We start from the raw sequence: 90,687 nt of genomic DNA on the forward strand, positions 1-90,687 counted from the left end.
ACACACATACGCGGACGGCACACGGGCAGGCCCCGCGGAGCGAGTGGTGCTCAGCAGGGCCCCGACCGCCGGTACGAGCCGCTCGTCAGCCGTCCGTATGCCGTTCCGGTGTCGTCCGGACGACCGTGACACCGCGCGAGCGCAGCCCCTCGACGATCTCCGGGTCGGCCCCGTCGTCGGTCACCAGCGTCCAGTGCGGCCTGAGCGGGGTCCAGGTGTGGAAGGGGCGCCGTCCCAGCTTCGCCGCGTGGGCCAGGACGTACACCCGGTCGGCGCGGCGCGCCATGAGTTCCTTGAGGCGTGTCTGCCTCAGATCGGCCTCGCAGATGCCGTGTTCGGGCGAGACCCCGTCCGTGCCCAGGAAGAGCCGGTCGAACGTCAGCCGTTCCAGGGCCGCTTCGGTCAGCGGTCCCACAAAGCCCTGGCTGAGCGGGCGCAGCGTACCGCCGAGACACTCGACATGGACCGTCTCGACGTCCGCCAGTTCCTGAAGGGCCGTCAGGCCCGTGGTCGCCACGGTGACATCCTTCGCCGTGCGCAGTTCATGGGCGAGGGCCCCGACCGTCGAGCCCGCGTCCAGCAGCAGCGACTCCCCCGGGCGTACTTCCGCCGCCGCCCACCGCGCGATGGCCTGTTTGGCCTCGAAGGCCTCGCCCGTACGCTGCCGCAGCGACGCCTCCGGATGGGCCGCCAGCGCCATGGCCCCGCCGTAGGTACGGGCGAGCTGCCCGTCGCTGGTCAGCTTCGCCAGGTCACGGCGGATGGTGGAAGCCGTGACCCCGAACAGCTGGGAGAGTTCCTCGACGCTGGCGAGCCCGGTGGTCGTGGCGAGATGGACGATTCGGTCGCGCCGGGCCTTCGATCCCATCGCAGACATCAGTCTTGTGTCCTCAGTCTTCTGTCCTCAGGTGCGGACGGAACCGGTGGTCAACGGGCCGGAGTGGTGGACATCTCGGCGGCCTGGCGCAGTGCCTCCACCATGCTACCGGCCTCGGCGCGGCCCGTTCCCGCGATGTCGAACGCGGTCCCGTGGTCGACGGAGGTGCGGATCACCGGCAGGCCGACGGTGAGGTTGACGCCCGCCTCGATGCCCATGACCTTGACGGGGCCGTGGCCCTGGTCGTGGTACATGGCCACGATCAGGTCGTAGTCGCCGCGCGAGGCGAGGAAGAAGGCGGTGTCGGCGGGCAGCGGCCCGACCGCGTCGATGCCGTCGGCGCGGAGGATCTCCACGGCCGGGACGATCTTCTCCTCCTCCTCGCCGTAGCCGAACAGTCCGTTCTCGCCCGCGTGCGGGTTGATGCCGCACACGCCGATGACCGGCTCCTCGACACCGGCCCGCACCATGGCCTCGTGGCCACGGCGCACGGTCCGCTCGACGAGTCCGGGTTCGATGCGGTTGACCGCGTCGATCAGGCCGATGTGCGTGGTGACGTGAATGACCTTCACCTTGGGCGTGGACAGCATCATGGACACTTCCTCGACCCCCGTGAGGTGGGCGAGGAGTTCGGTGTGTCCGGGGAAGAGGTGGCCGCCCGCGTGCAGCGCCTCCTTGTTGAGGGGCGCGGTGCAGATGCCCTGCACCTCACCACTCACGGCGAGTTCGGCGGCGACCCGTACGTACTGGTACGCCGCGTCGCCCGCGACGGCGGACAGCTGCCCCCAGGGCAGGTCGGCGGGGAGCAGGCCGAGGTCGACGACATTGATGCGGCCGGGGCCGAACTCGGCCTCGGCCGGGCTCTCGACCGGCACGATCTCGCAGCCGATGCCGAGGATGGCGGCGGCCCTGCGCAGGCGCTCCGCGTCGCCGATGACGACGGGGCGGCAACGGCGCGCGGTGTCGGCGTGGAGCAGCGCAGGGACGATCACCTCGGGGCCGATGCCGGCGCCGTCGCCCATGGTGACCGCGATGAGCGGGAGCGGACGGCCAGCCGTGTCGGTGTGCTCCACGGGGGCGGTCGTCGGGGCTGCGTTCACAGGACTTCTCCTTGCGGTACATGTGACACGGACGATGGAGGGACGGGCGATGGAGGAACGGGCGATGAGGGGACGGGCGATGAGGGGACGGGCGCGTCGAACTCCACGCCCGGTACGGAGGATTCGGGCGGTACGGAGAGCTGGTCGGGCCGCAGGGCGCGGGCGATGCGCAGCAGGGATCCGGTGTCGCCGTAGCTGCCGGGGCGGGTGACGACGGAGCGGCCGTCGGGCGTGTGGCAGTGCACGGCTCCGTGGTGGATCTGTCCGACGGGCAGGAGCCGGGTGATGCCGAGCGCGTCCAGGACGCGCCGTGCGGTTTCGCCTCCGGTGAGGACGAGGTCGGTGGGGTACGGCAGCGCGGCGACGGCCCGGCCGAGGCCGGTCACCATCCGGCGGGCCGAACCGAGCTGTATGCCACGGGTGTTGTCGATGCTGACGACGGTGACACCGTCCCGGCCGACCGGGAGAGGCAGTGGCGCGTGCGACTCGGCCGGGTCCGGCGCGCCCGACCGGGCGAGGAGATCGGCCGGCAGGGCCGTGTACCGGGCTCCGGCGGCGGTCAGTTGCGCGATCTGCGCAGCGGCGGTGGGTTCCGCGGTGCCGACGACGACGAGGAGTGGCCTGTCCGCCGTACGGGCGAGGCCCGGTGACGGTGTGTCTGTCGCGCGAGCTGCCGGAGTCGACGTACCGGCTCCGCCGCCGAGCAGACGGCCGAGCGCGCAGGCGAGCCCGCCCGTGCCCAGGAGCCGTACGCCGGGGCCCAGTTGGAGCGCTGCGGCGGCGATCGCGTCGAGGTCGGCGTCCGTCCGGGCGTCGCACACGCTGTGCAGTCCCGCTTCGGCGAGGTCCCGCAGCCGGCCCGCCAGTTCGCGCCGGGGTGCGCGCACCACCGCGAGGGGCACGACCTCGGTCGGCAGGTCACCGAGTGCCTCGGCCACCGAACGTGGCGCGCCCCCGGCCTCCGCGCGCCAGGCGTCCGTCTCGTGCAGCGGGGTACCGTGCAGGTGGACGACGCCGTCACGCACGGTCCGTCCGGCCACCGGCAGGGCGGGGGCGATCACGAGTCCCCCCGCGCCCTCCGCGTAGGCGGCGGCCTCGGCCGCGAGATTGCCGCGCAGCAGCGAGTCCGTCTTCTTGATCAGTACGGTGTCGTTCCCGGTGCCGCGCACGGTCGCGCGGGCCATGTCCCGTACGCTCTCGCGGACGATACGGGCGGCCTCGCCGGGGTCCAGCTGCCGGGTGTCGAGGTCGAGGACCAGTGCCTCACCCGCGACGGGTGGCGCGGCGGCGGCCCCGCCCGTCGCGGGACCCAGGACGATCCGGCCCGGGAGGCACAGCGCCGCCGCCGCCTCGGCCGCTCCGGACAGATCGTCCGCGAGGGCGAGTACGGAGCACGGTTCGCGCCCGCTGCGGGGCTTGAGGACCACGGATACCTCCTCCGGGCGGCCCGGGGCGGGCTGCTTCGGTGCCCGATGATGACACAGGTTGCGCGAAGTGCGCGAGACCTCTTGCGCGAAACACGCAATCGTGCCACCTTTTGCGGCGCGACACCTGTTGGTGCCGGACACGCCGGACCAGCTCCGGCCGTACCACCCCTGCCGGTCCGAACACCCACAGCTTGAGCCGGTCGCCACCCAGAACCCGAGAAGGTCGACGATGACCCTTACTCCTCAGAGCGCCAGGTCCGGCCTCCCCGACCGCCGCGGATCGGCCCGCGGCATGTGGCCCCGCGCGGCGCACGGCGAAGAGTCGTCCCTGTACGGGACGTTGCCGGATCACTCCGGCAACGCGGCGCGGTACGGCGCCCAGAGCAGCCGCACGCCGCAGACCGGCCCGGCCATCCCCCCGCGTGAGGCGCTCAGCCGCCGCACCCTGCTGCGCTGGAGCGCCGCCGGAGGCGCGGGCGTGGCTCTGGCTCCCCTGGCCGCCTGCGCGGGCCCCACCGGGGCGCCCGGTCCGGGCACGCTCATCCTCGGCCTGAACCGCTCCCTGGTGAGCCTGGACAACAAGCTCAACCAGTTCGACGCGGCGGTCACCGTGCAGCGCGCGGTACGGCAGGCGCTCACCCGTATCGGTCCCGGCATGAAGCCGCGGCTGATCCTGGCCGACCGGTTCGAGATGGCCACGCCCACCGCGTGGACGGTGCGGCTGCGCGAGGGTGTGTGCTACTCGGACGGCAGCCCGGTCACCGTCGAGGACGTCGCCACGGCCCTGAGGATGTACGGCCAGGTCAACGGTTCCTTCCTGCTCGGCCTCTTCCCCGAACTGCCCACCGTCGAGAAGACCGGGTCCCGCACCTTCCTGCTGCACACCGACAAGCCCGTGCCGGTGCTCGACCGGCTGATGGCCAACATCCACATCACCCCGGCCGCCGCCAACAGGCCCGAGGAGCTGCGCGGCGGTCTCGGCTCCGGCCCGTACCGCGTCCTCAGGGCGAACGCCGGCGCGGGCGAGTACACCCTCGCCCGCAATCCGGAGTACTGGGGCACCCGTCCTCGGACGCAGACCGTGCGCGTCCGGTTCGTCCCCGAGGAGTCCAGCCGCGTCGTCGCGCTGCGCAGCGGCGAACTCGACGTGGTCGACACCCTGACCCCCGACTCGGCGGACCAGCTCACCGGTCTGCCCGGCGTCGCGGTCGAGGAGACCGCGGGCGTGCGGATGTGCCAGCTCTTCTACAACTTCCGCAAGCCGGAGGGGCATCCGCTCGCCGACCCCCGGGTCCGGCGGGCGCTGACGTACGCGATCGACGGCAAGGCCCTGGTCGACGATGTGCTGAACGGCTCGGCGGAGCCGGCCGAAGGTGTGGTGCCGCTCGCCCTCGAAGGCGCGGTGCGGACCGGCTCGTACACCTTCGACCCCGGCCGGGCGCGGGGGCTGCTGAAGTCCCTGGGCGCCGAGGACATCCGTATCAAGGTCATCTGGGAGAGCGGGGAGTTCGCCGCCGACACCTCCGTGATGGAGGCCGTGCTGGACATGTTCAAGGACATCGGCGTACGGGCCTCGCTCCAGCAGTTCGAGCCCGGCGGTGACATCCTCTCCTGGCGCCAGGGCAAGGCGGGCGAGTGGGACGTGATCGGCAACGGCTACGGCAGCCCCACCGGTCAGGCCCTCACCACGCTCCAGGGCATGTACGGAGGCACCGCGGCGAAGGAACGTACGCGTGATGCCTTCATGGGGTACGTCGTGCCGCGCATCGAGAAGCCGCTCTCGGCCGCCGCCACCGAGGTGGACCACACGGAGCGCGACAAGCAGCTGTCCGCGGTGCAGAAGGCCATCTGGGACACCTGGCCCAGCCTCTGGGCCTTCGCCCCCAAGACGCTGCTCGCCCGCCGTAACCGGGTCCGGGGCCTTGCCCTGCTGCCGCTGAACTCCTACGACCTGTCCGCCGTACGGCTGGAGGGCTGAGACGTGCCGAAGTATCTCGCCCGGCGGATCGGCCAGAGCCTGCTCACCGTCTTCCTGACGCTGACCACCGTCTTCCTGCTGGTGCGTCTCGCCCCCGGCGACCCCGCCTCCGCGTATGCGGGTCCCACCGCGACGAGCGCCGATCTCGCCCGTATCCGCGCCCAGTTCGGCCTCGATCAGCCGCTGTTCACGCAGTACGGCATCTTCCTGCGCGATCTGTTCACCGGCGATCTCGGCACCAGCTACTCCTTCCACTCCCCGGCCCTCGACGTGGTCCTGGACCGGATGCCGTACACGATCACACTCGCCGTCTCCGCGATCACCGTCACCGCCGTGGTCGCCGTGCCGCTCGGTGTGTGGATGGCGCGCCGCGCCGACTCGAAGCGTGAGCTGGGCGCCAACGTACTCACCATCACCGGGCAGTCCATGCCGGACTTCTGGACCGGTGTGATGCTCCTGACCGTCTTCGCGGTGCTGCTGCCGGTGCTGCCGGCCTCCGGATTCACCTCGTGGACCGGTCTCGTCCTGCCGACGGTCACCGTCGCCGTCCTGCAACTGGCGCTCATCTCAAGGCTCGTCCGCCGCGAGATGACCACCGCGCTCGGCTCCCCGTACCTCACCGTGGCCCGCTCCCGCGGCTTCTCCGAGCGCGCCCTCACCTGGCGTTACGCCCTCGCCAACTCGGGAGTGCCGCTGCTCACCGCCATCGGTACGCGCTTCGCCGCCCTGCTCAACGGGGTCGTCGTGGTCGAGGTCGTCTTCGGCTGGCCCGGCGTCGGCTCGCTCGTCGTCCGCGCCCTGGAGACCCGCGACTACCCGCTCATCCAGGCCACCGTGCTGGTCACCGCGACGCTCGCGATCCTCGTCCAACTCCTCGTCGACCTCGCCTACCCGCTGCTCGATCCGCGGGTGCGCCTCGGAAAGGCGGCCTGAGACATGACCACCGACACCGCTCCGCCCGCCGCCGCCCGCGGCGTCCCCTCCTCCGGCGCCCGGCCGAGCGCCGTCACCGCCCGGGACCTCGCCCGTGCCACCGCCACCAGGCAGCGGCGCGGTGCCCGCTTCAAGCTCTGGGCGGGATCGGTCTGTACGGCGCTCGTCGTGCTGCCCGTCGCGCTCGCCGGACTGCTGCCCCTGCCCGGCGCCGACGCCCAGGACCTGTCGCGGCGCCGGCTGCCGCCCCTGAGCGACGGGCACCTGTTCGGCACCGACCAGCTCGGCCGCGATCTGCTCTCCCGCATCCTGCACGGCGGCCAGGTGTCGTTGACCGTCGGTATCCTCGCGGTCCTCGTCTCCGGTCTGATCGGAATCGCGGCGGGCTCGGCGGCCGGGTTCTTCGGCGGCTGGGTCGACGCGGTCGTCTCCCGGCTGCTGGAGGCGCAGCTCGCGCTGCCCCTGCTGATGATGCTGCTGCTCGTGGTCGCCCTGTTCGGGCCGTCCGTCACCGTCATCACCTGTGTGATCGCCATCGCCCAGTGGCCGGAGGTCGCGCGGCTCACCCGCTCCCTCGTCCTGGTGGAACGCGAGAAACCGTACGTCGCCGCCGCGCGCGTCCTCGGGCTGCGCGGCTGGTCGGTCCTCGGACGGCACATCATCCCCAATGTCATCCGCCCGGCGAGCCTCGTCGTCCTGCTGCTCCTCGCGCAGGCCGTCCTGCTGGAGAGCGCGCTCAGCTTCCTCGGCGCGGGACCGCAGCGGCCGTTCGCGACCTGGGGCCGGATCATCTCCGACGGCCAGGACTACATCACCACCTCGTGGTGGCTGGTCACCCTGCCGGGCCTGGTCATCGCCCTGCTCGTGGTCGGCGTCAACCTGGTCGGCGACGGACTGCGCGACCGTACGCGCACGGTCGGGGCACCGCGTGGAGCCCGCGTACCGCGTGGCACGCGCGCGGCACGCTTCAAGAAGGGAGCCTGAGCCATGGCCACCACCGGCAACACTGCGACGGACTCCAGCGCCACGGGCGACGGGACGCCGGACCGTGCGCCCCTCCCGCTCCTGGACGTCGAGAACCTCCAGATCGAACTCATCACCGCACGCGGCGTGGTCCGCGCCGTCGACGGTGTGACCTTCACCGTGGGCGAGGGCGAGACCGTCACCCTCATCGGCGAGTCCGGGTCCGGCAAGTCCACCACCGCGATGGGCGTACTGCGGCTGCTGCCCGAAGGACTCGCGGTGCTGTCCGGCACGGTACGGATCGCGGGCCGCGACCTTGTAGCCGAACCGGCCGCCGCCCGCCAGGTGCGCGGACGGACCGTGTCGCTGATCCCCCAGGACCCGATGACGGCTCTCAGCCCGGTCCACACGATCGGCCGTCAACTGGGCGACGCGTTGCGGCTGCGCCACCCCGGGCTGTCCCGGAACGATGTCAGGGACAAGGGGACCGACCTCCTCGCCCAGGTCCGTATCCCCAGGCCGGAGACCCGATGGAAGGCGTATCCGCACCAGTTCTCCGGCGGCATGCTCCAGCGCATGCTGATCGCCATGGCGCTGGCCACGCGGCCGAGGCTGCTGATCGCGGACGAGCCGACCTCCGCCCTGGACGCCACCGTGCAGGCGAGCGTCCTCGATCTGCTGATGGAGCTACAGGAAAGGGAGGGCATCGGGATGCTGATGATCACCCATGATCTGGGAGTGGCCCGGGTCGTCTCCGACCGTATCCATGTGATGAAGGAGGGCCGGTTCGTGGAGTCGGGATCCGCCGGGCAGATCGTGGACCGGCCGTCCGAGCCGTACACCCGCGACCTGCTCGCGGCCGTGCCGCGGCTCGGCCCCTGGGACGAGGACGCCTTGTACGCGACCATGTCCGGGAACGCCGTGCGGGGAGCCGCCACATGAACGGCGCGGCGGACGGCACGGCAAGGAGCGCTCCCGTGATCAGCGCCCAGGGCCGAGGCGGTGTCACCACGGTTGAGCCGCTTCCCGGCGCCGGCGAGCCGTTCCTCCGCGTCGAGGACCTCGTGGTCGAATACCCCACCGCGCAGGGGCCGTTCCGCGCAGTCGACCGGGTGAGCCTGAACGTGCCGCGCGGCGGCTCGCTCGCGGTCGTCGGCGAGTCGGGCTGCGGCAAGTCGACCCTCGCCCGCGCGCTCGTGAGACTCCTGAAGCCCACCTCGGGCCGGATCGTCCTCGACGGTACGGATATCGCCGCGCTGCCCGAGCGCCGGCTGCGCCCGATGCGGCGGCGCGTGCAGATGGTCTTCCAGGATCCGTACGGTTCCCTCGACCCGCATCTGACCGCCGAACAGATCGTGGCCGAGCCACTGCGCCTGACGGGCGTGGGCGACAGGGCGGAGCGCGCCCGGCGGGCGGCCGAACTGATCGACCGGGTCGGGCTGCCGGCCACTGCGCTGCACCGCCGGCCGCCCGAGTTCTCCGGCGGTCAGCGCCAGCGGATCGGTATCGCCCGCGCGCTGGCCTCACGGCCGGACCTGCTGGTGTGCGACGAGGCGACCTCCGCGCTCGATGTCTCCGTCCAGGCGCAGGTCCTGGATCTGCTGCGGGAGCTCCAGGCGGAGACCGGTATCGCCTACCTCGTCATCGCCCACAACCTCGGAGTGGTCCGGGAGATCAGCACCGATGTGGTGGTGATGCACGCCGGCCGCGTCGTGGAGAGCGGGCCGACCGCCGCCGTACTGGCCTCGCCGGCCGAGTCCTACACCCGGGCGCTGCGCCGCGCCGCCCTCGATCCCACCACCGTCCGGGGCATCAAGCCCCGGCACCTGCTCACCGCCACCTCGCCCACCGCGACCGGATCCGGTACGACCGACACGACGTCACCCGTCACCGGAACCACGGCCGCACGCGAAGCCGCGACAACCCCACTCGGAACCGCAACCGCAACCGCATCGGAAGGCAACCGCTCGTGATCACCGGCATCGACCTGCCGCACATTCCCGTCCCGCTGTCGGGCCTCGTCCTCGGCACCATGACCTTCGGCGACACCGTCGACCGCGCGGGCGCCGCCGCCATGCTGGACACGGCGCTGGACGCGGGGGTCACCGGCGTCGACACGGCCAACGGCTACGCAGGCGGCGAGAGCGAGCGCATCCTCGCCGAACTGCTGCCGGGCCGCCGCGACCGGATCGTCCTGGCGACCAAGGCCGGTATCCCGCACCCCGACCAGGGCGAGCACGCGCCGCTGTCGGCCGCCGGGATGCGGGCCGCGCTGGAGGGCAGTCTGAAGCGGCTCGGCACCGATCATGTCGATCTCTTCTACCTGCACCAGCCGGACCGGGCCACACCGGTCGCACAAACTCTGTCCGCCGTCGCGGAGTTCGTCGCCGAGGGCAAGATCCTCGCCCTGGGCGTCTCGAACCACGCGGCCTGGCAGATCGCCGAACTCGTCCGTGCCGCGGGCGAGGTGGGGGCGCCCCGCCCCGTTGTCGCGCAGCAGCTGCACAACCTTCTCGCGCGCCGTCTCGAAGAGGAGTACGTCGAGTACGCGGCCGTCACCGGACTGCGCACGATGGTCTACAACCCGCTGGGCGGTGGCCTCCTCACCGGGCGCCACCGCTTCGAACAGACCCCGGATTCGGGCCGGTTCGGTGATTCCAGGCTCGCCGCGATGTACCGGGAGCGCTACTGGGACGAGCGGCTGTTCGACGCCGTCGGAGAGCTCACCCGTATCGCCGGGGAAGCGGGCGTCCCTCTCACGGAACTCGCCCTGCGCTGGCTGCTGGACCGGCCCTCGACCGACGCGCTGCTGCTCGGCGGCTCCCGCACCGAACACCTGCGGGCCAACATCGCCGCGGCACAGGCCGGTTCGCTGCCCGCCGATGTGACGGCGGCCTGCGACGAGGTCGGCGCCCGGCTGCGCGGCCCGATGCCCGCCTACAACCGCTGACCGCACACTCCTCGCCGATCAACCCGCCCCCCCGAAGGGAACCTCATGACCCGCGACTCGTCCGGTACGCCCGCCGCTTTCGCCACCGCTCTGCGCGCCCGTGAACAGCTCGTCGGCTACTGGTCCGTCCTCGATTCCCCGGTCTCCACCGAGCGCATCGCGCGCCTCGGCTACGACTATGTCGCGCTGGACGCCCAGCACGGCCTGATCGAGTACTCGGGTCTGCTCGCCTCCCTCACCGCGATCGACACCAAGGGCAGCACCGCCGTCGGTCTCGTCCGTACCGAGGCCAACGACCCGGCGCCCATCGGCCGCGCGCTCGACGCGGGCGCGGCCGGTGTCATCGTCCCGCTCATCGACACCGCCCAGGACGCCGCCGACGCGGTGGCCGCCGTCCGCTACCCGCCGCTGGGCCGCCGCTCCTACGGCCCCATGCGCTCGGGGCTGCGCATCGGGCCCAACCCAGCCGACGCGCATGAGCAGACCGTCGTCCTCGCCATGATCGAGACGGCCGACGGTCTCGCCAACGTGGCCGGGATCTGCGCCACCGAGGGCCTGGACGGTGTGTACATCGGCCCCTCCGACCTCCGTATCGCCATCGGCGGCGCCACCTCGACCGACCCGGCGGTCGACGACCGCTTCGAAGCGGCGCTCGTCACCGTCCGGGAGGCGGCGGCCGCCGCCGGCATCGCCGCGGGCATCCACAACGCGGACGGCGCGAGCGCCGCCAGGCGTCTCGCCGAGGGCTTCACCTTCGCCACCGTCGCCAGTGACCTCACCCACCTGGAGCAGATCGCCGGCCGTCACCTCTCCGACGCCCGGCCCGCCCGGTGACCGGGCGGCCTCCCGGCGCCGACGGCGTCCTGCGTCCCCACCCGGCGCAACCGGGCCGCGCGGAGGCCCATCTGGCCGCGCCCGCCGCGCAGAACCATGCCGCGAACCTGACGGTGCTGCCCGGCGGGGACCTCGGCTGTGTCTGGTTCGGCGGGACGCAGGAGGGCGTCGCCGACATCTCCGTATGGTTCTGCCGGCTCACCCCGGACACCGACACCTGGTCCGAGCCGGTCCGGCTGTCCGACGACCCCGCGTGCTCCGAGCAGAACCCCGTGCTGTTCCCGGCTCCCGGGGGCGATTGGTGGCTGCTGCACACCGCGCAGCGGGCCGGTCACCAGGACACGGCGGAGGTACGGCTGCGCGTCAGTCATGACAACGGCGCGACCTGGGGCCCGTCCCGGACCCTCTTCCCCGCCACGGCGCGGGGCGGCGTCTTCGTCCGCCAGCCGGTCGCCGTACTGCCGTCGGGCCGCCTGCTGCTGCCCGTGTTCCGCTGCGTCGGCGTGCCCGGCCGGTCGTGGTCCGGCGGTGACGACACCAGCTCGGTGATGATCAGCGACGACGCGGGGGCGACCTGGCACGAGCGACCGGTGCCTCTCTCCACCGGTCTGGTGCACATGAACGTCCACGCGCGGCCGGACGGTTCACTGCTCGCGCTGTTCCGCAGCCGCCGGGCGGACGCCGTGCACAGCTCCACGTCGGACGACGGCGGGGAGACCTGGACACCGCCGGAGCCGCTGCCCGTCCCCAACAACAACTCCTCGCTCCAGTACATCCCGCTGGAGGACGGACGTCTCGCCCTGGTCCACAACCCGAGCAGCGCGGCCGACGCCACCGAGCGCCGGGTGTCGCTGTACGACGAGATCGACGACGAGGACCTGAGCGGCGGGCGGGCGGACCACGCGCCGCCGTCCGACACCGCTTTCTGGGGCGCTCCGCGCGCCCCGCTCAGTCTCTCGGTGTCGTCGGACGGAGGCAGGACCTGGCCGGTACGCCACGACCTGGAGACGGGCGACGGCTACTGCCTCACCAACAACTCGCGCGACGGCCTGAACCGCGAACTGTCCTACCCGTCCATCGCCCGGTCCGGCGACGGAACCCTGCACATCGCCTACACCCGTCACCGGCGCACCATCAAGTATCTGCGTCTGAGCCCGAGTTGGAGGGACCGGGAGATACCGGCGTGAGAAACGCGCCGCGCCGGCCAAACCCTGCGGTCGGCCGGCGCGGCAGGTCGGCTCCGGCGCGCGTCAGCTCAGCTCCGGCACAGGTCAGCCGGCCGCGTGCGAGAGCGCCTCGTACTCCTCGTCGGTCAGTTCGAGGGTCGCGCCCACGGTGTTCTCCTCCAGGTGCGCCACGGACGAGGTGCCGGGGATCGGGAGGATGGCGGGCGAGCGTCGCAGCAGCCAGGCCAGCGCCAGCTGCGAAGGAGCCACACCCCGGTCGGCCGCGATCTTCGTCAACGGGCTGTCCTCACCGGCGAGGGCGCCGGTCGCCAGCGGGAACCAGGGGATGAACGCCAGGTTGTTCGCCTCCGCGTACGCCAGTACGTCCCCGGCCGAACGGTCCGCGAGGTTGAAAAGGTTCTGCACGGAGACGATCCGGGCGATCTTCGCGGCCTCCTCCAGTTCGGCGACGGAGACCTCGCTGAGTCCGATGTGCCGGATCTTGCCCTCGTTCTGCAGGGCCACCAGCTCGCCGAGCTGTTCGGCGAGCGGCACCTTCGGGTCGATACGGTGCAGCTGAAGCAGGTCGATGCGCTCCAGACCGAGGTGGCGCAGATTCAACTCGACCTGCTGACGCAGATATTCCGGACGCCCCACCGGTATCCACTCGCTCGGACCGGTGCGGGTCAAGCCGACCTTGGTGGCGATCACCAGGTCGTCGGGGTACGGGTGGAGCGCCTCCTTCAGCAGCAGATCGGCCGTGAAGGGGCCGTACGCGTCGGCGGTGTCGATGAAGGTGATGCCCAGTTCAACGGCGCGGCGCAGGACCCGTACGGCTTCCGCCGGATCCTTGGGGTCTCCCCAGACTCCGGGGCCTGTCAGCTGCATCGTGCCGTAGCCGAGCCGGGTGACGGGCAGATCCCCGCCGAGGAGAAAGCTTCCGGACGCGCTGGCGGGCTGCTGGGTGATGCTCATGATCAGCTCCTGATCGAACGGGACGTTCCGTTTCCGGCAACACGACCGCCGGGCTGATTGTTCCCCGCGGAACCGTTCCGGCCTCCGCCGACGTTTCCCGTACAGCGCCACGCTCGCGTGGCGCTGGGTTGCGGACCGGAAGGACGGTGGCGATGAGCGAGTTGGTTCCCGGAGGGAATGTGTCCCTGCCGGACACGGCGCTGACGATCAAGGTGCCCGGACCTTTCGATCTCTCCGTCCTCATCACGGACGCGAGCGGAAAGGTCGCCGGGGACGGCGATTTCGTCTTCTACAACCAGCCGTCCGCCCCCGGCGCCCGGTTGGACTCCGGCTGCGTCAGCGTGGACCCGCGGCGGCTGCGGCCGGGAGCGAGCCGTATCACCGTGGTCGTCAGCCCCTCCGAGTCCGGCACTCCCCTGGGCCGGCTGCCCGTCCCCACGCTGACCCTCACCGGGGACGGCGGCCCGGGTGTGCTCGCCCGGTTCACACCCGCGCGCCCGACGCACGAGACGGTGCTGCTCCTCGCGGAGATCTACCGGCGCGGCACCGCCTGGAAGCTGCGCGCGCTCGGTCAGGGGTACGCCGACGGGCTGGCCGGAATCGCCCGCGACTTCGGCGTGGAGGTCGCGGTGGAAGCCCCCGGGCCGGCTCTCCCGCCCCCGGCCGCCCCGGTGACCGGGGCGGCCGGGGGTACGGACTCCGAGGTCGCCGCTCTCGTCCGGGCCGTCCGGCTCCGCGCCGGCCTGCCTCCCCTGGCCGTGGACCGACGGCTCTCGGCCGCGGCCCAGGCCCACGCGTCGGGCATGGCGCGTCAGCGGCGGCTCGGCGCGCAGGGCCCCGACGGGATCTCCGTCTTCCAGCGGATCACCGCGGGTGGGTACCGCTATCTCCATATCGACCAGCACCTGGTCTCCGGCCCCCGCACACCGGGTGAGTTCGTGGACCACTGCCTGACCGGCGAGGCGTCGGCCGGCCCGCTGTACGAACCCGGGCTGACCGACGCGGGCATCGGCCGGGCCGTCGACGACCGCTCCGGCGGCACGTACTGGACGGCGCTGTGGGCCCGCCCCTTCACCGCCGACGGGCTGGTGCGGACCACCTCCGAGGTCGTCGCCCTCACCAACGCGGAACGGACCGCCGCCGGACTCCGGCCGCTGGCCGACGACCCGCGCCTGGCGGCGGCCGCCCAGGCCTACAGCGCCGACATGGCCGCACGCGCCTTCTACTCCCACACCTCGCCCGAGGGGACGGCGCCCTGGGACCGGGCGGCCGCCGCGGGGGCCACGCACCGGGGTATCGGTGAGAACATCGCCTGCGGTCAGCGCACCGCCCGCGAGGTGGTCCAGGGCTGGATGGACAGCCCCGGCCACCGGGCCAACATCCTCAAACCCGGCTTCACCCACCTGGGAACCGGCTTCGCGGACGGCGGCCCGGCCGGCACATACTGGACACAGCTCTTCGGCCAGTCCTGACGACCGCCCGTTCCGCCGGACAAGGCCCCCGTGATCCGCCGGCCTCAGTCGGCCCGGACCGCCGTCACCCTGAAGGTGTCCCCGCAGACCGTGGGCGACGACGTACTCAACGTCATCGCTTCCTTGGAACCCGGGGGGTACACCTTGAGGAGACTGGGCTTCTCCCAGCAGGATGTGCCCTTGATGCCCCTGTTCAGGGTGTGCAGCGTGACATCCGCGGTGCCACCGGGAGCGAGCCGCACGGCTCCGAGCGCCTCACCCTCGCGGTCGGCCGGTTTCCCTATGGTCGTGCCGTCGCCCGCGAGGAGCGAGACACCCGGGAAGCCCTGGAGCGTGCACGCACTCGTCCCCTTGTTGGTGAGCGTCAGGTTGTAGCGGATGTTGCCCGCACCGGCGTCCGGCGGGCTCAGGCTCAGGCCCAAATGGTCGGCCGTACACCGCGACGCCGCGACGGCCGATTTCTGCTCGCTGCCCTGTGCCGCCGAGGAGGCCGACCCCGCCGCGCGCGTGTCCGACGGCTGCCCCCCCGACGCGTCCGACGCCCCGTCCCCGCCGGTCGCGGAGGACGATCCGGTCCCTGAGGACGTGCCCGTCCCGGAGGGGGAGCCGGCCTCAGGGGAGGCGCCGACGGAAGAACTGCCGGAGCCGGAGCCCGACGTGACCGAGCCGCCGGAGTTGTTGTCGCTTCCGCACGCGGCCGTTCCGACGGCCAGGAGTGCCACGGCCGCCGCCATGGCACCCACGCGCCATGCCCGGCCGGCCCTCACCTGCCGTGTCCCGTCCGTGTCGGGGGATGACGTCCCGTTGGTCTGGTGATGATCGAACATGCCGTCCACCTGCCCATCTGTGTCACACGCGCACACCACGTACATGTACCCGGAAATCGCGGCGACCTCCCCCGACCGCGCCCGACCCCTTACGCCCCTTGTCCGGCCGGGCGGAACCGCGGCGGCGGTGTGAGACTGCCAGTGAGGAGGTGACGCCCGGTGGCGAGTGAATCTCCCGCACCAGACCCCGCACCAGACCCCGCAGCAGACCCCACACCGGTCCCCGCACCGGAATCCGCACTCGATCCTGACGTCCGCCTCGACGAACAGCTGCTCGAAGAGTTGCTCACCGAGGTCCACACGGCGGCCCCGATGGAACTGCCGATCCTCGTGAACCGGTGTGCGACCGCGGTCGGTCTTGAAGAAATCGTCATTTATCTCGTAGACCTCCAGCAGCGGCATCTGGTTCCCCTCACCCACGGTCTGCCCACCATCGATGTGGACTTCTCCACGGCCGGCTGGGCCTATCGCACCCTCGACCTGCGCATCGAGGATTCCGGGGAATCGGAACTCACCGCCTGGCTACCGCTGGTCGACGGGGCGGAGCGGCTCGGCATCCTCGGCGTACGGATGGATTCGCTCGACCTCGCACGGCTGCGGCGCTGCCGCATGATCGCCTCCGTGCTCGCGATGGCCATCACCTCGAAGCGGGCCTACAGCGACAGCTTCGCGCGCCATGCCCGTACCGAATCCATGGACCTGCCCGCGGAGATGCTCCGCTCCCTGCTGCCCCCACGGACGATCGGCAACGACTACGCCGTGTCGACGGCGGTGCTGGAACCCGCGTACCACATCGGCGGCGACGCGTTCGACCACTCCCTGACCGAATCCACCCTGCATGCCGCGATCTTCGACGCCATGGGCCACAACCTCGCCTCGGGCCTGACCACCGCCGTGGCGATGGCCGGCTGCCGCAATGCCCGCAGGGCGGGTGCCGAACTCCCCCAGCTCATCCGCACCATCGACAAGGCGCTGAGCCAATGGCTCCCCGACCAGTACTGCACCGGCGTCGTCAGCCGGCTGAATCTGGCGGACGGGGTCTTCCGGTGGTGCAACTGCGGCCATCCGCCGCCCCTGCTCATCCGCGACGAGCGGGTACTGGAGAAGGCCCTGGAGCGGTCGCCGCAGCCGCCGATGGGGCTGCCCGCCCAGTTCGCCGGGACCACCCGCGAGGCCCATGAGGTCAGGCTCGAACCGGGCGACCGCGTGCTCTTCTACACGGACGGGGTGACGGAAGCGCGGGTCGAGGGCGGCGAGGAGTTCGGTCTCGACGGCTTCACCAGCTCCATCATCCGGGGGTCGGCGGCCGGTGAGCTGACCCCGGAGGTGCTGCGCCGGCTCATCCACTCGATCCTCGACCGTCAGAACGACCAGCTGCGCGACGACGCCACGCTCCTGCTCATCGAGTGGCGCCCGCCGCGTCCGTGACAACGGCCGGCGCGGCCCCGGGCGGCCGTGGGCCGTGCGGTCCCGGCCGTACGAGCAGCAGCCCGAGGGTGATCCAGACGTAGGCGTTCGCACCGAGGAAGGCGTCCGGGCCCGTCGAGTCCCAGCGCCACAGCCAGACGACGCTGCTGCACAGGACGACGTACAGCCCGGCGCACACGAGGGGCAGCACACGGCGGTCCCGGTGTCCCTCGTCGAGGCGGCGCAGGGCCGTGTCCGCGAGGACGATCAGGGCGGGGATCAGCCAGACCAGGTGATGCACCCAGGTCACGGGACTGACCAGGCAGGCAGTGAGACCGGTCAGCGCGAACCCGGTCCGGTCGTCGCCCTGGCGTACGGCCACGCGCGAGCGGTACGCCCAGACCGCGAGGACGGCGAGGGCGCACGCCAGCCACACCGCGCGGCTCGGATGGTCCGGCTGGAGCCGTGCGAGGACTCCCTGGAGCGACTGGTTGGAGACATAGCTGAGCGAGCCGACGCGGTCCGTGTTCCACAGGGCGTCGGTCCAGAAGGCCCGGGAGGCCCCGGGGTCGATCAGGGCCGCGACCAGCGTGGCCGCACCGGCCGTGGCCGTCGCCAGTGCCGCCTGCCGTCGGCGGCCGGTGATCAGCAGATAGCCGATGAAGAGGGCCGGCGTGAGCTTGATCGCGGTCGCCAGGCCGATGCCGATGCCCGCGTACCGGCCGCGCCCGGTGGCCAGCAGTCGCGCGTCGGTGAAGACGAGCGCGACGAGCAGCAGGTTCACCTGCCCGAAGCTGAAGGTGTCGCGGACGGGTTCGAACAGGGCGAACAGGCAGCCCACCACGGTGAAGGCGAACCAGGGGCGCCACCGCGCGCGTTGGATGACAGGTCCGGCCAGCCAGCGCAGCAGCAGGGCCGACGCCACGACACTCAGCGCGATGCTGATCCCGACGGCCACGGGCCAGGGGACCAGCGCCATCGGCGCCATGGACACGGCGGCGAACGGCGGGTAGGTGAAGCCGTAGTGGGTGCCGGGCCTGACGTAGTCGTAGATCCGGCCGCCCCGGTGGATCCAGTCGTCGACCGTGCCGTAGTAGACGCCGACATCGAAGAAGTCCCGGTGGAGGGGGACGGTGGCGAGGAAGACGGCGGTGGTCACGACCAGGGACACGGCCACGGCCGCCCGGCCGCCCGCGGTCGCCACGGCCCGGCGGGGCCACTTCATGACACGGTCCGTGTACGGGAGGCGGCGCGGGAGTACGAGAGGTCACGCGAGGAGGAGGACAAGGCGCCCGTACCCGACAGCTGGATCATCCACCACAGCGCGAGCAGAGCGAGCAGGCCGCCTCCCACCGCGAGCGTCAACTGCGCCCCGTCCGGTGGCGATCCGCTGGGCAGCAGGCCCAGCGCGAGGACTCCGCTGCCCACCGCGGCCCAGCGCCGTACACGGCCGTCGGGCGCGGCGGCGGCGATCAGGAACAGCCCCCACAGCGCGTACCAGGGCCGGAAGGCCGGGCCCAGCGCGAAGACCGCCAGCAGGCTCAGCGCCAGCGCGTAGACCGGGCCGAGACGCACCCGCCGCAGCCAGAGCACGACCACGGCCACGACCGTGGCCAGCAGACCGAACCACCGCCACGCCGGTACGGCCGACTCACCGAGTCCGCCGCCCAGAGTGTCGAGCAGCGCGCCGGTGAGCCGGCCGAGCGCGCTGGTCAGCGACCAGTTGTCGGGCGAGACGGGGGTGGAGAGCGTGTTGAGCCAGCCGTAGCCGGTGCCGGTCACGGCGGTCACCAGGGCCGTGGTGGCCAGGGCGACCGCGCAGGTCAGCGCGGCGGCTCTGAGCGTAGGGGCGCGTCCCGTGAGCCGGGCCGCCCAGAGCGCGGCCACCGCCGTCAGGCCGAGCGCTGCGGGTGCCTTCACCAGCGCGGCGAGTGTGACGAGGACCGCCGCACCGGCGGACCACCCACCTGGGGCGTAGCGCGAAAGGCCCACGGGCCCCGCCCCGCGGGCGGACGGCGCCGCTTTCGCGACACCCCCGAGGGCCGCGACGAGTCCGGCGCCGAGCAGCCCGATCATCAGGGCGTCGTTGTGCGCTCCCGCGACAAGGTGCAGCAGTACGAGCGGGTTGAGCGCGCCGAGCCAGAGCGCGGCGGACCGGTCGACACCGCAGCGGTCGGCGAGCAGCGGCAGAAAGGCGATCATCAGCCCGACGCCGAGCAGCGCGACGAGCCGCATGCCGAGCAGGGCGGCGGACAGGTCGGTACGGGCGAGGCCCGCGGCCTTCTCCGCGACGGCGAGGAACACCGGGCCGTACGGGGCCGGAGTGTGCCGCCACACGGGGGCCACCTCGGTCGCGAGCGGCCCGCCCAGATGCGCGGGTCCGTGGGCGTACACGTCGATGTGCGCGTCGACCATGGCGCCCTGCGCGAGATAGCTGTACACGTCCCGGCTGAACAGCGGCGGCCCGAGCAGCAGCGGCGTCGCCCACAGTCCGAGGGTCACGAGCAGTTCGCGCGGTGCCGGCGGGCGCGGGCCCCGTACCGCGCGGCCCAGCCACCACCAGGCCGCGATCAGCAGGACCAGTCCGAAGTACGCGCCCAGCAGGCCGACCGCGGCCCGGCCCGACGAGGGCAGGAAGGCTTCCCGTACCGGCAGCGCGCCCGCGGTCAGCCCACCGGCGGTGAGCACGGCGGACCCCACGAGCCCCAGCGTCCGGCATCGGTTCGGGTCCACGTCGGTGGTCAGGGCGAACATCCGTGGAGGCTCGCAGCAGGGGGTGACCGGAAGACGACGTCGCCGCCACGCCCCTCTGAACGCCCGACGGCGGAAATAAGGGGCCCGTCGATGACGGACGATCACAAGTGACCGGAAGGTGACCACGATTGACACGAAGCCGAGCGGACCATCGGCACGCCTTTCCCTGGGGCGCCGACACCTGCGCTTGTATAGGGCCAATGGACCACATCACGATTCTTGTGGGAGTGGTGATCGCGACCGCTCTGGCGTTCGACTTCACCAACGGATTCCATGACACCGCGAATGCCATGGCCACGTCGATCGCCACGAGGGCGCTGCGCCCCAGGGTCGCCGTGCTCATCAGTGGTGCCCTCAATATCGCGGGTGCCTTTCTGTCCACGGAGGTCGCCAAGACCATCTCCGGCGGCATCGTGGACGATGGTCTGATCACCCCGGGCATGGTGTTCGCGGGTCTGATCGGCGCCATCCTGTGGAATCTGACCACCTGGCTGGTGGGGCTCCCGTCCAGTTCCTCGCACGCGTTGTTCGGCGGCCTGATCGGCGCCGTGTGGGTGGGCGCGGGCGAGCACGGCGTGCACTTCGCCAAGGTGCTCGAGAAGATCGTCATCCCGGCACTCGCCTCCCCTGTGGTGGCCGCCGTCGCCGCGCTGCTGGCCACGTATCTCGCCTACCTGCTGACCGCGGGGGGCCGGGACTCCTCGGTCAACCGGGGGTTCCGGCTCGGGCAGATCGCCTCCGCCTCGCTGGTGTCCCTGGCCCACGGGACCAACGACGCCCAGAAGACCATGGGCGTCATCACGCTCACCCTGATCTCCGTGAACGCGCTCCCGCCGGGCGCGGGGCCGCCCATGTGGGTCATCGGCGCTTCGGGGCTGGCCATCGGACTCGGTACGTACCTGGGCGGCTGGCGCATCATCAGGACCATGGGCAAGGGCCTCACCGACATCCGCGCCCCGCAGGGCTTCGCCGCGGAATCCTCCGCCGCGACCGTCATCCTGACCTCCGCCCACCTCGGCTTCGCCCTGTCCACGACGCAGGTCTGCTCCGGCAGCATCATCGGCGCGGGGCTCGGCCGCAAGCCGGCACACGTGCGCTGGGGCACCGCCGCGCGCATGGTCCTCGCCTGGGGCGTCACCCTCCCCGCCTCGGCGTCCGTCGGGGCTCTCGCCGCGACCGTGATCGTGTACGGCGGAACCATCGGCACCGTCGTGGCCGCCCTGGTGGCCGCCGCAGTGGCGACCTTCATCGTGATCGTGTCCCGCCGTAACCCGGTCAACGCTCGCAACGTCAACGACGGACACACCGTGACGATCCGCCCCAGCACGGCCAAGGCGAACGTCTGAGGGGAAGAGGACCGGATGGATCTGGAGTGGAGTTCCCTGGGCGAAGTGGTGCTCGTCAGTATCGGCGCGACCGTGGGCGTGATGATCGTCTTCGCACTGGGGGTGCGGGCTCTCTCACCGCAGGAGGGACGGCCGGTCGCGCTGTCGAGGGCCGTCGCCGGGCTGTGCTTCGCCGCGTGCGCGGCAGCGGTCGGGTACGGGCTGTATCTGATCGTGCCGCAGTTCCACTGACCGGGTTGCCGGCGCACGCGCCCGCGCCGATCCCGCCCGGCCTGATCCGGGGTGGGGCGGTGCGGACGCGCGGCCGGCGGCCGGCCGGACCGCCCCGCGCCTCCCCTCGCGCACCACGTTCATAGGACCATCCCGCACTTACCGGACGCGCCGGATTCGGCTATCCAGGTAGGGACAAAGCTCCTCATATCGTGCGCGTGTGTCTCTCCCGAGGCCTCGCCGGAGTTCCCAACGAGGAGGGGATGATGACCGCCACACCGGTATCCGAGGGCAGCACAGCGCCCGGCGGAGAGAACACGGAAGAAGCACCGACGGTCCATATTCTCTGGATCAACGCGGGGCTGAGCTGCGACGGAGACTCCGTCTCGCTCACCGCGGCCACCCAGCCGAGCATCGAGGAACTCGCACTCGGCGCTCTGCCAGGACTGCCCAAGGTGGCCGTGCACTGGCCCCTGATCGACTTCGAATGCGGCCCCGTCCAGGGCGCCGACAACTTCATCGAGTGGTTCTTCAAGGCGGAGCGCGGCGAGATAGACCCGTACGTGCTGGTCGTCGAGGGATCCATTCCCAACGAGTCGATCAAGAACGAGGGCTACTGGTGCGGCTTCGGGGACGATCCCGAGACCGGCCAGCCCATCACCACCAGCGAGTGGATCGACCGGCTCGCTCCGAAGGCGCTGGCCGTCGTGGCCATCGGCACCTGCGCGACCTACGGCGGGATCCACGCCATGGAGGGCAACCCGACCGGCGCGATGGGCGTCCCCGACTACCTGGGCTGGGACTGGAAGTCGCAGGCGGGCATCCCGATCGTCTGCATCCCCGGCTGCCCGGTCCACCCGGACAACGCCTCGGAGACCCTGCTCTACCTGCTCTACCAGGCCGCCGGATCCGCGCCGATGATCCCGCTCGACGAACAGCTGCGCCCGTCCTGGCTGTTCGGCGCCACCGTGCACGAGGGATGTGACCGGGCCGGCTACTACGAGCAGGGCCAGTTCGCGACCGAGTACGGCTCACCGCAGTGCCTGGTGAAACTGGGCTGCTGGGGTCCGGTCGTCAAGTGCAACGTCCCCAAGCGCGGCTGGATCAACGGTGTCGGCGGCTGTCCCAACGTGGGCGGCATCTGTATCGCCTGCACGATGCCCGGCTTCCCGGACAAGTTCATGCCCTTCATGGACGAGCCACCGGGCGGCCATGTGTCTGCGGCGGCCAGCGGCGCGTACGGCAAGGTCATCCGCAAACTGCGCGGTGTCACGGCCAGGACCGTCGACAAGGAACCGAAGTGGCGCCGCAAGGGAGAGAAGATCCTGACCGGCTACCACCCTCCGTGGTGATCCGTCCGCACCGGAACGCCACACACGAAACGCCACACGGGAACGTGATCGGTCCGCGGATCGAGTCGCGGCCGCAGCGATGAAGGTACGCCGCACAGCCGCCGGCGACAGGCGGCAGAGCACGGCAGAAGAAGCCCCCACCGCCCAGGAAAGGTGCGCACCCCATGGCGCCGAAGACGAAGCGAGCCGAGGACGGCAGTGGCCTGATGGAGATGTCCTGGGATCCGATCACCCGGATCGTGGGCAGCCTCGGCATCCACACGAAGATCGACTTCAAGCAGAAGCGGGTGGCCGAGTGCTACAGCACCTCGTCCGTCTTCCGCGGCTACAGCGTGTTCATGCGGGGCAAGGACCCGCGGGACGCGCACTTCATCACCAGCCGCATCTGCGGCATCTGCGGTGACAACCACGCGACCTGTTCGGTGTACGCGCAGAACATGGCGTACGGCGTGAAGCCTCCGCACCTCGGCGAGTGGATCATGAACCTCGGCGAGGCGGCGGAGTACATGTTCGACCACAACATCTTCCAGGAGAACCTGGTCGGGGTGGACTACTGCGAGAAGATGGTCCGCGAGACCAACCCCGGCGTGCTGGAGCTGGCCGAACGCACCGAGGCACCCCACGCGGCCGACCACGGCTACCGCACGATCGCCGACATCATGCGCTCGCTCAACCCGCTGGAGGGCGAGTTCTACCGGGAGGCGCTGCAAGTCAGCCGCTACACCCGGGAGATGTTCTGCCTCATGGAGGGGCGGCACGTCCACCCCTCCACGCTCTACCCGGGCGGCGTCGGGACCGTGGCCACCATCCAGCTGTTCACGGACTACCTGACCCGGCTGATGCGCTACGTGGAGTTCATGAAGCGCGTCGTCCCGCTCCACGACGACCTGTTCGACTTCTTCTACGAGGCCCTGCCCGGGTACGAGGAGGTCGGCCGGCGGCGCGTGCTGCTCGGCTGCTGGGGCGCGCTCAACGACCCCGAGCACTGCGACTTCACGTACCGGAACATGTCCGACTGGGGCCGTCGCATGTTCGTCACCCCCGGGATCGTCGTCGACGGCAAGCTGGTCACCAACGATCTCGTCGACATCAACCTCGGCATCCGGATCCTGCTCGGCAGCTCGTACTACGACGACTGGGCGGGCCAGGAGACGTTCGTCGACCGCGACCCGCTGGGCAACCCCGTCGACGCGCGCCATCCGTGGAACCAGCACACCATCCCGGCCCCGCAGAAGCGGGACTTCGCGGACAAGTACAGCTGGGTGATGTCCCCGCGCTGGTTCGACGGTACGGACCATCTGGCGCTGGACACCGGCGGCGGTCCCATCGCGCGGCTGTGGTCCACCGCCCTCTCCGGGCTGGTCGACTTCGGCTACGTACAGGCCACCGGCCACAGCGTCAAGATCAACCTGCCGCGCACGATGACCAAGCCGGAAGCCCATCTGGAGTGGCGCATCCCGCGGTGGAGCAACGCCCTGGAGCGCAACCGCGCCCGGACCTACTTCCAGGCGTACGCGGCGGCCTGCGCCCTGCACTTCGCCGAGCAGGCGATGGAGGAGGTGCGCTCCGGCCACACCCAGACCTGGGAGAGCTTCGAGGTGCCGGACGAGTCCATCGGCGTCGGCTTCACCGAGGCGGTACGGGGTGTGCTGTCCCACCACATGGTGATCAGGGACGGCAAGATCGCCAACTACCACCCGTACCCGCCGACCCCGTGGAACGCGAGCGTGCGCGACTCCTACGGCACGCCGGGCCCGTACGAGGACGCGGTGCAGAACACCCCGATCTTCGAGGAGAACCCCCCGGACACCTTCAAGGGCATCGACATCATGCGGGCCGTGCGCAGCTTCGACCCGTGTCTGCCCTGCGGCGTGCACATGTACGTCGGCGGCGGCCGGACGGTGCAGGAGATGCACATGCCCACCGGGCTCAGCGGACTGGCGGGCTGACCGTACGCCGGACGCCGCACAGCGGAACGCATGGGGACGGCCGCGACGAGGTGGCCGTCCCCGCCGGAGCGGCGGCACCACCGGAACACCGGAAACCACCGGAACCACCGGAGGAAAGGCACCGTGACATGGCAGCAACGGCCAAGGAGCAGCAGGCCGGTGAGCACATCGCCGCGCTGCTCGACGAACTCGGCAGGTCGATGGGCCCGGCGGGACGCGACCTCGCGGACGAACTCGTGCGCAGCATCGTCGAGTTCTACGGGACCGGCCTGGCCCGTGTCGTCGAGCTGCTGGGCGACGCACCGGACGGCACCGATCCACTGGACCTGCTCGGCGGCGACGAACTCGTCGGCGGGCTGCTGGTACTGCACGATCTCCACCCCGAGGACACCATGACCCGGGTGGGGCGGGCGCTGGACGAGGTCCGCCCGTATCTGGGGTCGCACGCGGGCGATGTGGAGATCGCCGGAATCGAGTCGGCCGCGGACGACAGGGCGGACGGAGCCGACGTCGGCGGAGCCGAAGGCATGACGCTGCGGCTACGGCTGCGCGGCAGCTGCGACGGCTGTCCGTCCTCCGCTCAGACCGTGCGGTGGACCATCGAGGAGGCCGTGGCCCGCCGCGCCCCCGAGATCGAGCGGGTGGAGGTCGAGGGCGTGACGGAGGAGGAGCCGCAGCCGAAGCTTCTCCAGATCCGGTCCCGGCCGCCGGACGACACCACTGCCGTGGAGGCGCCGTCCCCCGGTTCCGCGACGTCCGCCGGACCGGCCGGAGACGCTCCGGTCCAGTGGCACCCGCTGCCCGCGCCGCCGCCGTCGGCCGACGGACAGAGCGTGGTCCACGAGGTGGCGGGCACGCCCCTGCTGCTGGTCCGGCTGCCCGGCAACCTCTACGCGTACCGCGACCACTGCCCGCTCTGCGCGGGCCGGCTGGGCGACGCGGTGGTGGACGGGGACGTACTGCGCTGCCCGGACTGTGCGGCGCAGTACGACATCCGCCGGGCCGGCCGGGGCGAGCGCGGCCATCTGGAGCCGGTGCCCCTGCTGGAGGAGAACGGTTCCGTACGGGTGGCGCTGCCGGGCGTCCTGCTGCCGGCGGGGTCATGAGGGCCCGGCCCGCGCCGACCGGGGGCGCTTTCACCGCCCGTGGCCCGAGCGGCGGCACGAACCCGGCCGCGGACGCCGAAACGGACCCGGACACGGGAACGGGAACGGTCCCTGACACGGCTCCTCCCTCGTCCATCGCGTCCGTACCGGCCGCGCTGCGAGGCTTCACCCGGCGCCCGCCGCCCGCTCAGGAACGCTGCGAGCTGTGCGCCGAGCCACTGGCCCCGGAACACCGGCACCTGGTGGACACCAGGAAGCGGTCGCTGCTGTGCGCCTGCACCGGCTGCTATCTGCTCTTCACCCGGCCGGGAGCCGGTGCGGGCCACTTCCGGGCCGTCCCCGACCGGTATCTGGTCGATCCGGACTTCACCCTGGACGAGGCGAGCTGGAACCGCCTCCAGATCCCCGTCGGGCTCGCGTTCTTCTTCCGCAACTCGGAACTGGACCGGCTGGCCGCGTTCTACCCCAGCCCCGCCGGCGCCACGGAGAGCGAGCTGGATCCCGGCACCTGGCGGGAGGTCCTCGGTCACAGCCGGCTCGCCGCGCTGCTCCGGCCGGACACCGAGGCACTGCTGATTCGGCGTGAACGCGGCTCCGACGGTGCCTCCAGTGGTACCGGCGCGGGGAGCACCGAGTGCTATCTGGTGCCCGTGGACACCTGTTACGAGCTGGTGGGCCGGATGCGGCTGCACTGGCAGGGATTCGACGGCGGAGCCGAGGCCCGTGCCGACCTGACGGACTTCTTCACCCGCGTCCGCGCGGCGGCCCGCCCGGTGACCGAGGAGGACGGTTCATGACCGATCTGGCGTTCTCCTGCGTCGATGTACGGCCCGAACCGTACGGTGCGGGCCCGACCCTGCTGTTCCGCCTGCGGATCGAGGCGGAGCCGGGCGAGCGCGTCCACGCCGTCGCACTGCGCTGTCAGATGCGCATCGAGCCCGTTCAACGGCGCTACGCACCGGCCGAGGTGGAGATGCTGGGCGATCTCTTCGGTGAGCCCGACCGCTGGAGCACCACGCTCAAGCCGCTCCAGTTCGCCCACGCCTCGCTGACCGTGCCCGGCTTCACCGGGTCCACCGAGATCGACCTGCCGGTGATCTGCACGTACGACATGGAGGTGGCCTCGGCCAAGTACTTCCGCGCTCTCGCGGACGGCGAGGTCCCGCTCCTCCTGCTGTTCTCCGGCACCGTCTTCTGCGGCGAGCGCGGCTTCACGGCGGAGCCGATCGCCTGGCACAAGGAGACCGGATTCCGGATGCCGGTCAAGGTCTGGCAGCACATGATCGAGCAGTACTTCCCCGGCTCCGGCTGGCTGCGGATCCGCGACGACTGCCTCGAATCGCTGCGTCGTTACCGCTCGGAGCGGGCCCTGCCCTCCTGGGAGCTGGTCTTCGAGGAGCTGCTGCGCACCGCCCGCGACCCCATGTCGGCCCCGGCCGAACCCGGCCCCCGAGGAAGGCAGTCATGACGCGAGACACCACCGTGGACCGTGTGACGGCGGGCTTCACCGAGGCCCGCCGGGTCGCCGACGCCCTGCTGTTCGAGGGGTATGTGCTGTATCCGTACCGGGCCTCCGCGCGCAAGAACCAACTGCGGTGGCAGTTCGGCGTGTTGGTGCCGCCCTCCTGGGAGGACGCGCACAGCGAGCACGCCTGGCAGCGTACGGAATGCCTCGTGGAACCCCGCCGCGCCGGCCAACTCCTGGTCGAGCTGCGCTTCCTTCACGTACGCCGCCGTACGGTCGAGCGTCTCCTGTCCGACGGCGAGAGCTGGGCCGAGGTGGCCGAACTGGACCTGCCCGACCGGGTGCTGGTGCCGTGGGACGAGGCGGAGGAGGAGCGGATCGAGGTCCAGGTTCCGCTCGACCGGCTCACTGGGGGCGGGCACACCGTACGGTTCGACCGGCCCGGCGGGGTGGACCACGAGCCCATCGACGACGGCGGACGCCGTGTCATCGGCCGGCTGGTGCGGCGCGTCCGGCCGCTGGCGGGCGAGATCCATCTGGCCACCGAACCGCTGCCGGGTCCTTACGGAGCGCTGCGGCTGACCGCGACCGTACGCAATGTGTCGCCCTGGGCACCGGACCGGACGGTGGACGGCGGCGACCGTGCGGCGGCCCTGCCCCACAGCCTGATCGGGGCACATCTGCTGCTCGGTCTGCCCGGAGGCCGGTTCCTGTCGATGACGGACCCGCCTCAATGGGCACGGCCCGCAGCCCAGGTCTGCCGCAATGAGCACACCTGGCCGGTGCTGGCCTGCGAAGAAGGCCGCGACGACGTCCTGTTGTCCTCTCCGATCATCCTGGACGACCATCCCTCCCTCGCCGCGGAGAGCCCGGGACCGCTCTACGACGCCACCGAGATCGACGAGATCCTCTCGCTGCGGACGGCGGCGCTCACCGACCAGGAGAAGCGCGAGGCACGCGGGACGGACGCGCGCGCCGCCGAGGTGATCGACCTGGTCGACGGGATGCCGGCCGAGGTCATGGAGCGCCTGCACGGCGCGATCCGCGGTCTGCGCGAGGTGACGGGCGACGTGGCCGCCGGACAGGACCGGGGCCCCAGCGCCGCGCCGTCCGCCGGGCTGCCGCTGCCCACCGGGTCGCAACTTCCCTGGTGGGACCCCGCCCAGGACACGAGGTTCGCGCCCGGCGAGAGCACCGTGACCGTCGACGGGCAGCTCGTCGCGGCGGGCAGCAGGGTCGTCCTGCGGCCCGGACTGCGCCGCTCCGACGCCCAGGACATCTTCCTGACGGGCCGTACGGCGACGGTCGAAGCGGTGCTCCAGGACTTCGACGGCGAGACGCACATCGCGGTCACGGTCGACGGCGATCCGGGCGTGGACGTACGCCGTCAGCAGGGTCGATTCCTGTACTTCCGGCCGGACGAGGTCGATCCCGCGGAGGACACCGGGGGCGATCTCGCGGCCGGTCCCGAAGGTGCCCCGGCCCGGGACACGAGAGCGCGCACCCCGGAAGGAGGGCGCTGACATGGACTCCGTCTCCGTTTCCCTGCCCGACGGCCGGCACGGCCGGACCCTGGTCGCGGGCATCGGCAACATCTTCCTCGGCGACGACGGCTTCGGAGTGGAGACCGTCCGCCGGCTGACGGGCAGACCGCTGCCGCCCGGCGTGGACCTGATGGACGCGGGGATCCGAGGGGTCCATCTCGCCTACCGGCTCCTCGACGGATACCGCAGGCTCGTCCTCGTCGACACGGTCGGCCGCGGTGACTCCCCGGGCACCCTCTCGGTGATCGAGGTCGATCCCCTCGACATGGAGCGACCGGACACGGACACCGCCGCGCCCGCCCCGATGGACGGTCACGGCATGGACCCGGCGTCGGTACTTCGGCTGGTCCGCGACCTGCGCGCCGGGGCCGGCGGCTCCCTCCCCGGGCAGGTGCTGGTGATCGGCTGCCGGCCCCTCAGCACGGCGGAGGGGATCGGGCTGAGCCCGCCGGTGGCCGCGGCCGTGGGACCGGCGGCCGACCTGGTCCTCGATCTCGTGCGGCGGCCACCGGCCGCGTCGGCCGCCCCGGCCACAGAACCCGGCACCACCACGGCACACACAAGGAGTTGAGTTCCATGCACCTGACGCACCCGATGAAGGGGACCGCCCCCGTCAAGCACCCGGACACGACATGGCTGTGGGTCTGTGCCGGTGTGGTCGCGGCCGCCATGGCGTACGAAACGGCGAAGTCCGTCCCGGACCTGCGCCGCTATCTGCGGATGCGGCGGATGTGAAGGGGCGTGGGGCGACGCGCGGAGGGCCTAACCACCGGCCGGAGGATGACCGGACAGCGGACCGGACAGCGGCTGTACGTCGGCGTCGGCGAGGCCCGGTCCCTTCAGCTGGACATAGCGCTCCAGGAACCGATGCAGCGTGCTGTGAAGTTCACCCAGCCGGACGAACCACAGCGCCAGACTCATCGATCCCGCCGGGGTGATCTCGTACTCGCGACGCGCGGGTCCCGAGGCCGAAGCCCGCCACTGGGAGGAGATCTGACCGCCTTTCTCCATCCCTCGCAGCAGCCGGTACACATGCGCCGACTCCGCCTCGGCCCAGCCGAAGGCGCCCAGGCGCTGGGTGAGTTCGTACCCGTGTCCCGGCCGCTCCGCGAGGAGCAACAGCATGACGGGTGTCATCAGCGCCCGTCGTTCGGTGTCGTGCGTCGTCATGGCTGCGATCTCCTGAGGTGGCCGTGCGACGGTCCGGCGCGGACGCCCGTTCCACGCTAACCAGCCCGTACGGGCCGGGCCAGCCGTCGGGCGCCGTACGGGCCCGCTACGTCAGTCACGCGAGGTGAGACCCGTGCATGAACTGTCCATCGCCACGGCCGTGGTCGCCCAGGTGGAGGAAGCCGTCGTGACGAACGGCGGCGGCCGGGTCGCTTCGCTGCGGCTGCGGATCGGCGAACTGGCGGGCGTGGTCCCGCAGGCGCTCAGTTTCTCGTTCGAGCTGGCGAGCGAGGGCACCGTCCTCGCCGGTGCCCGGCTGGACATGGACACCGTCCCCGGCCGGGGACGGTGCGAGGGCTGCGGCCGGGAGAGTGAGGTCGGCGTGCCGCCCCTGCTGTGGTGCGAGGCGTGCGCGCGGCCGCTGGGCGAGCTGCTGTCGGGCCGGGAACTGGAGATCGCCGAGGTCGTCCTCGTGGACTCCTCGGATGCGGCCCGTCCGGTCAGCGGCGACGATCGGGATACGTCCGAGGAGGCAACCCATGTGCCGAGTCGTTGATCTGCGCCAGGCGGTACTGGCCAAGAACGACGCCAGTGCCCTGGAACTGCGCGAACATCTCGCCGCCCAGGGCACGGCCGAAGTGAACCTGCTGTCCAGTCCCGGCAGCGGCAAGACCGCCCTGTTGGAGCTGCTGCTCGGCAGAGCGGTGGCGGCGGGCGTCCCCGTCGCCGCCGTGACCGCCGATCTGGCCACCGAGAACGACGCGCGGCGCCTGGCGCGCGCCGGGGCGCCCGTCAAGCAGGTGCTCACCGACGGGCTGTGCCATCTGGAGGCCGGGATGCTCCGAGGGCATCTGGACGGCTGGCTCCCGGCCGAGACCCGGGTGCTGTTCATCGAGAACGTCGGCAATCTCGTCTGTCCCGCGTCGTACGACATCGGGGAGAGCCTGCGGATCGTGCTGGGTTCCGTGACCGAGGGCGAGGACAAGCCGCTCAAGTACCCCACGGCGTTCGGCCTCGCCCATCTCGTGGTCATCACCAAGACCGACATCGCCGAGGCCGTCGAGTTCGACGGGGCGGCGTTCCACCGCAATGTGCGGCAGGTCAATCCGGGCGTTCCGGTGCTGGAGACCTCGGCGCGGACCGGCGCCGGAGTCGACGAGCTGCTGGCCTTCGTCCTCGGGTGTGCCGACGGGCTCCCCGTGCACCGGCCCGTGCTGGCGCATCAGCACGAGCGGTATCTGCACCATCGTCATGGCGACGAGGACGGCGGGCACGAACACGGCCACGACGGCGAGCACAGCCATGACCATGGCCACGGTCACGGCCACGAGCAGGTGGCACCCGCCGTTCGTGGAGCGGCACAGACGCCATGAGCGGACCGGTCACCGACATCGCCACGGTCGCGGACGCGCGCTCCACCCCGCGCACACGCCGTCGCGTCGTCGTACGCGGAGTGGTGCAGGGTGTCGGTTTCCGTCCGTTCGTCTACACGCTCGCGAGTGAGCTGGGCCTGACGGGCTGGGTCACCAACAACGCCGACGGTGTCGAGACGGAGGTGGAGGGACCGGACAGGGACGTGACCGCGTTCTGTACGCGTCTGGCCAGCGACGCGCCGCCGCTCGCCGTCGTGGAATCCGTGACGCACCGGGCCGTGCGGGCAACCGGGGGCAGCGGGTTCACCATCCGCCCCTCGGCCGGCGGGGCCGGCCGCACCCTCGTCTCCCCCGACACCGCTACCTGCGACGACTGTCTGCGCGAGATGGCCGACCCGGCCGACCGCCGTCACCGGCATCCCTTCATCAGCTGCACCCACTGCGGGCCCCGGTTCACCGTCGTCACCGGGCTGCCGTACGACCGGGCGCTGACCACCATGGCCGGGTTCCCGATGTGCGCCGATTGCGCGCGTGAGTACGAGGACCCGGCCGACCGGCGCTTCCACGCGCAACCGGTCGCCTGCCATGCCTGCGGTCCCCGGCTCGGCCTCATCACCGGACCGGGCCGTGCCGCCTCGCTCACGGGCGAGGACGCGCTGGCCGGGGCCCGTCGGCTGCTGGCCGCCGGAGCGGTCGTCGCGGTGAAGGGGCTCGGTGGCTACCATCTCGCCTGCGACGCCTCCGACATCACCGCCGTACGCACCCTGCGCGAGCGCAAGAACCGGGGCGCGAAGCCGTTCGCCGTGATGACCGGTTCCCTGGAGACGGTGGAGCGGCTCGCCTTCACGGGCCCCGAGGAACGCGACCTGCTGCTCGGCCGGCGCCGGCCCGTCGTGCTGCTGCGGCGCCGCGACGGCGGCGAGTCCCTGGTCACGGACGGTGTCGCGCCCGGCAGTCCGGATCTCGGCGTGCTGATGCCGTACACCCCGCTGCACCACCTGCTGCTGGGGCTTCCGGGCGATCCCGCCGGCCCGCCCGTCCTCGTGATGACCAGCGGCAACCGGTCGGGCGAGCCCATCGTCACCGATGACGAGGAGGCGCTGAGCCGGCTCGACGGGCTCGCGGACGCGTGGCTGACGCACGACCGGCCGGTGCATGTGCCGTGCGACGACTCGGTGGTACGGATCTGCGACGGCCGGGAACTTCCCGTACGCCGCTCCCGCGGCTACGCCCCGATGCCGGTCGCCCTGCCCGTCCCGGTGGAACCGGCGCTCGCCGTCGGCGGGGATCTCAAGAACACCTTCTGTGTCGCGGAGGGCGGCTACGCCTGGCTGTCCGCCCACGTCGGCGACATGGACGACCTCGCCACCCTCACCGCCTTCGAGACGGCCGTCGGCCATCTGTCGGAGCTGACCTCGGTCACCCCCCGGGTGCTGGTCGCGGACCGGCACCCGGGCTACCGCTCGGGTCAGTGGGCCGAGCGCCGGGCGGCGGGTCGTCCGGTGCGCCGCGTGCAGCACCATCACGCGCATGTGGCGTCCACGATGGCCGAGCACGGACTGGACGGCTCGGCGCCGGTGATCGGCGTGGCCTTCGACGGCACCGGCTTCGGCGACGACGGCGCGGTGTGGGGCGGCGAGGTACTGCTCGCGGACTACGACGGCTTCCGGCGGTTCGCGCATCTGGCGTATGTCCCGCTGCCGGGCGGCGACGCGGCCGTACGGAACCCCTACCGGATGGCGCTGTCCCACCTGCGGTCGGCGGGCATCCCCTGGTCCGACGACCTGCCGTGTGCCGCCGTGTGCGCCCCCGGCGAGCGGCGGCTGCTGGAGCGTCAGCTGGAGCGGGGGATCAACTGCGTGCCCACCTCCAGCATGGGGCGGCTCTTCGACGCCGTGGCGTCGCTCGCGGGAGTGTGTCACCGCGTGGAGTACGAGGCCCAGGCGGCGATGGAGCTGGAGAGCGCGGCGGTGGCGGCCGGGGACATGGAATCCGGCGGCTACCGCTTCCGGCTGGTCTCAGGCCGGTCCGAAGCCGGGGCTCCTCCGCTGTCAGCCGCCGGAGCTTCCCCTCTGTCAGCCGCCGGGGCCTCGCTCCTGGCCGACCCGGGACCGGTGCTGAGCGCCGCCGCCGCAGACATACGGGCGGGGGCCGGCGCCGCGACAGTGGCCGCGCGCTTCCACGGGGCAGTAATCACCCTGGTGCACGACGTGTGCCGGGCGGCCCGTGACCGTACCGGCCTGGCCACCGTCGCGCTGAGCGGCGGGGTGTTCTGCAACGCCCTGCTGACCAGCGGCTGTACGCGGCGGCTGGAGGGCGACGGGTTCACGGTGCTGCGGCACCGCGGGGTTCCGCCGAACGACGGCGGGCTGGCGCTGGGCCAGTTGATGGTCGCCGCCCGGGTGACGGCGAGCGAGCGGTGACCCGGACGGGGATCCGAACGACCAAGGGATCTGAAGGACCAGCCGAGAGGAGGAGCAATGTGCCTTGCCGTGCCCGGCAGAGTGCTGGACATCGAGGAGCGTGACGGAACGCGCATGGCGCACGTCGACTTCGGCGGCGTCGTCAAGGACGTCTGCCTGGAGTACGTACCGGAGATGGAGGTCGGTGACTACGCGATCGTGCATGTCGGCTTCGCGCTGCAACGCCTGGACGAGGTGTCCGCGAGACGGACACTGGAGCTGTTCGAGAATCTGGGCGTCCTGGAGGAGGAGTTCGGCGACGCGTGGGGGCGGGCCGCGAAGGAAGCGGGCGCCGACCGTCCCGCCGGCACCACGCCGCTCCCCGGCGTTCCCTCGCCTCCCCCGACACTCCACCGTCCTGATCCCGACACTCCGGAGGAGGCCCGGCGATGAAGTACCTCGACGAATTCAGCGATCCCGCTCTGGCCGCGCGGCTGTTCGACGACATCCGGGCCACCGTCACCCGCCCCTGGGCCCTGATGGAGGTCTGCGGCGGCCAGACCCACTCGATCATCCGTCATGGCATCGACCAGCTTCTCCCCGACGAGGTCGAACTCATCCACGGTCCCGGCTGCCCGGTCTGTGTGACCCCGCTGGACACCATCGACAAGGCACTGGAGATCGCCTCCCGCCCCGACGTGATCTTCTGCTCCTTCGGCGACATGCTGCGCGTGCCGGGCAGCGGCCGGGACCTGTTCAAGGTCAAGAGCGAGGGCGCGGACGTACGGGTCGTCTACTCGCCGCTCGACGCGCTCAGGATCGCCCGGGAGAACCCGGACCGTCAGGTGGTGTTCTTCGGTATCGGGTTCGAGACGACGGCCCCGCCCAACGCGATGACCGTCCACCAGGCCAGGAAGCTGGGCATCGAGAACTTCAGCCTGCTGGTGTCCCATGTGCGCGTCCCACCGGCGATCGACGCCATCATGAACTCCCCCGACTGCCGGGTCCAGGCGTTCCTGGCCGCCGGTCATGTCTGCACGGTGATGGGGCTCGGCGAGTATCCCGAACTCGCCGAGCGGCACCGCGTTCCCATCGTCGTCACCGGCTTCGAACCGCTGGACATCCTGGAGGGCATCCGCCGTTCCGTGCGCCAGTTGGAGGCGGGCGAGCACACCGTCGAGAACGCCTACCCCAGAGCCGTCCAGGCCGGGGGCAGCCCGGCCGCGCAAGCCATGCTGGCGGACGTCTTCGAGGTCACCGACCGGTCCTGGCGCGGTATCGGCATGATCCCGGCGAGCGGCTGGCGGCTGTCCGAGAAGTACCGGCAGTACGACGCGGAGTACCGCTTCTCGGTGACCGGCATCCGTACGGAGGAGTCCACGGACTGCCGTAGCGGCGAGGTGCTCCAAGGGCTGATCAAGCCGCACGAGTGCGCGGCCTTCGGCACCACCTGCACCCCGCGCAATCCGCTCGGCGCCACGATGGTGTCGAGCGAGGGCGCCTGTGCCGCGTACTACCTGTACCGCAGGCTGTCGGCTCCGGGGGCCGGACCCGCGGGCACCTGCGGCGCGCGGGACGAGGTGACTCCCGTTGGCTGAGACGACCGGGATCCGGCACGTGGACGGTGTCGTCCCGGGGGCGCCCCCCGAGAAGCCCGCACCGCCCGCACACGCCTCGCGGCCATCACGGACCACCGCCCCGGACTTCTCGGGGTGGACCTGTCCCGTGCCGCTCCGCGACCATCAGCGGGTCGTCATGGGGCACGGCGGCGGCGGTCAGCTGTCCGCCGAACTCGTCCGGCATCTCTTCGCCCCGGCGTTCGGCGGCGAACTGCTCGCGGAACTCGGCGACTCCGCGACCTTCACCCTCGGCGGGGCGCGGCTGGCCTTCTCCACCGACTCGTACGTGGTGCGTCCGCTGTTCTTCCCCGGCGGAAGCATCGGCGATCTCGCGGTCAACGGAACGGTCAACGACCTTGCGATGATGGGGGCCAGGCCCGCCTATCTGTCCTGCGGTTTCATCCTGGAGGAGGGCATCGAACTCGCCACGGTGGGCCGGGTCGCCGAGGCGCTGGGCGCCGCCGCCAGAGCCGCGGACGTGGTCGTCGCCACCGGTGACACCAAGGTCGTGGAGTCCGGTCACGGCGACGGCATCTTCATCAACACGGCGGGCGTCGGGCTGATCCCCGACGGCATCGACATCCGGCCGCGGCGCGCGGCGCCGGGCGATGTGGTCATCGTGAACGGGCCGATCGGTGAGCACGGCGTGGCCGTCATGAGCGTCCGTGAGGGCCTGGAGTTCGGGGTGGAGATCGAGAGCGACACGGTGTCGCTGGCCTCGCTCGTCCAGGCCATGCTCGCCGTCTGTCCCGATCTGCATGTGCTGCGCGATCCGACCCGGGGTGGGCTGGCGACCTCGCTCAACGAGATCGCGTCGGCGGCCGGGGTCGGTGTCACTCTCCAGGAACAGGCCCTTCCGGTACCGGAAGCGGTCGCCAACGCCTGCGCCTTCCTGGGCCTGGACCCGCTGTATGTCGCCAACGAGGGCAAGCTCGTGGCGTTCGTCCCGCCGGGGCGCGCCGACGCGGTGCTGGCCGCGATGCGCGCGCATCCCCAGGGCGGCGGGGCGGTGGTGATCGGCAGCTGTACGGCGGAGCATCCGGGCATGGTCGTGGCGAGGACAGGCCTCGGCGGGACCCGGGTGGTGGATGTCCCGCTGGGTGAGCAACTGCCGCGTATCTGCTGACGGTCCCGCTCCCGCTGTCCCGGCCTCACGGCCGGGACAGCGGGCGGGCCGGAGCGGCGGGCGCTCACCGCGCTTCACCGACGCGCCCCCGGCCGGTGTTCCGCCGCGTTACCGCCGCGCCGGCAAGGTGCCGGTGCGCGCCAGTCGCGCGTACCAGTGGGCGCTGGACTTGAGGGTGCGGTGCTGGGTCGCGTAGTCCACGTACACCGCCCCGAAGCGCTTGCTGTAGCCGTACCCCCACTCGAAGTTGTCGAGCAGCGACCAGAGGAAGTAGCCCCGGACGTCGGCGCCCGCCTCGATGGCCGACCGGACGGCCGCGAGGTGCTCCCGCAGGTAGTCGATCCGCTCCGGGTCGTCGACCTCGCCGTCGGGCCCGAGGCGGTCGTCGAAGGCCGCGCCGTTCTCGGTGATCATCACGGGCAGGCCGGGGTGGTCCCGCCGTACGCGCATCAGCAGTTCGTACAGGCCGCTCGGGTCGATGGTCCAGCCCATGGCGGTGCGCTCGCCCGGGGTCTGGTGGAAGGCGACCCGGTCCGCCCCCGGCCAGGGGGTGTGGTCGCTCGCGCCGTGTCCGTCCGACCCGTGGGCGGCCGGGCCCGTGTGGTGGGAGACCAGGGTCGGCGAGTAGTAGTTGACTCCGAGGAAGTCGAGCGGCTGATGGATGAGTTCGGTGTCTCCCTGCCGGACGAACGACCAGTCGGTGATCGACGCGGTGTCCTCGATGACATCGGCCGGGTACGTCCCGGCCAGCATGGGGCCGGTGAACACCCGGTTGGCGATGCCGTCGATACGGCGGGCCGCGTCGATGTCCGCCGGGTGGTCGGTCAGGGGCCTCACGTGGTGCAGGTTGAGCGTGACGGACACCTGGGCGTCGGCGGGCAGCCGCTCGCGCAGTTCCCGCACGGCGAGCCCGTGGGCGAGGTTGAGGTGGTGCGCGGCCCGCAGCGCGTCGGCGGGGTCGGTACGGCCGGGGGCGTGCACGCCGGAGCCATAGCCGAGGAACGCGCTGCACCACGGTTCGTTGAGGGTGGTCCAGGTCTTGACCCGGTCGCCGAGGGCGTCGGCGACGATGCCCGCGTACTCGGCGAAGCGGTAGCCGGTGTCGCGCGTGGGCCAGCCTCCGGCGTCCTCCAGGTACTGGGGCAGATCCCAGTGGTACAGCGTGGCGACCGGCTGGATCCCCTTCTCCAGCAGCCCGTCGGCCAGCCGCCGGTAGAAGTCCAGCCCTTTCGCCGAGGCCGGTCCGCCGCCGGTGGGCAGGACACGGGGCCAGGACACCGAGAAACGGTAGGCGCCGACGCCCAGTTCGGACATGATCCCGATGTCCTCGCGCCAGCGGTGGTAATGGTCGGTCGCGATGTCACCGGTGTCGCCGTCGCGCACCTTGCCCGGAGTGCGGGAGTAGACATCCCAGATGGAGGGGGTACGGCCGTCCTCCTGGGCGGCGCCTTCGATCTGGTACGCGGCGGTCGCGGTGCCCCAGAGGAAGCCCGGAGGGAAGGTCAGGGATGCCGAGGGGTCCGGGGCCGGCCCGGTGGAGGGTGTGGAGGGTACGGAGGTGGAGGTCGCCACAAGGGGTCCTTCCGCAGAGGCAGAGGTCGAACGGTGCACGTACGGCGGCGAGTCGGACGGTGAGTCGGTGGGGCGCGCGTGAAGTCGCGCGCCGCTCCCACCCATGGGAGCGCTCCCAGTCAGTGGTTGAAGACTCTCCGCAGATGTCGATCGCTGTCAAGACTCGAAGCCCGTTCCGTTGTGTGAGGGTTCCCGGATACCGGCCCCCGGGGCGCACCCGCGCCGGCCGCCCCTGACAATCTCCTGGTGAGCTGTGCGCTCAGCAGGAGCGGCAAGAGTCAGGGAGACGTGATGAGCAGCCGTGAACGGCCGGGCCGGAGGCCAACTCTTGAAGCCGTCGCGCGACTGGCGGGGGTGGGCAGGGGGACGGTCTCGCGGGTCGTCAACGGTGCGCCGGGCGTGAGCGCCAAGGCCAGGGCGGCGGTGGAAGCGGCCGTCGCTGAGCTCAACTACGTACCGAATCCCGCTGCCCGCAGTCTGGTCACGAGCCGGACCGACAGTATCGCGCTGGTGATCCCCGAGTCGGAGAGCCGGCTGACGGCCGAGCCGTACTTCACCGCCGTGATCCGGGGTGTGAGCACCGAACTGGCCGACACCGAGATGCAGTTGCTGCTGATACTGGTACGCGACGAGCGTGAGCTCGACCGGCTGACGCGGTTCGTGGAGGCGCGACGGGTCGATGGTGTGCTGCTGATCTCGGTCCATCACGACGACCCGCTGGCCGCGCTCCTGGAGAAGGTGGGGATACCAACGGTCCTGGCGGGGCGGCGTTCGCCCGCCGAGTCGCTGAGCCATGTCCACGCCGACAATGCCGGCGGGGCCGCCGAGGCCGTACGGCATCTGCTCGGCCTGGGGCGTACGACCGTGGCCACGATCACCGGCCCCCTCGACATGGACGTCGGCCACACCCGGCTCCAGGGATGGCGCGACGCCCATGCCGAACGGGGCGTGCGGCCGGACGAATCGCTGGTCGCGCCCGCCGACTTCACCGAGGAGGGCGGGCGTACCGCCCTGCGTGAACTTCTCGAACGGCGGCCGGACATCGACGCCGTCTTCGCCGCGTCCGACGTCATGGCGGCGGGGGCACTGACGGAACTGCGGGAGCGGGGGCGGCGGGTGCCCGACGACGTGGCGGTGGTCGGTTTCGACGACTCGATCGTCGCCCGGCACACCGTGCCGCCCCTGACCAGTGTCGGTCAGCCCAGCGAGGAGATCGGACGGGCCATCACCCGGCTTCTCCTCGAGGAGATCAACGATCCGGCCACGTCCCGCCGGCACCTCACGCTGCCGACGACGCTGACGCGCCGCCACAGCGCGTGAGCACCGACGTACTCGGCCGGCCGGGGTGAGCCGATGTCCTCGGCTCACCCTCACGGCTGGGCCCGGCGGACTGTGCCGAGCCCGCCGGGCCGTGATCGTGAAGCAGTACGCGGCCGGTGACCTCGTACCAAGAAGCGCTCAGGCGCTCTTCGCGAACGCGTCCACCCCGGTCAGCTCGGCGGAGAGCTGCCACAGGCGTGCGGCCTGCCCGGGGTCGGTCGCATAGGCGCGCACACCGCCGGGGACCGACGTGTCGGCCGCCGCCGGACCGGCGATGTCGACGTCCTCGCAGTAGACCCCGCCCGCGCCGGCCAGCTGCGGCGAGGTCGCCGCCCACACCTGCGTGGCCGCGCCCTGCTCGGGTGTCTTGAACGCCGGGTTGATCGTGTTGCCCTCCTCGTCGATCCAGCCGGCGGCCACCATCTCCTCCTTGGCGAGGTGGCGTTGCAACGGTGTGAGGATGCCACCGGGGTGCACCGAGAAGGCTCGTACGCCGGCGTCCCGGCCGAGCGCGTCGAGCTGGACGGCGAACAGGGCGTTGGCCGTCTTCGCCTGGCCGTAGGCCTGCCACTTGTCGTATCCCTGCTCGAACATCACGTCGTCCCAGCGGATGTCCGAGTTACGGTGGCCGGACGAGGACACCGCGACGACCCGAGCCCCGCCGGACTCGATCGCCGGCCAGAGCCGGTTGACGAGGGCGAAGTGGCCGAGGTGGTTGGTCGCGAACTGCGCCTCCCAGCCGGGGCCGACCCGGGTCTCCGGACAGGCCATGATCGCGGCGTTGTTGATGACGATGTCGATGGTGCGTCCGGTGGCGGTGAAGCGGTCCGCGAATCGGCGGACGCTGTCGAGGTCGGCGAGGTCGAGCTCGTCCACCTCGACGCGGTCGATACCGGCGAGGGCCTGCTCGGCAGCTTCGCGCCGCCGGGCGGGCACGACGACATGGGCGCCGGCGCCGGCCAGCGCGCGCGTCGTCTCCAGGCCGAGGCCCGAGTATCCGCCGGTGACGAGGGCGAGCTGTCCGGTGAGGTCGATGCCGCGCAGGACGTCCGCCGCGGTGTTCCGGGCTCCGAACCCTGATCCGATCGTGTGCTGAGGAGTGGTCATGTCTCCGACCGTACGAATTGGAGCGCTCTCGAAGTCAAGCGCACCGGGCCGCCCCACTCCGGATTCACTCCGCCCGCCACCTGCCGGCGCGGCGGCCCGCCTCGGCCTGCTGAGCGGCCCTCGAATCCATCTGCGGACCGCGAGGCGCGACCCGCCCACGATCGGGTCATCGATGCGTGCCCGGAACGGCCCAACTGCTAGGCAGGGAGGCTATCGCCCGTTCCGGAACCCTGGAGTACGCCATGCCCGTCGACACCGTTCTCACCCACGGCCAGGAATCGCCTCGTAGCCCGGTGATCCCCGGGCAGGCCACCGATGAGAGCGGGGCGGGCGACCGGGTCGAGGAGCGTGACTTCACCTTCGACGGCTTCCGTTACACCTGTCGCATCGTCCACCCCGAGGGACGTCCGCTGACCGAGCCGATTCTGGTGCTGGGCGGCTCCTCCCAGGACCGCTACTCATGGGCACGGCACGAGAAATGGCTGAGCCCCGTGGGACAAGTGATCACCGTGGATCTCCCGGGCTACGGCACCGCGGACTTCCTGCCCGCGTTCTACGGCGTCGACTTCCTCGCCGCCACCATCCGGCATCTCCTGGGCGAACTCGGAGTGCCGCGGGTCAATCTGATCGCCGCCTGCTACGGCGGTGCGGTCGGCATGCGCTTCGCCCAGCACTACCCCGACATGCTGGCCCGGCTGATGCTCGTCGGCATGACCACCCGGATCCCGGCGGACTACGCGGCGGCGATGGCACGCTGGGCAGTCATGATCGACCGAGGTGAGACGGAGACCATCGCGCGCGAGTTGGCCGACCACTTCATGTCGCCGCCCGGTACGGGCCGTGTCCGTAAGCATGCCGCCGTGTCCCGGCTCGTCTACCAGCAGATCGTCGGGCAGGACCCCGAGCAGCTGGGCAAGTCCGCGGAGCACAACACGCGGTTGATGCGGCACGAGTGGTACCGGCCGGAGCCGTTGCCGGCCGTGCCGAGCCTGGTGGTCACCGGTGAGCACGACACGCTGTGCACACCCACGATGGGGCGTGAGGTGGCGGCCCAGCTGCCCGAGGCACGGTTCATGACCATCGACGAGACCGACCATCTGGCCCCGGTGGAGCGGATCGCGGACTTCGCCGACCTCATGGCGCGCTTCTGTGCCGACCGCCCGCTGGACGAACTGCCGTACACCAGCAGGCCGGAGACGTTCGGAACCGCCGTCACCGCCGACCGTGGTGCCGACACGGCGTCCTGAACGCACCGTCACCGGCCCCGGCCGGGACTGCGTGAGCAGCGGCTTCGGTGCGCCCCGGGGCGGGCCGGGCCGTACCCCGGGGCCGGGCGGCGTCACTCCGCGGTGTGCGGTGGCAGGTGTACGGCCGTGGCGAACGCGCCGTCGTGGTGGACCAGTGCGGGCCCCTCGCCGTGGCCACCGCCGGAGTCGACCTCGCCGACGACGAGGAGATGGTCGCCGACCCGCTGCCGCAGAGTCACCCGGGCGGTGAGCCACGCCGGTACACCGCCCAGCAGGGGCAGCCCGTCGTGTCCCTCCGTCCAGGGGACACCGGCGAAGCGGTCGATGCCACTGCGGGCGAACTGCCGTGCGAGCGTGGCCTGTTCGGTCCCCAGCACATGGACGGCGAAGCGGTCGGCGGCCTGTACGGCAGCGGTTGTCGACGCCGTGACACCGAGACAGAAGGAGACCAGAGCGGGTTCCAGCGAGACCGAGGTGAACGAGGTCGCGGTGAATCCGGCGGGCCCCGGGACCGTGATCACGGTGACCCCGGCCGCGTGCCGCCGCAGGGTACGGCGCAGTATCTCGGCACCGGGAACAGGAGCGGGAACACGAGCGGGGGTGACACTCGGGTCGGTGACAGCGGTGGCGATGGTGCTGCGTTCGGCGGACACGGTCATGCCGCTTCCCTTCCTTTGAGGTGATGTGTCTCCGACGTGGCACGTCGGAGGACTGTGCCGGCTCCGGGCCGGACACTCGGGTACGCGGGGCGGGTCGTGGGGCGCCCGGACGAGACTGGGGATGGGGGGGAAGCGCGCATGGCTACGCGGGGATCCGCTCACCGCCACGGCGTTGGGGCGGGAACGGCACCGGAGTCACGACGAGCGGATATGGCGAAGCGCATACGGCGAGCGGGAGAAGCCGCCCACGGACCGGACACGGACCGGACACGAGGGGGCGACGCGGGACCGGACGGGCTGCCGGTCATCGGTCGATCGTGGCCGATCTCCGACCCCGGAAGCGCCCCCGCCCGCCGGTCAGCCGGAGTCCGGATTCGAGCCGTCCCGTGCCGTCGCGTCAGGCGGCGGTGCGGACAAGGACGTGGGCCGGAGGGGAGCGCCCAGGCTTGCCTGGAGGGCCGTCTCGGCGGTCGGGTCAGCGACAGAGGGCGCTGGAGGTGCGCCGGTAATCCACGTAGCGGCAGACCACACCGGGGTGCATCGAATGCATGCCAGTATCCTCACGGCCGCACAACGCGGTGTCAATGGACACCTCCAGGTGTCTCATCGTCCGAGACCTGACGGACCTTGACGACCTGGGTCTTTCATCACCGCGCCCGCGCCGGGCAGTTGCCGCCGCGCCTCATGATCGGCTTGGATGGATCACCCACTACTCACCCATGGGCCGGTACGCGTACCCGCTCGTGAACCCCCGGTAAGGAGCAGCCGCCCATGGGCGCCGCCGTTCACCACATCACCGCGGACGACGCGGGCGGGCAGACCTTCACCGTCAACGTCGAGCGTAATGTCCAGTACAAGCCCCACCGGGACTTCCTGGTCTGCGCGCACTGCGACTGGTCCTACGGTTCGCTCAGCTTCCGCCAGACCTTCCAGGACATCGCGGGCGAGCATCTGGCCGCCGCACACGACGCCGACCGCGCGCTCGGACACCACACGAACGGCTCCTTGCGCACACTGCGGTGGATCGCGTTGCCGCTCGCCGCCGTTCTCCTGATTGTCCTGTTCAGCCAACTCTGAGGGACGCGAGAGGCCGGGGTGGTCACGGGCCTCGTCGGGACGCAGCCACACCGGCCCGTTTCTCGTGTCGATGCGGATGGCTTCGCCGACTGGTACGGGTGAGCCAGTGCGGCCGGGGCGCGTACGGCGCGTTCGTGTGGACGATGACGTCACGGATGAACCGCTCGTACCAACGGGCCTCGGCGGCCGGGGCGTGAGCCGGATCGTCATCGTCGTCGTGGAAGAGGATGCCGAACACGGTCCGCCACCGCGCGCGGCCCGAGCGTCTGCCTCAGCAGAGGGAACACCGGCCCGGCCTGCCCCAGGCCCAGGGGCGGGCCGGTCCGGTGAATTCGGTGACGCCGAACAGCGGCTGTCGCGCGTCGGCGCCCCCGCCCGGACGTTCCCCGCCGGCGTCTGTACGTTCCCTGGCCGTGCCGTACGTTCCCCCTGCCACGGCGGTACGTTCTCCGGTCATGCCGGAACGACCGGGGAAGCGTCTCCTGCCGGGGTTCGCGTCCCGGCATCGTGCGTCCGCGGGGCGTGCGCCTGCGCCGCCCGTGCGCCCTCGGCGGCGAGTTCGGCGATGCTGGTCCCGCCGAGCACCGACTGCGCCGCGGCCTCGACCGTACGCCACAGGTCGGGGAGTCCCCTGGCCGCGCCGGGATACCGGAGCGTGTCCGGCCGCTCGCCTCGCAGGGTGAGCAACTCACCGTCGACCGCCGCCATCACCTCGGCCACACTGATCGCGGCCGGGTCGCGGCCGATCCGGTAACCGCCCTCACAGCCCCGCTGACTGCGGACCAGTCCGGCATGCCGCAGGTCGCGGAAGACCGACTTGAGGAAGCGGAACGGGATGTCCTGGGCGGACGCGATGCCTTCACAGGTCAGGGGCTGTCCGCTGTCGGCGGCGAGTTCGACCAGCGCCCGTACCGCGTAGTCCGCCTTCGCCGAGATCTGCATGTGCACCGTCTCCCCGGGGGTTGTCCACGTGCCGCAATGCCGTCCGCATGCCGTCAGGCGACCGGGAAGGGCCGGCTCGGCGGTAATGGACGATTTTGGCATCCATTCGCCGCACTCTCCACGATCGGCGCCACGACCACGCGCCAGCAGCGCTCCGACGAGCAGGAATTCCATGGCTTCGCACGCCCCGACCGCGTCCGGCCCGACCAAGTGCCCGCTGCCACGCCCTGTTCCGGATCGAAAGGTTCCACGTCCGGGCACCGCGTCGGCGCGCGCGACGCCTTTCACCCCGACCTTCCCGACCACGGCCATGACGGCGGCACTGCCCTGCCTCGTCCCCTAACGCGCCAGTTCGCGGACCGTCGCCATGTCGCTGAACGGAATGAGCTGTTCGCCGACGATCTGGTACGGCTCGCTGCCCTTCCCCGCGATCAGGACGATGTCGTCGGGCCCGGCCTCGTCCAGGGCGAAGGCGATGGCACGACGGCGGTCGGCGAGCCGCTCGAAGCGCGTGCCGGTGGCCTCGAGGCCCGGGGCGATCTGGTCGAGGATCGCCCCGGGGTCCTCGTTGCGCGGGTTGTCCGAGGTGAGGACGCACAGATCGGAGTGCGCCCCGGCGATCTTCCCCATCTGCGCGCGCTTGGTGATGTCACGGTCGCCACCGCAGCCGAAGACCGTGATGACCCGGCCGCGGGCGAATTCACGGATGGCGGAGAGCACTTTGTCCAGCGAGTCCGGTGAGTGCGCGTAGTCCACGATGACGGAGGCGCCGTTCGGCGTCTCGAAGCGCTCGAACCGGCCCGGGACCGGTGGCATCCGGTCGAGAGCGCCGACCAGTGCGCGCAGATCGTGCCCCAGGAGGTGGCAGGCGGCCACGCTGGCAAGGGCGTTGGACACCGAGAACCGGCCGGGCACGGGGATCGCCGCCGGGTACTTGCGCCCTTCGTGGTGAAGGGTGAACCGCGTGCCGAACGCGTCCATGGTCAGGTCGGTCGCCCGGTAGTCCGCCTCGGTGTCGAGGGCGTACGTCGTCACCGCACCCGGCATCATCGCGCTGATCCCGACGCCCACCGGATCGTCGGCGTTGACCAGAGCGCGTCGGCAAAGCCCTTGGAACAGACGGAGCTTGGCGTCCCGGTAGTTCTCCATCGTTCCGTGGTCGTCCAGATGATCCTGCGTCAGGTTGGTGAAGATCCCGACATCGATGAACGCGTGGTCCACCCGGTGGGTCAACAGCCCCATGGAGGTGGCCTCCAGGACCACGGTGCCGACCTCCCGGTCACGCATGCGTCCCAGCAGATACTGGAAGTCCGGTGCCTCGGGAGTGGTCAGTACCGACCTCGGCATGGGGATCAGTTCGTCGCCGACCCGGCTGCCCGCCGTTCCGATGACCCCGACGGTCGCACCCTCGGCGAGTCGCAGTACGGACTCGACCATGTACGAGACCGAGGTCTTCCCGTTGGTGCCGGTGACGGCCACCATGTCCATGCTCCGCCCCGGCTCGCCGTAGTAGCGGGAGGCGACGACCGAGGCGGTCGTGCGGGTGTCCCGTACCCGTACGACGCACACCTCCGTGTCCGCCCACACCGCCGCCGAGGGATCCGGTGCCCCGGCGTCCACCAGCACCGCCACCGCTCCGCGCGCGAGGGCCGGGCCGATGGACTCGGGACCGCCCTCACGGTGACCGGGCACCGCGATGAACAGCGAACCCGGTGAGACCCGATGGGCATCGAAACAGATGCCCGCGGTGATCGTGGTCTCCGGATCGCCCTGCTGAATCTCGTGGTCGTGCCCGGCGAGCAACTCGCTCAACTTCACAGGGATCCTCTCGAAAGCGCGGCGCACGGCCGGTCTCCGGCGGTCGCCGAGGAGGCGCCGACGGCACGGCCCGGCGCCACGGAAGTGGTGGGGGGGGTGCGCGGTGCGGGAAACGCGGTGGGTGGAAGGTGAGGGCGAGCGGACCGCAAGGCGCGAGTGCCGCGGACCGGCCCGGCGGTCAGCGCCCTACGGCGTTACGGGACTCAGGGAAGCGGCGGGAGGAAGCGAGCCGCGAGGATGCGCGCGAGTGCCGGGAGCCGACGGGCCCCGGAGAGGCGGAGCGGGGCGTGGAGGTTGCTAGCCGTGGCCGTGCACGGCGCGACAGCCGGCTTCCGACGCGGGCACCGGGCCGGGCATCGAGGCCGACACACCCGCGTCGGCGCACAGCGCGCAGAGAGCCCGCGGCAGGCACTCCCCCGGTTCACGTGTACAACCCATGTGTGGAGTGTAAGGCCGCCGGGACGTTCGCGGCGCCGCGCTGCCGGCGATCCGGCCTGAAGACGCGCGGATCGCCGCAGGACCTGAAACACAGGGCGGGCCGCGGAGTGCGGCCCGCCCGGGGTGTCACGGCGCTCGGGCGCCGGACGATCACTGAACGATCACTGGGCAATCAGGGAAAGGGGCTCCGGAGTGTCAGACTCCCTGGCCGTTGCCACCGCCACCGCTGCCCGCGGCCACCTTGATGCCCTTGGTCATCTCGTCCATGACGGACAGCTTGGGCGCCTTGTCGTTGACGTCGAAGCCGGAGCGGACCATGACCATCATCTTGGAGGAGTTGGGCGAGGGAAAGGCGAGCGACTGCACATAGCCGTCGTCGCCCTTGCTCGTGATGACCTTCCACCGCACGAGATAGCCCTTCTGCCCGGCCACGGTGACCGCTTCGGACTTCAACTGCTCGTGCGAGGAGATCTTCCCGTATGTCGCACCGCCGTAGGACTCCTCGGCGTTGGCCTCTATGTCCTTCTCGGCGGCCGCCTTCGCCCCGGTGGCCTCGATCTTCAGCGCCGCCGCGGGTGCGGAGAACACCCCGCCGCGCACACATTCCGTGGAAGTGTCCCCGGGACAGGCGTACTTCCCGGTCGTCACACCGGCGCCGACGGTCCCGGACTCGCCGGTCCAGCCGTCCGGTACCGGAATGCTGATACCGCTGGCCGCGTCGGTGGCATAACCGTCCTCGGTCTCCGGCTGCTGGGGCGCGCCGCTCTCCCCGCCGCCGGGACCGCCCGGGTCCTGCTGCCCGTCGGGTCCCGGACTCCCCTGTCCCGGCTGTCCCGGCTGCGAGGGCACCGGGGAGGGACCGGAACCGGCCCGGCCCGTCGTGACGTTGCTGTCACTGCTCCGCCCCAGCAGGTAGAAGCCGCCCGCGATGGCCAGCACCACGACCGAGGCCACCACGCCGACGGCGATCCGCCGCCCGCGGTTCGACGGGCCGGGCGGCGGCGGGACGGGATAGGGCGGCGCCGCGGGCGGACCCCACTCGGCCGGGGCGGTGTCGCGGAGTTCGTCGGTCCAGGCCGCACCGTCCCACCAGCGCTCCTTGCGGGGGCCGTCACCTGAGTGACCTGGATCGGGATGCCAGCCGGGCGGAGTCGTGTACGTCACGGTCCTCACCTTAAGCACATTGTCTTAAAAGCTGGTAAGAGACCCATGAGAATCCGTTACGTGGAACCGTCCCCACAGGACGGCGTGAACCGGCTGTGGGGACGGACCGGACGGCCGCCTCAGACGACCGGCACCATGCCGCGCACCACGCCGAGTTTCACCAGATCCTGTGGGCGCAGCATGAGTTGGTCGGCTGTCGCCCGGGTCCGGTCGGGTGGTCGCTTGAGGATCGCCGTGGCCAGTTCCGGTGCGATGACCGAGAAGTAACTGTCCGGTGTGGCCCAGGTGTTGTCCGGCGCCGACAGCGCCAGGGCCCCGCCCGAGCCGCCCTCGCCGATCAGCAGCGTGGTGACGGGCACCCGGGCGGTGGCCACCGCCGCGAAGAGGTCGGCGATGGCGCTGCCCACTCCCCCGCGCTCCGCCTCGGCGTCATTGGCCGCGCCGGGGGTGTCCACGAGGGTCAGTACGGGGATGCCCAGCCGGTCCGCGAGGCGGATCAGCCGGGCCGCGGTGCGGTAACCGGCCGGGAGAGTGGGGGTGCCGCACTGTGCCGCGTACGCGACGGTCCGGCCCTCGCGCTCCCCGAAGCCGCACAGCATCCCGGGGTCCGTACCACCGCAGCGGTCTCCGGCGATCGCCTCCCGGTGGCTGAAGTAGGTGTCCAAGTAGGCCGAGGCGCGCGGGCGTTGGGGTGAGCGGGTCCGCAGGACGGCGTCCCAGCCGGTGGCGGGCGGCTGGGCGGGACCGAGGCCGGCGGGAGGCGCTGCCGCTCGCCGTGTACCGCCGGTCAGCAGTGTCAGCCAGCGATCGAGGGCCACGCGCAGGCCGTCCTCGCTCACCAGCGCGTCGACATGGCCCGCGGCGAGCTGCGCCGATGCCGTGTAGGCGTCCGGATCGGCATCGGCCGGGCGCACCCGTGAGCCCGCGAAGCCGATCTGGGCGTCCGGCAGGGCCAGTACGACGTCGGCGCCCGCGCCCAGAGTGGCCCAGCCGCCGCCCGTCGTCGGGTCGCGGGCCACCGCGAGCTGGGGCAGACCGGCGGCGCGCGTCAGCGCGGACTGCCGTGCCACCCGCTGGAGTTGGAGCAGCGCGCGCATGCCTTCCTGCATACGGCTGCCGCCGGTCGCGATCAACGAGACGACCGGCAGGCCCCGCTCGCGCGCGCGGGTGTGCGCGGCTTCGAGACGGTCGCCGGTGCGCTCGCCCAGCGATCCGCCGAGATAGCCGAACTCGAAGGAGATCAGCACCGCTTCGGTGGCGCCGACCCACGCGGTTCCGCAGACGACGGACTCGTCCTCGCCGGTACGTTCACCGGCGCGCACGCGCATCGCGTCGTACCCCTCCCAGCCGAGGGGCCCGTTGGGCGGGGATGCGCCCTTCGACGGTGAGGGCTCTTTCATCGCGGGCAGTTCGGCGAAGGTCCCGGCGTCGGCGACGGCCTCGATCGCCTCCCGCGCGCTCCACCGCACCCGCCCGGTCGGCGGCCCCTGCTCCCGCTCCCGCTCCCGCTCAGTCATGGAGCGCACGCTTCATGATCTTGCCCATGTCGTTCCGGGGCAGAGCCTCCAGATAGCGCACGACACGCGGGCGCTTGTGCGCGGCGAGCTGTGCGGCCACGTGGTCCGCCAACTCCTCCGCGGACGGTGGCTCTTCGGCACGCGCGGGAACGATCCAGGCGACGATCCGTTCGCCGAGGTCCGCGTCGGGCTCGCCGGTCACGGCGGCTTCCCGAACCCCTGGGTGCTCCAGCAGTACGTTCTCGATCTCGCCCGCCCCGATCTTGTAACCGCCGCTCTTGATCAGGTCGGTGGCCTTGCGGCCGACGATGCGGACATAGCCGTCGGGGTCACGGATCGCCATGTCCCCGGTGCGGAACCAGCCGTCTGTGAAGGCCGCCTCGGTCGCGTCGGGGCGGTTCAGGTACTCGGTGAACAGGTTCGGGCCGCGGACCTGGATCTCGCCGACCGTCTCACCGTCGTACGCCTCGATCGTGGTGCCCGACTCGTCGACGAGCCGCAACTCGACGCCCCGCAGCGGCACACCGACCGTACCGGCGCGCGGCTCGCCGTCCGCGCGCACGCTGGTGTTCATCAGGGTCTCCGTCATGCCGTACCGCTCGACGACCCTGCGGCCGGTCGCCGCGGCGATCCGCCGGTGGTCGTGCACGGGCAGCGCGGCGGAGCCGGACACCAGGAGCCGCGCCCCGGCCAGCGCCTTGGCGAGTGCGGGATCGCCGGAGAGCGCCTCGGCGATGCGGTGGTACATGGTCGGTACGCCGAAGAGCATCGTGGCCCCGGAGAGGAGTTCCCGGGTGACACCCTCGATGTCGAACCGTCCCAGATGGCGGACCGACCCGCCGCGCCGCAGCGGGCCGAGGATGCCGAGGATCAGCCCGTGGACGTGGAAGAGCGGCAGGGCGTGGACGAGTACGTCGTCGGCGGTCCACTGCCAGGCGTCCTCCAGCGCGTCCAGCGTCGTGGCGAGGGCGCGGCGCGGCAGTACGGCGCCTTTCGGCGGCCCGGTGGTGCCGGAGGTATAGACGACCAGGGCCGGCGACTCGGGCGAGGGCTCGGGGAACGGTCCGGTGGCGGCCGGCTCCGGGGCGCCGCCGGTCACCGCGTCCACCCGCTCCAGCGCGGCCAGGGCGGGTGGGAGCGTCACGCCCGGTTCGGCGACGACGAGTTCGGGGGCGCTGTCGGCGACGATGTGAGCCAGCTCGCGTTCGCCGCTCCTGGGGTTGACCGGTACGACGGGGACCCCGGCCAGCAGCGCGGCCACCACCCCCACGGCGGTGCCGAGGGTGGGGGTGGCCCAGACCGCGATCCGCCGCGCTCCGGCGATACGGACGGCCAGGGCACCGGCCGCGTCGGCCAGTTCGGCGTGGGTGAGGTTACGGTCGCCGAACTGGAGCGCGGGCTGCTCCGAGCGGGCGGTGAGCGCCGGGAAGAGAGGGGACACGCGTCGTTCTCCTTGCTGTCTGTCGACGGACTTCGAGTCCGGCCGATCGGTCCGGGTCAGCCAAAGCCTGGCACCACCAGCAGGAGCCAGGCGGCAGCGGGTACCACCGCCGCCACGATCCCTCCGTACACCATGAGCTGCCGGAAGAAACGCTCACGGTCGACATCGGGAGCCGCGGCCAGCACCAGGGCGCCGTTGGTGGAGAAGGGACTGACGTCGACGACCGTGGCGGAGATCGCGAGTGCCGCGACCATACCGATCGCGCCGATCTCGCCCTGGGCCAGGAACGGCACGGCGAGCGGAATGAGCGCGCCCATGATGCCGACGGACGAGGCGAAGGCCGAGATGAGCGCTCCGATGTAGCAGAGCAGCACGGCGGCGAGGAGCGGGATTCCGATGTCACCGACGGCGTTGCCCGCGTAGTCGATCGTGCCCATCTCCTCCAGGACTCCCACATAGGTGAGGACACCGCAGATGAGCAGCACGGTCGGCCAGGCGATCTCGCCGACGGCCTTGCGGCTGGTGTCCGGCCAGAAGGCGCTGAGGAAGACGGCGAGGGTGACGGAGGTGAGTCCGGCGTCCAGGTCGAGGACGAGGACCGCGATGACGAGCGCGACCAGGGCGGCGAGGGTGGCGATACGGGCCGGGGTGAGGCTCAAGCTCTCCCGTTCTCCGTCCGTCTCCTTCCCCTCGCCGTCGACCTGCGGTCCTCCTTGTTTCGAGGAGAGCTTGAGCCCTCCGCAGAGTACGAACACGATGCCGGCGATGAGGAGGTTGGCGACGAGGGAGGCGAGGAAGAGGGTGAGTTCGCTGCCGGGGAGCTTCTCGCGCTCCACGATTCCGTTGACGATCGACCCGTAGATGCTGATCGGGGAGAATCCGCCGCCCTGGGCGCCGTGCACCACCATCGCGCCCATCAGCAGGGGGCTGATCCCGTACTGCGCGGCGAAGCTCAGTGCGATCGGCGCGACGATCGCCACGGCCGCCGGCGAGACGGCCCCGATGGCGGTCAGCGCGCCGGTGATCGCGAACATCACCCAGGGGATCAGCGCGATACGGCCGCGGACCAGCCGGATCGAGGCGTGGACCAGCCAGTCCGTGGTGCCGTTGGCGCGGGCGATCGCGAAGAGGTAGGTGACGCCGACGAGCACCACGAACAGGTCGCCGGGAAATCCGGCGAAGATACCGTCCGCGTCGAGGCCGGCGACCAGCTCGCCGACGCCGAACGCGGCGGCGAAGGAGAGCGCGCCCATATTGATGGAGCGGGTGGTGGCGATCACGAAGACCACCACCAGCACAAGGATCGAGATCAGTTCGGCGGACATGGCGGGGGCTCCCGTCCCTGGGTCCCTTGATGCGCGGGGCATGGCGGAGTTGGCCGGCCGCAAGCGGTCAACTGACCGGTCCGACTGGCCAACTGGCTTACTGGACGACTGGCCAAGTGGCTGGACCACATTGGCCGTCGGCCGACGGGAGCGTCAAGGGATCTGACAGGAATTGGCTCAGCCACTTGACCGCCCGGTGCTAGGCTCGGGGCGCAGGGACCGGGTGATATCAGGGCGGGATGGGCAGGGATTGGGGGTCCGGATGTCCGACGCGCTACGGCCGATGGCCCGGCCACGGCTGTACGAACAGGTCCTCGACCGGCTGCGCAGTTATGTCACCGAGGGAGACCTCGGAGCGGGCGACCGGCTGCCGCCCGAACGGGAGTTGGCACAGCGTCTCGGCGTCAGCCGTGCCTCCGTCAAGCAGGCGATAGTCGTCCTCGAGGTGCAAGGCCTGGTTGAGGTGCGGCACGGCGGCGGCACCTACCTCGCGAAGGACAGCCTCGACCCCGAGCCGGTCGAACGCCTGGTGGAGCGCAAGCGCCGGCTCCCCGACGTGCTGGAGGCGCGCGAGGCGCTGGAGACCAAACTCGCCGAACTCGCCGCCGAACGCCACACGGACCTGGATCTGGCCGCGCTGTACGACGCGCTGCACCATATGTCCGACGAGATCGAGGCGGGCGGCTACGGCGTGGAGGGCGACCGGCTCTTCCACACCGCGGTGACCGCTGCCGCGCACAGCGCCCTGCTCGCGGAGTTCATGCACTCGATCACCGAGCAGATCGCCGAGAGCCGTAACGAATCCCTGCGCCAACCCGGCCGCCCCAAGCGGTCGTTGGCTCAGCACCGCGCGATCCTGGACGCGATCGAGACCCGGCGCGGCAAAGCCGCCGCCGCCGCGATGCGACGCCATGTCCGGACGGTGGCGAAGGTGCGCCTCCTGGACTGGAATCCTGACGCCGCGACCTGACGGAGCGTCATCCGCCAGTGCCGGGCGGCCGGTCGAGCCGCTCCGGTGAACGACACTGCGCCGCCCTCACACCCGTGAGGTGGGCGAGGGCGGCGCGATCGCCGTCGGCGGGAACCGCCTTCTCCGCCGAATCGGTGGGAACCGGCGATCAGTTGAGAGTGTCGGGGTCCGGGCCCGTGCGCAGGCCTCGGTCGAGCGTGCTCAGCGCGTCCATGTCCCCGGCCGACAGTTCGAAGTCGAAGACATCGATGTTCTCGCGGATACGCGCGGGCGTGACGGACTTGGGGATCACGACGTTCCCGAGCTGGAGGTGCCAGCGCAGGACCACCTGCGCGGCGCTCTTCTCGTGCCGGCCCGCGATCTCGGTGATCGCCTCTTCCTGGAGCAGAGCGCCCTGCGCCAGCGGGCTCCAGGCCTCGGTCGCGATGCCGTGCTGGGCGTGGAAGTCCCGCAGGGCGGCCTGCTGGAGGCCCGGGTGCAGCTCGATCTGGTTCACGGCGGGGACCACGTCGGTCTCGTCCATCAGGCGCTGGATGTGGGCGGGCTGGAAGTTGGACACGCCGATGGCGCGGGCCCGGCCGTCGGCCAGCAGCTTCTCCATCGCACGCCAGGTGTCCAGGTAGCGGTCGCGCGCGGGCGTGGGCCAGTGGATGAGATACAGGTCCACATGGTCGAGCCCGAGCTTGCCCAGGCCTGCCTCGAACGCGGCGAGGGTCGCGTCGTGCCCCTGGTCGTCGTTCCACAGCTTGGTGGTGACGAACAGTTCGTCGCGGGGCACACCGGAGGCGGCGATGGCACGGCCGACACCCGCCTCGTTGCCGTACACGGCCGCGGTGTCGATGCTGCGGTAGCCCGCTTCGAGGGCGGACAGGACGGCGTCGGTGGTCCGGTCGTCCTCGACCTGGAAGACACCGAAGCCGAGCTGCGGGATCGTGACGCCGTTGTTGAGTACGACGTGGGGGACGGAGGTCATGGTGTTCCTTTTCTTTGCGGGGTGGGGTTTCCCGTCGGGGTTCTTCCGTGGGGATCTCTGCGGGTTCCCTGTGGGGATCTCTGCCGGTCCTCTGCGGGTTCTCTGTGGGTTCTCTGTGGGTTCTCCGTGAGTTCTCCGTGAGTTCTCCGCGGGGCGAGAAGCGCACTGCGGACAGAGGGGCACACCGATGACCAACGTAACGACGTGGCTCTCGGTGCGCTCAGCGCGACAGGCACGCGGTGGAGCGCAGCCGGGGAGGGGCCGTGGACACTACTTGCAGGCGCCGATTAATTGCAACCGCATGCTATTGCGGACGTGCTCTATCCTGAGTCCCACGGGCTCCGGGGCGGCCGTCCCCCGCCGCCCCTCGGCCCCGCGCACGTTCGCGCCGCCCTCACTTCCACAGGAGGAAGCAATGACCGCCACGGACACCGCACTCACCGGGCTCGCTCAGGGCTGGTGCGCGCTCTCGCTGCTGCACAGCAGGATCGAGGGACATATCGAGCGCGCGCTTCAGGCCGGACACGATCTCAGCGTCCGTGAGTACTCACTGCTCGATGTCCTCAGCCGTCAGCACGACGGCGACGGCGGACACCTCCAGATGAAGCAGGTCGCCGACGCGGTCGTACTCAGCCAGAGCGCCACCACCCGTCTGGTCACCCGGCTGGAGGACCGTGGTCTGCTCACCCGCTACCTCTGCCCCACCGACCGTCGCGGGATCTACACGAATGTCAGCGAGGCGGGGCTGCGGCTGCTCGCACAGGCCCGGCCCACCAACGACAAGGCGCTGCGGGAAGCCCTCGGCGAAGCGGCGAAGAACCCCGAACTGGCTCAGCTGGTCAGGACGGTCGAGTCACTCGACGCCACCGGGTGACCGGCCCGGCCGTACGGGCAGGTCCCGGCCGCCGGATCGGGAGACACTGGACGGAGAAGACAGCTCCGGTGACGGAGCACGAGCGGGAAGCGGGCGGCGCAGATGGGCGAGTTGATCCTGGTACGGCATGGAGAGACCGCCTGGTCCCTGTCCGGGCAGCACACCAGCTTCACCGACCTTCCGATGACCGAGCGGGGCGAGAACCAGGCACGCTCTCTGACGCCTCTTCTCGGCGAGCGCCGCATCGGGCTCACGCTGGTCAGCCCCCTCGTCCGGGCACGGCGCACCGCCGAGCTGGCCGGACTGGACGCGCTCCGGATCACGCCGGATCTGCACGAGTGGAACTACGGCCGCTACGAGGGCGTCTCGACCGCCGAGATCCACCGCACCCGCCCCGACTGGGATCTCTGGACGGACGGCGGCGTCCCAGGTCCCGACCAGCCCGGGGAAAGCCCGGCGGAAGTCGGCCGTCGCGCCGACCGCGTCCTGGCCGGCGCGCTGGACGCGCTCGCGCAGGCCGGTGACAGCGACATCGCCCTCGTCTCGCACGGCCACTTCCTCCGCGTGCTCACCGCGCGTTATCTCGGGCTGGCGCCGGCCGCGGGAGCGCTCTTCCAACTGGCCACCGGGACCTTGTCCCGCCTCGGCACGGAGCACGACCGGCCGGTGATCACCGCGTGGAATCTCACGCTGCCCGAGAGCATCCTGCACGCCACGCCGGATGCACGGGAGAACGCGGCCTGACGCGATCCGGCCGGGACCGCGAAGAGACGCCGGTCCGGCCCGGACCGCGAATCCGGCCGGGACGGCGAAAAGGCGCCGGCCCGGTGGAAGGGAATTCCACCGGGCCGGCGCCCTGTCCGTCCGTACCCCCGCGGGCACCGCGGGAGCGGGAGGGACATATCAGCTCAGACCTCAGGAGGGGAGAATGTTCTCCGCCTGCGGGCCCTTCTGGCCCTGAGTGACATCGAAGGTGACCTTCTGGCCTTCCTGGAGCTCACGGAAGCCGGACGTCGAGATGTTCGAGTAGTGCGCGAACACGTCGGGGCCACCGCCGTCCTGCGCGATAAAGCCGAAGCCCTTTTCCGAGTTGAACCACTTCACTGTTCCACTGGCCATGCTCAGTCTCCGTTTCGAGGGACGCGTGGTTCCCGCACCGTGCGGGAACCGGAGGTGATCGCCCTGGTCCGCAGAGACGCTGAACAGCACAAACGCCCGTGACTGCACGTCACGGGCGAGCGGTACTTCGGAACCACGACAGCTGATCAAGACGCTACAGGGCGCGAAGCGATACAGCCACAGAAACGACCAACTCTTACGTCTGTGCCGCGCGATCAGGCCGCAAAACGGGGCATGATCACCTGTTCGTACTACTACCAGCGGTGATGCACCGAAGCGCGCAGCCGACGGTCGTAGAGTTCCCGCACCACGTCCAGGGTCGGGCGCGGCAGGGGAGCGAGGTCCGCGGCCGCACTATTGGCACGTGCCTGTTCCACCGAACGGGCACCGGGGATGACGCTGGTGACACCGGGCTGCTGGATGATCCAGCGCAGCGCGGTCTGCGCCGCCGTGGCCCCTTCGGGCGTCAGCCCGGCGAATTCCACGGCCGCCGCCAGCCCCGTCTCGTAGTCGATGCCGGAGAAGGTCTCGCCCTGGTCGAACGCCTCGCCGTGCCGGTTGTACGTACGGTGATCGTCGGCGGCGAAGACCGTGTCCCTGGTGTACTTCCCGGCCAGCAGTCCGGAGGCGAGCGGGACCCTCGCGATGATGCCGACGCCCGCCTCACGGGCGGCCGGCAGCACCTCTTCCAGCGGCTTGGGCCGGAAGGGGTTGAGGATGATCTGCACACTCGCCACGCCGGAACGGGCGAGGGCGGTGAGCGCCTCGGCGCAGGTCTCGACGCTCACCCCGTACGCGGCGATCCGCTGTTCCGCCACCAGGGTGTCGAGTGCGTCGAAGACCTCGTCCGACGAATAGACGGCCGTGGGCGGGCAGTGCAACTGTACGAGGTCGAGTGTGTCCACGCCGAGGTTGGCCCGTGAACGGTCGTTCCAGGCGCGGAAGTTGTCCAGGACGTAGTTCTCCGCCACCTGGTCGGCCCGTCGGCCCATCTTGGTCGCGACGAACACCCCGGCATCGGGCCGGTCCTTGAGATAGCGGCCGATCAGCCGCTCACTCCGGCCGTCGCCGTACACGTCCGCCGTGTCGAAGAACGTGACCCCCGACTCGACCGCCGCGTCCAGGACGGCGAAGGCGTCCGACTCGGCCACCTGCCCCCAGTCCGCGCCGAGTTGCCACGTCCCCAGCCCGACGGCGGAGACTTGCCGGTCGGTCCTGCCACATACGCGCTGCTCCATACGGATCATGCTACGGCGACTGCCGGGCATAATTTTGCGGATCGTGCACTTTTGCATACTCTGCAATATGTGAGACGCGAAGGTATGGCGCTGGACGGACACCGCCGAGCAGACGGGAACGCGGAATGACTCGTCCAGGGCTCCGCGAGCGCAAGAAGCGGGCCACCCGAGCGGCCCTGGCGGAGGCGGCGGTGCGACTGGCCGCCGAGCACGGCGCCGAGAACGTCACCGTGGAGGCGATCAGCGAGGCCGCCGGGGTCTCCTCGCGTACGTTCTTCAACTACTTCGACAGTCACGACGACGCGTTCGTCATGATCGACCCAGAGGCCGGGGAGCGGGTCAGGCGCACGGTGCGCGAGGCACCGGCCGCGCTGGCCCCGCTTGATGTGGTGCGCGAGGCACTCGCCACCGAACTGGCGAACGTGGAGGAGCAGCAGGAGTTCTGGAACCTGCGGGCCCAGGTGTTCCAGCGTTCTCCGCATCTGCTGCTCCGCGGCATGGGCGCGCACATGGCCGACGAACTCCAACTGGCCGAGGCCATCGCCGTACGGCTCGGCGCGGCTCCGTTCCTGCCGGACGGCGAGAAGTCCGGCAGGCGGGCGCCCTGCGAGCATGTCCCCGACACCTCGGCGCTCGGTCTCTACCCGCGGCTGCTGGCCGCCGTCGCGACGACCGCCGTACGGGTCGCCGTCGAGCACTGGTGCGCACAGAAGCCGGGCGTCTCCTTTCCCGAAACCTTCCGGCGCGTTTTCGCCCATCTGGCCGCCGGACTTCCCGAACCCCCGGACGTCGGCCCCACCCGACATCAGGCGGACGGCTGACCCGCCGCTCGACCTTGCCCCGCATCCCACCCATGGATTCGAAGAAGGACACCTTGAGTGCAACGCAGGCGCCCGACCAGGCGCCGACCTCCATGACCAACCGCCAGATACTCCAGGCCATGTCAGGGCTGATGGCGGGTATGTTCGTCGCCATCCTGGCCGGCACGGTGGTGGCCAACGCCCTGCCCCGCATCATCGCCGACCTCGACGGCAGTCAGTCCTCGTACACCTGGGTCGTCACCTCCGAGCTGCTCGCCATGACCGCGACGGTGCCTCTGTGGGGCAAGCTCTCCGACCTCTACAACAAGAAGCTGCTGCTTCAGCTGTCCCTCGGCATGTTCGTCGTCGGGTCCCTGCTCGCCGGGTTCTCGCAGGGCGTCGGGCTGCTCATCTTCAGCCGTGTCGTCCAGGGCATCGGCGCCGGTGGACTCACCGCCCTCGCGCAGATCGTCATGGCCGCGGTCATCCCGCCCCGGCGGCTGGGCAAGTACGCCGGTATCTTCGGCGCCGTCTTCGCCATCGGTACGGTCGCCGGTCCGCTGGTCGGCGGCGTCATGGTGGACACCTCGTGGCTGGGCTGGCGTTGGTGCTTCTTCATCGGCGTGCCATTCGCCCTCGCCGCGATCCTGATGCTCCAGCGGACGCTCAAGCTGCCCACCGTCCGTCGTGAAGTGAAGATCGACTACCTGGGCGCGTTCCTGATCGTCGCGGGCGTCTGCGCGCTGCTCATCTGGACCTCCCTGGCGGGCAATCAGTTCGACTGGCTGTCGTGGCAGACGTTCGCTCTCACCGGCACGGGTGTGGTGCTGCTGGTGGCCGCGGTCTTCGTGGAGTCCCGGGTGCCCGAACCCGTCATCCCGCTGACCATCTTCCGCAACCGCACCGTCTCGCTGACCACGGTCGCCAGCCTGCTGGTCGGTGTGGCCATGTTCGGCGGCACCGTCTTCCTCTCGCAGTACTTCCAGATCTCGCTCGGCAAGTCCCCGACGGTCGCCGGCCTGATGGGCCTGCCCTTGATCCTCGGTCTGCTCGTGTCGTCCACGGTCGCCGGCCAGCTCATCAGTGCCACCGGCAAGTGGAAGGTCTTTCTGATCGCGGGCGCCGTGACCATGACGGCCGGCCTGGGGCTGCTCGCCACCATCAGTGCCGGCACGAGCTTCGCCCTCCTCAGCCTCTACATGGCCATTCTCGGCATCGGCGTCGGACTGCTGATGCAGAACCTGGTCCTGGTGGCGCAGAACGACGTGCCGGCGGCGGATCTCGGTACGGCCACCTCCGTCCTGTCGTTCTTCCGCAGCATGGGCGGAACGATCGGTACGAGCGTGCTGGGCGCGGTGCTGGCCAACCGGGTGTCGGCCGAGATGGAGAAGAGCCTGGGCGGGGCGGGTCAGGCGGCGTCCGGCGGCCACGGCGCCGTACCGGACATCTCCGAGCTGCCGGCGCCCATGCGGGAGATCGTGGAGCACGCCTACGGTGTGGCCACGGCGGAACTCTTCCTCGTCGCAACCCCGTTCGCCGCGCTCGCGCTGGTCGCGGTGGTCTTCCTCAAGGAGAAGCCGCTCAAGACGACGACCGGACTGGAGCGTCTCGCCGAGGAGAGCAAGTCCGACGATGCCGGCGCCGAGGCGAAGACGGCTCCGGCCGCCCCCGTGGGCTGACCCCCGTCTCCGATTCACCGGCCTCACTGTCGGCCCCGGCCGCGCCCCATGGGTGCGACCGGGGCCGGCGGTGTACGCGGCCCTGCCTCAGCCGCCCGGCACGTCAGCGAGGCGTGGAGGCCAGGGCCCGGTCTTCCTGGACGGCCACGCCGAGATTCTGGTGGATCTCCGTCGTGGCGGTGGAACGGTTGAGGGTGATGTAGTGCAGGCCGGGTGCGCCTTCGGCGAGCAGCCGCTCGGCCATGACCGTGGCGTACTCCACGCCGATGCGATGCCCTTCCCCCGGCTGGTCGCGCGCCGCTTCGAGCCGCCGGGCGAGTTCCTCGGGGAACCGGGCGTCGCTGAGCTCGGCGAAGCGGCGGATCTGCCGTACATCGGTGGCCGGCATGATCTCCGGGATGATCGGCGTCGTACATCCCGCCGCCACGAGCCGGTCACGGAGCCGCAGATAGTCGTCCACGTGGAAGAACATCTGGGTGATGGCGTAGTCGGCGCCCGCACGGCACTTGGCGACGAAGTGGCGGATGTCGCTGTCCCAGTCGGCCGAGCGGGGGTGCCGCTCGGGGAAGGCGGCCACGCCGACGGTGAAGTCCCCCAGTTCCCTGATGAGGGTGACGAGTTCACTGGCCTGGGCGAAGCCCTCCGGGTGCCGGACCCACTCGCCTCGCGGGTCACCTGGCGGGTCGCCGCGCAGGGCGAGGACGTCCCGGATGCCGGCGTCCGCGTACTGGCCGATGATGTGCCGCAGTTCGGCGACCGAATGGCCGACCGCGGTGAGATGGGCGACCGGGCGCAGGGTGGTCTCGGCGGCGATGCGCTTGGTGACCTCGATCGTACGGTCGCGCGAGGAGCCGCCGGCTCCGTAGGTCACGGAGACGAAGGACGGGCGGAGCGCCTCGATACGGCGGATCGCGTTCCAGAGCGTGCGTTCACCCGCCTCGGTCTTCGGCGGGAAGAACTCGAAGGAGAACGAGCGCCGCCCGTCGCCCGTCAGGGCACGTGGGCCCGGCCGGGGGTGGTGTGGACGGTCCGCGGTCTCAGGCGCCATGGCGGGGGTCCTTCCTCGAGTCGCTCACTGCGTGGATGCGCATACGGTCCGCACACAGTAGCGGCGACGGACGGTACTCCCGAGGCCATGACCACGAATTGATCACCCGCGTGGCGGTCTTGGGCAACCGGCCACGCCAGCAACGCGGTTCATACTCACGCTCGTCGCACCGTGTTCTCCTCGACGGTGAACTCCGTCGGCAACGAAGCTCAGTTCCCCGGGCGGGCGTCCCGCCGCTGCCGCTCTCCCGTGCTGTTCGCCGCCTCTTCCTCCACCACGTCGAGATAGGCGGAGGCCCGCAGCGCGAGGGCGGAACGCGACACCGGCGGGACTCCGCGCAGGGCTCGATGCCGGGACCGGCGCGTGAGCAGTTCGATGGAGAGGACGGTCCGCGAAGACAGCAGGAACGCGCGCGCCCGGCGCCGCGCCGCGTGCCGCAGCAGGAGAAAGAAGCCCACGGCGACAAGGAAGTTGACGGCCATCTTGGCGGCGATGCCCGCGACCGAGTCCAGCAACGGCGCGTCGAACAGCCCGTGCATGCCCATGGCGGTCAGCACGCACAGTGCGGCCGGAACGATCCGTCGGCGCACCGGCCGGGCGTCGTGGGCGAGCAGGATTCCGATGCCCGTCCCGGCGACGGCACTCATCGCCCAGTGGGACCCCAGGCCCGTCAGTACGGCCCGGGTGGTGAAGGATCGCAGCACATCGGTGCCTCCGTTCACGCCCCCGCCGCTCAGGATGGAGTTCATCGCGTACGTCCAGTTCTCCACGGCCTGGAAGCCCAGTCCGGTGAACGCGCCGAGGAAGAACCCGTCGAGCGGGCCACGGAACAGTTGCCGGGCACCGAGAGCGATCAGAGCGACGCCGGACAGCTTGAGGAGTTCCTCGTTGAGCGGCGCGGTGAGTGCGGCGGCCCACCGGGAGGCGAACTCGATGCCGTTCGTCTTCGACCAGATGCCCTGGAGACCCGTGTTGGCCACGATCGCGCAGCCGGTCGCCGCCGTGGCACCCCAGGCGACACCACTCCAGGCCCACCGGCGCGGCGGCGGCCGGAACGGCCGTACCCGCCTCAGAACAGCCACCCCGGCCCCTACCGTGATCAGGAGGAGGACGAAGGCCAGCAGCGCGGCTCCTGGGAACACGCGGATGACGGCGCCGAACTCGAAGACGATCAGCCCCGCGCCCAGGACGTACAGAGCGCCGCACAGCCAGCCGATCGGCCACCGTCCCCAGGATCCGCGCACCGCCGCGTACGCGGAGGAGGCGACGGGCCCCGTCATGGCGCCCCCTGCGGAAAGGAGACACCGCGGGCCATGGCCGCGGCGTCGGCCCGTGCGCGCGGACCGGTTCGCGGCTTCGCCAGTACGGTGACCTCCACGGCGTAACTCCTGTCGGGCGGCAGCCAGAGGGTGGCCGTGCCGGTGCGGCCGTCCCGGGTCAGTGTCCCTGTCCGGCCCTCGGCGCCCCGGGTGCCGGTGACGGGCCGCGGACCGCCCAGGCGGCTGTCGCCGTCGGCGACGGACTGGACCTTGCGCAGGCCCGACCACAGCTCTCCGGCTTCTCCGCCACCGGAGAGGTCGACATAGCCGGCCACCACATCGACCCCGTCGCGGGAGAGCGTGTACGCGGTGTCGGGATCGCTCGCCGACTTGCTCAGCTCCCAGCCCTCCCCCACCACCCGCAGCAGTGCGATGTCGTCATCGGGTCCCAGCTGAAGCACCGCGCCGTTCCTGACCGGCTCGTGGTCGTTCAGGGCGCGGTCGATCAGCGGCCACCCCGCCGTCAGGGCGGCCATCAGCGTCAGGACGCCGAGAACCGGGGCCCGCGCGGCTCGCTCCGGTCGCCGTGGCGGACGCCAGGAGCCGACATCGCTCATCCGCCCGCTGCCTATCCGTCGTGGCGCAGTGGAGTGATCTGGTCGATGTCGTACCGCGACCGCAGGTCGGCGATCGCGTCCGGGGCCGGCGGTTCCCCGTCCTTGAGGATGTCGAGCAGTTCTTCGAAATACCGCTCGTGATCGGACGGCGGGGACGACTGGAAGAACATCTTGGCCGGCGCCTGCCCCCGGTTGGCGAACGCGTGCGGGCATCCGGGCGGGACGACGATGACCGTGCCCGGAGTGGCCCGGACCACCGTGAGGCCCGACTCGGACTCCCAGTGGCGCCAGTCCTCGCTCATCACCCGGGGTTCGAAGGCGAGGACATCCAGCTCGCCGTCGAGGACGTAGAACAGCTCCTCGCTGTGCACATGCCGGTGAGCGCCGACATCGAAGCCCGGCGGGACGACGACCTCGAAGCTTGAGGAGACCCGCGAGTGCTCTCCGGTGACCTTGAAGGTGACCTGCTGGGCCGGGGTGCGGATGGTGGTACCGCCACCCGGGGGAACGATCAGCCCCTCGGTCTGTGTCAGCTGGGTCATGCGGTGGCTCCAGAGCGATGGGATGCGGTGGTACGGCCGGACGCGCCCGGCGGTCGTGCAGCCGGGCGCGCGCGGGGACATCGGATGGGGGTCACCGGGTGCCGGTCACCACGATTCGGCCGCCGCCTTTCGGAAGTGCTTGCATCCTGTCGCTGGTCACCGTCACCTCACCGGTTCGTTCGCGGGGGCGGGATGGGAGTTCCGTGCCGAGGTTCCCACGAGCCGGCGCTCCGTCGCACCTGCCTCGGCGAGGATCCCGCTCGCGGTCCAGCTGCCCAGCGCCATCTCCGCGGTGATTCCGGGGCCGAACCCGGCGATGATGCCGCGCGCGCCGTCGGCGGCCGTTCCCTCGTCGAAAAGTCTGCGGACGGCATCGAGGACGACGGCGCTGGCGATGTTGCCGTACTCGGTGAGGGTGCCCCGGCTGAACCGGAAGGCCTCGGGCGGCACTTCGAGGAACCGGCTGAGGTCGTCCAGGATGCGCGGGCCGCCGGCGTGGATGATGTAGAAGTCGAGACCCGTGGCGTCCCAGCCGTGTTGCGCCGCCATCGTCCGGAGCGCCGGGGCCAGCGGCTCCATCGTGGTGGGCACGCGCTTGTCCAGCAGGAAGTGGAAGCCGGTGGCCCGGACGCTGTAGGCGATCCAGTCGGTGGTGTCGGGCACGAGGTGCGAGCCGTTGCGCTCCAGCTGGATGCCGGTGCCGCCCTGGCCCCGGACGACGGCGGCGGCTACCGCGTCGCCGAACAGGCCGTTGGACAGCAGCGAGCCGACCCCGAGATCGGTCGGCTGGTAGCAGAGCGAGCAGAACTCGCACGCGACGATGAGCACATTGGACTCCGGGTAGGCCCGGCAGAAGTCGTGTGCCCTGTTGATGGCCGCGCCGCCCGCCGCACAGCCGAGTTGCGCGATCGGGAGCTGCCGGGTGTGGCTGGGGAATCCCATGGTGTTGATCAGCCAGGCCGTCAACGACGGCATCATGAAGCCGGTGCACGAGACATAGACGATGAGGTCGATGTCCGCGGGGCGCAGCTCGGCATGGTCGAGCGCCGTGCGGACCACGGCGGGAACTCTCGCCTTCGCCTCGGCCTCGTACAGCATGTTGCGGTCTTCGAAGCCGGGGTGTTCCAGCGTCTCCTCGATGGGCTGGACGATATGTCGCTTGGCCACACCGGTGTTCTCGATCAGCCGCAGCGCCAGGGGCAGTTGCGGATGGTCCGCGTGCAGCGAGCGCGCGAGAGCGAGTGTGTCTTCCATGGTGATCACATGCTCGGGAACCGAGACAGCGGGTTTACACAGAGTCGCCACGGCGCGCTCTCCTTTATTTGTGTTCGCTCTGAACTGCTGCCCACACTCCTTGGTGGTCAACCTCGCCGCAACCCGAGATGTGCAGGTGAAAGGGGCGGAGGAAGGCGTTCCGGAAGTATCAACATACGATCCAATGAACCGTCAGAGACCTTCCGGGTGGCTACGGAACGTAGGGTCGACCCGGGACGCATCGTCCGTTCAGGGGGTTGTGACGCGGCAAATCGGCACTGTCGGCGGGACGCTGGAACCGTTCCGCCCAAGACGCCGTCAGCGGCTCGCACACGGTGCCGAACACGTACACCGAGATGGAGACGTGTGGCGTATTGATCCAGGTGGGTGACCCCTCGAACGACATGTTGACCACGGGCGGCAACCCCGACGCCGCTCCCCCGGCCTGAAATCGAGCATGCTTCCACCAGACCCCTGCGCGAGCAGGAAGAGAAGGAGACCGTCCGCCCCGTATATGCATATGCCAGCGACGGGACCGGTCACTGCGGAGAGAAGGCGTGCGGAAGCCGACAGCTCCCCCAGGCGTGGGTCAGCGCGGTCCACGAGGCCTCTCCTCCGCACCACATCGATGGCCGCACAGGTTTCGCTCCGGCCCCCACCGCGCACTATCGTTCGGGGCAGACGGTATGTTTCTGCTGCGTCGATGCCCGTTCCACGTACTCAATCCTGAATGCGCGGCAAGGGTGGTTCGGCCAACCTGGCTCTGTACAAGGGGGGTTTCGTGGCAACACAGAAGCGCGCCATCAGAACGCGCGCGGCGATCCTGGAGGCGGCGGGCGCGGTCTTCGACGAGTACGGCTATTCGTCGACCACCCTCGCCATGGTGCTGCGGCGGGCCCAAGTCACCAAGGGCGCGCTCTACTTCCACTTCCCGTCGAAGGAGGCGCTGGCCCAGGCCGTACTGGACGAACAGGTGCAGTTGGGCACCGTTCCCCCGCAGTCGTCCAAGCTTCAGGAGATCATCGACATCACCTTCGCGCTCGCCCACCGGCTTCTGGAGAGCGCGCTTCTCAGGGGAAGCCTCCGGCTCACGGTCGACCAGGGCGCGCCTCTGGGTGTCGATCACAGCGGGCCGTTCCGCCAGTGGCCGGAACTCGCGATCTACCTGATGGAACAGGCCCGGGATCAGGGCGAGTTGCTGCCCAGTGTGCGACCGCGCGACACGGTGGAGTTGCTGGTCGGCTCGTTCACCGGGATCCAGCTGATGTCCCGGGCGCTCACCCAGCACGAGGACCTGGGCCGCCGGATCTCCCTGATGTGGGAACACATCCTGCCGAGCATCGCGCTCCCCGGGCTGATCCCCCGTATGGACATCACGCCCGACCGGGGAGCGCGTGTGGCCGCGGCGATTCCCGCGAGCCCCGAGGTCTGACCGCCGGCCCGGTCGCGATACCGCCGGCTCCGGCGAAGGCGGGGGGGGCGACTCAGGGGGGCCCGGGGCCGCGGGCCCCCCGTACCGCCCCGGCTCAGCCGGTCTTCCGGGCCACAGCGCCGTACATGGCGATGTCGCGGTCGTCGATGTCCTCCTGACCCGCGTCGGGCCGCCAGTGGTGGACCTGTGTCAGGCCGGGCTCGACGAGGTCGAGGCCGTCGAAGAACGTCCCGGCCTCGGCATGGGTGCGCAGCTGCATGGGCATGCCGCGGCGCGCGTACTCGGCGGCGACTCGGCCGACCTCCTCCGGTGCGAAGTCGGCCGTGCCTATGGTCATGGCCAGGAAGCTGCCCGCGGGAAGCGGTTCGAGGAGACGCTGAACGAGACCGTGGTCGTCGTCGTTGTCGAGGATGAAGTGCAGCATGCCGATGATCATGAGACCGACCGGCTCCCGCAGGTCCAGAAGGTCCTGGAACTGCGGGGAGCCGAGTATCGCCGCGGGGTCGCGCATATCGGCGTCGACATAGGCGGTCCGGCCCTCGGGAGCGCTGGTCAGGAGTGCGCGCGCGTGCGCGAGGACGATCGGGTCGTTGTCGACGTACACGACCCGGGCATCGGGGGCCACCTTCTGCACGACCTCGTGCATGTTCGGCGAAGTGGGCAGTCCGGTGCCGATGTCCAGGAACTGCTTGATGCCCTCTTCCCGCACCAGGTAGTCGGCCGCGCGGTGCATGAACTCCCGGTTGGCGCGCATGTGGACCCGCAAGGCGGGCCACTCCCGGATCATCGACTCGCCGGCCTCCTGGTCCACCGGGTAGTTGTCCTTGCCGCCCAGGACATAGTCGTAGACGCGCGCCGAGTGCGCCTCCCCCGTGTTGAACCGGTCTCCTGTGTAGCGCTGCGGTGCCATCTCACTCCTCACGGGTGCGTCGTCACGTGTCACGCGGAGCGTCGCACCGGTCCCGGTCTCAGGTGAAGCCTTGGCCAAAGTCTAGGCAACTGCCGGTGCTCCCCGGACCGCTGACGCCGGCGGCGGACGGTCCGGGGCTCCGTACGGGACGACGGGTGTCAGCGTATGAGGTGTCCGGGGACAAGCCTCTGCGTGCGCAGTTCGCCGAGGACGAGCGCGGCGAACTCGGTGGCTCCCCGCGCCGACGTATGCGTGTTGTCGCGCTTCTCGTCGTACAGGAAGAGCGACTTGGACGCCTCGGGGCCCAATTGTTCGACCCGGCTCTTGGTCAGGGCCGTGAGGTCGATGAGCGGTACGGTGAGCTCTGCCGCCAGGGAACGCATCTGAGCCGGGAGATCGACGCCGAGTCCGTTGACGTTGAGGGCGGTCGCGTTGTCGAGGGTGCCGTCCGCATTGAACCAGCGGCGGACGATGGGCGTGACGAGGACGGGCCGCCCGCCCCGGTCCCGTGCCCGCTCGATCATCGCCGTGAGGTTCGCGCGGTAGTCCGCCGCGGGCGTCTGCTTGTCGTTGTGCGCGAGCTGGATGAGCACCAGGTCGCCACGGCTCACCCGGGACTCGACCGCGCCGAAGAGCGCGGGGTTGTCGAGGAAGGACTGCGAACCCTCCCCCGAGTCGGCGTAGTTGGCGACCGAGACCCCTGCCCCGAGGTATTGCGGGAGCTGCTGCCCCCAGCCGGAGTACGGCTCGCCCGGCTGGTCGCAGACGGTCGAGTCCCCGGCCAGGAAGAGCTGGGGCGTGCGCGGCGCGCGGGTCACCCGCAGCTCCGCGAGCAGGGGCGCCGAGCCCTCGAAGCGGAGATCGAGGCCGGGGCTTCCGCTCGCGCCCGTCGGCTCTCCTTCGGGCTCGCGTACGTTCACGGTGAACCCGCGCCGCACGGTCCGCCCGGCCCCGGTCGTCGTCTCGGCGAGCATCGTACGACGGGTCTCCGCCGTGACGGCGGTGCTGCCCGCCGTCGCGCCGCCCAGCACGGCGGTGACGTCGTACGTGCCCGGTGCGACATCGAAGTGGCAGACCACGGGGGCGGTTCCGGTGCAGCCCGCGGGCGCCGTCGGCCGGCCGTGCCGGAGCGTCTGGGCCTCGGCGGGCACGGCGGACAGACCCGCGACAGCGGCGAGCGCGGCCAGCAGTGCGGTGCTCACACGTCTCATGGGCGAGTTCCTTCTTCCTCAGGGGTCCTTGAGCCGGTGGTCACTTCGGGATGCGGTCGCCGACGAGGGCGAGGTTCTGAATGGCGGCGAGTCCGAAGAGCGCCGTGTCGTTGGTGTTGATCCGCACGTTCTCGTAGCCGGGTTCGAGGACGTCGGGGCCTTCGAGGCGCGTCTTGTCCCAGACCATGTCCGCCGTGTAGGCGTCGCTGTCGTAGAACTTCTGCCAGGCACGCGCCGCCAGCTTGTCGTCCTTCAACTGCGCGGCGGCGTAGGCGTCCTGGCGCGAGTGGCCCTGGAAGAGCAGCAGGCTGCCGAAGTCGGAGCCGTACCGTGCCTTCTGTTCGGTCTTGGTCGCGTTGAAGTAGCGGCAGTAGTCCAGCCAGGCTTCCCTGAACTTCGGCATGTCGATGATGCCGATCAGCTCGGCGCACATCTCGACCGCGCCGAACATCGAGGAGAGATGGGAGACGTTCACGACGGGCTTGTCGGCGATCGCGAACTTCCCGGTGTCGAGGTCGTAGAGGGCCGAGCCCTGGACGAAGCCGTTGGGCTGCGCGGCGATGGTCTCCATGGTGGAGCGCAGCCGTGCCTCGGCCTTCGCGGCCTTGGGGCCCTTGCGCTCCCACTCGGTGAGCCAGGCGGCGGCCAGCCCGCTCCAGTCGGTGCCGAATCCGATCGACAGGGCGTTGCGGTCGGGCTCGTAGGGCTCGGTGCGGATCTTGCGGATGGGGTCGAGGACGAGGAAGGTCTCGTCGGAGTCGACCAGTGCGTGCATCAGGTCTCCGACCCGTTCGTCCGCCGTGAGGAAGTAGTAGGCGCGGCGGTAGACGGCGGTGGAGATGCGCTGCTGTTTCGCGCTGTCCGCGTAGTGCTGTACGCCGTGCCGGGTGCCGAGCCCCGCCCATTCACCCAGGTGGTAGACGTCGACCTCGCCGGTGTGCCGGGTCATGGCCTCGGCGAAGCGGAAGATGTCGGCGCGGCCCGAGCGCAGGTAGGCGAACCAGAGCCAGAGGTCGGGTGAGAGTTCGGAGTTGTCCCAGGCGTACCCGCCGACGTCGTAGCGCCACTGGTGCCGGTCGCTGTCATAGCTGTGCATGATGTCGCCGTAGTCCCAGAAGCCGTACCAACGGCGCTGCTCCACCTGGTCCTTGTAGTAGGTGAAGAGGAAGTCGAGGTGGTCCTCGATCTCCGCCTTGGCGGGGGTGGAGCGGTCGACGGGCGCGAACAGACCTCCGAACACACCTGCCCTGCTGAGGGCTTCGGGGCTCGCGGCGAGCTGCGGCGGAGTGCGTACCGCGGCGGACTGGGCGACCAGTGTGCCGGCACTGGGAGTGGCGGCGTTGGCCCAGAACATCAGCTCGCTGGTGCGCGCGATGCCGTACGGGGTGCCGAAGCCGGGCTCATGGTCCTCGTAGGTGATGTTGAGGCCTTCGAGCTGTTCGGGGTAGGTGTCCTGCCCCATGCCGTCGTGGTAGAAGCGCAGATCCATCGGCTGGGCCTCGGGCGACCAGAGCCAGAGGGTGACCTCCGCCTCGTCGCCCGCCGCGCCACGGATGTCCAGTTGGGCGGGGTGTTTCTGCCAGAAGTCGCGCAGCCCGAAGGAGAGGCCCCCGCTCACCCCGCCGACGTAACCGAAGCCGGCCGCCCGGCGACCGCCGCCCGCCGCGATCCAGCCGTGGCCCGGCTTGGTCCGCTTGCGCAGGGCGAAGCCGTCGGCCGAGAGCTGGCAGAGCGTGTAGTCGCCCCAGGTGGGGATGTACTGCAGGCGCGTGGTGACCCGCTGGTCCCAGGTGGCGGGGTCGGGCAGCTTCTCGCCCTTGACCTGGGCGGTACGGACGACCGCGCCCGGGTCGCGGCGCAGCCCGGTGATGCCCTTGACCGCCTCGGTGAGGAAACCCTTGTCCTCCCCCGCGATACGGATGTGGCGGTCGTGGGCGGCGTCACGCATCGGCACGGTGAAGCGGACGCCGAGGCCCCGGATGAAGTCCCCCTTCTTCCGGCCGGCCCGCTGGTCCCCGTCGTAGGTGATGGTGTGCACCATCCGGAACGACTCGGCGTCCGCGTAGAAGTAGAGCCGGACGCTGAAGGGGAGCCAACTGCGGCCGCCGCGGCGGTGTTTGCCGTCGATGCGCACCACCGCGCGTACCGGCCCGTCCTGTTCGACCTTCGTGGCGCCGATCTCTCCGTCGAACTGTTCCCACGCGGTGTGACGGTCGGCGTCGTCGAGTTCGCCCTGGCGCAGGAGGACGAGGCGGCCGTCGGTGGCGATGGGTGTGCCGCCCCGGGTCACGGACTCGACGAGCTGGTCGCCGCTCTTCGCGATGACCGCCTTGACCACTCCGGTGTCGATGGTGATCTTCCGGTGGGTCTCGGTGACGGTGACCTTCTTCGTGGCTGTCGCGGGGGCGCCGGCGGTCAGTGTGAACCGTTCGGCGGCGGCTCCGGCCGCCGCCGCACCGACCGCGTGGGCCGTCCACTTCAGCGAGCCGTCCGGCCAGTAGGCGGTGGGCCAGCTCTGTACGGGAACGTCCTCGCCGTCCGTGGTGGCCAGGGCGAACGTGGTGTCGGCGGCATGGGCTCCCTGGGGCCAGGGCACCCCGAAGGTGCTGCCGGGCGCGGCTCCCTGTCCGTGGTCCTCCAGCCATCCGACGCTGACGGGATCCTCGGCCGTGGCGGCGCGGGCACCTGCCGCGTGGGCGTCGTCCCGGCCGAGCGCCCAGCTGAACTGTGCGGCGGCGCCCGCGACGGCGGCCGCCTTGAGCAGAGATCTGCGAGGGATCGGAGACATCGACATTCCTTCCATGCACATGACAGTCGAAGACGTGGAGGGGCGGAGGCGGGAGAGCACGCTGCCGGTGTGGCCGGGCGGATCAGCGGTCGCGGGAGCGGCGTTCGACGCGGCGCTCGACGGCCAGCGCGCACGCGGTGACCACCCCGAGCGCGGGCGCGGCCAGTGGAGCGGCGAACCAGGCCGACGCCGCCACGACCGCGATCCCGCAGATCAACGACAGGGATCCGGCGGGATCGCGGAGCGTACGGCGGGCTGCCCCGGCCAGCAGCACTCGCCACGAGTCGCCGGGGCGCCAGCGCGCGGCCGCCCGCAGTCCGGCGACCAGCAGGCCGAGCATGGCCAGCACCCCGACCGTGCCGGCGAACGGACCGCCGGGCAGCCCGGCCCGTACGACGGCGAGGTCGGCCCACAGCAGCCAGGCCGACGCCCAGCCGGCCACCGCGACGAGCCAGCCGCGGCGGACCGCGGCCCGCAGGTCGGCGGTGAACTCCCGCCAGGTGGAGACCTCATGGGCCAGCACGCGCCGCAGATGCGCCGCGCCGGCGGCGACGGCGGCGGGCAGGGTGAGCAGGGGCAGCGACGCCACCGCGATCCACACGCCGGTGAGCAGACATTCGGCGAAGACGGCGAAACCCCGCATGAGGACGGATTCCTGCCGGTCCGGTTCCGACCGCACGGACTCCCGCCGGCCGGATTTTCTCCGGAGGGACTCCTGCCGGGCCGATTTCCACCGTGCGGCACTCCTCCCGCCCCTGGTACCTGGCCTCGTGACCGCGCTCATGCCCCGATCAGCCCTTCAGCCCGGACGTGGCCATACCGTCGATCAGGTAACGCTGGAAGGCCAGGAAGAAGAGCAGGACCGGCAGCAGCGCGATGAGGGACATCGCGATCATGCCGCCGTAATTGGCGACGCCGTCCTGGTCGACGAACATCTTCAGCCCGAGCGAAACGGTGTATTTCTCCGGATCGTTGAGATAGATCAACGGGCCCATGAAGTCGTTCCAGGCATTGATGAAGGTGAAGATCGCGCTGGTGATCAGCGCGGGCCGGCACAGCGGCAGCACGATCGACCAGTAGATCCTCAGGTGTCCGCAGCCGTCCAGCCGCGCCGCCTCGTCCAGCTCCTTCGGCAGATTCCGCATGAACTGCATCATCAGGAAGACGAAGAAGGCGTCGGTGGCCAGATACTTTCCCAGCAGCAACGGCGTGTACGTATTGATGAGTTCCAGCTTCTGGAACAGCACGTACTGCGGGATCAGCAGGACGTGGTAGGGAAGCAGCAGCGTGCCGATCATGAGCGCGAAGAGCAGATTGCGCCCCGCGAACCTGATCCGGGCGAAGGCATAGGCCGCCAGCGAACATGAGAACAGCACGCCGAGGACCGAACCGAGTGCCAGCACGGTGGAGTTGACGAAGAACGAGGAGATCGGGATGTCCGCTATGCCGTCGGCGAGGCGGCGGTAGTTCTCGGTGAGGGGAGAGGACGGGAACAGCTCCAGGCTGCCGATGATCTCGTCGTTCGGCTTGAACGAACCTCCGATCACCCAGATCACCGGGTAGAGCACCACCGCGAGGACCGCGAGGGAGCCGAGGTGCCAGGCGAGCGAACCGGCACCGCGCCGGCGGACGGCGGCCAGGACGCTCCGCTCCGCAAGCGTGCGCTGTGTGTCCCGCGTGCTCTGCGTACTCATCGGGCGGCCTCCTCATAGTGCACCCAGCGCCTCTGGGACCAGAACAGCACCGCCGTCACCAGACCGACCGCGAGCAGCAGCATCCAGGCCATGGCCGAGGCGAGGCCCATCCGGCTGTTCTCGAAGCCCTGGACGTAGAGGTAACAGGTGTACACCAGCGTGGCGTCGGCCGGACCGCAGCTGCCGCCCGCGCCGCCGAGGATGTAGGCCGAGCCGAAGATCTGGAAGGAGTGGACGGTCTCCAGCAGGACATTGAAGAACAGCACCGGGGAGATCATCGGCAGGGTGATGTTCCAGAACCGCCTCAGCGGTCCCGCGCCGTCGACCTCGGCGGCCTCGTACAGCGAGCGCGGCACCTGCTTCAGCCCGGCGAGGAAGATCACCATGGGCGCCCCGAACTGCCAGACGGTCAGCGCCACCAGGCTGTAGATGATCCAGTCCGGATCGCCGATCCAGCCGCCGACATCCGCGCCGAAGAACCGCTGCGCGCGGTCGACAATGGCGTCGTCCGAGAAGATCGCCCTCCAGACGATGGCGATCGAGACGCTCGCGCCGATCAGGGACGGCGCGTAGAACGCGGCCCGGTAGAAGGCCTGCCCCCGCCGCTGCTGACTGAGCAGCAGGGCCACGCCGAGCGCGGCGGCCAGCTTGAGCGGGGTGCCGATGATCACGTACCACAGCGTCACCGACACCGAATGGCGCCAGCGCGGGTCACCGAACATCTCGGTGAAGTTCGCCGTGCCGATCCACTTCGGGGCGTCGAAGAGGTTGTAGTCCGTGAACGCGAAGTAGAGCGAAGCGACCATCGGCCCGGCTGTGAGCAGCAGGAACCCCGCGATCCAGGGGGACATGAAGAGATAGCCGGCCAGGTTCTCCCGGCGGCCCCGCCGCATGGCGGGACCGCCGGGGCGGCCCTGGCCGGCCCGCGGGCCGGAGTCCTCGGACAGGTGCTCCGCGGGGGCGGTCCGGGTGGGTACCACCGTGGCTCCCATCAGGAGCCGAGGGCCGTCTTCGACTCGGTGAAGAACTGCTTCACCGCGTCGTCCACGGACCGCTTGCCCAGGGCCATTTCCTCGGCGAGGCGCAGGAAGGCCGCCTCCGCGACGTCGGCCCCCGCCGGGTGCGGGGTGATCGGCTCCAGCACTCCGGTGTCGACGAGTTGCTTCTCGTACGCGGCGATCCCCTTGTTGACCTCGTCGGCCGGCTGGAACGCCTCGTACTGCTCGGTCGTCGTGGGCACTCCGCGGTCGTAGCCCATGATCCTGGCGACCTCGGGGTCATGGACCATGAAGTCGATGAACTGCGCGACTTCCTTGGGGTGTTCGGTGCGCCTGGAGCCGCTCAGCATCAGCGAGCCGAGGTACTGGCCCGTCTTCCTGCCGTCGGTGGTGGGGATCGGCGCGAGGCCGTAGCTGCTCTTTCCCTCGGCGCTGTAGCGAACGGTGTAGTTGTCCCAGGTGAACTCGCAGCCCGCGATCTCGGCGGCCACCGCGGACTTGGGTTTGATCTGGGCGATCCTCTTGGGGTCGGTGTAGACGCCGGACGTGACCCCGGCGTGCGCCTTGGTCCACCACCGCTCGAGATCGCCTTCGGTGAATCCGAGGCCGTCCTTGGTGAAGAATGCCTTGCCGTGCTGGCGCAGATAGAGGTCGTAGAGGTACATGACCCCGTAGAGTCCGCTGTCACCCGCCCGGCCCTCGGTGTCCCGGATCGTGCGCATCGCGGCGTCGAAGTCGTCCCAGGTCCAGCCCGGCTTCGGGGAGATGCCCGCCCGCTCGAACACCTTCTTGTCGATGACCAGAGCCATCGAGTTGCTGCCGACGGGGACGCCGAGCAGCTTGCCGTCGACCTCGCCGAACTTCTCCAGACCGGCCCGGAAGTTCTCCATGCCGAGGTTTCCCGCCTTCACCTGCTGGTTCAGGTCGAGCAGGACGTTCCTATCGTCGTACTTGCGCAGGAAGCCGATCGCGTTCTGGAACACATCGGGTGGATTGCCGCCCGACGCCTGGGTGTTGAACTTCTTCCAGAAGTCGAGATAGGGCTGGAAGTCCGTCTTGACCTTGATCTTCGGGTACTTCTTCTCGAACAGCGCGATCGTCCGGTTGATCCTCTTCGCACGGTCGTCGGACCCCCACCACGCGTACCGGATCGTCACACTGCCGTCGCCCGATCCACTGCCCGTTCCGCACCCTGCGGCCGTCAGACCGAGAGCGGCCACTGAGCCGCCCGCGATTCTGAGCAGGCCGCGCCGGTCAACTCTCCCGGTCGTAGGCACAGTTCGCCCTCCCGTTGCATATTGAATCGTTTTAGGCAAGCGCTTTCCGCTAGAAGGTAAGGACCCCCGGGGAGTACGTCAACGGTTCGGACGACATCAGTCGAAGCGCTTCACACCGGACGTCCGGAGAGGCCCCGCAACTTCTGCGCGAAGCATTGACGAAACATCAGGGCGGTCTTAGCTTCATCGCGTCGTACTTCGTACGTCATATATGAGACACGAGATGTGAGAGCGCCCATGGCCTTCGCCCCGAGTCCGATCCCCTCCCGCACCCAGTACGTTCTGGAGGCGATCAAACACGGCATCCTCACCGGTGGCCTCAGCCCGGGTCAGGCCCTGGTCGAGACCGAACTGGCTGCCCGGTTCGGGGTGTCGAAGACTCCGGTGCGAGAAGCGCTCAAGACTCTGGCCGGTACCGGTCTCGTCGTCATGAGCCAGTACAAGGGCGCCACCGTACGCACGGTCGACGCCGCCATGGCCCACGAGGTGTACGACGTACGGCTGTTGCTGGAACCGGCGGCGCTACGGCGCTCCCTCGCCCGGCGGGCCTCGTTGGAGCCGGCGCGGGAGGCCCTGGTCAGGGCCGACGAAGCGGCGGACCAGGCCGAACGCTCCCTGGCCAACCGGGAGTTCCACCGGGCGCTGTATCTGCCCTGCGGCAATCCGCTGCTGGCCCGGATGCTCGACGAGGTACGCGACCAGGCGGCCCTCGTCTCCACCGTCGCGTGGGCCGCCGTCCCGTCCTGGGAGCGGGAGGCAGGTGAGCACCGGGAGGTCCTGCGGCTCGCGCTCGCGGGCGACGCCGACGGAGCGGCGCGCGCCCTGCACGACCACATCGCCTCTTTTGTACGGCGGGCGTTCCCCGAAGGAGACCACGTATGAACAACCCTGATCTCACCCTGTCCCGGGACGCGCTCGCGGATGTCGTGGCGATCCCCGTAACGCCGTTCGCCGGCGACGGCACCATGGACACCGACACCCACCGGGCTCTGCTGCGCCGCCTGCTCGACGGTGGTGTGCGCACCCTGACACCGAACGGCAACACCGGTGAGTACTACGCTCTCAGCCCCGACGAGCGGCGCGCGGTCACTGAGTTGACCATCGAGGAGGCGGCGGAGCGGGCCTCGGTCCTGGTCGGCATCGGTCTGGAGGTGCCCACCGCGGTGGCCGCCGCGAAGCACGCACGCGACGCCGGGGCCGCGATGGTGATGGTCCATCAGCCGGTGCACCCCTATGTGTCGCAGGACGGCTGGATCGACTATCACCGCGCGATCGCCGAGGCGGTGCCGGAGCTCGGAGTCGTCCCGTACATCCGCAATCCGCAGCTGAGCGGCGAGAGCATGGCGAGGCTCGGGGAACTGTGCCCCAATGTCATCGGGGTGAAGTACGCCGTGCCGGACGCCGCGCGCTTCGCGGCCTTCGCGCGAGACGCGGGCCTGGAGCGCTTCGTCTGGGTCGCGGGGCTCGCCGAGCTGTACGCGCCCTCGTACTTCGCCGGCGGAGCCACCGGATTCACCTCCGGACTCGTCAATGTCGCCCCGGCCGTCTCGCTGGGGATGCTGGAGGCGCTGCGGGCCGGTGACTACGCGGCGGCCATGAAGGTGTGGGAGCAGATCAGGCCCTTCGAGGAGCTGCGCGCCGCACGGCAGTCCGCCGACAATGTGACGGTGGTCAAGGAGGCGCTGGCCGCGCTCGGCCTGTGCCGGCGCGACATCCGCCCGCCGAGCCGTGCGCTGCCCGAGGACCAGCGGGCCGCCGTGGCCTCGCTCGTGGCCGGGTGGGCGATATGAACGCGGGGCCCGAGGGACCGGGCGGGCCGACCGTGCGGCCCGAGGACCTGCGCAGCCACCAGTGGTACGGAAGCGCAATCTCCTCGGGGCTCCGTTCCTTCAGCCACCGCGCCCGCACCCGCCAGCTCGGTTATCTCCCCGAGGAGCATCTGGGCAAGCCGGTCATCGCGGTCCTCAACACCTGGTCGGACATCAATCCCTGCCATGTCCACCTGCGTGAGCGCGCGCAGGCGGTGAAGCGGGGGGTGTGGCAGGCGGGCGGTTTCCCGCTGGAATTCCCTGTGTCCACCCTCTCCGAGACCTTCCAGAAGCCGACGCCCATGCTCTACCGGAACCTGCTGGCGATGGAGACGGAGGAACTGCTCCGCTCCTATCCGGTCGACGGCGCGGTGCTGATGGGCGGCTGCGACAAGACGACGCCGGCGCTGCTGATGGGCGCGGCGAGCGTGGATCTGCCGACCGTCTTCGTGCCCGCCGGGCCCATGCTGCCGGGGCACTGGCGCAATGAGGTCCTCGGTTCGGGGACGGACATGTGGAAGTACTGGGACGAGAAGCGGGCCGGGCTGATCGGCGACGCCGAGATGGCCGAGCTGGAGAGCGGTCTGGCCCGGTCGCCCGGCCACTGCATGACCATGGGCACCGCGTCCACCCTCACGGCTGCCGCCGAGGCGCTGGGGGTCACCATGCCCGGGGCCTCCTCGATCCCGGCCGTCGACTCCGGGCACGACCGGATGGCCGCCGCCGCCGGACGGCGGATCGTCGACCTGGTGTGGCAGGACCTGAGGCTCTCGAAGCTCCTCACCCGGGAGGCGTACGAGGACGCGGTGGCCACGGTCCTCGCGCTGGGCGGTTCTACGAACGCGGTGATCCATCTGATCGCGATGGCGGGGCGCTCGGGTCTGCGGCTCGGTCTGGACGACTTCGACCGGATCGCCCGCACCGTGCCGGTGCTGGCGAACCTGCGTCCGGGCGGGCAGTACCTGATGGAGGACTTCCATTTCGCGGGCGGGCTGCCCGCCTTCCTGACGCGGCTGACCGATGTCCTGCATCTGGACCGGCCGACCGTCGCGCACACCACCCTGCGGAATCAGCTCGACGGCGCGCTCGTACACAATCCGGAGGTGATCCGGCCGCGCGAGAAGCCCCTCGCGCCCGAGGGCGGGGTGGCGGTGCTGCGCGGCAACCTGTGTCCCGACGGCGCGGTCATCAAGCACATCGCCGCCGAACCCCAGCTCCTCAAACACACCGGTCCCGCCATGGTGTTCGACGACTACCGGACGATGCAGCGGACCATCAACGACCCGGAGCTCGGGATCACCCCCGAGCATGTGCTGGTGCTGCGCAACGCGGGACCCAAGGGCGGGCCCGGCATGCCCGAGTACGGGATGCTGCCGATCCCCGACTACCTGCTCAAGCGGGGGGTCCGGGACATGGTGCGGATCTCCGACGCCCGGATGAGCGGCACGAGTTACGGTGCGTGCGTGCTGCACATCGCGCCCGAGTCGTACATCGGCGGGCCGCTCGCGCTCGTACGCACGGGTGATCCGATCACGCTGGACGTCGAGGCGCGGAGCCTCCATCTGGACATCACCGCCGAGGAGATGGAGCGGCGGCGGGCCGAGTGGACACCGCCTCCCGTCAGGTACGAACGCGGGTACGGCGCCCTCTACCACGAGCAGATCACCCAGGCCGACACCGGCTGCGACTTCGCCTTCCTGTCCAGGCCGGGCGAGGTGCCCGACCCGTACGTGGGCTGAGACAGCAGGTCCGCACCACCCGCCTCGTCAGTTCGGTATACCGAACACCGTCTGCGAAGCGCTTCACCAAAGGAACGGAGAAGCAGTCATGGCCTCAGCTGTGGCGCAGGACTCACCAGGGGCGCCGCCCCGAGCACCCAGGACCCCGGTAGCGGCCAGGAAGCCGGGGCGCCGTACGAGCGCGACGCCACGCCGTCTCCCCTATCTGCTGATCGCCCCCGCCGGACTGCTGATGCTGGGCTTCATCGCCTATCCGATGCTCAGCGTCTTCTACTACAGCCTCCAGCACTACAACCCCACCAAGCCCTGGCGGAACGGCTTCGCGGGCCTCGACAACTTCAAGCGGATCTTCACCGATGACCCGCTGTTCTGGGACAGCCTCGTCTTCAGCGGCAAGTGGGTCGTCACCGAGGTCACACTCCAGCTCGCCCTCGGACTGATTCTCGCGCTGCTCGTCAACCAGACCTTCGCGGGCCGTGCCGTCGCCCGCGCCCTGGTCTTCTCGCCCTGGGCGGTCTCCGGCGTCCTGACGACCACCATCTGGCTGCTGCTCTACAACCCGTCGACCGGTGTGGGCCGTTATCTGGCCGACGCGGGCATCGGTACGTACGGATCGTCCGTGCTGTCCGACACCGGCACCGTCTTCTGGGCGGCCGTACTGGCCGAACTCTGGCGCGGCGTACCGTTCTTCGCGATCCTGATCCTCGCCGATCTCCAGTCCATTCCCGGCGATCTCTACGAGGCGGCGTCGGTCGACGGGGCGAACCGCTTCCGGCAGTTCTTCCACATCACGTTGCCGCATCTCAAGGACGCGATCATCCTCACCACACTGCTGCGGGCCGTGTGGGAGTTCAACAACGTCGACCTGCTCCTCACGCTGACCGAGGGCGGTCCGGCGGGCGTCACCACCACACTGCCGCTGTATGTCGCGGTCACGGGATTCGAGGCACACGACTTCGGCTACGCCACCGCGCTGACCACCGTCGCCTTCGCGATCCTCCTCTTCTGTTCGATTCTCTATCTGCGCCTGAGCAAGTTCGGAGGCGAGGACAAGTGACCACGGCGATCGCCGAGAAGGACACCCCCACCGTGTCCAGCAACAACAGCCCGACCTCGCCGCCCGTACGGAGGAACAAGCGCCGGCGCGGCTTCGACGAGGTGCCGCGGTGGCAGATCTACCTGCCGGTCGGGTTCTACCTGCTCTTCACTCTCGTCCCCTTCTACTGGATGCTGCTGTTCTCGCTGCGGCCCGCCGGTTCCACCTCGCTGGTGCCCTGGCCGATGACCTTCGATCACTTCTCGAAGGTCTGGAACGACCGCAGTTTCTCCGTCTTCTTCCAGAACAGCGCGTTGATCGGGGTCTTCACCCTGATCTGCACGACGGGGGTCGCGCTCGCCGGTGGTTACGCCCTGGCACGCTTCAACTTCCGTATCAAGCAGGGCTTCATGCTGGCGCTGCTGTGCTCGCAGTTCATCCCGGGCGCACTGATGCTGGTCCCGCTCTTCCAGATCTTCAAGAACCTCCAGATGATCAACTCCCTGGGGAGCGTGGTCATCGCGGAGACCGTCTTCCAGCTGCCCCTGTCGATCATCCTGATCAGCGGCTTCATCAAGAATGTCCCGTACTCCCTGGAGGAGGCGGCCTGGGTGGACGGCTGCTCACGGCTCCAGGCCTTCCGTATCGTCGTGCTGCCGATGCTGCGGCCCGGCCTGATCGCCGTCGGCTCCTTCGCCTTCGTCAACAGCTGGAACCACTTCCTCTTCGCCCTGATGTTCCTCATGGACCAGGAGAAGCAGACGATCCCGGTCGGGCTGAGCACCCTCATCGGGGCCGACAGTGTGGACTTCGGCGCGCTGGCCGCGGGTGGTGTGATCTCGGCGGTGCCGGTCGTCATCGTCTTCGCCTTCATCCAGAAGTGGCTGATCACCGGCTTCAGCGCCGGGGCGGTGAAGGGATGAGCGACGAGATCCGCGAGATGACGGGCGTGGAGACGAGCGACAGCGTGAGTGACGACAGCGGGACGGCCCTGCCCGTCGTACTCGCCGGCGCGCGTGGGCACGGCCGCACCCACCTGCACAACATCCGCCGTCTCGAACAGGCGGGGCTGGTAAGGCTCGTGGGCGTCTGCGAGCTGAAACCACTGAGCGACGAGGAGCTGGACGGCTGCGGCTCTCCCGAACAGTCCTCGGATTTCGGGGAGTTGCTGGAACACACGGGCGCGCGGATCGCCGTCATCTGTACGCCCATCCACACCCACACCGAACTCGCGCTCACCGCGGCCGCGCGGGGCGTGCACACCTTGCTGGAGAAGCCGACCACACCGTCGTACGCGGAGTACGAGCGGCTGCTGGCCGGCCTGGAGGAGTACGGAACGCACTGTCAGGTCGGGTTCCAGTCGCTCGGTTCCCATGCCGTCGAGGCGATCAGGGAGCTGATCGCGGACGGCGCCATCGGGTCGCTCCGGGGGATCGGGGCCGCCGGGGCATGGGTGCGTGGAGACGCCTATTACGTCCGTGTCCCCTGGGCCGGGCGCCGCTCCCTGAACGGCCGGGACGTGGTGGACGGGGTGCTCACCAACCCGCTCGCGCACGCGGTCGCGACCGCGCTGCGGATCGACGGCAGCGACCGGGCCGACGACATCTCCGAGCTGCGGCTGGAGCAGTTCCGGGCCAATGACATCGAGGCGGACGACACGTCCTGTCTCAGCCTGAGGACGGCCAGGGGCACCACGGTCACGGTCGCCGTCACCCTGTGCGCGGAGCAGGCCGGCGAGCCGTACGTCGTGGTTCACGGGACCGGCGGCCGGATCACCTTCTGGTACAAGCAGGACCGGGTGCTGGTGGAGCGCACAGGCCGGGATCCGGTCGAGACCGTCCACGGGCGTACGGATCTGCTGGAGAATCTGGTCGCGCACCGCCTCAAGGGCGACGAGCTGCTCGTACCGCCCCGTCGCACGGGCGCCTTCATGCGGATCGTCGAGGCCATCAGGAGCGGGCCGCCGCCCGAGCCGCTGCCCGCCGACGCCTGGTACCGCGCACCGGGCGACCTACCGCCGCGCCGGATCGTCAAGGGCATCGACGCGCTGATCGCGGCGAGCGCGGAATCCCTCTCCACATTTTCCGAACTGGGCGCGGGCTGGGCCGTGCCCCCGGCGGAGGTGCACCCGCGATGACCGACCAGGAGGTTTCCGGAACACGAGGGCTGTCCAGGGCGGGCGGGATCTCCGGAAGGGGCGGAGCGTCCGGCCGCCTGCCGGGCACGTCCGGCATGACCGCCGCGTCCGGCGCGTCCGGCGCGGGAACGCTCTCCGGCGTCGGAGGCAATACCGTGCTGCGGTGCGACGGCCGTCCCGTGGCCCGTTACGTGCACCGGCCCCGGGTGCCCGCGGGGTTCCCGTCCCGGCCGTATCTGCATCCCGTACGCACCCTCGGCGGTGTCACCGTCACCGAGCTGCGGCCTCCCGACCACGTGCACCACCTGGGGGTGTCGATGGCCGTGCCGGACGTCTCCGGTGTCAACTTCTGGGGCGGACGCACCTATGTGCGCGACCGGGGCCCGGTCGCGCTGGACAATCACGGCGCGCAGGAACACACGGGGTGGCTGCTGCGGGACCCCGACGGCTGTGTCGAGGAGCTGTCCTGGACGCGCGCGGGCCGCGAACTCCTCAGGGAACGGCGCACGATCAGCGCTCTCGCGCTCTCCGGCGACGCCTGGGTCCTCGACTTCACCTCGGCGCTCACCAATGTGTCGGGGGCGGACCTGTCCATCGGCAGCCCGGCCACCAACGGCCGTCCGGGAGCGGGTTACGGCGGATTCTTCTGGCGTGCGCCCAAGGAGGGCGTGGCGGGTACGGCGCCGGACGTGTTCACCGAGGACGGGACGGGCGAGGACGCGATACACGGTCACACCGCCGGCTGGCTGGCGCTCGCCGGACGGGACTGGACCCTGATCTTCGGCGGGGCGAACGGGGACACCCGGGACGACCCATGGTTCGTCCGCACCACCGAGTACCCGGGGGTCGGCTCCTCACTGGCCTGGCGGCAACGGCTCCCGCTGCCCGCCGGCGGGAGTGTCGCCCGGCGCATCGTCACCGTCGTCGCGGACGGCCGGCTCGACCGCCCGGCGGCGGCCGCGCTCGTCCGCAAGGCGGTGGCGGCGTGACCCCGCCGTGGCCGGCCGGCCTCGGTGACACCGACTTCCGCATCACCGGCTGATACCGCGCCCCTTCAGAACTCCAGAACGCAACGCCTGTGAGGAGAGCCGCAATGACGCACCTGCGCAGCAAACGCTTTCGGGCCGGAGCCACCGCCTCCATGGCCGCACTGGCCACCCTGCTCGCGGGCCTCGCCACGGCCCCCGCCCGTGCCACGGACCGGCCTGCGGCGGCCGAGCGCGCCACCGTGCTCCGTGTCCCGGCCGACTACCGAACCGTGCAGGCTGCCGTGGACGCGGTCCCCGCGGGCAACAGCGCCCAGGTCACCGTCTCCATCGCTCCCGGTACGTACCGGGAGCAGGTACGGGTCCCGGCGAACAAGCCGCATCTGGTCTTCCAGGGCACCGGAAGCGACCGCTCGAAGACGGTCATCGTCTTCGACACCCCCAATGAGTACGGTGGTTCGAGCGGCAGCGCCACCGTACTGATCGCCGCGAACGACGTCACCGCCCGCAATCTGACCTTCGTCAACGACTTCGACGAGGCGGCGCACGACCTCGCCTCCGAGCAGGCCCTGGCGATGAAGACGACGGGCGACCGGATCGTCTTCGACAACACGGCTTTCCAGGGCAACCAGGACACACTGATGACCGACAGCCCTCAACTGACCGCTGTCAGCCGGGTCTACGTCCGCGACTCGTACATCGAGGGTGATGTCGACTTCATCTACGGACGGGCCACCACCGTCATCGAACGCTCCGTGATCAGGGCGCTCAGCCGCGGCTTGTCCTCCAACAACGGTTACATCACCGCCGCTTCGACCTGGAAGGGGAATCCGTACGGCATTCTGATCACCGACAGCCGGATCGTCAGTGACGCGCCCGCGCGCTCCTTCCACCTCGGCCGGCCCTGGCACCCGGGCGGTGAACCGGACGCCGTCGGTCAGGTGCTGATCCGGAACACCGAACTTCCCGCGGCCGTCAAGTCCTCTCCGTGGACGGACATGAGCGGCTTCCCCTGGCGGGAGGCACGCTTCTCCGAGTACCGCACCTACGGTCCCGGAGCGGCCGTGACGGCGGACCGACCGCAGATGACGGACGCCGACGCCGCTCGCCACCAGGTGGCCGACTACCTGGCGGGAGAGGACGGTTGGGCGCCGCACCGCACACGCTCCTGACCGTACGAGCCACACGGTCCGTACGAGCCACACGGACCACACGGACCACACGGTCCGTACGAGCCGCACGGGCGGCGGCCCACAACACAACACGCCCGAACACGGCACCATCCCGGGACACGGGCGAGACACGAGAGAGAAGAGCCGACGATGAGGACCCCCAAGGTGTACAGAGGGCGGACGGCCGCGGCCGTCTCGCTGACGGCGGTGCTCGCCCTGACGGCGACCGCGTGCGGTGACGACGGAAGCGGCGGAAGCGGCAGCGAGGGCTCCGGCAAGGGCGAGATCACTCTGTGGGACAACAACACGGGTGAGCGGCGGGAGATCTGGTCACAGATCATCAAGGACTTCGAGAAGCAGAACCCGGACATCCGTGTGAAGTACGTCGGCATCCCGATCGACCAGGTCCAGCAGAAGTACGACACGGCGATCGACGGCGGCGGGCTGCCGGACGTCGGTGGCGTCGGTACCGCCTACCTCTCCAACCTCGTGGTACGGGACGTCCTGGAGCCGGTCGGCGACCGTATCGACGCGAGCGGCCTCAAGGGCAAGCTCGTCCCCGTCATGGTCGACGGCGTCAAGTCGGCCGGCGGTCGCGGGGACGAGATGTACTCGGTGCCGACCTCCAGCAACAACGGCACGCTGTGGTACCGCACGGATCTGTTCGCGCAGGCCGATCTGGCGGCGCCCACCAGCTGGACCACGTTCTACGCGGCGGCTCAGAAGCTCACCGCGGCCGGGAAGAACCAGTTCGGATACACGATGCGTGGCGGATCGGGCTCCATCGCTCCCGCGATGGACGCGATGTACGGGCAGTCCGGCATCACGTCCTTCTGGAACGGCGACAAGACCACCGTCAACGACCCCCGGAACGTGGCGGCGCTGGAGAAGTACGTCGCCCTGTACAAGAAGGTGACACCGTCGGCCGACGTCAACAACGACTTCATCAAGATGGTCGCCCAGTGGGACAACAGCTCGATCGGCATGCTGACCCACAATCTCGCTTCCTACCAGGACCATGTGAAGGCGCTCGGACGGGACAAGTTCAAGGGCCTTCCCTATCCGACCCGGGAGGACGGCTCGCGCGTCCAGGTCTCCAACCCGGTGGACGGCCTCGGTCTGTTCAAGAACAGCGAGAACAAGGCGGCCGCCTGGAAACTCATCGAGTTCGCGGCCTCGCACAAGTCGAACAGCGCGTGGAACGAGTCGGCGGGTTCCATACCGGCGAACACCGATGCCGCGAACGACAGTTGGGTTCGTAAGGCCGAACCGACCGCCGCCGCGATGAAGGCACTCGGCGACGGCACGACGAAGATCGTCAACCTGCCGTACTACCTGCCCGACTGGAACACCATCAGCAAGAGCGGCAATGAGCCGAACTTCCAGAAGGTGCTTCTCGGTGACATGTCGGCGAAGGACTTCGCGGACAAGATCGCCAAGGAGCTGAATGACGCCCAGGCGGAATGGAAGGAACAGAACAAGACCTGACCGCCGGTCGCCCGACGCCGCCGGTCGTGGGGGGGCGGCCGATCGGTGGTGGACGTCCCAGCAGACGCGCTCCATCCCGGCCCCTCCCGCGGCCCCCGGCACCATGCTAGGTACCCCGTAACCACCCGTCCCATGGCCCGGTGGCCCGCCCAGGAATGTGAGGCAGATCAGCGTGTCCATCTCCCGAAGACAGGTCGCCGCGGCGCTCTCGGCGCTGCCGCTGGCCGCCGCCACGACAGCCGCCACCCCCGCCGCGGCCGACGTTCCGAGCGGGCACGGCCCACGCCCCGGCAGGACCGTGTACATAGCCGGGGACTCCACGGCCGCGGACAAGTACGCGACGGCCGCCCCCGAGACCGGCTGGGGCATGGCCCTTCCCTTCCTGCTCGGGCGACACCTCCGGGTCTCCAACCACGCGATGAACGGCCGCAGTTCGAAGAGCTTCATCGACGAGGGGCTGCTCGCCCCGATCCTCCGCGTCATCCGGCCGGGAGATGTGCTCCTCGTCCAGTTCGGACACAACGACGAGAAGACCGCCGACCCCACGCGCCACACCGAGCCGTGGACGACCTACCAGGAGTATCTGAAGCGGTACGTGAAGGGCGCTGCGGAGCGTGGCGCGCGACCGGTTCTGCTGACCTCCGTGGAGCGTCGCAGGTACGACGCCGCGGGCAACGCACTCGCGACACATGGCGACTACCCGGCGGCGATGCGCGCGCTGGCCGCCGGCCTTCGTATTCCGGTGCTCGACATTCAGGCCGCTTCACTGGCGCTGTGGCAGCGGATGGGAGCCGAGGCGACGAAGGCGTACTTCAACTGGCTCCAACCCGGAGAGTCGCCCAACTATCCCGACGGCGCATCGGACAACACGCACTTCCGCCCGCCGGGCGCCATCGCTGTTGCCCGTCTGGTGGCACGCGCCCTGCGGGACCAGCGGGTGCTGGCGCCCGACGAGGTGCGCCGCCTCGACGCGGATATTCCCGAGTCCTGGCTCACCTGGCTCGCCTGATTTCCCGTCACCATCCCTGATTCGAAGACCGAGGAGCGGCTATGCACAGGCGAAGACGTCATGCACTCAGCACCAGGACAGCGTTGGCGTGCGGTACCGCGCTGGCCCTGGCCACCCTCACGACACCGGCCCAGGCACAGGGCCGGCTCTCGGGCCCATCCCTGGAACGGTCCGTGCTCCCCGCGAACGACGGCTGGGCCTCGGCCGACGGCGGCACCACGGGCGGCCGGGCGGCCGACGCCAATCATGTCTACACCGTGACCAGTTGGGCCCAGTTCAAGGCGGCGCTGGCCGCCGCCGAGGGCAGTCCGTCGATCATCCGGGTCAAGGGCACACTCGACGCTCTCTCCGACAGCGACGGCAATGAACGTACCTGCGACGACTACGCCGTGGCCGGTTACTCCTTCGACAAGTACCTCGCCGCGTACGATCCGGCGGTCTGGGGCCACGAGAATCCGGTGAGCGGCGAGCAGGAGGAGCTTCGGGCCGCGTCGGCCGCCGTACAGAGCGCGCAGATCAAGGCGTATGTCCCGGCCGACACGACCGTCGTGGGTGTGGGCGGGAACGCCCGGATTCTCGGCGGCAGCCTCCAGGTCAAGGACGTCGGCGATGTCATCATCCGCAACCTCACCTTCGAGGACGCGTTCGACTGCTTCCCGCAGTGGGATCCGACGGACGGGGAGAACGGCGCCTGGAACTCCGAGTACGACAATCTGGTGGTGTATGGCTCCACGCATGTGTGGGTCGATCACAACACGTTCACCGACGGCCGCCACCCGGACAGTGAACAGCCCTACTACTATGGCCAGTTGTACCAGCAGCACGACGGCGAGCTGGACATCGTCAAGGGCGCCGACCTGGTCACCGCTTCCTGGAACGTCTTCGCCGACCACGACAAGACACTGATGATCGGCAACAGCGACAGCGCGGCCGCCTCCGATCGTGGCAAGTTGAATGTCACCTTGCACCACAACCAGTTCAAGAACGTCATCGAGCGGGCGCCCCGGGTGCGCTTCGGCAAGGTCGACGCGTACAACAACCACTTCGTCGTCCCGGAGTCGGGCTACGCGTACTCCCTCGGCATCGGCATCGAATCCCAACTGGTCGCGGAGAAGAACGCGTTCACGGTTCCGGCGGGTGTGCGCGCCGGGACGATCCTCAAGAAGTGGAAGGACTCGCCGGTCACCACGGCCGGCAACCACGTCAACGGGTCGTACGTCGACCTGCTCGCCGTCCACAACGCGGAGATCCCCGAGGAGACCCTGCGGCCCGACGCGGGCTGGACCCCGGCCCGGCGCACCCGGGTCGACGACCCGCGTGCGGTCCCTCGCCTGGTCGACGGCCGGGCCGGCGCCGGGAAGATCCGCTGACCGTCGCGTGAGCTAAGGGAGAGGTGAGGTACGGGCGAGGTGGGGTACGGGACAGCCTTCCCGTACCCCACCTCTCGCTGTCATGAGGACGCGGACCGCAGATCCTCGGGCGCGGCCTGCTGCCAGGAGTCCACGAGGATGTCGCGCAACTCGTCCAGGTCCTCCAGAGCGCCGAGCCGTACGCGCACCCACGCGGAACTCGCCTCGTGCGGCGGCACCCAGAACTTCTCCGGCTCCGCCGCGATCAACTCGGTCCGCTCGTGCCTGGGGCACCGCACGGCGAATGACGTCTGATCGTCGGGGACCGTGACGAACATCTTCCCCGCCACGCGGAACGTGGGCATGTCCCACGCTTCCTTCTCCACCGTCTGCGGAAGGGACAGCGCGATACGGCGCACGTCCTCGGCGTCCATCACATTCACGATCACCATCGTACGGGCATCCCGGAGGGCCGGGCGGGCCGGAACCGGGAGGGGTCCCGAGCGGACCGAGGACACTGACGGACACACGGCTGAGGAGCGGGGAAGCAGCGGGATCCGCACGTCACGTTGGGAGAGGTCGAAGGTGCCGGAGTTTCCTGGATGGGACCGTCGAGATGAATTCGTCGAGGCTTATCGCACCGCTGTGCGCACGCGGTCCCGATTATTCAAACGCGTACCGAAACACTCTCCCATCGTGCTGCGAACCGGCCCCGACACAGCGCTCCAGGCCCTCAAGGCGCTGGAGGAGGGGCTGCGGCGCTCCTCCACGACGGGCGGCATGGTGCCCTGCGTTCCCTATGCCCATGTCGAGGGAGGGAACGGCACCAGGACGCGGTTGATCGAGAGGATCGCCGAGGCACTGCGGGAGAACACCCCCGCCGAGATGGGCAGGCTCCGGCTGTGCACGTACGACCTGGTGGCGCACAGCGCCACCGCCGGCCAGGACGTGTCGGTGGCGGATCAGGTGTACGCGAGGCGCCGGGGGCGAGCGGTCGCGGACCGGCCGTCCCGGTCGGCCGACGGCCCCACGGTCACGGCGGCCTTTTTCACCGTCCCGTTCGAATCGCTGCTGGCGCTGGCCCGTCAGGTGCACCGGCACTGGTGGGAATGGTGCTGGGGGCTGCGCCTCTGCCGCGGGCGACGCTACGGGCACCTGTGGCCGGAGGACGACGGAGGGCAGCGCACGTATCGTTCGGCCCTGCGCAGGTTCGGCGCGACGCATCGGGCCGGTGCCGACGCCTGGGACGGGCTGCTGCTGACCGCGCTCATGATCGACCTGTACGGCCAGGCACGCCAGGGGCTGCTGCATCCGGGGCGGCGACGCAGGCGTCCGCGTCACGCCGTGCTGCTCAACGGCTGCCCAAGCGGGGCTGACGTCGTCCGGAGCTTCCTCACGCTGTACGACGAGAAGCACCGGACCTGCCCCAACCCGGCCATGGTCCTCATCGCCGCGCTGCCACCGGAGCCGGGTGCCGAAGCGGGAACGCACACCCTGGCGGACGCGGCCAGAAAGCTCGCGACGGCGAGGAGGGAGGCACTGGGATCCTTCGACGTCACACTCCCGGCCCCCGGCGGAGTCACCAAGGAGGTGCGCCCGGTCTGGCGGCCCTGGCTGCGCGTCCGTCCGCGCACGGAGTTGATCCTGGAAGGCGCGGCTCTCGCGATCTCCCTGTGGCTCGCCGGGCTGCTCTCCTTCCTGCCGGGGATCGCCCCGGGGCCGTTCCCGACCGACTACACCGCCTGCCTCACCGGCTCCGACCACGTCCGGCAGGGCCGGGGAGACGGCGAGAGTACGCTCGCCGAGCAGTACAGGGCCGCGACCAGGATGATCGACGCCGAGAGCGAGGTCGCGAGGACCGCGGGCAAGCCTGAGCGGACCGTGACCATCGCGCTCATCCACCCGACGCCGCCGTCGAACGAGAACGAACTCCGCTCCGGCGCCACGATCCCCGATCTGCGCGGTGTGGGATTGGCCCTGCAACTGCTGAACCGCTCGGCGCCCCGGGACGACGACGGCATCTGGGTGCGCGTCAAGCGGTATGACGCGGGGGTGCAGTACGCGAAAGCCCCGGAGATGGCGGAGCATGTCATCGAGGACGCCAGGAGGGACCCGAAGCTCATCGGGGTCACGGGCTTCACCGAGAGCCGTACCAGCACGGTCGCCGCGCTGAAGAGACTCGACGCCGCGGGAATCCCGATCGTCACTTCCACGGCCACCGCGAAGAAGATGGAGGTCGGGCGTCAGTATCACGGTGCCGGGCCGAACAACGAACGGGAAGCACGCGTGGTCGCCGACTTCGCCAGGAAGGCGAACACCATCCGGCTCGGCGGCGGCTCCTGCGCACCGGCCGGCCACGTCGTCGTCGTGACCGACCCCACGGACGTCTACAGCAAGGAGCTGGGAGAGAAGTTCGTGGCCCGGAGCCAGTTGCCCACCGGAGCGCGGATCGGCTACACGCCCGGCGACATCAACGGGAACAACGTCTCGGACGAGACCGAACTCGACATGAAGTACAGCATGAAAGAAGTAGCGGAGACCGTGTGCAACAGACTCGTGAAGGAGCCTCGGACGCTGGTCTACTGGACGTCCCGGGTCCGGGAGTTCGTCACCTTCCTGGACGCTTTCCAGAACGGCGAATGCGCCAACAAGGACCTCACCGTGATGGGCGGTAACGAACTCACCGATGCCGCGCTCGGTGGCACGTACGCGGGAGAGTCCTGGCTGCATCTCTACCACACGGCCCATACGCTACCGGTCGGCCACCCGGACCGCAGCGCGACCGCGAGGGCCTACAACAGCGCGTACATCCGCGCGTTCGGCATGGACGACCTGTGGCTCCACGACGGGCACGCGGCGCTCGCCCATGACGCCGTAAGGGTGTTCGCGCAGGCGGCGAGCCAAGCACACGCGGTGGACGGGGACTTGGACATCTCCGGTGTCCATCAGTACATCATCAACGGCTCCTTCAAAATGGAGGGAGCCAGTGGACTCGTCCAGTACAGCAACGGCGCCCTCCGTCCGTTCAACAAGATGCTGGTCATGCTGCATCACGACACGGACGGCTCCAGCGTGGTCCTGGTGTGCGGGAAGCCGGGAAACAACATCGACGCCGGACGGCGCTGGCGGCAGGGCGACACCACGTACAACTGCCCTGACGACTGAGGTCTCCCGTTCGGCCGGGACCGGGGTCGGGGGGGGGGCCCCCCCCCGGGGGGGGGGGGCGCCCCCCACCACACCCCCCCCCCCCCCCCCCCCCCCCCCCCCCCCCGGCCCCCCCCCCCCCCCCCCCCCCCCCCCCCCCCCCCCCCCCCCCCCCCCCCCCCGG

79 protein-coding genes and 1 pseudogene are annotated in these 90,687 nt (G+C 70.5%); 47 read left to right on the top strand and 33 right to left on the bottom strand.

Annotation, left to right across the window (positions count from 1 at the left end; all coding sequences use genetic code 11):
* Positions 1-85: 85 nt before the first annotated feature.
* From ACIOJD_RS31360 to ACIOJD_RS31370, 3 genes are read right to left on the bottom strand one after another with little or no spacing between them, the layout of a single operon-like run.
* The gene (locus ACIOJD_RS31360) at positions 86-877 is read right to left on the bottom strand and encodes a DeoR/GlpR family DNA-binding transcription regulator (RefSeq protein ID WP_401919543.1); all 792 of its coding nucleotides are present in this window, start codon (positions 875-877) and stop codon (positions 86-88) included.
* A 50-nt stretch (positions 878-927) separates the two neighbouring features.
* A complete protein-coding gene (gene pdxA, locus ACIOJD_RS31365; RefSeq protein ID WP_401919544.1) occupies positions 928-1,977 on the bottom strand; it encodes a 4-hydroxythreonine-4-phosphate dehydrogenase PdxA in 1,050 nt (349 codons plus the stop codon).
* The gene (locus tag ACIOJD_RS31370; protein WP_401919545.1) at positions 1,974-3,404 is read right to left on the bottom strand and encodes a four-carbon acid sugar kinase family protein; all 1,431 of its coding nucleotides are present in this window, start codon (positions 3,402-3,404) and stop codon (positions 1,974-1,976) included. The genes pdxA and ACIOJD_RS31370 overlap by 4 nt, the downstream gene beginning before the upstream one ends.
* A 229-nt stretch (positions 3,405-3,633) precedes the next feature.
* Between ACIOJD_RS31370 and ACIOJD_RS31375 the strand changes: the two genes are divergently transcribed.
* Genes ACIOJD_RS31375 through ACIOJD_RS31410 form a run of 8 tightly spaced genes read left to right on the top strand, consistent with a single transcriptional unit; the run spans position 3,634 to position 12,249 of the window.
* Positions 3,634-5,382 carry an ABC transporter substrate-binding protein gene (locus ACIOJD_RS31375; protein WP_401919546.1) on the top strand — a complete coding sequence of 583 codons (1,749 nt, stop codon included), beginning with the start codon at positions 3,634-3,636 and terminating at the stop codon, positions 5,380-5,382.
* A gap of 3 nt (positions 5,383-5,385) precedes the next feature.
* Complete coding sequence (locus ACIOJD_RS31380) at positions 5,386-6,315, top strand: ABC transporter permease (protein ID WP_401919547.1); 930 nt, start codon at positions 5,386-5,388, stop codon at positions 6,313-6,315.
* Positions 6,316-6,318: 3 nt separating this feature from the next.
* On the top strand, positions 6,319-7,299 hold the full coding sequence (locus ACIOJD_RS31385) for an ABC transporter permease (RefSeq protein WP_401919549.1): 981 nt from the start codon (positions 6,319-6,321) through the stop codon (positions 7,297-7,299).
* A 3-nt stretch (positions 7,300-7,302) separates the two neighbouring features.
* A complete protein-coding gene (locus ACIOJD_RS31390) occupies positions 7,303-8,220 on the top strand; it encodes an ABC transporter ATP-binding protein (protein WP_401919551.1) in 918 nt (305 codons plus the stop codon).
* Positions 8,221-8,255: 35 nt separating this feature from the next.
* Positions 8,256-9,251 (top strand): ATP-binding cassette domain-containing protein, encoded by a 996-nt coding sequence (locus tag ACIOJD_RS31395; RefSeq protein ID WP_401919552.1) that lies wholly within the window; start codon positions 8,256-8,258, stop codon positions 9,249-9,251.
* Positions 9,248-10,228, top strand: coding sequence for an aldo/keto reductase (locus tag ACIOJD_RS31400; protein WP_401919553.1), 981 nt, complete (start codon positions 9,248-9,250; stop codon positions 10,226-10,228). Before ACIOJD_RS31395 ends, ACIOJD_RS31400 begins: the two co-directional genes overlap by 4 nt.
* A gap of 45 nt (positions 10,229-10,273) precedes the next feature.
* Positions 10,274-11,062, top strand: coding sequence for an HpcH/HpaI aldolase/citrate lyase family protein (locus tag ACIOJD_RS31405; protein ID WP_401919555.1), 789 nt, complete (start codon positions 10,274-10,276; stop codon positions 11,060-11,062).
* Positions 11,059-12,249 carry an exo-alpha-sialidase gene (locus tag ACIOJD_RS31410; protein ID WP_401919556.1) on the top strand — a complete coding sequence of 397 codons (1,191 nt, stop codon included), beginning with the start codon at positions 11,059-11,061 and terminating at the stop codon, positions 12,247-12,249. Before ACIOJD_RS31405 ends, ACIOJD_RS31410 begins: the two co-directional genes overlap by 4 nt.
* Positions 12,250-12,333: 84 nt before the next feature.
* Here the strand turns inward: ACIOJD_RS31410 and ACIOJD_RS31415 are convergent, their stop codons facing one another.
* Positions 12,334-13,203 (bottom strand): aldo/keto reductase, encoded by an 870-nt coding sequence (locus ACIOJD_RS31415; protein ID WP_401919557.1) that lies wholly within the window; start codon positions 13,201-13,203, stop codon positions 12,334-12,336.
* Between the two features lie 152 nt (positions 13,204-13,355).
* Between ACIOJD_RS31415 and ACIOJD_RS31420 the strand changes: the two genes are divergently transcribed.
* Positions 13,356-14,675, top strand: a complete 1,320-nt coding sequence (locus tag ACIOJD_RS31420) for a CAP domain-containing protein (RefSeq protein ID WP_401919558.1) — start codon at positions 13,356-13,358, stop codon at positions 14,673-14,675.
* Between the two features lie 44 nt (positions 14,676-14,719).
* Here the strand turns inward: ACIOJD_RS31420 and ACIOJD_RS31425 are convergent, their stop codons facing one another.
* A complete protein-coding gene (locus ACIOJD_RS31425; RefSeq protein WP_401919559.1) occupies positions 14,720-15,502 on the bottom strand; it encodes a DUF4232 domain-containing protein in 783 nt (260 codons plus the stop codon).
* 270 nt (positions 15,503-15,772) lie between these two features.
* Here ACIOJD_RS31425 and ACIOJD_RS31430 point away from each other — a divergent pair, with 270 nt between their 5' ends.
* Entirely contained in the window at positions 15,773-16,930 is a 1,158-nt protein-coding gene (locus tag ACIOJD_RS31430) for a PP2C family protein-serine/threonine phosphatase (protein WP_401919744.1), read from the top strand.
* Here ACIOJD_RS31430 and ACIOJD_RS31435 read toward each other — a convergent pair.
* On the bottom strand, positions 16,902-18,134 hold the full coding sequence (locus tag ACIOJD_RS31435; protein WP_401919560.1) for a glycosyltransferase 87 family protein: 1,233 nt from the start codon (positions 18,132-18,134) through the stop codon (positions 16,902-16,904). The two genes, ACIOJD_RS31430 and ACIOJD_RS31435, sit on opposite strands and share 29 nt — an antisense overlap.
* A complete protein-coding gene (gene mptB, locus ACIOJD_RS31440; protein WP_401919562.1) occupies positions 18,131-19,663 on the bottom strand; it encodes a polyprenol phosphomannose-dependent alpha 1,6 mannosyltransferase MptB in 1,533 nt (510 codons plus the stop codon). The genes ACIOJD_RS31435 and mptB overlap by 4 nt, the downstream gene beginning before the upstream one ends.
* A gap of 200 nt (positions 19,664-19,863) precedes the next feature.
* Here mptB and ACIOJD_RS31445 point away from each other — a divergent pair, with 200 nt between their 5' ends.
* The 10 genes from ACIOJD_RS31445 (at position 19,864) to ACIOJD_RS31490 (ending at position 29,370) form a co-directional block, all read left to right on the top strand.
* On the top strand, positions 19,864-21,009 hold the full coding sequence (locus ACIOJD_RS31445; protein ID WP_401919563.1) for an anion permease: 1,146 nt from the start codon (positions 19,864-19,866) through the stop codon (positions 21,007-21,009).
* 15 nt (positions 21,010-21,024) lie between these two features.
* A complete protein-coding gene (locus ACIOJD_RS31450) occupies positions 21,025-21,240 on the top strand; it encodes a hypothetical protein (protein WP_401919564.1) in 216 nt (71 codons plus the stop codon).
* A gap of 242 nt (positions 21,241-21,482) precedes the next feature.
* Positions 21,483-22,571 (top strand): hydrogenase expression protein HypE, encoded by a 1,089-nt coding sequence (locus ACIOJD_RS31455; protein ID WP_401919746.1) that lies wholly within the window; start codon positions 21,483-21,485, stop codon positions 22,569-22,571.
* Between the two features lie 164 nt (positions 22,572-22,735).
* Complete coding sequence (locus ACIOJD_RS31460; protein WP_401919566.1) at positions 22,736-24,520, top strand: nickel-dependent hydrogenase large subunit; 1,785 nt, start codon at positions 22,736-22,738, stop codon at positions 24,518-24,520.
* Positions 24,521-24,648: 128 nt separating this feature from the next.
* Positions 24,649-25,626: a NifU family protein gene (locus ACIOJD_RS31465; RefSeq protein WP_401919568.1), complete on the top strand. Its 978-nt coding sequence runs from the start codon at positions 24,649-24,651 to the stop codon at positions 25,624-25,626.
* Positions 25,623-26,423, top strand: a complete 801-nt coding sequence (locus ACIOJD_RS31470; RefSeq protein ID WP_401919569.1) for a DUF5947 family protein — start codon at positions 25,623-25,625, stop codon at positions 26,421-26,423. The genes ACIOJD_RS31465 and ACIOJD_RS31470 overlap by 4 nt, the downstream gene beginning before the upstream one ends.
* A complete protein-coding gene (locus tag ACIOJD_RS31475; protein WP_401919571.1) occupies positions 26,420-27,094 on the top strand; it encodes a DUF6084 family protein in 675 nt (224 codons plus the stop codon). Before ACIOJD_RS31470 ends, ACIOJD_RS31475 begins: the two co-directional genes overlap by 4 nt.
* Positions 27,091-28,614, top strand: a complete 1,524-nt coding sequence (locus tag ACIOJD_RS31480; protein ID WP_401919573.1) for a hypothetical protein — start codon at positions 27,091-27,093, stop codon at positions 28,612-28,614. The genes ACIOJD_RS31475 and ACIOJD_RS31480 overlap by 4 nt, the downstream gene beginning before the upstream one ends.
* Before the next feature lies 1 nt (position 28,615).
* A complete protein-coding gene (locus ACIOJD_RS31485; RefSeq protein WP_401919574.1) occupies positions 28,616-29,206 on the top strand; it encodes a hydrogenase maturation protease in 591 nt (196 codons plus the stop codon).
* A 5-nt stretch (positions 29,207-29,211) separates the two neighbouring features.
* Positions 29,212-29,370 (top strand): DUF6893 family small protein, encoded by a 159-nt coding sequence (locus tag ACIOJD_RS31490; protein WP_401919575.1) that lies wholly within the window; start codon positions 29,212-29,214, stop codon positions 29,368-29,370.
* 27 nt (positions 29,371-29,397) lie between these two features.
* Here the strand turns inward: ACIOJD_RS31490 and ACIOJD_RS31495 are convergent, their stop codons facing one another.
* Entirely contained in the window at positions 29,398-29,805 is a 408-nt protein-coding gene (locus ACIOJD_RS31495; protein WP_401919577.1) for a helix-turn-helix transcriptional regulator, read from the bottom strand.
* A 133-nt stretch (positions 29,806-29,938) separates the two neighbouring features.
* On the opposite strand from ACIOJD_RS31495, the gene ACIOJD_RS31500 reads away from it, so the two are divergent.
* From ACIOJD_RS31500 to hypE, 6 genes are all read left to right on the top strand, one after another.
* Positions 29,939-30,361 (top strand): hydrogenase maturation nickel metallochaperone HypA, encoded by a 423-nt coding sequence (locus ACIOJD_RS31500; RefSeq protein WP_401919579.1) that lies wholly within the window; start codon positions 29,939-29,941, stop codon positions 30,359-30,361.
* A complete protein-coding gene (gene hypB / locus ACIOJD_RS31505) occupies positions 30,345-31,178 on the top strand; it encodes a hydrogenase nickel incorporation protein HypB (protein ID WP_401919580.1) in 834 nt (277 codons plus the stop codon). The genes ACIOJD_RS31500 and hypB overlap by 17 nt, the downstream gene beginning before the upstream one ends.
* Complete coding sequence (gene hypF, locus ACIOJD_RS31510; RefSeq protein WP_401919581.1) at positions 31,175-33,601, top strand: carbamoyltransferase HypF; 2,427 nt, start codon at positions 31,175-31,177, stop codon at positions 33,599-33,601. The genes hypB and hypF overlap by 4 nt, the downstream gene beginning before the upstream one ends.
* 57 nt (positions 33,602-33,658) lie before the next feature.
* Positions 33,659-34,033, top strand: coding sequence for a HypC/HybG/HupF family hydrogenase formation chaperone (locus ACIOJD_RS31515; protein ID WP_401919583.1), 375 nt, complete (start codon positions 33,659-33,661; stop codon positions 34,031-34,033).
* Complete coding sequence (gene hypD / locus ACIOJD_RS31520; RefSeq protein ID WP_401919584.1) at positions 34,030-35,178, top strand: hydrogenase formation protein HypD; 1,149 nt, start codon at positions 34,030-34,032, stop codon at positions 35,176-35,178. The genes ACIOJD_RS31515 and hypD overlap by 4 nt, the downstream gene beginning before the upstream one ends.
* 157 nt (positions 35,179-35,335) lie before the next feature.
* Positions 35,336-36,325 (top strand): hydrogenase expression/formation protein HypE, encoded by a 990-nt coding sequence (hypE, locus tag ACIOJD_RS31525; RefSeq protein WP_401919748.1) that lies wholly within the window; start codon positions 35,336-35,338, stop codon positions 36,323-36,325.
* Between the two features lie 108 nt (positions 36,326-36,433).
* On the opposite strand, the gene ACIOJD_RS31530 is transcribed toward hypE, so the two are convergent.
* Positions 36,434-37,897, bottom strand: a complete 1,464-nt coding sequence (locus tag ACIOJD_RS31530) for a GH1 family beta-glucosidase (protein WP_401919586.1) — start codon at positions 37,895-37,897, stop codon at positions 36,434-36,436.
* 291 nt (positions 37,898-38,188) lie between these two features.
* Between ACIOJD_RS31530 and ACIOJD_RS31535 the strand changes: the two genes are divergently transcribed.
* On the top strand, positions 38,189-39,217 hold the full coding sequence (locus ACIOJD_RS31535) for a LacI family DNA-binding transcriptional regulator (RefSeq protein WP_401919588.1): 1,029 nt from the start codon (positions 38,189-38,191) through the stop codon (positions 39,215-39,217).
* Positions 39,218-39,355: 138 nt separating this feature from the next.
* Here ACIOJD_RS31535 and ACIOJD_RS31540 read toward each other — a convergent pair whose 3' ends face one another.
* Complete coding sequence (locus tag ACIOJD_RS31540; RefSeq protein ID WP_401919589.1) at positions 39,356-40,324, bottom strand: SDR family NAD(P)-dependent oxidoreductase; 969 nt, start codon at positions 40,322-40,324, stop codon at positions 39,356-39,358.
* 242 nt (positions 40,325-40,566) lie between these two features.
* On the opposite strand from ACIOJD_RS31540, the gene ACIOJD_RS31545 reads away from it, so the two are divergent.
* Positions 40,567-41,571 (top strand): alpha/beta fold hydrolase, encoded by a 1,005-nt coding sequence (locus tag ACIOJD_RS31545; RefSeq protein ID WP_401919591.1) that lies wholly within the window; start codon positions 40,567-40,569, stop codon positions 41,569-41,571.
* 92 nt (positions 41,572-41,663) lie between these two features.
* Here the strand turns inward: ACIOJD_RS31545 and ACIOJD_RS31550 are convergent, their stop codons facing one another.
* Positions 41,664-42,230, bottom strand: a complete 567-nt coding sequence (locus ACIOJD_RS31550; RefSeq protein ID WP_401919593.1) for a flavin reductase family protein — start codon at positions 42,228-42,230, stop codon at positions 41,664-41,666.
* Between the two features lie 771 nt (positions 42,231-43,001).
* Between ACIOJD_RS31550 and ACIOJD_RS31555 the strand changes: the two genes are divergently transcribed.
* Positions 43,002-43,307 carry a hypothetical protein gene (locus ACIOJD_RS31555; RefSeq protein ID WP_401919595.1) on the top strand — a complete coding sequence of 102 codons (306 nt, stop codon included), beginning with the start codon at positions 43,002-43,004 and terminating at the stop codon, positions 43,305-43,307.
* 453 nt (positions 43,308-43,760) lie between these two features.
* On the opposite strand, the gene ACIOJD_RS31560 is transcribed toward ACIOJD_RS31555, so the two are convergent.
* From ACIOJD_RS31560 to ACIOJD_RS31585, 6 genes are all read right to left on the bottom strand, one after another.
* The gene (locus tag ACIOJD_RS31560; RefSeq protein WP_401919597.1) at positions 43,761-44,249 is read right to left on the bottom strand and encodes an RrF2 family transcriptional regulator; all 489 of its coding nucleotides are present in this window, start codon (positions 44,247-44,249) and stop codon (positions 43,761-43,763) included.
* A gap of 339 nt (positions 44,250-44,588) precedes the next feature.
* Entirely contained in the window at positions 44,589-46,067 is a 1,479-nt protein-coding gene (locus ACIOJD_RS31565; protein ID WP_401919598.1) for a UDP-N-acetylmuramoyl-L-alanyl-D-glutamate--2,6-diaminopimelate ligase, read from the bottom strand.
* Positions 46,068-46,700: 633 nt separating this feature from the next.
* Complete coding sequence (locus ACIOJD_RS31570) at positions 46,701-47,669, bottom strand: DUF2510 domain-containing protein (protein ID WP_401919600.1); 969 nt, start codon at positions 47,667-47,669, stop codon at positions 46,701-46,703.
* A 119-nt stretch (positions 47,670-47,788) separates the two neighbouring features.
* Positions 47,789-49,186 carry a carboxyl transferase domain-containing protein gene (locus ACIOJD_RS31575; RefSeq protein ID WP_401919602.1) on the bottom strand — a complete coding sequence of 466 codons (1,398 nt, stop codon included), beginning with the start codon at positions 49,184-49,186 and terminating at the stop codon, positions 47,789-47,791.
* Positions 49,179-50,627: an acyl-CoA synthetase gene (locus tag ACIOJD_RS31580; protein ID WP_401919603.1), complete on the bottom strand. Its 1,449-nt coding sequence runs from the start codon at positions 50,625-50,627 to the stop codon at positions 49,179-49,181. Before ACIOJD_RS31580 ends, ACIOJD_RS31575 begins: the two co-directional genes overlap by 8 nt.
* Before the next feature lie 56 nt (positions 50,628-50,683).
* A complete protein-coding gene (locus tag ACIOJD_RS31585; RefSeq protein WP_401919605.1) occupies positions 50,684-51,952 on the bottom strand; it encodes an SLC13 family permease in 1,269 nt (422 codons plus the stop codon).
* A 262-nt stretch (positions 51,953-52,214) separates the two neighbouring features.
* Here ACIOJD_RS31585 and ACIOJD_RS31590 point away from each other — a divergent pair, with 262 nt between their 5' ends.
* Positions 52,215-52,922 (top strand): FadR/GntR family transcriptional regulator, encoded by a 708-nt coding sequence (locus tag ACIOJD_RS31590; protein ID WP_401919607.1) that lies wholly within the window; start codon positions 52,215-52,217, stop codon positions 52,920-52,922.
* 148 nt (positions 52,923-53,070) lie between these two features.
* Here ACIOJD_RS31590 and ACIOJD_RS31595 read toward each other — a convergent pair whose 3' ends face one another.
* Complete coding sequence (locus tag ACIOJD_RS31595) at positions 53,071-53,895, bottom strand: aldo/keto reductase (protein WP_401919609.1); 825 nt, start codon at positions 53,893-53,895, stop codon at positions 53,071-53,073.
* A gap of 415 nt (positions 53,896-54,310) precedes the next feature.
* On the opposite strand from ACIOJD_RS31595, the gene ACIOJD_RS31600 reads away from it, so the two are divergent.
* Complete coding sequence (locus tag ACIOJD_RS31600; RefSeq protein ID WP_401919611.1) at positions 54,311-54,769, top strand: MarR family winged helix-turn-helix transcriptional regulator; 459 nt, start codon at positions 54,311-54,313, stop codon at positions 54,767-54,769.
* 102 nt (positions 54,770-54,871) lie between these two features.
* Positions 54,872-55,513 (top strand): histidine phosphatase family protein, encoded by a 642-nt coding sequence (locus tag ACIOJD_RS31605; protein WP_401919612.1) that lies wholly within the window; start codon positions 54,872-54,874, stop codon positions 55,511-55,513.
* Positions 55,514-55,684: 171 nt separating this feature from the next.
* Here ACIOJD_RS31605 and ACIOJD_RS31610 read toward each other — a convergent pair whose 3' ends face one another.
* Positions 55,685-55,888 (bottom strand): cold-shock protein, encoded by a 204-nt coding sequence (locus ACIOJD_RS31610; RefSeq protein ID WP_365743233.1) that lies wholly within the window; start codon positions 55,886-55,888, stop codon positions 55,685-55,687.
* Positions 55,889-56,142: 254 nt separating this feature from the next.
* Positions 56,143-57,135 (bottom strand): aldo/keto reductase, encoded by a 993-nt coding sequence (locus ACIOJD_RS31615; RefSeq protein WP_401919614.1) that lies wholly within the window; start codon positions 57,133-57,135, stop codon positions 56,143-56,145.
* A 116-nt stretch (positions 57,136-57,251) separates the two neighbouring features.
* Here ACIOJD_RS31615 and ACIOJD_RS31620 point away from each other — a divergent pair, with 116 nt between their 5' ends.
* Complete coding sequence (locus ACIOJD_RS31620) at positions 57,252-57,947, top strand: TetR/AcrR family transcriptional regulator (protein WP_401919616.1); 696 nt, start codon at positions 57,252-57,254, stop codon at positions 57,945-57,947.
* Positions 57,948-58,000: 53 nt separating this feature from the next.
* Positions 58,001-59,605: an MDR family MFS transporter gene (locus tag ACIOJD_RS31625; RefSeq protein ID WP_401919618.1), complete on the top strand. Its 1,605-nt coding sequence runs from the start codon at positions 58,001-58,003 to the stop codon at positions 59,603-59,605.
* A gap of 103 nt (positions 59,606-59,708) precedes the next feature.
* On the opposite strand, the gene metF is transcribed toward ACIOJD_RS31625, so the two are convergent.
* The 5 genes from metF to ACIOJD_RS31650 form a co-directional block, all read right to left on the bottom strand.
* Entirely contained in the window at positions 59,709-60,653 is a 945-nt protein-coding gene (metF, locus tag ACIOJD_RS31630; RefSeq protein WP_401919619.1) for a methylenetetrahydrofolate reductase [NAD(P)H], read from the bottom strand.
* A 209-nt stretch (positions 60,654-60,862) separates the two neighbouring features.
* Positions 60,863-61,933: a PrsW family intramembrane metalloprotease gene (locus ACIOJD_RS31635; RefSeq protein WP_401919620.1), complete on the bottom strand. Its 1,071-nt coding sequence runs from the start codon at positions 61,931-61,933 to the stop codon at positions 60,863-60,865.
* On the bottom strand, positions 61,930-62,529 hold the full coding sequence (locus ACIOJD_RS31640) for a hypothetical protein (RefSeq protein ID WP_401919622.1): 600 nt from the start codon (positions 62,527-62,529) through the stop codon (positions 61,930-61,932). The genes ACIOJD_RS31635 and ACIOJD_RS31640 overlap by 4 nt, the downstream gene beginning before the upstream one ends.
* 11 nt (positions 62,530-62,540) lie before the next feature.
* Positions 62,541-63,071 carry a cupin domain-containing protein gene (locus ACIOJD_RS31645; protein WP_401919623.1) on the bottom strand — a complete coding sequence of 177 codons (531 nt, stop codon included), beginning with the start codon at positions 63,069-63,071 and terminating at the stop codon, positions 62,541-62,543.
* 162 nt (positions 63,072-63,233) lie between these two features.
* Positions 63,234-64,436: a type III polyketide synthase gene (locus tag ACIOJD_RS31650; RefSeq protein WP_401919625.1), complete on the bottom strand. Its 1,203-nt coding sequence runs from the start codon at positions 64,434-64,436 to the stop codon at positions 63,234-63,236.
* 670 nt (positions 64,437-65,106) lie between these two features.
* Between ACIOJD_RS31650 and ACIOJD_RS31655 the strand changes: the two genes are divergently transcribed.
* The gene (locus ACIOJD_RS31655; RefSeq protein ID WP_401919626.1) at positions 65,107-65,757 is read left to right on the top strand and encodes a ScbR family autoregulator-binding transcription factor; all 651 of its coding nucleotides are present in this window, start codon (positions 65,107-65,109) and stop codon (positions 65,755-65,757) included.
* Between the two features lie 94 nt (positions 65,758-65,851).
* On the opposite strand, the gene ACIOJD_RS31660 is transcribed toward ACIOJD_RS31655, so the two are convergent.
* From ACIOJD_RS31660 to ACIOJD_RS31690, 7 genes are all read right to left on the bottom strand, one after another.
* Positions 65,852-66,667 (bottom strand): SAM-dependent methyltransferase, encoded by an 816-nt coding sequence (locus tag ACIOJD_RS31660; protein WP_401919628.1) that lies wholly within the window; start codon positions 66,665-66,667, stop codon positions 65,852-65,854.
* Between the two features lie 158 nt (positions 66,668-66,825).
* Complete coding sequence (locus ACIOJD_RS31665; protein WP_401919629.1) at positions 66,826-67,878, bottom strand: rhamnogalacturonan acetylesterase; 1,053 nt, start codon at positions 67,876-67,878, stop codon at positions 66,826-66,828.
* A gap of 40 nt (positions 67,879-67,918) precedes the next feature.
* Positions 67,919-70,666 carry a Tat pathway signal sequence domain protein gene (locus ACIOJD_RS31670; RefSeq protein ID WP_401919631.1) on the bottom strand — a complete coding sequence of 916 codons (2,748 nt, stop codon included), beginning with the start codon at positions 70,664-70,666 and terminating at the stop codon, positions 67,919-67,921.
* A gap of 82 nt (positions 70,667-70,748) precedes the next feature.
* Positions 70,749-71,309, bottom strand: a complete 561-nt coding sequence (locus tag ACIOJD_RS31675; RefSeq protein ID WP_401919632.1) for a hypothetical protein — start codon at positions 71,307-71,309, stop codon at positions 70,749-70,751.
* A gap of 148 nt (positions 71,310-71,457) precedes the next feature.
* A complete protein-coding gene (locus tag ACIOJD_RS31680) occupies positions 71,458-72,360 on the bottom strand; it encodes a carbohydrate ABC transporter permease (RefSeq protein ID WP_401919633.1) in 903 nt (300 codons plus the stop codon).
* Positions 72,357-73,352 carry a carbohydrate ABC transporter permease gene (locus ACIOJD_RS31685; RefSeq protein WP_401919634.1) on the bottom strand — a complete coding sequence of 332 codons (996 nt, stop codon included), beginning with the start codon at positions 73,350-73,352 and terminating at the stop codon, positions 72,357-72,359. The genes ACIOJD_RS31680 and ACIOJD_RS31685 overlap by 4 nt, the downstream gene beginning before the upstream one ends.
* Positions 73,352-74,635 (bottom strand): ABC transporter substrate-binding protein, encoded by a 1,284-nt coding sequence (locus ACIOJD_RS31690; protein WP_401919635.1) that lies wholly within the window; start codon positions 74,633-74,635, stop codon positions 73,352-73,354. The genes ACIOJD_RS31685 and ACIOJD_RS31690 overlap by 1 nt, the downstream gene beginning before the upstream one ends.
* Before the next feature lie 237 nt (positions 74,636-74,872).
* On the opposite strand from ACIOJD_RS31690, the gene ACIOJD_RS31695 reads away from it, so the two are divergent.
* The 11 genes and pseudogenes from ACIOJD_RS31695 (at position 74,873) to ACIOJD_RS31745 (ending at position 87,380) form a co-directional block, all read left to right on the top strand.
* Positions 74,873-75,517, top strand: a complete 645-nt coding sequence (locus ACIOJD_RS31695; protein ID WP_401919636.1) for a GntR family transcriptional regulator — start codon at positions 74,873-74,875, stop codon at positions 75,515-75,517.
* Positions 75,514-76,425, top strand: a complete 912-nt coding sequence (locus ACIOJD_RS31700) for a dihydrodipicolinate synthase family protein (RefSeq protein ID WP_401919637.1) — start codon at positions 75,514-75,516, stop codon at positions 76,423-76,425. The genes ACIOJD_RS31695 and ACIOJD_RS31700 overlap by 4 nt, the downstream gene beginning before the upstream one ends.
* Positions 76,422-78,182, top strand: coding sequence for an L-arabinonate dehydratase (araD, locus tag ACIOJD_RS31705; protein WP_401919638.1), 1,761 nt, complete (start codon positions 76,422-76,424; stop codon positions 78,180-78,182). The genes ACIOJD_RS31700 and araD overlap by 4 nt, the downstream gene beginning before the upstream one ends.
* An 88-nt stretch (positions 78,183-78,270) precedes the next feature.
* The gene (locus ACIOJD_RS31710; RefSeq protein WP_401919640.1) at positions 78,271-79,239 is read left to right on the top strand and encodes a carbohydrate ABC transporter permease; all 969 of its coding nucleotides are present in this window, start codon (positions 78,271-78,273) and stop codon (positions 79,237-79,239) included.
* Positions 79,236-80,141, top strand: a complete 906-nt coding sequence (locus ACIOJD_RS31715; protein ID WP_401919641.1) for a carbohydrate ABC transporter permease — start codon at positions 79,236-79,238, stop codon at positions 80,139-80,141. Before ACIOJD_RS31710 ends, ACIOJD_RS31715 begins: the two co-directional genes overlap by 4 nt.
* A gap of 17 nt (positions 80,142-80,158) precedes the next feature.
* Positions 80,159-81,355 (top strand): Gfo/Idh/MocA family protein, encoded by a 1,197-nt coding sequence (locus ACIOJD_RS31720; protein ID WP_401919749.1) that lies wholly within the window; start codon positions 80,159-80,161, stop codon positions 81,353-81,355.
* Positions 81,356-81,450: 95 nt separating this feature from the next.
* The gene (locus ACIOJD_RS31725; protein WP_401919751.1) at positions 81,451-82,344 is read left to right on the top strand and encodes a PmoA family protein; all 894 of its coding nucleotides are present in this window, start codon (positions 81,451-81,453) and stop codon (positions 82,342-82,344) included.
* Positions 82,345-82,583: 239 nt separating this feature from the next.
* Positions 82,584-83,513, top strand: a pseudogene (locus ACIOJD_RS31730) (pectinesterase family protein); the annotation flags it as partial.
* 150 nt (positions 83,514-83,663) lie between these two features.
* Positions 83,664-85,001 (top strand): ABC transporter substrate-binding protein, encoded by a 1,338-nt coding sequence (locus tag ACIOJD_RS31735; protein ID WP_401919643.1) that lies wholly within the window; start codon positions 83,664-83,666, stop codon positions 84,999-85,001.
* A 172-nt stretch (positions 85,002-85,173) separates the two neighbouring features.
* Complete coding sequence (locus tag ACIOJD_RS31740; protein WP_401919644.1) at positions 85,174-86,010, top strand: rhamnogalacturonan acetylesterase; 837 nt, start codon at positions 85,174-85,176, stop codon at positions 86,008-86,010.
* 41 nt (positions 86,011-86,051) lie between these two features.
* Positions 86,052-87,380: a polysaccharide lyase family 1 protein gene (locus tag ACIOJD_RS31745; protein ID WP_401919645.1), complete on the top strand. Its 1,329-nt coding sequence runs from the start codon at positions 86,052-86,054 to the stop codon at positions 87,378-87,380.
* 80 nt (positions 87,381-87,460) lie between these two features.
* On the opposite strand, the gene ACIOJD_RS31750 is transcribed toward ACIOJD_RS31745, so the two are convergent.
* The gene (locus ACIOJD_RS31750) at positions 87,461-87,811 is read right to left on the bottom strand and encodes an MmcQ/YjbR family DNA-binding protein (RefSeq protein ID WP_401919646.1); all 351 of its coding nucleotides are present in this window, start codon (positions 87,809-87,811) and stop codon (positions 87,461-87,463) included.
* A 244-nt stretch (positions 87,812-88,055) separates the two neighbouring features.
* Here ACIOJD_RS31750 and ACIOJD_RS31755 point away from each other — a divergent pair, with 244 nt between their 5' ends.
* Complete coding sequence (locus ACIOJD_RS31755) at positions 88,056-90,524, top strand: hypothetical protein (protein WP_401919647.1); 2,469 nt, start codon at positions 88,056-88,058, stop codon at positions 90,522-90,524.
* Positions 90,525-90,687 lie beyond the last annotated feature (163 nt).

Source organism: Streptomyces sp. NPDC088116 (assembly GCF_044741745.1).
In the GTDB taxonomy this organism is placed as follows: Bacteria; Actinomycetota; Actinomycetes; order Streptomycetales; family Streptomycetaceae; genus Streptomyces.

Bases quoted from the DNA above. Each gene is read 5' to 3' on its own strand.
- ACIOJD_RS31360 (WP_401919543.1), bottom strand. From the start codon at position 877: ATGTCTGCGATGGGATCGAAGGCCCGGCGCGACCGAATCGTCCATCTC.
- ACIOJD_RS31375 (WP_401919546.1), top strand. From the start codon at position 3,634: ATGACCCTTACTCCTCAGAGCGCCAGGTCCGGCCTCCCCGACCGCCGC.
- ACIOJD_RS31385 (WP_401919549.1), top strand. From the start codon at position 6,319: ATGACCACCGACACCGCTCCGCCCGCCGCCGCCCGCGGCGTCCCCTCC.
- ACIOJD_RS31390 (WP_401919551.1), top strand. From the start codon at position 7,303: ATGGCCACCACCGGCAACACTGCGACGGACTCCAGCGCCACGGGCGAC.
- ACIOJD_RS31405 (WP_401919555.1), top strand. From the start codon at position 10,274: ATGACCCGCGACTCGTCCGGTACGCCCGCCGCTTTCGCCACCGCTCTG.
- ACIOJD_RS31415 (WP_401919557.1), bottom strand. From the start codon at position 13,203: ATGAGCATCACCCAGCAGCCCGCCAGCGCGTCCGGAAGCTTTCTCCTC.
- ACIOJD_RS31420 (WP_401919558.1), top strand. From the start codon at position 13,356: ATGAGCGAGTTGGTTCCCGGAGGGAATGTGTCCCTGCCGGACACGGCG.
- ACIOJD_RS31425 (WP_401919559.1), bottom strand. From the start codon at position 15,502: ATGTTCGATCATCACCAGACCAACGGGACGTCATCCCCCGACACGGAC.
- ACIOJD_RS31435 (WP_401919560.1), bottom strand. From the start codon at position 18,134: ATGAAGTGGCCCCGCCGGGCCGTGGCGACCGCGGGCGGCCGGGCGGCC.
- mptB (WP_401919562.1), bottom strand. From the start codon at position 19,663: ATGTTCGCCCTGACCACCGACGTGGACCCGAACCGATGCCGGACGCTG.
- ACIOJD_RS31445 (WP_401919563.1), top strand. From the start codon at position 19,864: ATGGACCACATCACGATTCTTGTGGGAGTGGTGATCGCGACCGCTCTG.
- ACIOJD_RS31450 (WP_401919564.1), top strand. From the start codon at position 21,025: ATGGATCTGGAGTGGAGTTCCCTGGGCGAAGTGGTGCTCGTCAGTATC.
- ACIOJD_RS31455 (WP_401919746.1), top strand. From the start codon at position 21,483: ATGATGACCGCCACACCGGTATCCGAGGGCAGCACAGCGCCCGGCGGA.
- ACIOJD_RS31460 (WP_401919566.1), top strand. From the start codon at position 22,736: ATGGCGCCGAAGACGAAGCGAGCCGAGGACGGCAGTGGCCTGATGGAG.
- ACIOJD_RS31465 (WP_401919568.1), top strand. From the start codon at position 24,649: ATGGCAGCAACGGCCAAGGAGCAGCAGGCCGGTGAGCACATCGCCGCG.
- ACIOJD_RS31470 (WP_401919569.1), top strand. From the start codon at position 25,623: ATGAGGGCCCGGCCCGCGCCGACCGGGGGCGCTTTCACCGCCCGTGGC.
- ACIOJD_RS31475 (WP_401919571.1), top strand. From the start codon at position 26,420: ATGACCGATCTGGCGTTCTCCTGCGTCGATGTACGGCCCGAACCGTAC.
- ACIOJD_RS31480 (WP_401919573.1), top strand. From the start codon at position 27,091: ATGACGCGAGACACCACCGTGGACCGTGTGACGGCGGGCTTCACCGAG.
- ACIOJD_RS31485 (WP_401919574.1), top strand. From the start codon at position 28,616: ATGGACTCCGTCTCCGTTTCCCTGCCCGACGGCCGGCACGGCCGGACC.
- ACIOJD_RS31490 (WP_401919575.1), top strand. From the start codon at position 29,212: ATGCACCTGACGCACCCGATGAAGGGGACCGCCCCCGTCAAGCACCCG.
- ACIOJD_RS31495 (WP_401919577.1), bottom strand. From the start codon at position 29,805: ATGACGACGCACGACACCGAACGACGGGCGCTGATGACACCCGTCATG.
- hypB (WP_401919580.1), top strand. From the start codon at position 30,345: ATGTGCCGAGTCGTTGATCTGCGCCAGGCGGTACTGGCCAAGAACGAC.
- hypF (WP_401919581.1), top strand. From the start codon at position 31,175: ATGAGCGGACCGGTCACCGACATCGCCACGGTCGCGGACGCGCGCTCC.
- ACIOJD_RS31515 (WP_401919583.1), top strand. From the start codon at position 33,659: ATGTGCCTTGCCGTGCCCGGCAGAGTGCTGGACATCGAGGAGCGTGAC.
- hypD (WP_401919584.1), top strand. From the start codon at position 34,030: ATGAAGTACCTCGACGAATTCAGCGATCCCGCTCTGGCCGCGCGGCTG.
- hypE (WP_401919748.1), top strand. From the start codon at position 35,336: ATGGGGCACGGCGGCGGCGGTCAGCTGTCCGCCGAACTCGTCCGGCAT.
- ACIOJD_RS31535 (WP_401919588.1), top strand. From the start codon at position 38,189: ATGAGCAGCCGTGAACGGCCGGGCCGGAGGCCAACTCTTGAAGCCGTC.
- ACIOJD_RS31540 (WP_401919589.1), bottom strand. From the start codon at position 40,324: ATGACCACTCCTCAGCACACGATCGGATCAGGGTTCGGAGCCCGGAAC.
- ACIOJD_RS31545 (WP_401919591.1), top strand. From the start codon at position 40,567: ATGCCCGTCGACACCGTTCTCACCCACGGCCAGGAATCGCCTCGTAGC.
- ACIOJD_RS31550 (WP_401919593.1), bottom strand. From the start codon at position 42,230: ATGACCGTGTCCGCCGAACGCAGCACCATCGCCACCGCTGTCACCGAC.
- ACIOJD_RS31555 (WP_401919595.1), top strand. From the start codon at position 43,002: ATGGGCGCCGCCGTTCACCACATCACCGCGGACGACGCGGGCGGGCAG.
- ACIOJD_RS31560 (WP_401919597.1), bottom strand. From the start codon at position 44,249: ATGCAGATCTCGGCGAAGGCGGACTACGCGGTACGGGCGCTGGTCGAA.
- ACIOJD_RS31575 (WP_401919602.1), bottom strand. From the start codon at position 49,186: ATGACTGAGCGGGAGCGGGAGCGGGAGCAGGGGCCGCCGACCGGGCGG.
- ACIOJD_RS31585 (WP_401919605.1), bottom strand. From the start codon at position 51,952: ATGTCCGCCGAACTGATCTCGATCCTTGTGCTGGTGGTGGTCTTCGTG.
- ACIOJD_RS31590 (WP_401919607.1), top strand. From the start codon at position 52,215: ATGTCCGACGCGCTACGGCCGATGGCCCGGCCACGGCTGTACGAACAG.
- ACIOJD_RS31595 (WP_401919609.1), bottom strand. From the start codon at position 53,895: ATGACCTCCGTCCCCCACGTCGTACTCAACAACGGCGTCACGATCCCG.
- ACIOJD_RS31600 (WP_401919611.1), top strand. From the start codon at position 54,311: ATGACCGCCACGGACACCGCACTCACCGGGCTCGCTCAGGGCTGGTGC.
- ACIOJD_RS31605 (WP_401919612.1), top strand. From the start codon at position 54,872: ATGGGCGAGTTGATCCTGGTACGGCATGGAGAGACCGCCTGGTCCCTG.
- ACIOJD_RS31610 (WP_365743233.1), bottom strand. From the start codon at position 55,888: ATGGCCAGTGGAACAGTGAAGTGGTTCAACTCGGAAAAGGGCTTCGGC.
- ACIOJD_RS31615 (WP_401919614.1), bottom strand. From the start codon at position 57,135: ATGATCCGTATGGAGCAGCGCGTATGTGGCAGGACCGACCGGCAAGTC.
- ACIOJD_RS31620 (WP_401919616.1), top strand. From the start codon at position 57,252: ATGACTCGTCCAGGGCTCCGCGAGCGCAAGAAGCGGGCCACCCGAGCG.
- metF (WP_401919619.1), bottom strand. From the start codon at position 60,653: ATGGCGCCTGAGACCGCGGACCGTCCACACCACCCCCGGCCGGGCCCA.
- ACIOJD_RS31635 (WP_401919620.1), bottom strand. From the start codon at position 61,933: ATGACGGGGCCCGTCGCCTCCTCCGCGTACGCGGCGGTGCGCGGATCC.
- ACIOJD_RS31640 (WP_401919622.1), bottom strand. From the start codon at position 62,529: ATGAGCGATGTCGGCTCCTGGCGTCCGCCACGGCGACCGGAGCGAGCC.
- ACIOJD_RS31645 (WP_401919623.1), bottom strand. From the start codon at position 63,071: ATGACCCAGCTGACACAGACCGAGGGGCTGATCGTTCCCCCGGGTGGC.
- ACIOJD_RS31660 (WP_401919628.1), bottom strand. From the start codon at position 66,667: ATGGCACCGCAGCGCTACACAGGAGACCGGTTCAACACGGGGGAGGCG.
- ACIOJD_RS31665 (WP_401919629.1), bottom strand. From the start codon at position 67,878: ATGAGACGTGTGAGCACCGCACTGCTGGCCGCGCTCGCCGCTGTCGCG.
- ACIOJD_RS31670 (WP_401919631.1), bottom strand. From the start codon at position 70,666: ATGTCTCCGATCCCTCGCAGATCTCTGCTCAAGGCGGCCGCCGTCGCG.
- ACIOJD_RS31675 (WP_401919632.1), bottom strand. From the start codon at position 71,309: ATGCGGGGTTTCGCCGTCTTCGCCGAATGTCTGCTCACCGGCGTGTGG.
- ACIOJD_RS31680 (WP_401919633.1), bottom strand. From the start codon at position 72,360: ATGAGTACGCAGAGCACGCGGGACACACAGCGCACGCTTGCGGAGCGG.
- ACIOJD_RS31685 (WP_401919634.1), bottom strand. From the start codon at position 73,352: ATGGGAGCCACGGTGGTACCCACCCGGACCGCCCCCGCGGAGCACCTG.
- ACIOJD_RS31695 (WP_401919636.1), top strand. From the start codon at position 74,873: ATGGCCTTCGCCCCGAGTCCGATCCCCTCCCGCACCCAGTACGTTCTG.
- ACIOJD_RS31700 (WP_401919637.1), top strand. From the start codon at position 75,514: ATGAACAACCCTGATCTCACCCTGTCCCGGGACGCGCTCGCGGATGTC.
- araD (WP_401919638.1), top strand. From the start codon at position 76,422: ATGAACGCGGGGCCCGAGGGACCGGGCGGGCCGACCGTGCGGCCCGAG.
- ACIOJD_RS31710 (WP_401919640.1), top strand. From the start codon at position 78,271: ATGGCCTCAGCTGTGGCGCAGGACTCACCAGGGGCGCCGCCCCGAGCA.
- ACIOJD_RS31720 (WP_401919749.1), top strand. From the start codon at position 80,159: ATGACGGGCGTGGAGACGAGCGACAGCGTGAGTGACGACAGCGGGACG.
- ACIOJD_RS31725 (WP_401919751.1), top strand. From the start codon at position 81,451: ATGACCGCCGCGTCCGGCGCGTCCGGCGCGGGAACGCTCTCCGGCGTC.
- ACIOJD_RS31735 (WP_401919643.1), top strand. From the start codon at position 83,664: ATGAGGACCCCCAAGGTGTACAGAGGGCGGACGGCCGCGGCCGTCTCG.
- ACIOJD_RS31745 (WP_401919645.1), top strand. From the start codon at position 86,052: ATGCACAGGCGAAGACGTCATGCACTCAGCACCAGGACAGCGTTGGCG.
- ACIOJD_RS31750 (WP_401919646.1), bottom strand. From the start codon at position 87,811: ATGGTGATCGTGAATGTGATGGACGCCGAGGACGTGCGCCGTATCGCG.